General features: G+C 72.0%; 108 protein-coding genes, 1 tRNA gene and 1 other RNA gene (2 of these 110 only partly in view). 43 read left to right on the top strand and 67 right to left on the bottom strand.

Translation table 11 applies throughout. From position 1 onward, the window contains the following. Positions 1-1038, top strand: the 3' portion of a protein-coding gene (locus NE235_RS09410; protein ID WP_252800784.1) for a SpoIIE family protein phosphatase. Its footprint begins 1020 nt before the window's first position; the window shows 1038 of its 2058 coding nt (coding positions 1021-2058); its start codon lies beyond the left edge, outside the window; its stop codon occupies positions 1036-1038. Positions 1039-1236: 198 nt separating this feature from the next. After that, positions 1237-2865, top strand: coding sequence for an RNA polymerase sigma factor (locus NE235_RS09405; RefSeq protein ID WP_252800782.1), 1629 nt, complete (start codon positions 1237-1239; stop codon positions 2863-2865). 88 nt (positions 2866-2953) lie between these two features. Here the strand turns inward: NE235_RS09405 and NE235_RS09400 are convergent, their stop codons facing one another. The 4 genes from NE235_RS09400 to NE235_RS09385 all read right to left on the bottom strand — a co-directional run bounded on the left by NE235_RS09400 (position 2954) and on the right by NE235_RS09385 (position 6095). Next, positions 2954-3679 carry a YaaA family protein gene (locus tag NE235_RS09400; RefSeq protein ID WP_252800779.1) on the bottom strand — a complete coding sequence of 242 codons (726 nt, stop codon included), beginning with the start codon at positions 3677-3679 and terminating at the stop codon, positions 2954-2956. 89 nt (positions 3680-3768) lie between these two features. After that, complete coding sequence (locus NE235_RS09395) at positions 3769-3999, bottom strand: DUF7455 domain-containing protein (RefSeq protein ID WP_252800777.1); 231 nt, start codon at positions 3997-3999, stop codon at positions 3769-3771. A 132-nt stretch (positions 4000-4131) separates the two neighbouring features. After that, on the bottom strand, positions 4132-5196 hold the full coding sequence (locus NE235_RS09390) for an ABC transporter permease (RefSeq protein WP_252800775.1): 1065 nt from the start codon (positions 5194-5196) through the stop codon (positions 4132-4134). After that, a complete protein-coding gene (locus NE235_RS09385; protein WP_252800773.1) occupies positions 5193-6095 on the bottom strand; it encodes an ABC transporter ATP-binding protein in 903 nt (300 codons plus the stop codon). The genes NE235_RS09390 and NE235_RS09385 overlap by 4 nt, the downstream gene beginning before the upstream one ends. Positions 6096-6282: 187 nt before the next feature. Between NE235_RS09385 and NE235_RS09380 the strand changes: the two genes are divergently transcribed. The 6 genes from NE235_RS09380 to NE235_RS09355 all read left to right on the top strand — a co-directional run bounded on the left by NE235_RS09380 (position 6283) and on the right by NE235_RS09355 (position 12777). Then, complete coding sequence (locus NE235_RS09380; protein ID WP_252800771.1) at positions 6283-8376, top strand: DNA gyrase/topoisomerase IV subunit B; 2094 nt, start codon at positions 6283-6285, stop codon at positions 8374-8376. 832 nt (positions 8377-9208) lie between these two features. Then, entirely contained in the window at positions 9209-9685 is a 477-nt protein-coding gene (locus NE235_RS09375) for a hypothetical protein (protein WP_252800769.1), read from the top strand. Beyond that, entirely contained in the window at positions 9682-10857 is a 1176-nt protein-coding gene (locus NE235_RS38115) for a sensor histidine kinase (protein ID WP_252800767.1), read from the top strand. The genes NE235_RS09375 and NE235_RS38115 overlap by 4 nt, the downstream gene beginning before the upstream one ends. Then, positions 10854-11510, top strand: a complete 657-nt coding sequence (locus tag NE235_RS09365) for a response regulator (RefSeq protein ID WP_252800765.1) — start codon at positions 10854-10856, stop codon at positions 11508-11510. Before NE235_RS38115 ends, NE235_RS09365 begins: the two co-directional genes overlap by 4 nt. Before the next feature lie 153 nt (positions 11511-11663). Beyond that, the gene (locus tag NE235_RS09360; RefSeq protein WP_252778589.1) at positions 11664-12020 is read left to right on the top strand and encodes a hypothetical protein; all 357 of its coding nucleotides are present in this window, start codon (positions 11664-11666) and stop codon (positions 12018-12020) included. Positions 12021-12183: 163 nt separating this feature from the next. After that, positions 12184-12777 carry a GNAT family N-acetyltransferase gene (locus tag NE235_RS09355; protein WP_252800763.1) on the top strand — a complete coding sequence of 198 codons (594 nt, stop codon included), beginning with the start codon at positions 12184-12186 and terminating at the stop codon, positions 12775-12777. 41 nt (positions 12778-12818) lie between these two features. Here the strand turns inward: NE235_RS09355 and NE235_RS09350 are convergent, their stop codons facing one another. Beyond that, entirely contained in the window at positions 12819-15335 is a 2517-nt protein-coding gene (locus NE235_RS09350; protein WP_252800760.1) for a DNA gyrase/topoisomerase IV subunit A, read from the bottom strand. Positions 15336-15493: 158 nt separating this feature from the next. Between NE235_RS09350 and NE235_RS09345 the strand changes: the two genes are divergently transcribed. From NE235_RS09345 to NE235_RS09325, 5 genes are all read left to right on the top strand, one after another. Continuing rightward, positions 15494-15973 (top strand): MarR family winged helix-turn-helix transcriptional regulator, encoded by a 480-nt coding sequence (locus NE235_RS09345; RefSeq protein WP_252800754.1) that lies wholly within the window; start codon positions 15494-15496, stop codon positions 15971-15973. A 149-nt stretch (positions 15974-16122) separates the two neighbouring features. After that, positions 16123-17931, top strand: coding sequence for a chloride channel protein (locus NE235_RS09340; protein ID WP_252800752.1), 1809 nt, complete (start codon positions 16123-16125; stop codon positions 17929-17931). A 25-nt stretch (positions 17932-17956) separates the two neighbouring features. Then, positions 17957-19087, top strand: a complete 1131-nt coding sequence (locus tag NE235_RS09335; protein ID WP_252800750.1) for a lactate 2-monooxygenase — start codon at positions 17957-17959, stop codon at positions 19085-19087. Between the two features lie 80 nt (positions 19088-19167). Beyond that, positions 19168-19491, top strand: coding sequence for an ArsR/SmtB family transcription factor (locus NE235_RS09330; protein ID WP_252800746.1), 324 nt, complete (start codon positions 19168-19170; stop codon positions 19489-19491). A gap of 63 nt (positions 19492-19554) precedes the next feature. Continuing rightward, entirely contained in the window at positions 19555-21672 is a 2118-nt protein-coding gene (locus NE235_RS09325; protein WP_252800744.1) for a RecQ family ATP-dependent DNA helicase, read from the top strand. A gap of 157 nt (positions 21673-21829) precedes the next feature. Here NE235_RS09325 and NE235_RS09320 read toward each other — a convergent pair whose 3' ends face one another. Further along, positions 21830-22723 (bottom strand): carbohydrate kinase family protein, encoded by an 894-nt coding sequence (locus NE235_RS09320; RefSeq protein WP_252800742.1) that lies wholly within the window; start codon positions 22721-22723, stop codon positions 21830-21832. 142 nt (positions 22724-22865) lie between these two features. On the opposite strand from NE235_RS09320, the gene NE235_RS09315 reads away from it, so the two are divergent. From NE235_RS09315 to NE235_RS09290, 6 genes are all read left to right on the top strand, one after another. After that, positions 22866-25565, top strand: a complete 2700-nt coding sequence (locus NE235_RS09315) for a bifunctional acetate--CoA ligase family protein/GNAT family N-acetyltransferase (protein ID WP_252800740.1) — start codon at positions 22866-22868, stop codon at positions 25563-25565. A 447-nt stretch (positions 25566-26012) separates the two neighbouring features. Further along, positions 26013-26603, top strand: coding sequence for a DUF5998 family protein (locus NE235_RS09310; protein ID WP_252800738.1), 591 nt, complete (start codon positions 26013-26015; stop codon positions 26601-26603). Beyond that, the gene (locus NE235_RS09305; protein WP_252800730.1) at positions 26600-27718 is read left to right on the top strand and encodes an alkaline phosphatase family protein; all 1119 of its coding nucleotides are present in this window, start codon (positions 26600-26602) and stop codon (positions 27716-27718) included. The genes NE235_RS09310 and NE235_RS09305 overlap by 4 nt, the downstream gene beginning before the upstream one ends. A gap of 50 nt (positions 27719-27768) precedes the next feature. Continuing rightward, positions 27769-28602, top strand: coding sequence for a sulfurtransferase (locus NE235_RS09300; RefSeq protein WP_252800728.1), 834 nt, complete (start codon positions 27769-27771; stop codon positions 28600-28602). Between the two features lie 191 nt (positions 28603-28793). Continuing rightward, positions 28794-29684: a helix-turn-helix transcriptional regulator gene (locus NE235_RS38110; protein WP_252800725.1), complete on the top strand. Its 891-nt coding sequence runs from the start codon at positions 28794-28796 to the stop codon at positions 29682-29684. Next, positions 29681-30286 (top strand): short chain dehydrogenase, encoded by a 606-nt coding sequence (locus NE235_RS09290; RefSeq protein WP_252800723.1) that lies wholly within the window; start codon positions 29681-29683, stop codon positions 30284-30286. The genes NE235_RS38110 and NE235_RS09290 overlap by 4 nt, the downstream gene beginning before the upstream one ends. A gap of 14 nt (positions 30287-30300) precedes the next feature. Here NE235_RS09290 and NE235_RS09285 read toward each other — a convergent pair whose 3' ends face one another. Next, a complete protein-coding gene (locus NE235_RS09285) occupies positions 30301-30666 on the bottom strand; it encodes a DUF2203 domain-containing protein (RefSeq protein ID WP_252800721.1) in 366 nt (121 codons plus the stop codon). A 139-nt stretch (positions 30667-30805) separates the two neighbouring features. Between NE235_RS09285 and NE235_RS09280 the strand changes: the two genes are divergently transcribed. Beyond that, positions 30806-31627: a helix-turn-helix transcriptional regulator gene (locus NE235_RS09280; RefSeq protein ID WP_252800719.1), complete on the top strand. Its 822-nt coding sequence runs from the start codon at positions 30806-30808 to the stop codon at positions 31625-31627. A gap of 79 nt (positions 31628-31706) precedes the next feature. Continuing rightward, positions 31707-32030 carry a hypothetical protein gene (locus NE235_RS09275; RefSeq protein WP_252800717.1) on the top strand — a complete coding sequence of 108 codons (324 nt, stop codon included), beginning with the start codon at positions 31707-31709 and terminating at the stop codon, positions 32028-32030. A 16-nt stretch (positions 32031-32046) separates the two neighbouring features. On the opposite strand, the gene NE235_RS09270 is transcribed toward NE235_RS09275, so the two are convergent. The 6 genes from NE235_RS09270 to NE235_RS09245 form a co-directional block, all read right to left on the bottom strand. Further along, positions 32047-34590, bottom strand: coding sequence for a CHAT domain-containing protein (locus NE235_RS09270; RefSeq protein ID WP_252800715.1), 2544 nt, complete (start codon positions 34588-34590; stop codon positions 32047-32049). After that, positions 34583-34999: a carboxypeptidase-like regulatory domain-containing protein gene (locus NE235_RS09265; RefSeq protein WP_252800713.1), complete on the bottom strand. Its 417-nt coding sequence runs from the start codon at positions 34997-34999 to the stop codon at positions 34583-34585. The genes NE235_RS09270 and NE235_RS09265 overlap by 8 nt, the downstream gene beginning before the upstream one ends. Further along, entirely contained in the window at positions 34996-35526 is a 531-nt protein-coding gene (locus NE235_RS09260; protein ID WP_252800711.1) for an RNA polymerase sigma factor, read from the bottom strand. The genes NE235_RS09265 and NE235_RS09260 overlap by 4 nt, the downstream gene beginning before the upstream one ends. A 97-nt stretch (positions 35527-35623) precedes the next feature. Next, positions 35624-36382 (bottom strand): GH12 family glycosyl hydrolase domain-containing protein, encoded by a 759-nt coding sequence (locus NE235_RS09255; protein ID WP_252800709.1) that lies wholly within the window; start codon positions 36380-36382, stop codon positions 35624-35626. 382 nt (positions 36383-36764) lie between these two features. Next, positions 36765-37928, bottom strand: a complete 1164-nt coding sequence (locus NE235_RS09250) for a S8 family peptidase (RefSeq protein ID WP_252800707.1) — start codon at positions 37926-37928, stop codon at positions 36765-36767. Between the two features lie 124 nt (positions 37929-38052). Beyond that, the gene (locus tag NE235_RS09245) at positions 38053-38412 is read right to left on the bottom strand and encodes an FxLYD domain-containing protein (protein ID WP_252800705.1); all 360 of its coding nucleotides are present in this window, start codon (positions 38410-38412) and stop codon (positions 38053-38055) included. Positions 38413-38636: 224 nt separating this feature from the next. Here NE235_RS09245 and NE235_RS09240 point away from each other — a divergent pair, with 224 nt between their 5' ends. Next, the gene (locus NE235_RS09240; protein ID WP_252778563.1) at positions 38637-39131 is read left to right on the top strand and encodes a DUF3145 domain-containing protein; all 495 of its coding nucleotides are present in this window, start codon (positions 38637-38639) and stop codon (positions 39129-39131) included. A gap of 226 nt (positions 39132-39357) precedes the next feature. Here NE235_RS09240 and NE235_RS09235 read toward each other — a convergent pair whose 3' ends face one another. Next, on the bottom strand, positions 39358-40305 hold the full coding sequence (locus tag NE235_RS09235) for a C45 family autoproteolytic acyltransferase/hydolase (protein ID WP_252800704.1): 948 nt from the start codon (positions 40303-40305) through the stop codon (positions 39358-39360). A 187-nt stretch (positions 40306-40492) separates the two neighbouring features. On the opposite strand from NE235_RS09235, the gene NE235_RS09230 reads away from it, so the two are divergent. After that, positions 40493-40927 (top strand): hypothetical protein, encoded by a 435-nt coding sequence (locus NE235_RS09230; RefSeq protein WP_252800702.1) that lies wholly within the window; start codon positions 40493-40495, stop codon positions 40925-40927. Further along, a complete protein-coding gene (locus tag NE235_RS09225) occupies positions 40927-41076 on the top strand; it encodes a hypothetical protein (RefSeq protein ID WP_252800700.1) in 150 nt (49 codons plus the stop codon). The genes NE235_RS09230 and NE235_RS09225 overlap by 1 nt, the downstream gene beginning before the upstream one ends. 384 nt (positions 41077-41460) lie before the next feature. Here NE235_RS09225 and NE235_RS09220 read toward each other — a convergent pair whose 3' ends face one another. From NE235_RS09220 to NE235_RS09175, 10 genes are all read right to left on the bottom strand, one after another. Continuing rightward, entirely contained in the window at positions 41461-42909 is a 1449-nt protein-coding gene (locus NE235_RS09220; protein WP_252800698.1) for an acyl-CoA carboxylase subunit beta, read from the bottom strand. Beyond that, on the bottom strand, positions 42906-44159 hold the full coding sequence (gene fabF / locus NE235_RS09215; RefSeq protein WP_252800697.1) for a beta-ketoacyl-ACP synthase II: 1254 nt from the start codon (positions 44157-44159) through the stop codon (positions 42906-42908). Before fabF ends, NE235_RS09220 begins: the two co-directional genes overlap by 4 nt. Before the next feature lie 29 nt (positions 44160-44188). Beyond that, the gene (locus NE235_RS09210; RefSeq protein ID WP_252800696.1) at positions 44189-44443 is read right to left on the bottom strand and encodes an acyl carrier protein; all 255 of its coding nucleotides are present in this window, start codon (positions 44441-44443) and stop codon (positions 44189-44191) included. A 79-nt stretch (positions 44444-44522) separates the two neighbouring features. After that, positions 44523-45488: a beta-ketoacyl-ACP synthase III gene (locus NE235_RS09205; protein ID WP_252800695.1), complete on the bottom strand. Its 966-nt coding sequence runs from the start codon at positions 45486-45488 to the stop codon at positions 44523-44525. After that, entirely contained in the window at positions 45485-46417 is a 933-nt protein-coding gene (locus NE235_RS09200) for an ACP S-malonyltransferase (protein ID WP_252800919.1), read from the bottom strand. The genes NE235_RS09205 and NE235_RS09200 overlap by 4 nt, the downstream gene beginning before the upstream one ends. A 102-nt stretch (positions 46418-46519) precedes the next feature. After that, positions 46520-47641: a PucR family transcriptional regulator gene (locus NE235_RS09195; RefSeq protein WP_252778838.1), complete on the bottom strand. Its 1122-nt coding sequence runs from the start codon at positions 47639-47641 to the stop codon at positions 46520-46522. Positions 47642-47714: 73 nt separating this feature from the next. Then, complete coding sequence (locus NE235_RS09190) at positions 47715-48950, bottom strand: acyltransferase family protein (RefSeq protein ID WP_252800693.1); 1236 nt, start codon at positions 48948-48950, stop codon at positions 47715-47717. After that, on the bottom strand, positions 48940-49854 hold the full coding sequence (locus NE235_RS09185; protein ID WP_252800691.1) for an alpha/beta hydrolase: 915 nt from the start codon (positions 49852-49854) through the stop codon (positions 48940-48942). Before NE235_RS09185 ends, NE235_RS09190 begins: the two co-directional genes overlap by 11 nt. Before the next feature lie 122 nt (positions 49855-49976). Beyond that, positions 49977-50636 carry a response regulator gene (locus NE235_RS09180; protein ID WP_252800689.1) on the bottom strand — a complete coding sequence of 220 codons (660 nt, stop codon included), beginning with the start codon at positions 50634-50636 and terminating at the stop codon, positions 49977-49979. Between the two features lie 37 nt (positions 50637-50673). Next, complete coding sequence (locus NE235_RS09175; RefSeq protein WP_252800687.1) at positions 50674-51930, bottom strand: sensor histidine kinase; 1257 nt, start codon at positions 51928-51930, stop codon at positions 50674-50676. A gap of 107 nt (positions 51931-52037) precedes the next feature. Between NE235_RS09175 and NE235_RS09170 the strand changes: the two genes are divergently transcribed. From NE235_RS09170 to NE235_RS09160, 3 genes are all read left to right on the top strand, one after another. Beyond that, positions 52038-53060 carry a PHP domain-containing protein gene (locus tag NE235_RS09170; protein WP_252800685.1) on the top strand — a complete coding sequence of 341 codons (1023 nt, stop codon included), beginning with the start codon at positions 52038-52040 and terminating at the stop codon, positions 53058-53060. An 88-nt stretch (positions 53061-53148) separates the two neighbouring features. Next, positions 53149-53772 carry an ACT domain-containing protein gene (locus tag NE235_RS09165; protein WP_252800683.1) on the top strand — a complete coding sequence of 208 codons (624 nt, stop codon included), beginning with the start codon at positions 53149-53151 and terminating at the stop codon, positions 53770-53772. A gap of 48 nt (positions 53773-53820) precedes the next feature. Further along, complete coding sequence (locus NE235_RS09160) at positions 53821-54822, top strand: cation diffusion facilitator family transporter (protein WP_252800680.1); 1002 nt, start codon at positions 53821-53823, stop codon at positions 54820-54822. A gap of 26 nt (positions 54823-54848) precedes the next feature. Here the strand turns inward: NE235_RS09160 and NE235_RS09155 are convergent, their stop codons facing one another. Further along, complete coding sequence (locus NE235_RS09155) at positions 54849-55241, bottom strand: hypothetical protein (RefSeq protein WP_252800678.1); 393 nt, start codon at positions 55239-55241, stop codon at positions 54849-54851. Between the two features lie 174 nt (positions 55242-55415). On the opposite strand from NE235_RS09155, the gene NE235_RS09150 reads away from it, so the two are divergent. Next, complete coding sequence (locus NE235_RS09150; RefSeq protein WP_252800675.1) at positions 55416-56111, top strand: helix-turn-helix transcriptional regulator; 696 nt, start codon at positions 55416-55418, stop codon at positions 56109-56111. Between the two features lie 34 nt (positions 56112-56145). On the opposite strand, the gene NE235_RS09145 is transcribed toward NE235_RS09150, so the two are convergent. From NE235_RS09145 to NE235_RS09130, 4 genes are all read right to left on the bottom strand, one after another. Continuing rightward, positions 56146-56859: a hypothetical protein gene (locus NE235_RS09145; RefSeq protein WP_252800673.1), complete on the bottom strand. Its 714-nt coding sequence runs from the start codon at positions 56857-56859 to the stop codon at positions 56146-56148. A gap of 362 nt (positions 56860-57221) precedes the next feature. Next, positions 57222-57470 (bottom strand): hypothetical protein, encoded by a 249-nt coding sequence (locus tag NE235_RS09140; RefSeq protein WP_252800671.1) that lies wholly within the window; start codon positions 57468-57470, stop codon positions 57222-57224. A 5-nt stretch (positions 57471-57475) separates the two neighbouring features. Then, on the bottom strand, positions 57476-57823 hold the full coding sequence (locus NE235_RS09135; protein WP_252800669.1) for a DUF6247 family protein: 348 nt from the start codon (positions 57821-57823) through the stop codon (positions 57476-57478). Positions 57824-58131: 308 nt separating this feature from the next. After that, positions 58132-58749, bottom strand: coding sequence for a TetR/AcrR family transcriptional regulator (locus NE235_RS09130; RefSeq protein ID WP_252800667.1), 618 nt, complete (start codon positions 58747-58749; stop codon positions 58132-58134). A gap of 137 nt (positions 58750-58886) precedes the next feature. On the opposite strand from NE235_RS09130, the gene NE235_RS09125 reads away from it, so the two are divergent. Further along, a complete protein-coding gene (locus NE235_RS09125; protein WP_252800665.1) occupies positions 58887-59927 on the top strand; it encodes a hypothetical protein in 1041 nt (346 codons plus the stop codon). A 47-nt stretch (positions 59928-59974) separates the two neighbouring features. On the opposite strand, the gene NE235_RS09120 is transcribed toward NE235_RS09125, so the two are convergent. The 8 genes from NE235_RS09120 to NE235_RS09085 form a co-directional block, all read right to left on the bottom strand. Next, a complete protein-coding gene (locus tag NE235_RS09120) occupies positions 59975-60733 on the bottom strand; it encodes a glycosyltransferase (RefSeq protein WP_252800917.1) in 759 nt (252 codons plus the stop codon). A 90-nt stretch (positions 60734-60823) separates the two neighbouring features. Continuing rightward, positions 60824-60896, bottom strand: a tRNA-Val gene (locus NE235_RS09115). Between the two features lie 64 nt (positions 60897-60960). After that, positions 60961-63072: a PIG-L family deacetylase gene (locus NE235_RS09110; RefSeq protein WP_252800663.1), complete on the bottom strand. Its 2112-nt coding sequence runs from the start codon at positions 63070-63072 to the stop codon at positions 60961-60963. 128 nt (positions 63073-63200) lie between these two features. Next, on the bottom strand, positions 63201-63530 hold the full coding sequence (locus NE235_RS09105) for a hypothetical protein (protein ID WP_252800661.1): 330 nt from the start codon (positions 63528-63530) through the stop codon (positions 63201-63203). 52 nt (positions 63531-63582) lie between these two features. Then, complete coding sequence (locus NE235_RS09100) at positions 63583-64044, bottom strand: peroxiredoxin (RefSeq protein WP_252800660.1); 462 nt, start codon at positions 64042-64044, stop codon at positions 63583-63585. A 143-nt stretch (positions 64045-64187) separates the two neighbouring features. After that, the gene (locus NE235_RS09095) at positions 64188-64610 is read right to left on the bottom strand and encodes a DUF3052 domain-containing protein (protein WP_252800658.1); all 423 of its coding nucleotides are present in this window, start codon (positions 64608-64610) and stop codon (positions 64188-64190) included. Between the two features lie 155 nt (positions 64611-64765). After that, positions 64766-65179: a secondary thiamine-phosphate synthase enzyme YjbQ gene (locus NE235_RS09090; RefSeq protein ID WP_252800656.1), complete on the bottom strand. Its 414-nt coding sequence runs from the start codon at positions 65177-65179 to the stop codon at positions 64766-64768. 10 nt (positions 65180-65189) lie between these two features. Further along, entirely contained in the window at positions 65190-65375 is a 186-nt protein-coding gene (locus tag NE235_RS09085) for a DUF1918 domain-containing protein (RefSeq protein ID WP_252800654.1), read from the bottom strand. 199 nt (positions 65376-65574) lie between these two features. On the opposite strand from NE235_RS09085, the gene aceE reads away from it, so the two are divergent. Next, entirely contained in the window at positions 65575-68361 is a 2787-nt protein-coding gene (gene aceE, locus NE235_RS09080; RefSeq protein WP_343884374.1) for a pyruvate dehydrogenase (acetyl-transferring), homodimeric type, read from the top strand. Between the two features lie 97 nt (positions 68362-68458). Here aceE and NE235_RS09075 read toward each other — a convergent pair whose 3' ends face one another. Both NE235_RS09075 and NE235_RS09070 read right to left on the bottom strand, forming a co-directional pair. After that, positions 68459-69430, bottom strand: coding sequence for a CU044_5270 family protein (locus tag NE235_RS09075; protein ID WP_252800652.1), 972 nt, complete (start codon positions 69428-69430; stop codon positions 68459-68461). Further along, positions 69423-70025 (bottom strand): RNA polymerase sigma factor, encoded by a 603-nt coding sequence (locus NE235_RS09070; RefSeq protein ID WP_252800650.1) that lies wholly within the window; start codon positions 70023-70025, stop codon positions 69423-69425. Before NE235_RS09070 ends, NE235_RS09075 begins: the two co-directional genes overlap by 8 nt. Before the next feature lie 299 nt (positions 70026-70324). On the opposite strand from NE235_RS09070, the gene NE235_RS09065 reads away from it, so the two are divergent. Beyond that, the gene (locus tag NE235_RS09065) at positions 70325-73156 is read left to right on the top strand and encodes a hypothetical protein (protein ID WP_252800648.1); all 2832 of its coding nucleotides are present in this window, start codon (positions 70325-70327) and stop codon (positions 73154-73156) included. A gap of 24 nt (positions 73157-73180) precedes the next feature. On the opposite strand, the gene NE235_RS09060 is transcribed toward NE235_RS09065, so the two are convergent. Further along, a complete protein-coding gene (locus NE235_RS09060; RefSeq protein WP_252800646.1) occupies positions 73181-74530 on the bottom strand; it encodes an NAD(P)/FAD-dependent oxidoreductase in 1350 nt (449 codons plus the stop codon). Positions 74531-74698: 168 nt separating this feature from the next. On the opposite strand from NE235_RS09060, the gene NE235_RS09055 reads away from it, so the two are divergent. The 3 genes from NE235_RS09055 to NE235_RS09045 all read left to right on the top strand — a co-directional run bounded on the left by NE235_RS09055 (position 74699) and on the right by NE235_RS09045 (position 78286). Beyond that, positions 74699-75424, top strand: a complete 726-nt coding sequence (locus NE235_RS09055; protein WP_252800644.1) for a TenA family transcriptional regulator — start codon at positions 74699-74701, stop codon at positions 75422-75424. 190 nt (positions 75425-75614) lie between these two features. Further along, on the top strand, positions 75615-76820 hold the full coding sequence (locus NE235_RS09050; RefSeq protein ID WP_252800642.1) for a L,D-transpeptidase: 1206 nt from the start codon (positions 75615-75617) through the stop codon (positions 76818-76820). A gap of 92 nt (positions 76821-76912) precedes the next feature. Next, positions 76913-78286, top strand: a complete 1374-nt coding sequence (locus tag NE235_RS09045) for an FG-GAP repeat protein (protein WP_252800640.1) — start codon at positions 76913-76915, stop codon at positions 78284-78286. A gap of 20 nt (positions 78287-78306) precedes the next feature. Here NE235_RS09045 and NE235_RS09040 read toward each other — a convergent pair whose 3' ends face one another. Next, positions 78307-79884, bottom strand: a complete 1578-nt coding sequence (locus tag NE235_RS09040) for an alkaline phosphatase D family protein (protein WP_252800638.1) — start codon at positions 79882-79884, stop codon at positions 78307-78309. A gap of 290 nt (positions 79885-80174) precedes the next feature. After that, positions 80175-80525, bottom strand: coding sequence for a winged helix-turn-helix transcriptional regulator (locus NE235_RS09035; protein WP_252800636.1), 351 nt, complete (start codon positions 80523-80525; stop codon positions 80175-80177). A 36-nt stretch (positions 80526-80561) separates the two neighbouring features. Between NE235_RS09035 and NE235_RS09030 the strand changes: the two genes are divergently transcribed. Continuing rightward, a complete protein-coding gene (locus NE235_RS09030; protein WP_252800634.1) occupies positions 80562-81449 on the top strand; it encodes an NAD(P)-dependent oxidoreductase in 888 nt (295 codons plus the stop codon). A gap of 22 nt (positions 81450-81471) precedes the next feature. On the opposite strand, the gene NE235_RS09025 is transcribed toward NE235_RS09030, so the two are convergent. Both NE235_RS09025 and NE235_RS09020 read right to left on the bottom strand, forming a co-directional pair. After that, positions 81472-83217 carry a serine/threonine protein kinase gene (locus NE235_RS09025; RefSeq protein ID WP_252800632.1) on the bottom strand — a complete coding sequence of 582 codons (1746 nt, stop codon included), beginning with the start codon at positions 83215-83217 and terminating at the stop codon, positions 81472-81474. Between the two features lie 121 nt (positions 83218-83338). Then, positions 83339-84106, bottom strand: coding sequence for a class I SAM-dependent methyltransferase (locus tag NE235_RS09020; RefSeq protein WP_252800630.1), 768 nt, complete (start codon positions 84104-84106; stop codon positions 83339-83341). A gap of 126 nt (positions 84107-84232) precedes the next feature. Between NE235_RS09020 and NE235_RS38105 the strand changes: the two genes are divergently transcribed. Further along, positions 84233-87100, top strand: a complete 2868-nt coding sequence (locus NE235_RS38105) for a helix-turn-helix transcriptional regulator (protein ID WP_308206048.1) — start codon at positions 84233-84235, stop codon at positions 87098-87100. 93 nt (positions 87101-87193) lie between these two features. Here the strand turns inward: NE235_RS38105 and NE235_RS09005 are convergent, their stop codons facing one another. Both NE235_RS09005 and NE235_RS09000 read right to left on the bottom strand, forming a co-directional pair. Further along, entirely contained in the window at positions 87194-87487 is a 294-nt protein-coding gene (locus NE235_RS09005; RefSeq protein WP_308206047.1) for a hypothetical protein, read from the bottom strand. A 102-nt stretch (positions 87488-87589) separates the two neighbouring features. Further along, entirely contained in the window at positions 87590-87940 is a 351-nt protein-coding gene (locus tag NE235_RS09000; protein WP_252800626.1) for a DUF6191 domain-containing protein, read from the bottom strand. 111 nt (positions 87941-88051) lie between these two features. Here NE235_RS09000 and NE235_RS08995 point away from each other — a divergent pair, with 111 nt between their 5' ends. The 4 genes from NE235_RS08995 (at position 88052) to rnpB (ending at position 91144) form a co-directional block, all read left to right on the top strand. Further along, on the top strand, positions 88052-88876 hold the full coding sequence (locus tag NE235_RS08995) for a Nif3-like dinuclear metal center hexameric protein (protein WP_252800911.1): 825 nt from the start codon (positions 88052-88054) through the stop codon (positions 88874-88876). Continuing rightward, the gene (locus tag NE235_RS08990) at positions 88873-89616 is read left to right on the top strand and encodes a zinc ribbon domain-containing protein (RefSeq protein ID WP_252800616.1); all 744 of its coding nucleotides are present in this window, start codon (positions 88873-88875) and stop codon (positions 89614-89616) included. Before NE235_RS08995 ends, NE235_RS08990 begins: the two co-directional genes overlap by 4 nt. Further along, on the top strand, positions 89613-90743 hold the full coding sequence (locus tag NE235_RS08985; RefSeq protein ID WP_406567553.1) for a bifunctional RNase H/acid phosphatase: 1131 nt from the start codon (positions 89613-89615) through the stop codon (positions 90741-90743). The genes NE235_RS08990 and NE235_RS08985 overlap by 4 nt, the downstream gene beginning before the upstream one ends. A gap of 17 nt (positions 90744-90760) precedes the next feature. After that, an RNA gene (gene rnpB / locus NE235_RS08980) (RNase P RNA component class A) lies at positions 90761-91144 on the top strand. Positions 91145-91224: 80 nt separating this feature from the next. Here rnpB and NE235_RS08975 read toward each other — a convergent pair. Continuing rightward, positions 91225-91713: an AAA family ATPase gene (locus tag NE235_RS08975; protein ID WP_252800614.1), complete on the bottom strand. Its 489-nt coding sequence runs from the start codon at positions 91711-91713 to the stop codon at positions 91225-91227. Between the two features lie 163 nt (positions 91714-91876). Here NE235_RS08975 and NE235_RS08970 point away from each other — a divergent pair, with 163 nt between their 5' ends. Beyond that, entirely contained in the window at positions 91877-92269 is a 393-nt protein-coding gene (locus NE235_RS08970) for a VOC family protein (protein WP_252800612.1), read from the top strand. A gap of 447 nt (positions 92270-92716) precedes the next feature. On the opposite strand, the gene NE235_RS08965 is transcribed toward NE235_RS08970, so the two are convergent. The 11 genes from NE235_RS08965 to NE235_RS08915 form a co-directional block, all read right to left on the bottom strand. Then, the gene (locus tag NE235_RS08965; protein ID WP_252800610.1) at positions 92717-93445 is read right to left on the bottom strand and encodes a GNAT family N-acetyltransferase; all 729 of its coding nucleotides are present in this window, start codon (positions 93443-93445) and stop codon (positions 92717-92719) included. A 157-nt stretch (positions 93446-93602) separates the two neighbouring features. After that, positions 93603-94268: a 4'-phosphopantetheinyl transferase family protein gene (locus NE235_RS08960; RefSeq protein ID WP_252800608.1), complete on the bottom strand. Its 666-nt coding sequence runs from the start codon at positions 94266-94268 to the stop codon at positions 93603-93605. Beyond that, complete coding sequence (locus tag NE235_RS08955; protein WP_252800900.1) at positions 94265-95083, bottom strand: metallophosphoesterase family protein; 819 nt, start codon at positions 95081-95083, stop codon at positions 94265-94267. The genes NE235_RS08960 and NE235_RS08955 overlap by 4 nt, the downstream gene beginning before the upstream one ends. A 167-nt stretch (positions 95084-95250) precedes the next feature. Further along, on the bottom strand, positions 95251-95916 hold the full coding sequence (locus tag NE235_RS08950) for a lytic polysaccharide monooxygenase auxiliary activity family 9 protein (protein WP_252800606.1): 666 nt from the start codon (positions 95914-95916) through the stop codon (positions 95251-95253). Between the two features lie 208 nt (positions 95917-96124). After that, a complete protein-coding gene (locus tag NE235_RS08945; RefSeq protein ID WP_252800604.1) occupies positions 96125-96301 on the bottom strand; it encodes a hypothetical protein in 177 nt (58 codons plus the stop codon). A 55-nt stretch (positions 96302-96356) separates the two neighbouring features. Beyond that, entirely contained in the window at positions 96357-96671 is a 315-nt protein-coding gene (locus NE235_RS08940) for a hypothetical protein (protein WP_252800597.1), read from the bottom strand. Between the two features lie 163 nt (positions 96672-96834). Beyond that, the gene (locus tag NE235_RS08935; RefSeq protein ID WP_252800595.1) at positions 96835-97734 is read right to left on the bottom strand and encodes a DUF5753 domain-containing protein; all 900 of its coding nucleotides are present in this window, start codon (positions 97732-97734) and stop codon (positions 96835-96837) included. Further along, positions 97715-98230 (bottom strand): DUF6879 family protein, encoded by a 516-nt coding sequence (locus tag NE235_RS08930; protein ID WP_252800593.1) that lies wholly within the window; start codon positions 98228-98230, stop codon positions 97715-97717. Before NE235_RS08930 ends, NE235_RS08935 begins: the two co-directional genes overlap by 20 nt. Next, positions 98202-98444, bottom strand: a complete 243-nt coding sequence (locus NE235_RS08925; protein ID WP_252800590.1) for a hypothetical protein — start codon at positions 98442-98444, stop codon at positions 98202-98204. Before NE235_RS08925 ends, NE235_RS08930 begins: the two co-directional genes overlap by 29 nt. Before the next feature lie 242 nt (positions 98445-98686). Next, entirely contained in the window at positions 98687-100513 is a 1827-nt protein-coding gene (locus NE235_RS08920) for a hypothetical protein (RefSeq protein ID WP_252800588.1), read from the bottom strand. A 238-nt stretch (positions 100514-100751) separates the two neighbouring features. Then, positions 100752-101330: a YbhB/YbcL family Raf kinase inhibitor-like protein gene (locus NE235_RS08915; protein ID WP_252800586.1), complete on the bottom strand. Its 579-nt coding sequence runs from the start codon at positions 101328-101330 to the stop codon at positions 100752-100754. A gap of 361 nt (positions 101331-101691) precedes the next feature. On the opposite strand from NE235_RS08915, the gene NE235_RS08910 reads away from it, so the two are divergent. Together NE235_RS08910 and NE235_RS08905 are read left to right on the top strand one after the other, a co-directional pair. Then, positions 101692-103026 (top strand): NAD(P)/FAD-dependent oxidoreductase, encoded by a 1335-nt coding sequence (locus tag NE235_RS08910; protein ID WP_308206046.1) that lies wholly within the window; start codon positions 101692-101694, stop codon positions 103024-103026. Positions 103027-103171: 145 nt separating this feature from the next. Then, positions 103172-106408: a BTAD domain-containing putative transcriptional regulator gene (locus tag NE235_RS08905; RefSeq protein ID WP_252800584.1), complete on the top strand. Its 3237-nt coding sequence runs from the start codon at positions 103172-103174 to the stop codon at positions 106406-106408. Between the two features lie 81 nt (positions 106409-106489). On the opposite strand, the gene NE235_RS08900 is transcribed toward NE235_RS08905, so the two are convergent. The 9 genes from NE235_RS08900 to NE235_RS08860 form a co-directional block, all read right to left on the bottom strand. Then, entirely contained in the window at positions 106490-107302 is an 813-nt protein-coding gene (locus tag NE235_RS08900; RefSeq protein ID WP_252800582.1) for an ABC transporter permease, read from the bottom strand. Then, positions 107299-108276 carry an ATP-binding cassette domain-containing protein gene (locus NE235_RS08895; protein ID WP_252800580.1) on the bottom strand — a complete coding sequence of 326 codons (978 nt, stop codon included), beginning with the start codon at positions 108274-108276 and terminating at the stop codon, positions 107299-107301. The genes NE235_RS08900 and NE235_RS08895 overlap by 4 nt, the downstream gene beginning before the upstream one ends. 313 nt (positions 108277-108589) lie before the next feature. Continuing rightward, positions 108590-109357 (bottom strand): SDR family oxidoreductase, encoded by a 768-nt coding sequence (locus tag NE235_RS08890; protein WP_252800578.1) that lies wholly within the window; start codon positions 109355-109357, stop codon positions 108590-108592. Positions 109358-109398: 41 nt separating this feature from the next. Beyond that, entirely contained in the window at positions 109399-109941 is a 543-nt protein-coding gene (locus tag NE235_RS08885; RefSeq protein ID WP_252800576.1) for a ribose-5-phosphate isomerase, read from the bottom strand. A 41-nt stretch (positions 109942-109982) separates the two neighbouring features. After that, positions 109983-111710, bottom strand: a complete 1728-nt coding sequence (locus tag NE235_RS08880) for a dihydroxyacetone kinase family protein (protein WP_252800574.1) — start codon at positions 111708-111710, stop codon at positions 109983-109985. A 76-nt stretch (positions 111711-111786) separates the two neighbouring features. Then, positions 111787-112809, bottom strand: a complete 1023-nt coding sequence (locus NE235_RS08875) for an NAD(P)-dependent alcohol dehydrogenase (RefSeq protein ID WP_252800572.1) — start codon at positions 112807-112809, stop codon at positions 111787-111789. Between the two features lie 90 nt (positions 112810-112899). Beyond that, complete coding sequence (locus NE235_RS08870; protein WP_252800570.1) at positions 112900-113952, bottom strand: substrate-binding domain-containing protein; 1053 nt, start codon at positions 113950-113952, stop codon at positions 112900-112902. 97 nt (positions 113953-114049) lie between these two features. Beyond that, positions 114050-115069 carry an ABC transporter permease gene (locus NE235_RS08865; RefSeq protein ID WP_252800568.1) on the bottom strand — a complete coding sequence of 340 codons (1020 nt, stop codon included), beginning with the start codon at positions 115067-115069 and terminating at the stop codon, positions 114050-114052. Beyond that, a protein-coding gene (locus NE235_RS08860; protein WP_252800566.1) for a sugar ABC transporter ATP-binding protein crosses the window boundary here: on the bottom strand, positions 115066-115343 show its final stretch. It continues 1282 nt past the right edge of the window; only the last 278 of its 1560 coding nucleotides appear in the window; its start codon lies off the right edge, out of view; it ends in the stop codon at positions 115066-115068. The genes NE235_RS08865 and NE235_RS08860 overlap by 4 nt, the downstream gene beginning before the upstream one ends.

Raw genomic sequence — 115343 nt, 5'->3', positions numbered from 1 at the left:
CGCGAGGAGATCGGCATCGACGGCGCCAGCGTCATGTCGATCGCGGTCCGCGAGCGGCGTCCGTTCCTCGCCGAGAACCCGACCAGCCTGCGCCTGCAGCTCCGGGGCGAGGAGATCGCCGACTTCGTCCGGCGCACCGACGAGCGCGCGTGGGTCGGCCTGCCGCTGCTGGCCGCGGGCCGTGCCCTCGGCGCGCTGCGGTTCTCCTTCACCCGGCCGCGGGAGATCACCGAGGAGGAGCGCGTCTTCCTCGAGGCCCTGGCCGGTCAGTGCGCGCTCGCGGTCGAGCGGGCGACGCTGTTCGAGCGGGAGCACAAGACCGCGGAGGCCCTCCAGCGCAGCCTCCTGCCGGACCGCCTCCCGCAGCTGCCGCCGATCCGGCTGGCGGCCCGCTATCACCCCGCGACACGGCACGTCCAGGTCGGCGGCGACTGGTACGACGCCTTCCCGCTGGGCGACGGCCGGGTGGCGATCGTGATCGGCGACGTCATGGGCAAGGGCGTCAAGGCCGCGGCGGGCATGGGCCGGGTGCGCAACGCGCTGCGCGCCCTCGCGCTCAACGACCCGCGCCCGTCGAAGGTGATCGGCGGCCTGGACCGGCTCTTCAACGCCACCGAGGGCTGGGAGCAGATCACCACGCTGGCGTACGCCGTCATCGACCCCGCGACCGGCGAGGGCTCGATCAGCAACGCGGGCCACCTGCCGCCGCTGCGGATCCTGCCGGACGGCCCGCCGCGGGTCAGCACCGCCGAGGCGGGCACCCCGCTCGGCTGGCCCTCCGAACGAGAAGAGACAAGTTTTTCGGTCCCACCCGGCAACACTGTGGTCTTCTACTCCGATGGACTGGTGGAGAACCGTAGACGGGGGCTCGACGCCGGTCTCGACGAGATCGTGTCGATCGCCGCCGCCGCCCCATCGGAGGTGCTTGCCGATCCTGAGATACTCGTTGACTTCTTGGTCGACCGGATGCTGGCCGGGTACGACCATGATGATGACGTGACAGTACTTGCCCTACATGTTCCGCCGAAGACGGCGTAGCACGTACGAAGGACCGCTCAGTGCCCTCTAAGGTGGGTGTCACCGGGCAGGACTCCACCGCGCGGAATACGCGGGCGTGCCAGACTGCTAAACCGACAGTGAAGCAGGGGTACGCTGCTCAGCGCATAGGGCCTGCAGGGCCGGCGCCCGACAGAGCACTGGGTAAACATAGCCACACGTTTCGTTCGAGAGGTGTTTGTGTCGCCTGCGAGTTCGACCTCCAAGCCGTCCGAGCTGCACGAGCACGTTGTCAGGCAATTGATCGAGCGTGGGCGTTCCCAGGGCTACCTCGAGGCCGATGACGTGCGCCGTGCGTTCGAGGAGGCCGACATTCCCGTGTCGAAGGCCTCGAGCATCTTGCGGAGTCTTAGCAAGGAGGGTGTGACCGTCATGGTGAGCGCTGCCGACTCCGCGGCGCCTAAGCGCGCGCGCAATAGCAAGCGCGCGACGCCCGCGACCAAGAAGCCCAAGACGACCACCGCCGCCGCCAAGGACCAGGACACCGTCACCGCCGTCGTCGAGGACGACGTCGACGTGCCCGCGCGGCCCGCACGTGCCAAGAAGACCGCGGCGAAGCCCGCGGCCAAGCCCAAGAAGGCAGCGCCCAAGAAGAAGACCGAGGCTCCGGTCGCCAAGAAGGCGGCCAAGGGGCCGGAGGACGCCGACGAGGTCACCGACGACGCCGAGCTCGAGGTCACCGACCTCGACGACGCGGACCTCACCGACCTCGACGAGGTCGCCGACGACGCCGACCTGGAGACGGGGGACGACGCCGACGTCGCCGCCGAGGTCGAGACGGAGGCCGAGGAGGCCCCTGCGGCGGCGCCGGACAAGAAGCCCACGTCGGACGACGACTCCTTCGTCATCGGGGACGACGATGAGGACGCCCCGGCTCAGCAGATCGCCGCGGCCGGCGCCACCGCCGACCCGGTGAAGGACTACCTCAAGCAGATCGGCAAGGTCCCGCTGCTCAACGCGGAGCAGGAGGTCGAGCTCGCCAAGCGCATCGAGGCCGGTCTGTTCGCCGAGGAGAAGCTCGCCCTCGAGCGGCACACCCTGGAGTTCCAGGTGCTCGAGGACCTCGAGTGGATCGCCGAGGACGGCCGCCGGGCCAAGAACCACCTGCTCGAGGCCAACCTGCGGCTCGTCGTCTCGCTCGCCAAGCGCTACACCGGGCGCGGGATGCTGTTCCTGGACCTCATCCAGGAGGGCAACCTCGGCCTGATCCGCGCCGTCGAGAAGTTCGACTACACCAAGGGTTACAAGTTCTCGACGTACGCCACGTGGTGGATCCGGCAGGCGATCACCCGCGCCATGGCCGACCAGGCGCGCACGATCCGCATCCCGGTCCACATGGTGGAGGTCATCAACAAGCTGGCCCGCGTCCAGCGCCAGATGCTCCAGGACCTCGGCCGCGAGCCGACCCCGGAGGAGCTGGCCAAGGAGCTGGACATGACGCCCGAGAAGGTCGTCGAGGTCCAGAAGTACGGCCGGGAGCCGATCTCGCTGCACACCCCGCTCGGCGAGGACGGCGACAGCGAGTTCGGTGACCTCATCGAGGACTCCGAGGCCATCGTGCCCGCCGACGCGGTCAGTTTCACGCTGCTGCAGGAGCAGCTGCACTCCGTGCTCGACACCCTGAGCGAGCGGGAGGCCGGCGTGGTCTCGATGCGGTTCGGCCTGACCGACGGCCAGCCGAAGACCCTCGACGAGATCGGCAAGGTCTACGGCGTGACCCGGGAGCGGATCCGCCAGATCGAGTCGAAGACGATGTCGAAGCTGCGCCACCCCTCCCGGTCCCAGGTGCTGCGCGACTACCTCGACTGAGGGCTCGCCTAACGATCGCATAACGAAAAGGGTCCGGACGGGAGTTCCCGCCCGGGCCCTTTTCGCGTTCGCCGCCCTGTCGGGAAGATCAGTGGTGGGTGATCACGTCGAGGCTCGTGCCGGTCAGCTCGGCGGCGTACCCGAGGTCCAGCACGGTCTTCAGGAGCTCCTCCGGCGTCGCCGGGTCGGCGCCGTTCGCGAGCAGGTCACGGGCGAGCGTCCCCCGGGTCGCCTTCGCCATGTGGCTGACCACCGTGCGCCGGCCCTCCCGCTCCCGGAACACCCGGACCCGGACGGTGGGGACCTTCCACGCGGCGGCGTACGGCGCCGAGCGCATGTCGACCAGAAGGCCGCCCGGGGGGAGGGCCGCGGTCAGCGCCGGGCGCCACACGGCCGCCAGAGGGCCGAGAGGCGGCAGGCGCACGCCCATGGACAGGCGATAGGGCGGAACGCGGTCCGCGGGCCGCAGCGCGCCCCACAGCGCCGAGAAGATCAGGACGGAGCGGGCGGTGCGCTCCGGATCCAGGGTGGGCAGGCCCAGGTTGTCGTACAGGACGCCGGTGTAGAGCCGTGACGCGGGCAACGTGGGCGCGGTGCGCAGCGCGCGGTTGCGGTCGATCTCCCCGGCCTGCCCGGTGGACAGCCCGAGGACCCGCCGTGCGTCCTCCGCCGGGCCGGAGCACAAGGTCTCCAGCGCGCCGAGCACCCGCTCACGGGTGGCGGTCAGTCCGGGAAGGCCCAGCCCCGGCAGGTCCAGCGGCGGCCCGTCGCCGTCGCCGGACTTGCCCTCGGACGGGGGCAGCAGGATCAGCATCGCCCTTCTCCTCTCCGGACGTGACGAGACGGCGGCCACCCAGGCTGGGTGGCCGCCGTCTCCTGGATTATCGGGTCGGCTGGCCTGGCCTACCGCTCGTCCTCCGGTGGGGGTGCAGGGGTCTCAAGCAGCCGGTCGGTTTCGTCGTGAATCTCAGCGCCCTTCGCACGAAGCGACTCGCCGTACTTACGGCCGTGGTGCGCACAGAACAGCAACTCTCCGCCGCCCGCGAGGACCGCGCGGACGTAGGCCTGAGCACCGCAGCGGTCGCAGCGGTCCACGGCCGTCAGCGGCTTGGTTGGGGCAAGAGCTCCAGTCACGTCGCCTTCCTCGTCTCGGGGTCGGTCGCTTAGGACAACATCTAACCTGACGCGGACGTTCCCATGCGGGTTCTGTGTACGCCGAGAGCGGAATACCCCCTCAGGTGACAAAGGTCACGGTGGCGACGATTGTCAGATTTGTTCCCAGCGGAACACCCGAACGGCGATCAGCGTCGCAACAAGGGCGAACCCCAGCAGGACGCCCATCTGCGGCAGGACCGACGCCGGACCCTCCCCGCGCACGAGAACCTTCAACATCCCGCTGTTCAGATGGCGCAGCGGAAAGATCTCCGAAATGATCCGCAGCCACCGGGGCGCGTCATCGATGTTGAAGAACGACCCGCCGAGGAACGCCATCGGCAGCACGACGATCTGCGTGACCCCCTGCGCCGCCTCCTGCGTCTTGGCCCAGGACCCGATCAGCATTCCCAGGGCGAGGAAGGCCAGCACCCCGCACAGCACCATGGGAATCGCCATCCACCAGTAGTGCGCGAGCTTCAACCCGAAAAACGGCATGGTCGCCACGCCGAGGAACAGCGCCGTCTGCACCAGGGCGACCCCCAGGCTGACGGTGACCCGCGCCGCGAACACGCTGCGGATCGGCACCGGCGACAGGCGCAGCCGGCGAAGGAGGCCCTTCGTCCGCCATGTCACGAGTGTGGTGGACGCGCCGAACATGCCGGCCGAGGCGAGCGCCCACCCGAGCAGGCCCGGGGTGATGTACTGGATCGGCTTGAGTGACCTGTCCTCGACCTGCTGCGCCTCCAGCCGGTACTTCGGCGGCCGGCCGGACGCCGCCTGGTTCGCGGCCTGCACCAGCCCCTCGAACTGCCCCTGAACCGTCCCCGACTTGACCTGGTCGGCGGCCGAGAAGTGCACCACCAGCCGATCGCCGCTCTGCTCGATCGCCGCCGCGTAGTCGCCCTTGCGCACCTTCTCCAGGGCGGCGTTCCGGTCGGAGCTCCGCGTGAACTTCAGGGACCTGTCGATCCCGGCCCGCATGTCCGCCGGCATCCGGTCCACGATCGGCACCGACCCGATCTCCAGCACCTTGGACCTCGGCGTCGACTGCCGGGCGAAGATCCCGCCGATGATCACCAGGAACAGCAGCGGCAGGGCGATCGTGAAGAACAGCGCGCCCCGGTCCCGGCGGAACCCGAGGAACATCGCCCGCGCCAGACTCCGGAAACTGCTCACGCTCGGTACTCCCGCCCGGTCAGCTCGAGGAAGACGTCCTCGAGGGTGGCACCCTTGATCTGAACGCCGTCCAGCGCGCCACGGCCGGCCAGCGCCGCCACGACGGAGGACGGGTCACGGGTCACGATGACCAGCGAGACGCCGTCATCGGTGATGTCGTCCACCCCCGGCAGCGCCCGTGCCTCGTCCTCGCTCAGCACGCCGCCGGCCACGCTGATCCGCGTCGCGGCGTCCAGGCCGCGGACCAGCGTGGCGGGCGCGCCGCTCCTCAGGATCCGGCCCCGATCGATGATCGCCACGCGGTCGCACAGCGTCTCGGCCTCGTCCATGTAGTGCGTCGTCAGGACGATCGTGCGGCCCTCCGTGTTGATCGCGCGCAGCACGTCCCACAGATTGCGGCGCGCCTGGGGATCCAGCGCCGCCGTCGGCTCGTCGAGGAACACCAGCTCCGGCTCGTGCACCAGCGCGCAGGCGATCGACAACCGCTGCGCCTGGCCGCCGGACAGCTTCTCCACGGGAGTGTCCGCCTTCTCCGTCAGCCCGACCGTCTCCAGCATCGCGTCGGCCTTGCGGTCCGGCACCCCGTACAGCGAACCGAACGTCCGCAGCTGCTCGCGCGCCGTCAGCCGTTCGAAGAAGGAGGACGCCTGCAGCTGCACCCCGATCCGCGGCAGCAGCGCGGGATCACGCGGCCACGGCGACCGGCCGAACACCGTCACCTCACCGCTGTCCGCCTGGCGCAGTCCCTCGATGATCTCGAGAGTCGTCGTCTTCCCCGCGCCGTTGGGCCCGAGGATGCCGAAGAACTCTCCCTCCTCGACGGACAGCGTCACTCCGTCGACCGCTCGTACGTCGCCGTACCGCTTCCGCAGGTCTCTGGCGACAATCGTGTTGGGCATGGCTGAACCTTAGGGAGCCCTTGATCGCGATACACCCTCCTACCGGTGGATTCGCCCGATCGGACCGTCCTGTGGCCGTCTCCGCCTGTGGGTGGAGGGCGTACCGGATCGGCGCGCCGGTCCGCGTAGTGTCGGTCTCGGCGGGTAGCCTGCTGCCCGCACGTCCTACCCCCGAGGAGCACACCCGTTGACCGCCGCCACCATCACCGCTGAGGACCCGCACGGATACACCGCGCGGCACCTGTCGGTGCTCGAAGGTCTCGAGGCCGTCCGTAAGCGGCCCGGGATGTACATCGGGTCGACCGACAGCCGCGGCCTCATGCACTGCCTGTGGGAGATCATCGACAACTCCGTCGATGAGGCGCTCGGCGGTTTCTGCTCGCGCATCGACGTCTTCCTGCACGCCGACGGCTCGATGGAGGTCCGCGACGACGGCCGTGGCATCCCGGTCGACGTCGAGCCCAAGACCGGGCTGACCGGCGTCGAGCTGGTCATGACCCGGCTGCACGCCGGCGGCAAGTTCGGCGGCATCTCCTACACCGCCTCCGGCGGCCTGCACGGCGTGGGCGCGTCCGTGGTCAACGCCCTGTCGGCCCGGCTCGACGTCGAGGTCGACCGCGACGGCAACACCCACGCGATGAGCTTCAAGCGCGGCCTGCCCGGCGACTTCGCCGGCGACGGGCCCGGCGCCAAGTTCACCAAGAAGCCCGCCAAGCAGCGGGGGCTGCACCAGACCAAGCGGGTCGCCAAGCGCATCACCGGCACGCGCGTGCGCTTCTGGCCCGACTACCAGATCTTCCTCAAGGACGCCTCGATCGACGGCGAGACCGTCATCGACCGCATGCGGCAGACCGCCTTCCTGGTCCCCGGCCTGACCATCACCGTCCGCGACGAGCGCGTCGAGGAGCCCGTCGAGCACGAGTTCCGGTTCGACGGGGGCATCGGCGAGTTCTGCGACCACCTCGCGAGCGACCCGCCGGTCTGCGACGTGCTGCGCATCCAGGGCCGCGGCCACTTCACCGAGACGGTCCCGGTCCTCGACGAGCAGGGCCACCTCACCCCGACCGACGTCGAGCGCGACATCGACGTCGACGTCGCCCTGCGGTGGGGCACCGGCTACACCACGATCACCCGGTCGTTCGTCAACGTGATCGCCACGCCCAAGCACGGCACGCACGTCACCGGCTTCGACCGCGCCCTCGTCAAGGTCGTCAACGACCAGCTGCGCGCCACCAAGCTGCTGAAGAACGGCGACGAGCCGGTCATCAAGGACGACATCCTCGAGGGCCTCACCGCCGTCGTCACCGTGCGCCTCCCGGAGCCGCAGTTCGAGGGCCAGACCAAGGAGGTCCTCGGCACCTCGGCCGCCACCCGCATCGTCACCCAGGTCGTCTCCCGGGAGCTCAAGGAGGCGTTCGAGAGTCCCAAGCGCGGCCAGAAGCAGCAGATGCGCGCCGTCCTGGAGAAGATCGTCGCCGCGTCCAAGGCGCGCATCGCCGCCCGTCAGCAGCGGGAGAACCAACGCCGCAAGAGCGCCCTGGAGAACTCCGCGCTCCCCGCGAAGCTGGTCGACTGCCGCAGCACCGACGACCGCAGCGAGCTGTTCATCGTCGAGGGCGACTCGGCCCTCGGCACGGCCAAGCTCGCGCGCGACTCCGAGTTCCAGGCGCTGCTGCCGATCCGCGGCAAGATCCTCAACGTGCAGAAGGCGTCCGTCGCCGACATGCTCAAGAACGCCGAGTGCGCCTCGATCATCCAGGTCGTCGGCGCCGGCTCCGGCCGTACCTTCGACCTCGACTCCGCGCGCTACGGACGCGTGATCTTGATGGCCGACGCGGATGTGGACGGAGCGCACATCCGGTGCCTCCTGCTCACTCTGCTGCACCGCTACATGCGGCCGATGCTCGAGGCCGGGCGCGTGTTCGCCGCCGTTCCGCCGCTGCACCGGATCGAGCTGGTCAAGCCCCGGAAGGGCCAGGACAAGCACATCTACACCTACTCCGACGCCGAGCTGCGCAAGAAGCTCGTCGAGCTGGAGCGCCGCAACATCCGCTGGAAGGAGCCCATCCAGCGGTACAAGGGCCTCGGTGAGATGGACGCCGACCAGCTCGCGGAGACGACGATGGATCCGCGCCACCGGATGCTCCGCCGCGTCCGCATCGAGGACGCCGCGGAGGCGGAGAAGATCTTCAGCCTGCTGATGGGGTCGGAGGTCGCGCCGCGCCGCCAGTTCATCGCCGCCGGCGCCGCCGAACTCGACGACTCCCGCATCGACATCTGACACCCGACCACGCCCGGCGGCCGCCCGCCCCCGGCGGGCGGCGTCCGGCGGGGGCCGCTCCCAGCGGGCGGCGTCCGGTGCCCGCCGGGTCGTGTCCGGAGAGCCGTGTCCAGTCGGCCGCGCCCGGCCGGCCGTGTTCAGGCCCGCGTCCGGGACCGCGTCGGGCCGGCCGTGTCCAGTGAGCCGCGCCTGGCCGGCCGTGTCCAGTGAGCCGCGCCTGGCCGGCCGTGTCCGGGACCGCGTCTGGCGGGCCGTGTCCGGTGAGCCGCGTTCGGCGGGCCGTGCCCGGAGGCCACGTCCGCGTCGCGCCCCGCACCGGCGACCGGTCGCCGGTCTCGCCGGAGACTCACGCTCGTTCTCCGAGGGGAGAGTGGCTCGCCGACGCTCGCGGCGAGGTCGTACAGCGCCGTGCGCCCGGCGGGTGAACCGAAGGCTCGGTGAAGGCCGCCAGGGTCCGTCGCTTCGCGTCGCCTGTGCCGTTTCGCGGACGCGATCGCCGAGTCTTCGCCCGCCCGCCAGGCCGAGCCGATCAACGCTCCGGGCCATCAGGCCGGGATCGATCAGCCACGTCGCCGTCGCTCTTGACGTACCAGACCGGCGAATCGATCGCCGACCCGGCGACCTCGGCGGCAACGTGACCGCAGCGGCGACAAGGTGACCGCAGCGGCGGCGAAGCCTCGCGGGTCTGGACGCGGTGGCGCTCTCATCCGCCCGTGGCCGCCGCGGGCAAGGCACGGCGCCCGCACAGCGGGTCTCCACCCGAGGGTGGAGCGGGCCGGGATCCAACTCGGCTCCGATCCGCCCCGGCCCGCAGACCCCTACCGTCGCAGCCATGCACGACCTACAGAGCCTGCTGATCGTCGTCGCCGTCATCGTCTTCGTGATCGTCCGCCGGTTCACGGCGCGGCGCGTCGACGAGTCGCGGTTCCTCGTCCTGCCGCTGATCGTCGCCGTGATCGGCCTGACCCGTGGGAGCCTCCTCGGCACCCACCATCAGACGCTCAGCGCCGGTCTGCTGGCGGGGGAGATCCTGGCCGCGCTGCTGCTCGGCCTCGGGCTCGGCGCCACCATGCGCGTCTGGCGCGCGCCCGACGGCGCACTGTGGAGTCGCGGCACCTGGGCGACGTTCGGCGTCTTCCTCCTGTCCGTCGCCGTACGCGGCGGCATGGCGGCGGCCGGTCACGTGGCCGGGATCAAGACCGGTGGCGGAGCCGTTCTCCTGTCGGTCGCCGCCTGGATGCTCACCCAGAACGCCGTACTGATGTGGCGGGCCCGCGCCCTCCCGGCGCGGGTTAGCGTGGCTCCGTGATCAGAGAGTGGATCGTCTCGGACCTGCGCACCTCGGCGAGCCGGGTGTACGCGCTGCTCGGCGCCAGGGAGGGCCGGGAGCGCGTGCTGATCCGGACCGTCGTCCTCGTGGCGATGATCGTCTGGTTCTGCTACGCGATGGTGCACGGGCCCGAGCGGCCCGGCCTCGGATCGCGGCCTGCGGACCTCGTTCTCGTGACGGGAGTGTTCGCCGGGGTCCTCTCCCTCATCCTGGGCGTCGTGGCCTACCAACGCGCCTGGCCGTACGGTCACCTCCTCTACACGGCGAGCGCGGTCGCCGGCGTCGTGCTGTACCTGATCGCCCCGGACCGGCCGGCGAGCGCGTTGCTGTTCGCGGCCTGTGGGTTCGTCTCGGTGCAGTACCCCGCCCGCGCGTCGCTGCCGACGGTCGTCGTGGCGGGGTTCGGGATCGGTATCGGCCTCGAACTGCAGCACCGGCCGCTCAGCGACCTCTGGACGATCGTCGGACTGGTCGGCATGTTCGCGGCGCTGCGCGCGGCCAGGACACAGGAGGCGGCGAAGCGGACCGAGCAGCAGAACGCGGTGCTGGCCGAGCGGGCGCACCTCGCCCGGGAGATCCACGACATCCTCGCCCACTCGCTGTCCGCGCAGCTGGTCCATCTCGAAGGGGCCCGGCTGCTGATCGTGAACGGCAGGAGTGAGGAGGCCCTCGACCGGGTGGAGCGGGCACGCGGTCTGGCACGCAGTGGCCTGGAGGAGACCCGCCGGGCATTGGCGACTCTGCGCGGCGACGTCCCGCCGACCGGCGAGGTGCTGGAGGAGCTCGCCGAGGAGCATCGGTCCATCGCCGACGTCCGCTGTCAGGTGACGATCACGGGGCGGCCACGCGAGCTGGAGCCGAAGGCCGGGCTGGCGATCATTCGTACGGCCCAGGAGGCGCTGACGAACGCCCGTAAGCACGCTCCGGGGGCGGATGTCACTGTCGACCTGCGTTATCTCGACCGCTGGTGCGAGCTGGAGGTACGGGACGCGGGCGGCAGGGAGCCCGGCCCGCTGGCGGCCACCGGGAGTGGCTACGGTCTGGTCGGGATGCGCGAGCGCGCGGAGCTGATCGGCGGCGCCTTGGAGGCGGGACCGCAGGAGAAGGGGTTCAGAGTGCTGCTCAGGGTGCCGCTGGGAGCGGGATCGTGACGCGCGTGCTGGTGGTCGACGACCAGACGGTCGTCCGCGACGGCCTGGTGCTGCTGCTCGGGTTGCTGCCGGGCATCGACGTGGTCGGGTCGGCGGCCGACGGGGAGGAGGCGGTACGCCTCGTCGAAGAGCACGACCCGGAGGTCGTGCTCATGGACCTGCGGATGCCGCGCGTCGACGGGGTGGAGGCCACCCGGCGGATCAAGGCGGCCCACCCAGCGGTGCAGATCGTCGTGCTGACGACGTACAGCGACGACGAGTCGGTGTTCGCCGCGCTGCAGGCGGGCGCGCGCGGCTACCTGACGAAGGACGCCGGCGCGGAGGAGATCGCGCGGGCCATCGCGGCCGTCCGGGACGGGGCGGCGCAGCTGGACCCGTCCGTGCAGCGCCGGCTCGTCGATGCGCTCGCCGCCGGGGGGCAGCCGCAGCGCCGCCGGAAGGGCGACCTGCCGGACGGTCTGACCCAGCGTGAGGCGGAGGTCCTGTCGCTGATCGCCGAGGGGAAGTCGAACGCGGAGATCGCCCGGGAGCTGTTCATCACCGAGGCCACGGTGAAGACACACATCAACAACCTGTTCGCCAAGGCGGGGCTGCGCGACCGGGCGCAGGCCGTGACGTACGCCTACCGGAACGGTCTCGCCTCGCCGGAGTGAGCCGTCGATCGGGGTTGGAGCGGCAACAGGGGCTCATCCGAAGGCAAGGGATCGGTGTGTTTCCGGCGGTCGGCCGGTATTGGCGGTGACAGTGGGTCCTTTGTCGACTACTGTGCGCGATTGGTCGGACTGAATGCTTTCCAAGGAGGCCGCATGCGGAACTCCCGCATGATCGCTGAATGCCTGCGTCGTCACGCCTGGTGGCGACTCAACCGAGCCGACGCACGCGATGACGGGCGGAACGCGCGCAGCGCGGTCGCCCTTCTCGACGCCGCGGCGTACGCCGCGGACCTTCCGGACGACGCGGCGGTCATCACCCGTCTCGCCGCGGCCGGGTGTTTCTCGGGTGACGAGTTCCGCCTGAACGAGGTGGCCGAGCGTATCGTGCGCTTCTGGCACTACGAGGAGGTGATGGGCGGCCCGGCGGACCTGCTGACGGCCATCGCGGAGACCGTTCAGCCTCCCAAGATCCCCGCGCAGCGGGACGGGGGCCGTTCGCTGCGCCGCTGACGGCGCGGACCGCCCGGCGCGCTCCGTTCGGTGTACTCCGCCCGGTGCGCTCTGTCCGCCACGCTCCGCTCGGTGTGCGCTGCCCGGCACGGACCGCCCGGCGCGCTCCGCCCGGTGGGAAAACCGGGATGCCGGTCTTCGCCGCGGAGGCCATGATGGCCGGATGCGCATCCGTGCCGCCCGCGCCGGCGAACTCGCGATCCTGCAGGACATCGAGGTGGCCGCCGGGCGGTGCTTCCGCGACGTCGGCATGCCGGACATCGCCGAGGACGAGCCGTTTCCGCTCGGTGAGCTCCTCCGGTACCAGGAGTCCGGGATGGCCTGGGTCGCAGCCGACGCGGCCGATCGTCCTGTGGCCTATCTCGTCGCGGTACCCATCGACGCCGGTGTGCACGTCGAGCAGGTCTCGGTGCATCCGGACCATGCGCGCCGGAGGATCGGCCGATCCCTGCTGGATCACGTGGCGGCCTGGGCGGAGACCGTGGGGGCGCCCGCGCTCACGCTGACGACCTTCGAGGATGTGCCGTGGAACGCCCCGTATTACGTGCGGTGCGGGTTCCGGCGGCTGACGGAGGCCGAGCTCACGCCGGGGCTGCGGGCGATCCGCCGGCGTGAGGCCGCGCTCGGTCTCGATCGCTGGCCCCGGGTCTGCATGCTGCGTTCCCTGGGCGCCGGGCAGGCGGGGCGGCCGGCCGGCGAGCCACAGGAGGAGAGGGACGGGACGCCCTCCCACGGGCGTCCCTGGTGGTATGCGTGAGGGGCGGCCGGTGACGGCCGCCCCTCAGACTTCGTGTGGCCTTACTCCGCCGGAGACTCCTCCGTCTCGGCGGCGGGAGCGTCCCCGGCCTGACCGGCGGCGCCCGCCGTGCCGAGGGTGACCGGGCCGCCGATCGCGGCGATCGGCGCGGGGAGCCTCACCCCGGAGCCGTCACGGCGGCCGAGCTCGGTGGGCAGGTCGATCGCCTTGCCGGTCGTCCCCGCGGCCTTCGCCGGGATCGGCCCGGCCCAGGCGAACAGCAGGGTGTCCTCGCCCTTGAGGAACCGGTGCGCCCGGACGCCGCCGGTCGCGCGGCCCTTCGCCGGGAAGTCGGCGTAGTCGGAGACCTTGATGGCGCCGGTCTGGGTGCCGGGCAGCGCGGTGGAACTGCCCGCGACGGTGACGACCACCGACTCCCGGGCACCGTCGAGGGTGCCGAACCAGATCACCTTGGCGCCGGTGGCGAGACGGATGCCGGCCATGCCGCCGGCGGCGCGGCCCTGCGGGCGTACGGACGAGGCGGGGAACCGCAGGAGCTGTGCGTCGTCGGTGACGAAGACCAGGTCGTCGTCCTCGGACTCCAGGTGCACGGCGCGGACGACCCGGTCGCCGTCCTTGAGGCCGATCACTTCGAACTCGTCGGCGTTCTTCGGGTAGTCGGGCGCGACGCGTTTGACGACGCCCTGCTCGGTGCCGAGGGTGAGGCCGCCGTCGAGCGAGGCGAGCCCGACGATCGTCTCGTTCTGCTCCAGGGCGATGAACTCGCTGATCGGCGCGCCCCCGGCCAGGGTCGGGGGGACGGCGGTGGGCGGCACGGCCGGGATGTCGATGACGTCCACCCGGATCAGGCGGCCGGCGCTCGTGACCGCGCCGATCTGGCCGCGCGCGGTCGCGGGGACGGCGGAGACGATCACGTCGTGGGTCGCCCGTGAGCCGTCGGCGGGCAGGGGCTCGGCGGACATCGTCCGGGCGAGCAGGCCGGTGGAGGACAGCAGCACGAAGCACGGGTCGTCGGCGACCTCCAGCGGCACCGCCGCCGTCTTGGCCTCGCCGGAGGACTCCAGCAGGACGGTGCGGCGCGGCGTGCCGTACGTCTTGGCGATCTCGGCGAGCTCGTCGGAGACGACCTTGCGCAGCTTCCGCTCCGACTCGAGGATCGCGGTGAGCTGGGCGATCTCCTTGGTGAGCTGCTTCTTCTCCTTCTCCAGCTCGAGCCGGTCGTACTTGGTGAGGCGGCGCAGCGGCGTGTCGAGGATGTACTGCGCCTGGATCTCCGACAGCTCGAAGACCTCCATCAGCCGCGCCTTGGCGGCGGCGGAGTCGTCGCTCTCGCGGATCACCTGGATGACGTGGTCGATGTCGAGCAGCGCGATCATGAGGCCGTCGACCAGGTGCAGCCGGTCCTGGCGCTTGGTGCGGCGGAACATGCTGCGGCGGCGTACGACCTCGAGGCGGTGGTCGATGTAGACCTGGAGGAGGTCCTTCAGCCCCAGCGTGCGCGGCTGGCCGTCGACCAGCGCGACGTTGTTGATGCCGAACGTCTCCTCCATCGGGGTGAGGCGGTAGAGCTCCTCCAGCACCGCCTCGGGGTGGAAGCCGTTCTTGATCTCGATGACGAGGCGCAGGCCCTGCTGGCGGTCGGTGAGGTCCTTGAGGTCCGCGATGCCGGCCAGCTTCTTGGCGTTGACGAGATCCTTGATCTTGGCGACGACGCGTTCGGGGCCGACGGCGTACGGCAGTTCGGTGACGATGATGCCCTTGCGGCGCGGCGTGACCTGGTCGATGTGCGCCGTGGCCCGGGTGCGGAACGTGCCGCGCCCGGTCTCGTACGCGTCGCGGATGCCCTCCAGGCCGACGATCTTGCCGCCGGTGGGCAGGTCGGGGCCGGGGACGAAGCGCATGAGCTCGTCGAGTGACGCGTCGGGGGCGTCGATCAGGTGGCGGGCGGCGGCGATCACCTCGGTGAGGTTGTGCGGCGCCATGTTGGTCGCCATGCCGACCGCGATGCCGGAGGCGCCGTTGACGAGGAGGTTCGGGAAGGCGGCGGGGAGGACCTCGGGCTCGGTCTCCTGGCCGTCGTAGTTGGGCCGGAACTCGACGGTCTCCTCGTCGATGCCGTCCACCATGAGCATGGCCTCGCGGGCCATGCGGGCCTCGGTGTACCGCATCGCGGCGGGGGAGTCGTCGCCGCCGAGGGAGCCGAAGTTGCCGTGCCCGTCGACGAGGCGCATCCGCATCGCCCACGGCTGGGCGAGCCGGACGAGCGCGTCGTAGATCGCGCTGTCGCCGTGCGGGTGCAGCTTGCCCATGACCTCGCCGACGACACGGGCGCACTTGACGTGCCCGCGGTCGGGGCGCAGGCCCATCTCGTTCATCGAGTAGAGGATGCGGCGCTGCACGGGCTTGAGCCCGTCGCGCGCGTCCGGAAGCGCCCGCTGGTAGATGACCGAGTAGGCGTACTCGAGGTAACTGCCCCGCATCTCCTCGGAGACGTCGACGTCGACGATGTTCTCCTCGAAGTCGGGTGGGGGAGGGGTCTGCGTGCCGCGTCGTGCCATGAGGACATTCTTGCCGGTGCGGACGACATCTTTGGCCGCTGTCCGTCTCTTTCGGCAAGTCCGCGCCCGGACTCTTCCGATGAGTCCGCGACCGGTTCGGTAAGTCGGCGACCGGATGCTTGGCGAGTGCAAGTCTTGCCTTGTGCAATACTTTCGTCGTGACGGATCCGTCGGGCATGCCACTGGACGCGGAGATCGACGCGTTCCAGACCGCCACGAAGGACCTGGTCGGCGTGACGGTCCGCAGCCTGGAACTGCTGGAAGGGCGGGTCTCCCTCTCCCAGTTCCGGATGCTCGTCGTGCTCGCCGACCACGGCCCGTCGCCCTCGTCGAAGGTCGCACGAGGCCTCGGCCTGGGCGCGTCGTCGGTGACCCGGCTCGCCGATCGCCTCGAGGCGAGCGGCCACGTGGTCCGCGGCCACGACCCGCGCAACCGGAGCATCGTGACGCTGGCGCTCACGCCCGCGGGCCGGCGACTGGTCGATCGGGTCATGGCGTGGCGGCGCGCGGAACTCGCGCGGATCCTCGGCCGGCTCGCCCCGTCCGACCGCGCCGTCCTGGCCGCCGCGCTGCACCGCTTCCACGAGGCGGTGGACCGCGCGGACGCCGACGGGCCGTACGGGTCCGTCCCGCCCTGAGCCGGACCGGCGGGCGGCGCCCGGGCGGCCGCCCAGGGCGGCCGCCGGCCTGACGGACGGCCTGAGCCGGAAGGTGAGCGACGCCCGCGGGGCGTCGCCGAGTCGCCCGTGTCCACGGAGGAACGGGCGGGACACAGAAGGAGGATCACGTGAGCGCACGGCCGACCGGAGCGGTACGCCGGCCGCCGTCCCTCGGTGACTTCACCGTCGGACCGAGAATGCTGCTCGTCACCCTGTGGGCGCTGCCGGTGGGCGGCGTCGCCGCCCTCGCCGCCCTGGGGCTGCTCCGGCTCGTCGCGCTCATCACCGACCTGGTCTTCTACGGGCGGCCGGGCACCGAACTGCTGGCCCCCGGCCTCCACCCCCACCCCTGGTGGCTGCTCCTGACCGCGCCGACCGCCGGCGGACTCGTCGTGGGACTGATGGCGAGGTACGGCTCGGAGAAGATCCGCGGGCACGGCATGCCGGAGGCGATCGAGGCCATCCTGACCGGCGGCAGCCGCGTGACCCCGCGCGTCGCCGTGCTCAAGCCGGTGTCGGCCGCGGTCAGCATCGGCACCGGCGGGCCGTTCGGCGCGGAGGGCCCGATCATCATGACGGGCGGGGCGATCGGGTCGATCCTGGCGCAGGCGCTGCACCTGACGGCGGACGAGCGCAAAACGCTGCTCGTCGCGGGCGCCGCCGGCGGCATGGCCGCGACGTTCAACTCGCCGCTCGCGGCCGTCGTCCTGGCCGTGGAGCTGCTGCTCTTCGAGTGGCGCCCCCGGAGCTTCGTGCCCGTGGTCGGCGCCGTGTCGGTCGCGACCGTCGCGCGGGGCTTCCTGCTCGGCACCGCGCCGCTCTTCCCCGTCTCCACCGCGGGCATCCACCTGACCACGGGCGTGCAGGCGATGTGCGCCGTGTCCGGCGCCACGGGCGGGCTGCTGGCGATCGCCGCCACCTGGATGGTGTACCGGGCCGAGGACGCCTTCAACCGGCTCCCGGTGCACTGGATGTGGTGGCCGGCCATCGGCGGGGCGATCATCGGACTGGGCGGCCTGATCGAGCCGCGGGCGCTCGGCGTCGGCTACGACGTGATCGGTCAGCTGCTGACCGGCCGGGCGACCACGGGCCTCATCCTCGGGATTCTGGTGGTCAAGACGCTGATCTGGTCGCTGTCGCTCGGCTCGGGCACGTCCGGCGGCGTGCTCGCCCCCGTCTTCATGATCGGCGGCGCGCTCGGGGCACTGGAAGGGCACCTGTTCCCGCACGCGTTTCCCGGGTTCTGGGCGCTGGTCGGCCTGGCCGCCGTGGTCGGCGGCGTGATGCGCTCCCCGCTGACCGGTCTCATCTTCCCCCTCGAGCTCACGCACGCCTGGGCGGCCGGTCTCTCCCTGCTCATCGCCGCCACCTCGGCGTACGCCCTGTCGACGCTCATCCTCGACCGGTCCGTCCTCACCGAGAAGATCGCCCGGCGCGGCCTGCACCTGACCCGCGAGTACTCCATCGACCCGCTCGAGGGCTTCTTCGCCCGCGACGTCATCCGTACCGGCCCGGTGACGTTCCGCGCCGACCGGCCCGTCGCCGAGGCGGCCGCCGGAACGGACCGGCGACGCCTGTACCCGGTGGTGACCGAGGACGACCGGCTGATCGGGGTGGTCACCCACACCGCGCTGCGCGCCGCCGCCGAGGAGCCCGGCCCGCGTACGGTGGCGGACGTCATGGTCGCCGATCCCGTGATCGTCTACGCCAACGACACCCTGCGCTCGGTGTCGTATCTGTTCGCCGAGCACTCCATCACGAGCGCGCCCGTCATCGAACCGGACGACGGACGGGTGCTGGGCGTCGTCGCCCTCCGCGACATGCTCCAGGCCCGGCTGCACGACCTCACCGAGGAGAGGCACCGGGAACGCCACCTGCGCGTCCTCCGATGGTGGGGCGACGCCTCGCGCGCCCCCGTACGGAGCCCGATACCGTGACTCCCGTCGCGAGGAGGAGCGCCGTATGTACGCCGACTTCCAGTTCGAGATCTACCTCAACGGCCTGAACGACGTCAGGCCTCCGCTGCCGACCGACCTGACCCGGCTGGAGGCGCTGGCCCGGGAGAGGCTGCCGCGAGAGGCGTACGACTACGTCGCCGGGTCGGCGGGCACCGGTGACACCGCGGTCGCCAACCGGGAGGCGTTCCGGCACTGGCGGATCGTCCCGCGCATGCTCCGCGGCGTGGCGGGCGGCGACCTGACCACGCGGGTGCTCGGCACGGACCTGCCCGCCCCGGTGCTGCTCGGCCCGGTCGGGGTGCTGAACATCGTCCACCCGGAGGGGGAGCTCGCGGCGGCGCGGGCCGCGCGGTCGCTCGGGGTGCCGGTCGTCCTGAGCACGGCGGCGTCACACACCATGGAGGAGGTCGCCGAGGTCGCGGGCCCACGCTGGTACCAGCTGTACTGGCCGGGCGACCCCGAGCTGGCGGTCAGTCTCCTGGAACGCGCGCGGGCCGCCGGCTACACCGCCCTCGTCGTCACGCTCGACACGTTCACGCTGGCCTGGCGGCCGAGCGACCTCGACAACGCCTACCTGCCGTTCCTGCGCCGCGTCGGCATCCAGAACTACCTCGCCGACCCGGTCTTCACCGCCAAGGCGGGCGACGACCCCGTCCTCCACTGGGCCGGTGTCTTCGGTAACCCGGGTCTGACCTGGGACGACCTGGCGTTCCTCCGGGAGCACTGGGACGGCCCGATCGCGCTCAAGGGCATCCAGGCGACCGAGGACGCCCGCCGCGCGGTGGACGCGGGCATGGACGGCATCGTCGTGTCCAACCACGGCGGGCGCCAGGTGGACGGCGCCGTCGCCGCCCTCGACGCACTGCCGATCATCACCCACGCGGTCGGCGACCAGATCGAGGTGCTGTTCGACAGCGGCGTACGGACCGGCGCGGACGTGTTCAAGGCCCTCGCGCTCGGCGCGCGGGCGGTCCTGCTGGGCCGCCCGTACGTGTACGGGCTGGCCCTCGACGGGGAGGACGGCGTCCGCCACGTGCTGCGCTGCCTGCTCGCCGAGCTCGAGCTCACGCTCCGGCTGTCCGGCCATGACCACGTCGCCGGCCTGTCCTCGGACGACCTGCACGAGCAGCGGTGACACGCGGAAGAGCGGCCGGCGGGCCGGCCGATGACGCCGAGGCCCGCCGAACTCACCAGGTCGTGACCTATGCTCGGCGCGTGAGCGATCAGGCCTTCCATCCCCCCGCCGAGGAGCTGACCCTCCCGAAGGTGCTCGCCGCCCTGGCCGATCCGGCGCGGCTGGCGACCGTACGGACGCTCGCCCGCCTCGGGGAGTCGGCGTGCGGCCGGATCCAGCACGACGCGGGGCTGGAGGTCAGCAAGTCCACCATGTCCCATCACCTGCGCATCCTCCGCGAGGCGGGCATCACCCGGTCGCGGACCCAGGGCGCCCGCCGCCTGCTCACGCTGCGCCGCCAGGACCTCGACCGCCGCTTCCCCGGCCTGCTCGACGCCGTCCTGCAGCCGGAGCTCATCCGCTGATCGTGAGGGTTCGGCCCCTCGATCCGGCCTGGAGCGTCGGCCGGACCTGGTATGCAGGAACGCATGGCTGACGACGTACGTCCCGACCCGGCCGAAGACGCCCTCCGCCAGGACGCCGAGGCGTGCCTGCGCTCGCTCGCCGGTGACCACGCCCGGCTGCGCGAGGACCAGTGGGCCGCGATCCGCGCCCTCATCGTGGAGCGGCGGCGGGCGCTGGTCGTGCAGCGCACCGGGTGGGGCAAGTCCGCGGTCTACTTCGTGGCGACCGCCCTGCTGCGGCGGCGCGGCGCCGGCCCGACCGTGATCGTCAGTCCGCTGCTCGCCCTGATGCGCAACCAGATCGCCGCCGCCGAGCGCGCCGGCATCCACGCCGCGACGATCAACTCGGCCAACCTGGAGGACTGGGAGCGGGTCTACGCCGACGTCCGCGCCGGCGCCGTCGACGTGCTCCTGGTCAGCCCGGAGCGGCTCAACAACCCCGACTTCCGCGACCAGGTCCTGCCCGACCTTGCGGCCGGGGCCGGCCTGGTCGTCGTCGACGAGGCGCACTGCATCTCCGACTGGGGGCACGACTTCCGGCCCGACTACCGGCGGCTGCGCACGCTGCTGACCGAGCTGCCGCCCGGCGTGCCGGTCCTGGCCACCACCGCGACCGCGAACGCCCGGGTCACGCGGGACGTCGCCGACCAGCTCACCGGGGGTTCGGACGCGGCGGCCCTCGTCCTGCGGGGCCCGCTGGAGCGCGAGAGCCTGAGCCTGTCGGTGGTCGGCCTGCGGGGAGCCGAGCAGCGGCTGGCCTGGCTCGCCGGACGCCTCGACGCGCTGCCCGGCTCCGGGATCATCTACACCCTCACCGTCGCGGCGGCGCACGAGGTCGCCGGGTTCCTGCGCGACCGGGGCTACGCCGTCGCCGCCTACACCGGGCAGACGGAGCAGGCCGAGCGCCTGCAGGCCGAGCAGGACCTGCTCGACAACAAGGTCAAGGCCCTGGTCGCGACCAGCGCCCTCGGCATGGGCTTCGACAAGCCCGACCTCGGGTTCATCGTGCACCTGGGCGCCCCGCAGTCACCGGTCGCGTACTACCAGCAGATCGGCCGCGCCGGGCGCGGCGTCGAGCGGGCCGAGGTGATCCTGCTGCCGGGCCGGGAGGACCGCGACATCTGGGCGTACTTCGCCGGCCTGGCCTTCCCTCCCGAGCCCGTCGTACGCCAGGCGCTGCGCGCGCTGGAGGAGGCGGGCGGCACACTGTCCACCGCCGCCCTCGAGACCCGTGTCGACCTGGGGCGCAGCCGCCTGGAGATGATGCTGAAGGTGCTCGACGTCGACGGCGCCGTCCGCCGGGTCAAGGGCGGCTGGACCGCGACCGGCGTCCCCTGGGCGTACGACCGGGAGCGCTACGAGCGGGTCGCGGCCGAGCGTTCCCGCGAACAGCAGGCCATGCTGGACTACCTGACCACGGAGTCCTGCCGCATGGAGTTCCTCCGGCGGCAGCTCGACGACCCGCAGGCCGCGCCGTGCGGGCGCTGCGACAACTGCACCGGGCGGCACCTGCCCGCCGAGGTTCCCGAGGATGAGACCGTACGCGCTCGGGAGCGGCTGAGCCGCCCCGGTGCCGAGCTGACGCCGCGCCGGATGTGGCCCACGGGCATGAAGGCCGAGGGGATCTCCGGGCGCATCCCCGCCGGGTCGCAGGCCGAGCCCGGCCGGGCACTCGGGCGGCTGACCGACATCGGCTGGGGCAACCGCCTGCGGGATCTGCTGGCCGAGGGCGCCCCCGACGCGCCGGTGCCCGAGGAGGTCTTCGGCGCCGTCGTGCAGGTCCTGTCGGCCTGGGACTGGGCGGACCGGCCCGCGGGCGTGCTGGCCATGGCCTCGGCCACCCGGCCGCGGATGATCGACGACCTGGCCCGGCGCGTCGCCGCGATCGGCCGGTTGCCCTACCTCGGCCAGGTCGCGTACGTCGACGGCGGACCCGGCCCGCGCCGCCACAACAGCGCCCAGCGGGTCCGCGCGCTGTGGAACGCCTTCGCCGTCCCCGACGCGGTCCGCTCCCTGACCGGCCCCGTGCTGCTGGTCGACGATCAGGTCGACACGGGCTGGACCATGACGGTCGTGGCCCGGCTCCTGCGCGAGAACGGCGTCCCCGCCGTCCTTCCGCTGGCCCTCGCAACGGTCGCCTAACCCGGCCCGGTCGCCGGTGGGGAGTCGGTACGGCCGGTGGCCTCTCGTCAGTGCCGAGACTCTTGGTCGTGAGTACGACCGGAGGTCTCGGCGCCGAACGATCGGCGCGCGTGCGGTGCCCCGGCCAGGGCGTGCGCCGGGTCGCTTCTCGCGGGTTTCAGAGAATGGGGCGGGCGCCGAGGTGGCTGATCGCTCGGGCGGCCAGACGGCAGCCGTTGGCCAGGGACTCGGCGGGCGGCTTGCCGTCCAGCCAGCCCGGGAGGAACCCGGCGATGAAGGCGTCACCGGCACCGGTGCCGTCGGCGATCTCCTCGACCGGCTCGGCGGGCACCCGGACCGGCTCGGAGCCACGATTGTCGAGCCAGAGCGCGCCCTCGGCCTCCATCTTGACGACGACCTGGGAGTACCAGGCGGCCAGGACCTTGGCCGCCTGCTCCGGGTTGTCGCGGCCGGTGAGCACCTCGGCCTGGGAGGAGTTCACGAACAACAGCCCGGCGCCCTGCGTCCACTCCAGGAACGGCTCGGCACCGGCCCGCTTGAGATGGGAGTTCGCGCCGCCGTCCACGGTGATGGACATCTGCGCCTTCTGCGCCAGCTGCATCGCGTGCAGGGCGGCCTTCCGGGAACCCTCGTTGAGCAGCGAGTAGCCGGACAGGTGCAGGTGCGCGCCGGGACCGAACAGGTCCTGCGGGATGTCCTCGGGCAGCAGCGCGGCGTTGGCCCCCGGGTCGGACAGCATGGTCCGGTCGCCCTTGTGGGTGACCATCACCACACACGTGCCGGTGGGGCGCTCCGGGTCCATGACGAGCCGGGCGTCGACGCCGTAGCCCATCAGCTCCATGTCGCGGTTGCGTCCCGCGATGTCCGCCCCCCGCCGTCCGATGAACGCCGACTCGATGCCCTCGACGGCCAGCCAGGCCGCGATGTTGGCTCCCGAACCGCCGCCGTGCATCGTCACGTTGGCCGGCGTGTCTCCGCCTTTCGCCAGCGGGAACGCGGCTCGCGCGACGGCATCGGTCATCAGATCGCCGACCACGACCACGCGCGTCATGACGTCCACCACCCTGTTCCCTGCGGCTGCCACCCCCCGAACGGCGGCCTGCCTGCGTGACCCGGAGAAAAACCTAACAGCTCCCACCACCCGGGTGGGTCCCGAACCGGCGCGAAATCGGGATCTCCCCTACTCTCGACATGTGCCGTACCCCGATCACTGGGAGGCCGACGTCGTCCTCGCCGACGGAGGAACGGCGCACCTGCGCCCGATCAGGGCGGGTGACGCCGAGTTGCTGCGCGAGTTCTACGCCCGGCTGTCGCCCGAATCGATCTACTACCGCTTCTTCTCGCCGCGGCCGCGGCTCAGCGACCGTGAGATCGAGCACTTCACGACCGTCGACTACGTCGACCGGGTCGCCCTGATCGCCACCATCGGGGACGCGATGGTCGCGGTGGTGCGCTACGACCGTCTCGGCCGCCGCCCGGACGCGCCCGGCGGCGCGGGCGGTGACGCGACCTCGACCGGCGCGGCCGGCGGTGCGCCTGGGGGCTCGGGCGGCGATCCGGCGGCCGGCGATTCGGCCGGGTCGACAGGATCGGGCGGTTCCGCCGGGTCTGCCGGTCCCGCCGGGTCCGGTGGGACCGGCGGCTCCGGCGGGGACATCTGGCGCGCGGCCGTCACGGGATACACGGCCGCCACGGCCGAATCCGCGGACACCGCCGAGGTCGCCTTCCTCGTCGAGGACGCCCAGCAGGGCCGTGGCCTGGGCACCGTGCTGCTGGAGCACATCGCGGCGGCGGCCCGCGAACGCGGCATCCGGAGGTTCATCGCCGACGTCCTGCCGGAGAACCGCCGGATGACCACCGTCTTCCGGGCGGCCGGCTACGAGGCCCAGCAGCGTTTCGAGGACGGCGTGATCCGGCTGACCCTCGACCTCGAGCCGACCGAGACGTCGCGCGAGGTCATGGCGGCCCGCGAGCACCGCGCGGAGTCCCGCTCGATCGGACGGCTGCTGTTCCCCGGCTCGGTGGCGGTGATCGGCGCGAGCCGCGAGGCGCACAGCGTCGGCCAGACCGTGCTGCGCAACCTGCTCGGCGGCGACTTCGCCGGGCCGGTGTTCCCGGTGAACCCGACGGCGCCCGCCGTGGCGGGCGTCCGCGCCTATCCGACCGTGGCCGCGATCCCCGATCCGGTCGACCTGGCCGTCGTCGCGGTGCCCGGCGAGCACGTCAACGAGGTCGTGGCGCAGTGCGCGGCCAAGGGCGTCCACGGGCTGGTCGTCGTCTCGTCCGGGTTCGGCGAGGCCGGGCCCGAGGGCCGTGCCCGCCAAGACGATCTCGTGCGCCTCGCACGGGCGAACGGCATGCGCGTCGTCGGTCCCAACTGCCTGGGCATCGCCAACAGCGACCCGGGCGTACGGCTCAACGCCACGCTCGCCCCGACTCTGCCGGGGCGCGGGCCGGTCGGATTCTTCTCCCAGTCGGGCGCGCTGGGCATCACGATCCTGCGCTGGGCCGCCGAGCGCGGACTGGGCCTGTCGACGTTCGTCTCGGCGGGCAACCGCGCCGACGTGTCCGGCAACGACCTGATGCAGTACTGGGAGGAGGACCCCGCCACCGAGGTGATCCTCCTCTATCTGGAGTCGATCGGGAACCCGCGCAAGTTCACCCGCCTGGCGCGCCGCATCAGCCGGGCGAAGCCGATCGTCGCGGTCAAGAGCGGGCGTACGACCCAGGGTGTGCCGCTCGGCCACGCCGCGCGGGCGCTGAGCCTGCCCGACCACGCCGTCAGCGCGCTGTTCGCCCAGGCCGGCGTCGTACGGGTCGACACCCTCGGGGACCTGTTCGACGTCGCGCAGATCCTGGCCTACCAGCCCCTGCCGACCGGCCGCCGCGTCGCGATCGTCGGCAACTCCAACTCCATCGCGCTGCTCGCCCAGGACGCCGCGACCGCCGCCGATCTCGACCCGCTGCCCCCGGTGGACCTCGGTCCCGCCGCGGGCCCGGCGGAGTTCGAGGCGGCGCTGGCCGAGATTCTCGCCGACGAGACGGCCGACGCGGTGGTCACGGTGTTCGCCCCGCCCGTGCGGGGCGGCCTGGATCCGGAGGTGGCCGCCGCGATCGTCCGGCAGGCGAAAGGCGCCGCGAAACCGGTCATCGCGACCTACCTCGGCGAGCGGGGGCTGCTGCACGGCAGTGTGCCGTCCTATCCCGCCCCCGAGAACGCCGTCCGCGCCCTGGCGTACGCCGTCCGGTACGCCGAGCGGCGTCGCCGGCCGCCGGGCCGGATTCCCGAGCTGCCCGGCGTCGACCGGGACCGCGCCCGTACGCTGATCGAGGGGTTTCTCGCCGCGCCGGCGGGCCCGCCCGGCCCTGCCGCGAACCCCGCGACGGGCTCCTCCGGCCCCGCGGCGGTGGACCGCCGGGAGATCGACCCACAGCGGACCGCCGAACTGCTCGCCTGCTACGGCATCGAGCCCGCGCACGGCGCGGAGCGGGCGGACGGCACGGGGGTCGTCACGCAGATCCGGACGGCGGAGGACCCGTCGTTCGGCGCGATCGTGTCATTCGGGCTGGCGGATCCCACCGCCGAGCTGCTCGAGGACCGCGCGTACCGCCTCGCGCCGCTCACGGACGTCGAGGCCGCGGGACTGGTCCGCGCGATCCGGGCCGCGCCGCTGCTCCTGGGACATCGGGGCGCCGAACCCGTCGACGTGACCGCCCTGGAGCACCTGCTGCTCCGGGCCTCCCGGCTGTCCGACGACCTGCCGGAGGTCGCGCGGCTGGAGCTCGAGGTGGTCGCCCGGACCTCCGGCGCCGCCGTACGGTCCGCGCGCCTGTGGCTCGCCAGAGCGCCGGGTCCGCGCATCGACAACGTGCGCCGGCTCAGGCCGTCCTGACCCGGCACCGTCCACGGCCCGCGCTCACGCGGTCGCGGCCGGGCGGGTGGACGGCCCCGCAGTCAGGGAAGGTCGGCCGGGGGCGGAGGCGGGGCCGGGTCCGGCATGGGCGGGATCGGGCTGGGGTCGGGTTCGGGAATCGGCCGGGGAGTGGGCCGTCCCGGCAGTGGCTCCGGCGGCGGCACCGGCGGCTCGGGAGCGGGTATGGGCGGCTGCGGTGTGGGCGGTTCCGGCTGCGGTGGGGGGACGGGTGGTCGAGTCATGCGCCCTCCTTCGGCGGGGAGTGACCGGAGCCACGGTGCTCACGGTTCACTCGGTGCGCTCATGGCTCCTCGCGCGGGGGAACGACCCGAGCGCTGTCCTTCACGCTTCCCTCGATTCGCTCGGTCATCCACATCTCCACCCGTGGGTGTGCGTGGGACGCCGGAGCAGTGCAGGATGGGAGCCATGAGGGAAACCCGAGCGATGGCACAGGGGCTGCGCACCGCGATCGAGCGGAGCGGCTACTATCCGGCGCTCGTCGCGGACGCGGTCGAGTCGCTCCTGGGCAATGAGACCGTCATCTCCTACGTCGTCCATCACGAGGCGACGTTCGACCCGGCGATGGAGGTCCGGCGGCACGTCACCGTCCTGGTGCTGTCGCCGACACGCCTGCTGGTGTGCCACACCGACGAGCATCCACCGACCGAGTCGGTGCCACATCCGCACGCCTCCACGACGACGGAGGCGGTGCGCCTGGGCCGGGTCCAGTCGGTGGCGGTGACGCGCGTCGTTCCCGAGCCCGCCTCGTACGTCCCCGGTGTTCCGCCGACCGAGGTGATGCTCACCATCGGCTGGGGCGTCATCGCCCACATCGATCTGGAGCCGGCCTCCTGCGGTGACGAGTCCTGCGAGGCCGACCACGGCTACACCGGCACGCTCACGGCCGACGACCTGTCACTGCGGGTGAGCGAGGCGGCCGACGGCGCCGACGCCGTCGAGCAGGTCCTCGCGTTCGCGCAGGCGCTGTCGGAGGTCACGTCCGCGCAGGGCCGATGACCACCCTGCCCGTTCCGGCGTACGGCCGGGAGTCGCTGGCCGACCTGGGGCCGTCGGTGCTCGCCGCGCTGGGCGTGCCGGGTGAGGCGAACGTCCTGGGCCTGCCCGCCCTGCCGCGTGCCTGCGTGCTCCTGGTCGACGGCCTCGGCTGGGAGCTGCTGCGGGCGCACCCGGACGCCGCGCCCTATCTCTCCTCGCTGGCGGGCCGGCCGCTGACGGCCGGTTTCCCGTCGACGACCGCGACCAGCGTCGCCTCCCTCGGCACCGGCCGGCCGCCGGGCGGACACGGCATGTTCGGCTACCAGGTCGCCGTGCCGGGGGAGCGGCGGCTGCACAACTGCCTCCGCTGGAGCGACGGGATCGATCCGCTGACCTGGCAGGCCGCGCCCACGATCTACGACCGGGCCGTCGCGGCGGGCGTGTCGGCGGCGCACGTCTCGGCCCGGGCGTTCGCGGACAGCGGCCTGACCCGCGCGGTCTACCGGGGCGCCCGATACCTCCCCGCGGACGCGCTCGGGCAGCTCGTCGCCCGTGCCGAGCAGGCGATCCGGGAGGGCGACCGCGCCTTCGTCACCGTGTACCACGGTGACCTCGACGCCACCGGGCACGTCCACGGCTCCCGGTCGGCGGCCTGGCGCCACCAGCTGGGGTTCGTGGACCTGCTCGCCCGGCGGCTGGCCGAGGTGATGCCGCCGGACGCCGCCTTCCACGTCACCGCGGACCATGGCATGACCGACCCTGCCGACCGGATCGACATCGACGCCGAGGCCGGGGTGCTGAGGAAGGGCGTGGCCCTGCTCGGCGGAGAGGCGCGGGCCCGGCACGTGTACGCCGAGCCCGGGGCCGCCGCCGACGTGCTCGCCGCCTGGCGCGAGCGCCTCGCGGGCCGGGCATGGGTGCTGTCGCGGGAGGAGGCGATCGCCGAGGGCCTGTTCGGGCCCGTCGAGGCGTCTCTGGCCGCCCGGATCGGTGACGTCCTCGCCATCCCGTACGCCGACGTCGCCCTGGTAGCGACCGAGGCGGAGCCGATCGAGTCCACCCTCGTCGGCATGCACGGGTCGCTGGTCGCCGCCGAGCAACTGGTCCCGCTCCTGTCCCGGGAGGATCGAGGATGAACCCCGAGAGGCCTCTCGCCGAGGGCGGGATTAACGGTCAGACTGGCGGCGTGCGATCTCTCATCGACGTCCAGTCACTCGCCCGGGAACTCCGCGGTGACGTCGTCCTGCTCGACGTCCGCTGGCGACTCGGCGGTCCACCCGGCATCGAGGCGTACCGGCGGGGCCACCTGCCAGGTGCGGTCTTCGTCGATCTCGATCGCGACCTCGCGGCGCCGCCCGGCCCGGCCGGCCGGCACCCGCTTCCGGAGCGGCAGGCGTTCCAGGACGCGATGCGGCGGGCGGGGGTTCGTGACGACGCCCTCGTGGTGATCTACGACGAGGCGGACTCCACCTCCGCGGCGCGCGCCTGGTGGACCCTCCGATACTTCGGGCATCAGCGGGTCCGTGTCCTCGACGGCGGCTACCACGCCTGGGTCGAGGCCGGCCGGCCCGTCACCACCGAGACGCCGAAGGTCGAGCCGGGGAACTTCACGGCCCGTCCGGGCGGCCTGCCGGTGCTCGACGCGGAGGGTGCCGCCGCCCTGGCCAAGAGCGGTGTCCTGCTCGACGCCCGGGCGCTGGAGCGCTACCGCGGCGAGGTGGAGCCCATCGACCCGGTCGCCGGGCACATCCCGGGCGCCGTCAGCGCCCCGACCACGGGGAACGTCGGGATCGACGGCCGGTTCCTGCCCGCCGACCTGCTCCGCGAGCGGTTCGCCGAGCTGGGTGCCACGGACGCCGCCGAGGTCGGCGCGTACTGCGGCTCCGGGGTGACGGCCGCCCACGAGGTCCTCGCTCTGACGGTCGCCGGCGTGCCCGCCGCCCTGTACGCCGGGTCCTGGTCGAACTGGATCGCCGACGGCACCCGTCCCATCGAGACCGGCGACCAGACCGGGGCGTAGCCGTCCCGGCCGGGCTCCGCCGCCGGACCCCGGCCCACCGCCGGCCCCGAAGGGGTTGTTTGGTACCCCGGCACCCGTTCGTTGCGCATGCGATGGACCGCCGGTGAGAGGAGCACGTAACACACGGAGGTCCGCGAGGGTGCCCCTGTTCGGGGCAGGCGGAAGCCGGTGATCGGCGGGACGATGGGGTTGTGATCAACAAAGGAGCGAACGATCTCGGCGGATTCCTGCGCAGCCGGCGCGAACGCCTGACGCCGGATGCGGCGGGTATCGAGCCCGGCGTCACTCGCCGGCGGGTCCCGGGGCTGCGCAGGGAGGAGCTGGCCGAGCTCGCCGGGGTCAGCGTCGGCTACTACACGCGACTGGAGCAGGGGGTCAGCACCAGTGCCTCCGACGCTGTCATCGACGCGCTGGCCGCAGCGCTGCGACTCGATCCGGCCGAGCATGAACACCTGCGGATCCTCGCCACTCCGCGAAGACCGACTCGCCCTCGTGCCCGCAGGAGCAAGCTGCGGCCCTCAGTACGTGACCTGCTCGCCGCCATCCCTGGATCACCGGCGATCGTGATCGATCACCGCGCCGACGTCCTCGCGTGGAACCGTCTCGGCCATGCGCTGCTCGCCGGCCATGTCGACTTCGACGCCCCGGACTCGCGCGTTCGGCCGAACATCGCCCGGATGCTGTTCCTCGACCCGCACCACCGTGCGTTGTACCGCGACTGGCATGCCAAGGCGCAGGTCACCGTCGCGGCCCTGCATCAGGCGGTGGCGCGGCACCCGGCCGACCCGGGACTCGAACACCTCGTCGGCCGGCTCGCCGTCGACAGTCCGGAGTTCGCGCGAATGTGGGCGCGGCGCCCCGTCCGCACCTGCTCGTCCTACCTACGGGAACTCGCCCATCCTGTCGTCGGGCGGGTGACTCTGGTGAACGAGACGGTCACCCTGCCTGACGATGACCAGCAGATCGGCCTGTTCTACGCGCGTCCTGGCACGACCGACGCCGACGCGCTCATTCTGCTGGCACAGAGTTTCGAACGACGCCTCGCGCCAGGAACCCCGTCCCGGAAGGAGGAGGCACGATGAGGATCGTCGTCGTCGGCGGTGCCGGAACGATCGGACGACGTCTGGTGCCCGCCCTGCGATCACGCGGCCATGACGTCGTCGTGGCTGGGCGAACCTCGGGCGACGTCCACGTCGACCTGACCTCCCACCCGGCCATCGAGGCCATGTACCGCGAGGTCGGGGCGGTCGACGGCGTCGTGAGCATCGCGGCGCACGGCGCGCTCGACGACTTCACGACGCTGACCCCAGAGGCGCTGCAAGAGAACATGCGGGCCAAGTTCTTCGGGCAGGCCGATCTGGTCCTCACCGGCCAGCACCACTGCGCCGACGGCGCCTCCTTCACCCTGACGTCCGGTATCTTCGCCGACCGGGCATGGCCGCACGTCACCGGCGGCGGCGTCATCAGCGGCGCTCTGCACAGCTTCGGTCTGTCGGCCGCGATCGAGCTACCGCGGAGGATGCGGATCAACGTGGTCAGCCCCACGTTGGTCGGCGACTCCGTCGATGCCTTCGCCGAACACTTCCCCGGTATGCGCCCGGTGCCGATGGACGAACTCGTCGGCCACTACCTGCACTGCGTCGAAGGTGACGACACCGGCCGCATCATCCGCGCCTATGGATGACCGCGCGCGGACTCCTAGGGCAGGCGACGCCGCCCGGCGAAGCCGAGGTCGGCGCGGTGGTACCAGGTGAGCGCCGTCTCGGTCTCCAGCAGGCACAGGCGGATGGACTCCCCGCGCAGGTAGGCGGGGAAGTCCACGAGGACGGGGGTGACGCCCTTCACCTCGATGCCCTGGATGGTGAACCACCCGACCGCCTCGTCGATGCGCGCCTCGTACGCCTTCAGCTCAGGGGTGCCGCCCAGCGGCGACGGCCGGCCCGAGCGCAGGTCGAAGGCCAGCTCGGCGAGGTCGGCGCGGGCGGCGACGATCGCATCGATGTGCAGGCGCACCTCGGGAAGCAGCGCTCGAGCCTCCCCGAGCGTGAAGACACGGTCGGTCACGGACCGTACGCTACCGGCGCGAAGCGCCGACCGTACGGATCCGCTCCGCGGAACGCCTGGAACCGGCCACTGAACCCGGAGCTGACCGGTGGCGGCCGCCGCCGCGCCGACAGGTCGGGACAGGCCCTAACGTCCTGTCATGCGCACCGTGACGTCAGTGGCAGTAGGAGACGGCTTCGCCCTGGAGCGCCTGAGGATCCGGGCCGAGAGCCCGGACTGGTCGGATCCGGAGGTGCCCGCTCGGCACCGGCTGGTGCTCGTCCGCCGCGGCGCGTTCCGTGCCCGGGTCGGCGGGCGGGTGATGTTCGCGGATCCCGCGCTCGCCTACCTGGGGGCTCCTGGGGAGGAGCAGAGCATCGCCCACCGGCCGGGCAGGGAGGACGTCTGCACGGTCGTCCTGGTCTCCGCCTCGCTGATGGCGGAGATCACGGAGGAGCGGCCGGCGCGGCCGTCGGTCTTCGTCTCCGGTGCTCTCGCCGTCGCCCACCGGCTGCTGGCGGCCAGGGCCGCCGGGTGCGCCGACCCCTTTGAGGTGACCGAGATGACGATCCGCGTGGTGGGCGAACTGTGCCGACTCGCGGCGGAGACCGGGGACCGAACGGTCACCGGGGCCCGTCCGGGGACCGCGATCGCCCGGCGGGAGCTGGTCGAGTCCGCGCGGGAGCTCCTGGCCCAGGATCCGTGCGCCGTGGGGCTGCGCCGGATCGCCCGGCACGCCGGTTGCTCTCCGTACCATCTGAGCCGTGTGTTCCACCGGGAGACGGGGATGACCCTGACCCGCTATCGCAACCGGGTCCGTGCCCTGTCCGCCCTGGACGCGATCGAGGCGGGCGAGCGGGATCTGGCCGGCCTGGCGGCCCGGCTCGGCTTCGCCGACCACGCTCATCTGACCAGGACGGTCCGGGAAGAGTGCGGTCACTCGCCGCGAGAGCTGCGGGCGTTGTTCGCGGCGGCGAAATGAGCAATGACGTTCAAGCACCGCCGGCCGCGCCGGTCCGAGACTCGTGGGGTCACCGGAACCGTAGCGAAGGGAACGCCACATGATCGCCAGAAGCTGGCAGGCTCGGACGCGTGGGCCGCGGGAGACCGCGCGATATCACGAGGTCTTCGAATCGGAGGTCCTCGAGGCCCTCGGCGGCGTCGCCGGTTTCCGCGGCGCCTGTCTGCTCGCGCGCCCCACCGGGGCGTCGGTGGAGATCAGGACCGTGACCCTGTTCACGTCGATGGACGCGGTCAAGGCCTTCGCGGGTGAGGATCACGAGCGCGAGCGGGTGACGTCCCCCGCCCGCGCCACCCTGCTGGATTCGGTGCCCACCGTCCAGCACTTCGAGGTGCTGACAGGGCTGTGGCCTTCTCGCGGGTGATGCCGTGAAGCCTGGCTCAAAGCGCCGCTGTCCCTGGACGGGGACCATCGTCACATCCGGACGACGCGTGCCCATCGTGGCCGGCGCCGAAGCAGACGAAGCCGAGGGCGGACAGGGACCCGGAGGCCGTGGCGAGGGCGTCGGCGGGGGACGCGCCCGCGGCGAGGCGTCGGTGGAAACCCGTCATCAGGTCGCGGGCGGCGGCGTCGCCGACCGGGGTGACGGCGGCGACGACCGTGGCGGTGCCGAAGCCCAGGGCGGCGGTGACCATGCCGATGACCGCTTCACCCTCGTAGATCTCCACGCGACCCGCGTCGCAGGCGGACAGGACCAGCAGGCGCGGGGGTCGCTCCAGGTGCTCCAGGTCGTAGGTGAACAGGGGCCCGTCGGCCAGACGGAGGCCGGAGAACAGGGCGTTCCCTGATCGGAAGGCTCCATGCGCGGCGATGTGGGCGATCGCGGCGCCGTCGAGGGCGGACCGGGCGTTCTCGGCGGTCGCGGCGGCGCCGGTGAGGACCCGAGCCTCCGGGTGCGATGCGCGTACGGCGCCGATCTCCTCGTCCGCGTGCGTGAGATCGGGACCGGCGACGAGCGTCACGTGCCCGCCGGCCGACGGTGTCCGCATCGCGCGCAGCCAGCTCGCGGCGGACGGCGCGACCGTCACCGGGCGGCCCGTCAGGGAGGGCAGGGCGGCCCAGGGCAGGCCGTGCAGCGCCCCCACCGGTGCGAGGACCAGCGGCCGTTCCCCGACGGACAGCGGCGCGATCAGCCGGGCGTGCAGGCGACCCGCGGTGGCCGCGAGCGAGGCGCGCGCCGCCGCGTTGCCGGGGTCGTGGGCCAGCCGGGAGACGGCGAATCGCACGAGGCGCACGTCGGTCCGTACCTTGTCGTACGGGCCGAGGACGCGGCGGCGGCAGCGTCCGTCCGCCAGGGTCACGGCGAGGAGATCCGCACCGACACGGACGAATTCGACGAGCATCCGGTCGCCCAGCGCCTCGGCGAGGGCGGGGACGAGCCAGCCCCACCCGGCGACCGCGTCCCGGCTGGAGGACAGGTGGCGGCACCGGGCGCGGACGGCGCCCTCCAGACGGCGCTGGGCTGCCTGCAGCTCCGGGCGGCCGGGAACCTCGGCGCTGACACGGCGCAGTTCGGCGAGCAGCCCGGCGAGTCGCCGGTCGCGGGGCGGGCGTACGGCGGGCGGGCGGCCGGCGATCGCCCGTGCCCGCTCGGCCGCCACCAGCAGGGCGCGGGGACCGGTAGCGAGCCGGACCCCGAGGTCGGCCAGCTCCGCCGCCCATCCCGCCGCGCGGCCGCGCAACTCGACCGCGCCGAGCGCGGCGGCATGCTCGTCGGCGGCGCGCAGTCCGGCGCGGACGGCGGCGGACGCGCCGGGCCGGTCGCCGCGGGCGAGCCGGAGCAGCGCGGTCGCGTGCAGGGCCGCGACCCGGGTGCTCACGGTGCCGCCCCTGACCCGGGAGAGGAGGTGCTCGGCGTGGTCCGGGTCCGCGCGGCTGAGGGCGACGAGGGCCGCCAGCGTACGGGCGTCCGCCGCGGCGGAGGCCCAGCCGTACGCCGCCAGCCGTTCGGCCGTCCGCTCGGCCGCCGCGAGCAGGGCGGCGGACCGGTCGCCGTGCGCCCAGCGGGCGCGCAGGCCGACCTGCTCGGCGAGGAGCGCGGATCCGGTGCGCTCCGCGAACTCCGCCCGGGCCCGCCGGGCGGTCTCCGCGGCGGCCTCCGGATCGCCGTCGGCGAGTTCGGCGTGCGCGAGGAGCAAGAGGGCGTCGGCGGTGTCGCACCGGTAGCCGCCGGCCGTCAGCCGGTCGACGGTGTCCGCCAGCAGGACACGGGCCTCTCCGGGCAGCCGTGCGGCGATGAGTGCCTCGGCCCGGTCGACGCGCAGCTGGCAGAGGCGCTCCTCCGCGCCGGCGAACTCCGGCTCGACCACGTCGTACAGGGCCAGCGCGCGGGGGAGGTCACCGCGGCGCATGGCGACGAACGCGAGGTTGTGCCGGACCATCGCCGCCTGGTGCCGTAGACCCGCGCGTTCGGCGACCGCGAGCGCCACCCGCAGGTCGGCCTCCCCGCGCCCGAGCCGGCCGGCGTACGCCTTCGCGAGCCCGGTGTTGATCCGCAGGCCCACGAGGATCTCCGGGTCGGTGCAGGTCCGGGCGATGCGGGCGACCTCGCGGATGCGGCCGCTCCGGGCGAGGAGGTAGGCGCGGTTGGCCAGCAGCCGGTCGGCGTCGGCGCCGGTCAGCACCGGCGCCGCGGCGTCCGCCGCGGCCAGCGCGCCCTCGATGTCCCCGCCGGCGGCCAGCAGGCCGACGAGGTTCATCCGCACCTGGGCGGCGGCGTAGCCGAGCCGCGCCGACTCGGCGAGGCGCAGGGCCTCACGCAGGTGCGCGATGCCCTCCCGGAGCCGGCCCAGCTCCTTGCCGGCCAGGCCGAGGGCCCGCAGCGCCAGCACGCGTTGCCCCGGGTCGCCGGTGTCCCGCAGCTCCGACGCGGTGGCGTACACGCCGCGCGGATCGTGCGCCGCGAGCGCCAGGAGGTCAGACATGAATCCAGCTCGTCACGATCGACGTGCCGTCGGCCGGCCGGAACAGGAGGCTGACCAGGCCGGCCGGGACCTCCGGCAGGACGAACCCGCCGGACTCGTCGGTGCGGGTGCCGCGCTCGCCGGCGGGTGACCGGAGGATCACCTCCGCGTCCGCCGCGGGCGCGAGCTGCCCCACGATCTCCCGCCCGCAGATCTCGATCTCCACGCGGACGTCCGGCCCGGCGAACGTCAGCGTCCGCGGCTCGCCGCCGCGCACTCCGGCCGGGGTGTCCGCCGCGTCGTAGGCGAGCGTCGCCAGCGTCGCGTCCGGGACCAGCCAGCCGAACGCGGCCAGCCCTACGGCGAGCAGGTGGCCCGGCACCGGCGGGAACGCCGTGCGCAGCCGCTCGATCAGCTCCTCGTCGGTCACGCCACACCGAGCCGGCGCCGCAGGTGGAGGAGACAGCGGGTGCGGGTCGGGCCGACGCTGCCCAGCGGCACGCCCAGTGCCGTCGAGATCTCCGCGTAGCTGAGGCGCGGGGAGGCGATGGACAGCTCGAGCAGCGCGCGGCAGCGGGGCGGCACGGTGTCGAGCGCGGCGGCCACCGACCCGGCGAGCTCCCGCCCGAACACCGCGTGGTGCGGCCCGGTCACCGTCGGCGTGTGACCGGTGAGGGGGCGTTCGCGACCGCGCCGCCGCAGCACCGCCTGGCTCTCCCGGCGGGCGGTGACGGCCAGCCAGGCGCCCGCCCGCGCCGGGTCGCGCAGCCGGGGCAGCCGCTCGACCAGCCGCAGCCACGTCGTCTGCACGACGTCATCGATGTCCGCGCCACCCAGTCCGTACGAGCGTGCGATCGCGTACAGCAGCCGGGAGTAGCGGTCGACGAGGGCCCGCCACGCCGCCGGGTCACCCGCCCGGGCCCGTCTCACCAGTTCACCGGTCTCGTTCCAGTCCACGCGCCGAAATATTAGCGGAAAGTATCTGAGTGACTACGATGAGTTGAAGGAGGGGCGGCTTCGGCGGCGCCGCCCCTCCGGGGGACCGGCGGTGCGATCAGCCGATGCTGTACGAGAAGTTGTTCACGGCGAGGCCCACGCCGCCGACCCACGGCTCGAATCCCGCCTGGACGCTGGTGACGTACCAGGAGCGCTGCGCGTAGCCGCGTCGCACCATGTCGTCGTAGAAGGTGTGCACCGGGAAGGAGATCGAGGAGGTCGGGGAGGTGCGCACGTACGACACGACGTTCCAGCCGCTGTTGCCGTACCAGACGTCCCAGGTCCCGCCGGCGAGGCTGACGGTGGCGACCCTGGAGCCGACGGGCTGCACCGAACCGGTGTGGTTCAGCCAGACCATGAGCTCCGCGCCGGTGTTCTGGCCGTTCGTGCGGGCCGTCGGGTCGAACCAGACGTCGTACGACGCGTCGTACACCCCGGAGCCGGGGTAGGACATGCTCACACTGGTCTGGATCGTGTTGAACCGGCCGTCGTCGGCGCGCAGGGGCAGGCCGCTGCCGGTGGAGCAGTTCCCGTAGTGGCAGCCGGCGTAGATCGACGGGTACGAGCCGGGCGCGCCGTTCTGCGGCTTGTTGTGGCTGGCGGTGGTGACCGAGAAGCCGGAGCCGGTGACGTTGATGCACTGCGTCGTGCTGTCGCCCCAGTTGTTGTTCTGGACGACGTACCGGCCGTTCTGGATCTTGGTCGAGCCGTACTGCGCGCAGATCTGGGTGTCGGCGTGTGCCGGGGTGCCGGCCATCGCCGGGGTGAGGACCGAGCCGGCCAGCGCCAGGGCGACCGCGATGGCTCGACGTCTCATGGTGACCTCCGGGGGTCGCGAGCGGGTACGGGAACCCGGCCGGACGCGGGGCGCCGAGCCGGGCTGGGAGCGCTCTCAGCCTCGGGATGCTAGCCCGGCACCGGACGGGCCGCACGGCTCGCGGTTCGCGTGACGCGCGCGTCGACGTGCCGCAGCGGGCCGACAAGGCACGATCGCTCCGCGTGGCCGGCGGAAGGGTGAAAGTCCTTTCACGACGGGGCGCGGAGAGCCGCCGCGGCCCCTCCGGCATGGTGACCGTGGCGCGGGGAGCCGCCGTGGGCCACTTCGGCATGGTGACCGTGGCGTGGGAGGGGCCGCGGGCCTCTCGGGCACGGCGGCCGCGGCGCCGGAGGCCGGGAGGGGCGGCCGAGGGGCGGCCGGATCAGGCGACGACCACGCCGAGGTCGGGGTGAACGCGGTGGGCCGCCGGGTCGAGGAGGCGGTCGGCGGCGACCGGGGCGGGCAGGTCCTCGGCGGCGGCGAGCCCGGCGATCGCGCCCGCCACGGCGGGGGCCGCGAAGGACGTGCCGCTCCAGACGGCGTACCCGGTGAAGTCGTCGGGGTCGATCCCGCCGGCACGCGGCCGGGGCCCGTCGAAGCGGACGAAGCAACTGTGGACGTCGACGCCGGGCGCGCAGGCGTCCACCCACCAGCCGTAGCCGGAGAACGCCGCGCGCTCGTCGCCGTCCAGCGCGGCCACCGCGATCACCTGCTTGAGGGCGGCAGGCCAGAACGGCCGGTCGCTCGCGTGGTTGCCCGCACAGGCCACGACGACCGCGCGGCGGCCGAGGGCGGCGACGGCGCGGGAGACCAGGGGCGAGGGGCGGTCGTCGTACGTGTGGCATCCGAAGGACAGGTTGACGACGTCCGCGTGTCCCCGGCCGGCCAGCCAGGCGAGGGCGTGCAGGACGCCGAACTCGTCACCCACGCCGTCGCCGCCGATCACCCGCCTGGCGCGGATCCGCGCCGACGGGGCGCGGCGCAGCACCACGCCGGCGATGAACGTGCCGTGCCCGGCCTGCCCGTCGAGTTCGTGGTCCAGGTCGGCGTCCAAGACCTCGGTGACCTCCTCGCGCTGCTCGGCGTACCAGGCTGCCGAGGAGTACCACGGGTGCGGTGACAGACCCGTGTCGAGGACGGCGACCGTGACCGCGCGGCGGGCCGTCCCGTCGGCGACCGGCGCGCCGAGCGCCGGCGCGGGGCGCGGTGCCCCCGCCGGGCCGCTCCACCACATCGGCTGCCCGTGGACGAGATGGTTGGGCGCGACGGCCAGCCGCCGGTGCGGCGCGCCGCCGGACAGCCGGGCGGCCAGGTCGCACACGTCCACCTTCGCGCCCGGGCGCAGCAGCAGGCGGGCCGCTCCCGGCCCGTCGTGCCGGGTGTCGTACCAGCGTCGTACGGAGTCCTCGACCGCCGGCGCGTCATGGGCCGCGACGAGGATCTGGTCGCGGCGGACGAGCGCCGGGCGGCCGGGGAGCGCCTCGACCACCGTGGCGTCGCGGTGGCGGGCGAGGAGGCGTTCGAGCCGTGCGTCCTGATCCGTCATCCCGCCACCTTCTCGGCGTGTCCGTGTGATTACTCATCGTCGCCGGACGGTCGTGTGTTTCCGGACAGGCCGCGGCGCCCGGATCTCCCGTCGCGCCCGGCCTGCTGGTCATGCGGGCCGCGGCTCAGCGGAGGGTTCGCCGTACGGAGGCGACGCGGCAGGTGATCTTCCCGCTGTACGTCTGCACACCGCCGGCGGAGAACGTGACCTTCGCGCCGGGCGCGATCTCCGTCTCGGCGTGCAGCGCGGTGTCGACGGGGTTGCCGCCGCCGTCGAGGATGTCGATCTGGACGACGTATCCCGCCGTACGGCCGGCCGTGTTCGTGATCACACCGCGGACGCGGCCGGCGTGCAGTTTCCGGCTGAGCACACAAGAGGTGAGCCGCACGTCCTTTTCGGGCGGTCCGGCGGGAGCGCCGCCGTGTTCACCGCCGCAGCCCGCGACGAGCCCTGCGGTCGCGACCAGGATCAGGGCTCCGCGCATGCGGCGGCCTCCTCGAATGTCATCACCGAACGACGTAATGGCGCCTGTTGATCACGCCCGGCCGTCGAGCCTACCAACGAGTAGCAAACGCTCCGGGACCGGCCGGGGAGGGGATACGGGCTGGTGCGTCTGGTGGCGATGAGGCACAATAACCAAGCGGTCATCTACCTGGAGCGCCGAGGACGTAGGGGAAGACGAACCTCGCAACGTTCCCAGGAGGTCCGGTGTCCGCACGTGGCGTTTTCTACGTCCACTCAGCGCCACCTGCGCTGTGCCCGCATATCGAGTGGGCCGCCGCAGGTGTACTCGGCGTGCCCGTGTCACTGCCGTGGAGCGATCAGCCCGCGGCGCCGGGCACCATGCGCGCCGAGCTGTGCTGGGAGGGCCAGCCGGGCACGGCGGCCGGCATCGTCTCCGCGCTGCGCCAATGGCGGTTGCTGCGCTTCGAGGCGACCGAGGACGCCAGTCCGGGCTGCGACGGTGTCCGCTACAGCTTCACGCCGTCTCTCGGCGTGTTCGCGGCGGTCATCGGCGCCAACGGCGACATCCACGTGCCTGAGGACCGCCTCCGCGCCGCCATGGCCAACGCGCTCGCCGGCAAGGCGACGTTCGAGCACGAGGTCGACCGTCTCCTCGGCAAGCCCTGGGACGACGAGCTCGAACCCTTCCGCCGGGCCGGTGACGGCGCGCCCGTCCGCTGGCTGCACGCGGCGGGCTGATCCGGGGTCGCCTCGCAGCCCTCGCCGGTCGGGAACACGGCGAGGGCTCCCCGCGCGATGCCCCGCCGAGGATGGCGGACCGCCGGCGCTGACCGTGTGGTCCCGCGCCGCGCGACCGGGATCGCGCCGCGCGACCGGGATCGCGCCGGCCGGGCCCGGCCATGCCCCGCGCCGTGCCCGTCTCCCGCCCCGGGAACTCCGCGCCCGTTCGCGTCCGGCCTGTCGCTCACACGCCGGATCGCCCGATGGCCACGGTGCGATGACCGGGCGTGAAGTCGTCGAACGACTGCTCCCAACGGGCGTCCGGCCAGTGGTAGGTCACCCGGCCCTCGGCCGGGCGGTAGTGGGCCGTGTAGACCGTCCCCAGCCCCGCCTCGTAGGCGGTCTGGTACAGCGGTGGCCGGAGCATCGCCGCGACGTCCGGGCCGGCGGCGCGAACGGCGGCGAGCCGCTCGCGGGTCCGGGTGAACGCCTCCTGGTCCTGCGCCATCGGCAGGTGCTGGTGGTTCGCGGCGCAGGCGTCCGCCGCCTCGATCAGCGGGATGTCTGGTCCTACGTACACGGTCGCCGCCCGGTCGTGGTCGGCGAGGGTGACGTTCTGCGGGACGGCGATGGGGAGCTCGCGCAGCCGGCCGATCGCCTGGCCGACGGTCTCACAGGTCTCCAGCAGATAGCGCAGCGCGATGAGGATGGTGAAACCCGGTCCCTGGACGAAGCGCCCGCCAAAGGTCAGTGAGGCCACGAGTCCGGCGTCGTTCATTCCGTCCAGCAGGCCCCATCCCGCCTCTTGTGTTCCGATCACCGGCCGCAGGAACCGGGACGAGACGATCGTGCCTTCGCATTGGTCAGGCGCGAAATCATAATTGCGCAGCAGAACACCTCCTCCGCCGATCTGCGTGCAGCCGGAGAAGAACGGCCGGATGGCGGCGTGGGTGAGGAACGTCTCGCCGCCGGGCCGATCGAGTCGTCCGGCGAGCAGATCGAGGATGGGAACGAGTTCCGGCATATGCGTCTCGAACAGCGTCCGTGCCCTGGCAGCGCCCTCCTCCGTCCGGCCCTCGTCCGTCAACCACCCCTCGGCGGTCGGCCAGAGCGCCCGCGTGTGATCGGCCCATCGTCCGTCGCCGCCGTCACCGATCTCAAGAGCGTGGAATGTCTTCTGAAATGTGTTCACTGGCTGTCACTCCTCCTGCTGCGATAGGCGAGAGACGGCAACCTAGCGGAATTTTTCCGAAATTTTCCAGTGCTTGATCGGCGGAATCGTTTTTATGTGCCCAGCGGGTTCGGGCGGCGATCCGGTGTCCGCGTGATTCCCTCGGGGGAATCGCGGAGGCGCAGGTCGACAGCCCACACTGCCGTGCATGAGCAACGAACTCGATGTAAGGGAACTGGCCGGCCGCTATGTCGCCCAGTGGAACGAGCCCGACCCGGCGACGCGCAGCGCGCTGATCCGTGACCTGTGGGCGCACGACGGATTCCAGGTTCTCGCCGACCCACCTGAGGAGATCCGCCAGGCCGCCACGGACCTCGCGTTCCCGGTGCCGTCGTTGGAGGTCCGCGGTCACGCCGCCATGGACGCCCGGGTGTCCCGCGCCTACGCGATGTTCGTCGCGCCCGGCGAGTACGTCTTCGAGGCCGCCGCCGAGCCCAGCGTCCTGCTGCCCAACGTGGTCGGCGTCCGGTGGTCGATGACGTCGACGCGCAGCGGTGAGGCCGTCGGCGGCGGCCTGGACGTCCTGGCCCTGGACGACGACGGCAGAATCCGCGCCGACTACCAGTTCATCGGAGCGAGCTGATGCGCTACACCCGGATCGTCCGTACCGAGGACGGCGGATCGGCCTTCGAGGAGAAGGAGATCGCGCTCGCCGAGCAGCACGTCGCCGACGGGGTGCCGCACATGGCCGTCGGCGCCCCGCCGTTCGAGGCACTCTTCCTTCCGGTGTGACAGGCGCCCGCGGAGCACTCGGAGTCGCTCCGCGTCGGCGGCGGAGCGCATTGTCGTCGGTGTTGACGGGCAGAACGCCTGAATAGGGCGAGACCTGATTGCGGCGACGGCAAGGTGGCCCCCGCGGCGGCAAAGTGGCTAGTGCGGCGGCGAAGCGGGCGTCTCGGTAAGGACTTCACGGGTTCGAAGGTCCCGGAACCTGGCGGAGCCCTTCGGACCGGCCACATCGGCCTGCGCCGTCTCCGCTCCGGGGGCACCGGTCGGGTGGGCTCGGCGGCGGCTTGACTCCTGGGAGGGCGGCCCTGGGGCCAGGCGCCGTGCGGGATGACGAACGCCCCGCCCAGGGCTGATCCTGGACGGGGCGCTCGGGTCCTCGCGGGCGAACTACAGGGGGATGCTGCCGTGGGCGCCCCGGGCGGGGGTCGCCTCGGCGATGGCCTGCGCGATCGCGCGCCGCGTCTTGGCCGGCTCGATGATCTCGTCGATCACGCCGAGGTCCTGGGCCCGCTGGACGCCACCGGAGATCTTCTCGTGCTCGGCGGCGAGCTGCAGCTCCAGCGCGTGCCGCTCCTCCTCCGGGACGGCGGCCAGCTTGCGGCGGTGCAGGACGCGCACGGCGGCGACCGCGCCCATCACCGCGATCTCGGCGGTCGGCCAGGCGAAGACGCGCGTCGCGCCCAGCGCGCGGGAGTTCATCGCGATGTACGCGCCGCCGATCGACTTGCGGGTCACGAGCGTGACGCGCGGCACGACCGCCTCCGCGAACGCGTGCAGCAGCTTCGCGCCGCGGCGTACGACGCCGTCGTGCTCCTGGCCGACGCCCGGCAGGTAGCCGGGGACGTCCACGATGACGACGAGCGGCACGCCGAACGCGTCGCACATCCGCACGAACCGCGCCGCCTTCTCCGCCGACGTGGAGTCCAGGCAGCCGCCCAGCCGCATCGGGTTGTTGGCGATGACGCCGACCGTACGGCCGCCGAAACGGCCGAGCGTCGTGACGATGTTCGGCGCCCACTTCGGGTGCAGCTCGATGGCCTCCGCCGGGTCGTCGAGCAGCTTGTTGATGATGGGGTGCACGTCGTACGCGCGGCGGGGGTTGTCGGGCAGCACGCCGCCCAGGTCGACCTCCTCGACCTCCTCCGGCCGCATGCGGCCCTGGTGGCCGAGGAGGGACGCGAGCCGTCGGGCCTTGAGCAGAGCCTCGGTGTCGTCCTTGGCCACGACGTGCACGACGCCGCTGCGCTTGCTGTGCGGCTCGGGCCCGCCGAGGGACGCCATGTCGACGTCCTCGCCGGTGACCGACCGTACGACGTCCGGGCCGGTCACGAAGATGCGGCCGCCCTCGGACAGGATGACGATGTCGGTCAGCGCCGGGCCGTACGCGGCCCCGCCGGCGGCGGCGCCGAGCACGACCGAGATCTGCGGGACGACGCCCGACGCCTTGGTCATGGCCGCGAAGATGCGCCCGACCCCGTGCAGGGACGCCGCGCCCTCGGCGAGGCGCGCCCCGCCGGAGTGCCACAGGCCGATGATCGGCAGCCGTTCCCGTACGGCGTGGTCGTAGGCGTGGACGATGTGCTCGCAACCCTCCGAGCCCATCGCGCCGCCCTGCACGCGCGGGTCGCTGGCGAACGCCACGACCGGGATGCCCTCGATCCGGCCGACGCCCGCGAGGGCGCCGCTGGTGTCCTCCTCGGTGAGGAGCCGCAGCGACCCCTCGTCGAAGAGCGCCTCCAGGCGGACCCGCGGGTCACGCGGGTCCGGCGCGACGGGCTCGGGGGACGGCGCGGGCTCGGGCGCCTGCGTGGCGGACCTGCTGTCGACAACGGTCACGACTCATGCCTCCTCAGCGCGACGGTCACGTTGTGGCCGCCGAATCCGAACGAGTTGTTCAGGGCGGCGGCGGGACCGCCGGGCAGCTTCCGGGGTTCGTCTCGCACGATGTCCAGGTCGACCTCGTCGTCGAGGTTCTCGATGTTGATGGTCGGGGGGACGAGACCCTCGCGCAGGGCCAGGATCGCGGCGATGGACTCGACCGCGCCCGTGCCGCCGAGCAGGTGGCCGGTCATCGACTTGGTGCTGGTGATCGCGACCTGGTGGGCGGCGTCACCGAGCGCCAGCTTGATCGCCTTGATCTCGCCGGTGTCGCCGACCGGGGTGGACGTGCCGTGCGCGTTGATGTGCACGATGTCCGACGGCTCCAGGCCGGCGTCGGCCAGCGCGCGGAGCATCGCCTTCGACATGCCCTCGGGGTCGTTCGACACGATGTCGACCGCGTCGGCGGAGTAGCCGACACCGGCGGCGATGGCGTAGATCCGGGCGCCGCGGGCCCGCGCGTGCTCCTCCGACTCCAGGATGAGGATCCCGGAGCCCTCGCCGAGCACGAACCCGTCCCGGTCCTTGTCGTACGGGCGCGAGGCGTGGTCGGGGTCGTCGTTGCGCGTGGACATCGCGCGCATCGAGCCGAACGCGGCGAGGTTGAGCCGGTGGATCGCGGCCTCGGTGCCGCCGGCGATGACGACGTCGGCCCGCCCGGACCGGATCATGTCGATGCCGTAGCCGATGGCCTCCGCGCTCGACGCGCAGGCGCTGGCGAGCGCGTGCGCGCCGGCCTTCGCCCCGAACTCGATGCTGACGACTCCGGCGCCGCCGTTCGGCATCAGCATGGGGACGGCGAACGGTGAGACCCGCTGCCAGCCCTTCTCGTTCAGGATGTCGTAGTTGTCGAGGGTCGTGATGATCCCGCCGATCCCCGACGAGACGACCGCGCCGACCCGGTCACCGTCGACCTGGAAGCCCGCCTCGTCGCCGAACGCGAAGCCGGCGTCCAGCCAGGCTTCGCGGGCGGCGATGAGGGCGAACTGCTGGCAACGGTCCAGCCGGCGCAACCGGTGCCGCGGCAGGACCTCGGAGGGTTCCACCGCGATCGGAGCCGCGATCCGCACCGAGAGGCTCTCCGCCCACTCGGCGGTGAGCCGCTTCACGCCGGACCGGCCCGCCAGCAGAGCGGACCAGGTCGATGCCACGTCGCCGCCGAGAGGCGTAGTAGCGCCGAGTCCGGTCACGACGACGGAGGTACTCATATGGTCACGCTCTCCCTTGCTCCTCGACTTCAGGCAGAGACGCCCTTGTTCTGCACGTAGACGACGACGTCCTTGACCGTCTTGAGGTTCTTCAGCTCGTCGTCGGGGATCTCGACGCCGAACTTGTCCTGCGCGGCGACGGCGATCTCGACCATCGACAGGGAGTCGATGTCCAGGTCGTCGACGAAGGACTTCTCCGGGGTGACCTCGGACGGGTCGACGCCCGCGATCTCCTCGATGATCTCGCCGAGGCCGTCGAGGATCTCCTGCTCGGAAAGAGCCATGGGGTATTTCTCCATTTCCTGTTGTTGCGATGTGTGCTTCGAAGGGAGTTCAGGGGGACGGCGCGGGAACGGCCCGGCCCTACGGGACGCGGACCACCTGCGCGGCGTAGGTCATGCCGGCGCCGAAGCCGATCAGCAGGGCCGGCGCGCCGGAGGTCACGTCACCGCGTTCGATCATGCGGGACAGCGCCAGGGGGATCGAGGCGGCCGAGGTGTTGCCGGCGTTCACGATGTCGTCGGCGACGATGGCGTTCTCGGCCTTGAGCTTACGCGCGATCGCCTCGACGATGCGAAGGTTCGCCTGGTGCGGGACGAACGCGGCCAGCTCGGACGGGTCGACGCCCGCGCGCTGGCAGGCCTCCTTGGCGATGGGGTGCAGCGCCGTGGTCGCCCACCGGAAGACGGCCTGTCCTTCCTGGTACAGGAAGCTGTTCCGGTCCTTGATGTAGATCCGGCTCGCCATGTCGCCGGCGCTGCCCCAGACGACGGGGCCGACGGCCGCCTCGTCGGAGCCGGTCACGACCGCCGCGCCGGCGCCGTCGGCGAAGATGATGCAGGTCGAGCGGTCGGTCCAGTCGACCCACTGCGACAGCTTCTCCGCGCCGATGACCAGCACGTTGCGCGCCGAGCCGGCGCGGACCGCGTCGGAGGCGTTGGACAGGGCGTAGCAGAAGCCGGCGCACGCCGCGTTGACGTCGTACGCGCCGGGCGCGGTGATGCCGAGCCGGTCGGCCACGCTCGCCGACGCGTTGGGGATCTGCGCCTCCTGGGTGCAGGTGGCGACGATGACCAGGTCGATGTCCTCCGGGGACAGGCCGCTGCTCGCCAGGGCCTTACCGCCGGCCTGGACGGCCATGTCGACGACCGACTCCTCCGGGCCCGCGATGCGGCGCTGCTTGATGCCGACGCGGCTCTGGATCCACTCGTCGTTGGTGTCGACCGTCTTGGCGAGGTCGTCGTTGGTGACGACGTTCGACGGCTGGTAGTGGCCGAACGCGAGGATGCGCGCCGCGGGGGCGCCGGTACGAAGCTGGAATGACGTCACGCGTTCTCCAAGGTGTCGTCGCCGGCGCGCGTCTCCTCGATGAGGGCGCGCGCCTTGTCGAGGTCGTCGGGCGTCTTCAGCGCGACCCGCTCGACGCCGGGGAGCGCGCGCCGGACGAGGCCGACGAGAGTGCCCGCCGGAGGCAGTTCGATGATCGCCGTGACGCCGAGGTCCGCCATCGTCGCCATGCAGGAGTCCCAGCGCACCGGTGCGCTGACCTGCTCGACGAGGCGGGCGACGAAGTCGGGGCCGTGGTCCACGACGGCGCCGTCGCGGTTGGAGAGCAGCCGGGTGACGGGGGCGGCCACCGGCATGCCCGGAGTGATCCGCCGCAGCGTGTCGACCGCGGGGGCCATGTGATGCGTGTGGAAGGCCCCGGCCACCGACAGCGGGCGCAGCCGCGCGCCGGCGGGCGGCTCCTCCGCGAACGCGGCCAGCTGCTCCTTCGTGCCGGCCGCGACCACCTGACCGGCGCCGTTGGCGTTCGCCGGGGTGAGGCCGTGCTTCTCGATCGCGGCGAGGACCTCCTCGGCGTCGCCGCCGAGCACGGCGGTCATGCCGGTCTCGGTGACGGCGGCCGCCTCGGCCATCGCCCGGCCGCGCTCCCGTACGAGCACCATGGCGGACTCGGGGGAGATGACACCGGCGATCGCGGCGGCGGCGAGCTCGCCCACGCTGTGCCCGGTCGTCACGTCCGGTGTGATGCCCAGCGCCTCGTACGCCGCGAGCGCGGCGGCTACCAGGAGAGGCTGCGCGACGGCGGTGTCGCGGATCTCATCGGCGTCGGCGGTGGTGCCGTAGCGGATCAGGTCGAGTCCGGTGACGGCGGACCACCACGCGAGACGGTCGGCGACACCCGGCACTTCGAGCCAGGCGTTGAGGAATCCCGGGGTCTGGGCGCCCTGCCCGGGCGCGGCGATGACGAGCACGCACTCAACCATGCACTGTAGGACTCCACCATGTTCATGCGGTGAGGTACGAATCTCCGGCGGCGAGCCTTGTGAGGGTCCTACAAGGCGACGGGTGACGGATCAGAGCGAAGCGGGCCGGTCCGCGAACCGTCCGAGGACCAGGGCGATGCGGAGAGTGAACGCCGCGCGGCCGTCGGCGGGGACGTATCCGGTCAGCTCGGTGACCCGGCGCAGGCGGTACCGCACCGTGTTGGGGTGCACGAACAACAGCCGCGCGGTGGCCTCCAGCGACGACCCCTGCTCCAGGTAGGTCGTCAGCGTGTCGAGGAGCGGGGCCCCCGCCGCGCGCAGCGGTTCGTAGACCTCCTCCACGAGGAACGCCCGCGCGTCCGGGTCGCCGTCGAGGGCGCGCTCGGCGAGCAGGTCCCCGGCGAACACCGGCCGCGGCGCGTCCGGCCAGCCCGCCACGGCGCGCAGCCCGGCCAGCGCCGCCCGCGCCGACATCGTGGCGGCGTACAGGTCGTCGACGCGCGGCCCGATCACCACCGCGCCCGGGCCGAACTTGGAGGTGAACGGCTTGGCCGCCGCGAGGGGGTCGTCCTCGACACCGCCGACGATCACGATGAGGCGGCTGCCCTGCACTCCCGCGAGCACGTCGACGCGCGCCCGGCGGGACGCGATGCGGATGTCGTCGATGATGGCCTCGGGCTCGTCCTCGGGGGTGTTGCCCGCCATCACGGCCACCGACGTCGACGCCCAGCCGAGTGCCGCGGCCCACGAGTGCAGCGACTCGTCGACCTCGCCGCGCAGCAGCGCGTCGACGATGAGCGCCTCCAGCCGGGCGTCCCAGGCACCCCGCGTCTCCGCGGCCCGCGCGTACACCTGGGCCGCGCCGAAGGCGACCTCGCGCGTGTAGCGCAGGATGGCCTCGCGCAGCTGCGTCTCGCCGCCGGGCGCCGCGAGCTCGTTCACCTGGGCCTCGACGACGTCGATGACGACCCGGACGATCTCGACGGTCTGCTGGAGCCGCACGGCCCGCATGAGCTCGCGCGGCGCGGTGCCGAACACCTCGCCGGCGATGGCCGGCCGGATCTTCTCCTCGTGCTTGAACCACTCGACGAACCCGGCGATGCCCGCCTGGGCGACCAGACCGACCCAGGAGCGGTACTCCGCCGACATCGCGCGGAACCACGGGAGGCGCTCCTCCATGCTGGCGGTCGCGGCGGTGCCCAGCGCACCCATGGCCTGTTCGAGCCGCTCAGTGGTCTGTTCGCGGATGTCGAGGTCTTTCTGCACGCGAACAGCCTCCCACCTATCAGCCGTGCCGGCCGCACCGCCTCCGACCGGGTCTCACGCTCGTGCCCTCGAACCTCCGGAACACCGCCAGGCACCCGGCCAGCACCGACGCGAACGCCGGCAGCCACGCCACCCGGGCCGCGACCCAGCCCCAGTGGTCGGGGACGTCGAGCAGTCCGGGCAGCCTACCGAAGGGCCGCATCGCCGAGGTCACCAGCATGAACGACGTCTGGTGCCAGCAGAAGACGGTCATCGCCGAGAGGTTCGCGAGCGCCACGGGGGCCCAGGCGAGAGGCCGCCGCATCCAGCGCGCCAGCCGGTTCCGCAGCAGCAGCGCGGCGCCGACCTGCGCGAGCCCGAACGCCATCGCGGCCGCCGTCGGCGGGCTGAGGTTGGACACCCGCGCGCCCGGCACGCCGACCATGCTCGCCGGGTATCCGGCGAACGCCACGAGCGCGGCCGCGGCCGCCGCCCCGCCGAGGAGGAGGGCCAGGGCCGTACGCCGGGAGCCGAGCCGGCCGTTCGCCCAGGCGACGCCGAGCAGGTACGGCACCGCCCACGCGGCGGGCACGTTCAGCCAGCCGAGCCAGGCGGGACCGTCCAGGCCGAACCTGACGAGGTCCACGCCACCGACGACGGCGGCCGCCACCGCCGCGGCGTACGGCCCGTAGCGGACGAGCAGTGGCGTGAGCGCGGTCAGGCCGATGAACACGCACAGGAACCACAGCGGGCTGTACATGAGACGGACCAGCGGCATCGGGTCCGTCCCCGTCGCCGCGAGCAGGAGCGTGAGGGGCGCCCAGGCCGCGACCAGCACGGCCGGCGGACGGCACAGCCGCACCACGCGGGCGCGGACCCATCCGGCGGCGCTCCGCGGGCGGCGCAGGCTCCGGGCCGCGGAGTACCCGCCGACGAAGAAGAACAGCGCCAGCGTCTGCAGTGCCCAGGACACCGGGGCCAGTGCCGGCAGGGACGCCAGCGGGCTGCGCGTGCTCCACGCTCGGCCGCCGTCCGGGCCCGCCGAGGCGACGAGCGCGGTGACCAGCCAGTGCCCGAGGACGACGCCGAGGATGGCGTAGGCCCGCAGCGCGTCCACGGCCCGGTCGCGATGCTCCGGGGTGGCCGCGTCGACGCGGTGGGCCAGCGCGCGGATCCGCCCGCGCGGCGTCACCTCCGCCGGAGCCGCCGGAGCTGCCGGAGCCGCGGAATCCATCGGGGCCGCCGGGGGTGGGCTCAGGACCGGTTCAGCGGTCACGGGACACCTCCGCGCCGCGCCCGAGGGCGATCAGGGCCAGGTTCCGCAGGGCGATCCCGTCCGGCCGGAGATAGTCGCTGTGGCCGCCGTCACCGGCCGCGAAGACGCGCGCACCGAAGTCCCGGCCGACCGGGTCGGCGCCGAAGCCCAGCCCGAGCATCCGGACCTTCGGCACGTACGCCGTCCAGTCGCCGGACCCGCGCCCCGCCCACACCCGCGCCCGGGTGCGCAGCGCCGCCGCGGACGAGACGGCCATTCCCGGGCTGCCGAAGACCGCGATGTCGGTCGCGTCGACGTCGGGGGCGGCCCGCCCGCACACCACCGAGCCGTAGCTGTGGCACAGCAGGCTCACCGCCACGCCGTGGGCGCCGAGGGTGTTGACGAGCGGCCGCAGGGCCCGGGCGCCCTGGTCGGCGCGGACGGTGGTCGCGACGTCCAGGCTGAGGGTGCTCGGCGCGGAGTAGCCCAGCCAGGCGATGACCGCGAGCCGGGCGTGGGGGTCGATCCGCCGGGCCTCGGCCAGCACCGCCCGCGCTCCGCCGCCGGGGGAGGCGGTGCCCCGGGAGTCGAAGGTGTGCAGCGTGGTGTCCGAGCCGGGGATGAGGATCGCCACGCGCCGCGCCGTGGCGAGGTCGCCGACGACCTCGACGGCACGGCCGCGCGGGTCGAACGCGACGAAGGTCCGGCCGGGCGCGGCCAGCGGCCGCAGCCGGGGGTCGCGCCGGGCGGCGGCCTCGATCGCCTGCCGTTCCGCGGCGTACCGCGCGGTGAGCGCCGGTGCGGTCAGCGCGGGCAGCGGCTGTACGGGCGGTGGCGGCACGGAGGGGCGGCCGCCGGCGGCCCCGGCCGTGAGCATGATGCCGCCGGTGATGGCGGTGGCGAGTGCTGCCCGGCGCTTGTTCACGGACCCGTCCTTCCTGATCAACGAGTGATCAGGAAGTTACGAATCGTCCGTTGTCGCCCGCGTCCCCCTGAGGACCGTACTTGCCGCGTACATCCCCGGTAGGGGGTGGATGATCTCCCCGGTCACTCGCCGGGGCGCACCAGCCCGGTCTCGTACGCGTAGACCACGGCCTGGGTGCGGTCGCGCAGGTCCAGCTTCATGAGGATGCGGCCGACGTGCGTCTTGACCGTCTGCTCGGCGACGACCAGGTGCTCGGCGATCTGGGCGTTGGACAGGCCGCGGGCCACCAGGCCGAGCACCTCGGTCTCCCGTTCCGTCAGGCCGTCCAAGCGCCGGCGGTCGGGCGCCTTCGGCGCGCCCATGCGCGCGAACTCCGCGATCAGCCGCCGGGTCACGGTCGGCGCCAGCAGCGCCTCGCCCGCCGCGACCACGCGCACCGCGTCCGACAATTCCCGCGCCGAGGCGTCCTTGAGGAGGAATCCGCTGGCCCCGGCGCGCAGGGCCTCGTACACGTAGTCATCGAGGTCGAAGGTGGTCAGCACGAGTACGGCGGGGTGGTCCGGCCGCTCGGTGATGCGGCGGGTGGCGGCGAGGCCGTCGAGGACCGGCATCCGCACGTCCATCAGCACCACGTCGGGCCGCAGGCCGTCGGCCTTGGACACGGCCTCTTCCCCGTTGACGGCCTCGCCGACGACCTCGATGTCCGGCTGGGCGTTCAACAGGATCGAGAAGCCGGACCGCACCATTCCCTGGTCGTCGGCGATGACTACGCGGATGCTCATGGGTCCCTTTCTTCGGGGCGGTCCGCTCGGGGCGTGCTCAGGCGGTCGGTGCGAGGGCCTCGGGGCCCAGGGGGAGGGTCGCGACGACGACGAAGCCGCCGTCGTGGGTCGGCTCCGCGCTGAGCTCGCCACCGAGCATCGCGGCGCGTTCCCGCATGCCGACCAGGCCATGGCCGCCGCCCGCGCGTACGACTCGGTCCGGCTCGTTCCCCGGCCCGTTGTGCACCCGCAGCCGCAGCGCGTCCGGTTCATACGCGATGTCCACGCGCACCGCCGCGCCCGGGGCGTGCCGCATCGCGTTGCTCAGCGACTCCTGCAGGATCCGGTAGGCCGACAGCCCGACACCACCGGGCAGGACCGGCGGCTCCCCGGTCACGGACGTCTCGACGCTCAGCCCGCCGGCGCGGGCGGAGGCGACGACCTCCTCCAGGCGTTCGAGGCCCGGCTGCGGCGCGGTCTGCGCCGATGGGTCGGTACGCAGCACGCCGAGGATCCGGCGCAGCTCGGTGAGCCCTTCGAGGGCGCTGGCGCGGATGTCTGCGAAGCTCTCGGCCAGCTCCGGCGGCGGGTCGGCGACCTTGTACGGCGCGGCCTCCGCCTGGATGGCGATCACCGACATGTGGTGGGCGACGACGTCGTGCAGCTCCCGCGCGATCCGCTGCCGCTCCTGGAGCACGGCGGTCTCCGCCTCGTGCCGGGCCTCCTGCTCGGCGAGTTCCTGCTTGGTCGTACGCCGGAGCCGCACCGCGTGGCCGAGGAGGAGCGGCACGGCGCACAGCAGCGCGAACGCCTTGGTCGGCGGGTCGAGGATGACGCATCCGAGCGTCGAGACCACCATGGCGCCGATGGTCACCGTACGTTCGCAGCGCACCGCCAGGGAGTACAGGCACAGCAGGTAGACGATGCCGAACGTCGGCACGTACGGCGTGCCGAGGGTCGAGCGCGGGCTGACCACGATCGACGAGATCACCATCACCAGTGCGGACAGCCGCCAGGCGACCAGCGGGCGGCTGCGGCGCAGTAGCAGTGGGGCGACACCACCGCAGGCGGCCAGCAGCAGGAGAGTGCGAGAGAACGGGCCACCGAGGTCGGGATGCGGTGTGTCCATCTGCGAGTACCCGGCCAAGGCGAGGATCGACGCCAGGAGGGGGTCTCCCGCGCTCCGGAGGTCGATCGAGCCGAACCGTGTCCGGCGGCGGCGTCTGGGCCATGGAGGGTCGGTGTGTCCTCCGACGACAACGGCGAGCATCGGGCGCAGGGACTCGCGGAGCCCTCCCTGCCGTCCATCGGTCATGGGCCGAGCGTACGGGGCAGGGAAGGCCCGCCTCGTACCTCTCTAGACCGATTCGCGGATGATACCCAGGTATGGGGTGGCCGCCGCGGAGCGGGTAGGAGTCGGGCATGGAGCCGATCGAGGCGTTGAAGCGCATCGCGTTCCTGCTGGAGCGGTCGCACGAGGCGACCTACCGCGTGCGGGCGTTCCGGCGGGCCGCGGAGACCGTCGAGCGGACCTCCGCCGACGAGCTGACCGCCCGCGCGCGGGCTGGAACCCTGGAGGCGCTGCCCGGCGTCGGCAAGGTCACGGCGCTGGTCGTCGAGGAGGCGCTGCGCGGAGAGACGCCCACCTACCTGCGCCGTCTGGAGGCCACCGAGGGAACCCCGATCGACGAGGCGGCCGCCGCCCTGCGCGCGGCGCTCCGCGGCGACCTGCACACGCACTCGGACTGGTCCGACGGGGGCTCGCCGATCGAGGAGATGGCCGAGGCGGCGATCGGCATCGGCCACGACTACATCGCGCTCACCGACCACTCCCCGCGCCTGAAGGTCGCGAACGGGCTGTCCCCGGACCGCCTGCGCGAGCAGCTGAAGATCGTGGCCGCGCTGAACGAGCGGCTCGCGCCGTTCCGCGTCCTCACCGGCATCGAGGTCGACATCCTCGACGACGGGTCGCTCGACCAGGATCCGGCGCTGCTGGCCGAGCTGGACGTCGTGGTGGCGAGCGTCCATTCCAAGCTGCGGATGCCGGGCCCGGACATGACGCGCCGGATGCTCGCCGCCGTCGCGAACCCCTGGGTCAACGTGCTCGGGCACTGCACCGGGCGGATCGTGCGGGGCGGCGGACGGCGCGGGAACAAACGGCCGGAGTCGGAGTTCGATGCCGAGCGCGTGTTCGCCGCGTGCGCCGCGAACGACACCGCCGTGGAGATCAACAGCAGGCCGGAGCGTCTCGACCCGCCGAAGCGCCTGCTGCGCCTGGCGGTGGAGGCGGGGTGCCGGTTCTCGATCGACTCCGACGCGCACGCGCCCGGTCAGCTCGACTGGCAGCCGTACGGGTGCGAGCGGGCCGCCCGCTGCGGCGTCGGCCCGGAGCGGATCGTGAACACCCTGACCGCGGACGACCTCCTCGCCTGGGCCGGTAGGTGACGTCCTCGCCGGCGACGGGGGTCGACATCGCCCGGCAACATGCCTGAAACGTTGCTATGGCAGCCTTTTCGTCCAGGAGGTGAGCGGTATGCCGCTTTTGCGGGTGCGACTCAGGCTGCCGGACCGTCCCGGCTCGCTCGGCACGGTCGCTCGGACGCTGGGCGCCGCGGGCGCCGACATCGTGCAGGTCGTCGTGTTGGAACGTTCCGGAGGACGGGCGGTGGACGACATCACCGTCTCGTGGCCCCAAGGCGCGTCCCTCGACGTCCTCTGCGACGCCCTGGCCTCGGTCCGCGGCGTCGAGATCGACGGCGTCTGGCAGACCCACGAGGCGCCCGGCGTCTTCTCCGACGTGGAGGTCGTCGGCCAGATCGCCGCCAACCCGCCGAACGGGGTCATCGCCCTCGTCGAGGCGGTCCCCAAGATCTTCGGCGGCGACTGGGCCGCGATGCTGGGCCGGGACGGGATCGTCGTCCACGCGAGCTGGCAGGCCCCCGATCCGCTCACGCTCCCGGTCATCCCCGCGTCCGGCGCCCGCGCGTTCACGGGCGAGGACGGGATCCGCTACGCCTCCGTCCCGGTCGGCCGGTCCCGGCAGACGCTGCTGCTCGCGCGCGTGGCCGCCCCGCCGTTCCACCGCACCGAGCTCGAACGGCTCATCCAGCTCGCCACCGCGGCCGAGGCGGTCCTCGGCGTGGGGACGTCGGTGTGACGGACGGCCGGTGCCGTGACGCGAGCCGCGCCGTGACACCCTGAACGGGTGGTCGGGGAACAGGAACAGCAGGAGAGCCGCCTCACCGTCGTCCTCGCGCTCGCCGCGAACTTCGGCATCGCGCTCGCCAAGACGGTCGCCGCGGTGATCACCGGATCGGCGTCGATGGCCTCGGAGGCGGGGCACTCCTTCGCCGACACCGCCAACGAGGTCCTGCTGCTCACCGCGTTGCGCCGCAGCAGGCGCCCCGCGGACCGGCGGCACCCGTTCGGCCACGGCACCGAGCGCTACATCTGGTCGCTCCTCGTCGCCGTGTGCATCTTCGGCATGGGCGCGCTGTTCGCCTTCGTCCAGGGAGCGCAGGCGATCCTGAGCGGGGAGACCGAGCGCAAAAGCGCGCTCGTCGGCTACCTCGTGCTGGCCGTGTCGGCGGTGCTGGAATCCGTCTCGTGGCGGCAGGCGTTCCGGCAGACCCGCCAGGAGGCCCGCGCGGACGGGCAGTCGATCCTCGCGTTCCTGCGCAGCACCGACGACCCGACCACCAAGTCGGTGCTCTTCGAGGACTCGGCGGCGCTGATCGGCCTGGCCCTCGCCGCCGCCGGCCTCGGCCTGCACCAGGCGACCGGCTCCGCGGTCTGGGACGGCGTTGCCTCGCTGCTCATCGGGGTCGTGCTGACGATCGCGGCGTTCCTCCTCGGCCGCACCAACCTTGACCTGCTCATCGGCCGGCAGGCCCAGCCGAGGATCCTGGAGGGCGTCAAGCGCGTCGTCACCGCCGCGCCGGAGGTCGAGGCGCTGGTCGACCTGATGACCATGACCGTCGGCACCGGCGAGGTGCTCGTCTGCGCCCGGCTGGACTTCCGCGACGACCTGGGCGCCGCCGACGTCGAACGCGCCTGCGTACGCCTCAGCGAGGAGCTCCGCGCGAACCACCCGGAGGTCTACGAGGTCTTCCTGGAGCCGGTGCCGCGAGACGACCCCGGCCTGCGCCGTCGCGTGATCGAACGGTACGGCCGCCCGCCGTACCACTGGGCGGCGGGCGAACGATGACCGGGCGGTGACCGCGGGGGAGAGTCTCAGCCGAGCTGGACGCCGAAGAACAGCGCGACCAGCGCGCCGAGCGCCCCGAGGGCGCCCCAGATCGCCAGCCCCCGCTTGGTGGTGGCCCGCATGTGCAGGAACGCCGCCACTCCGGACAGCAGCACGAAGACCATCTTGACGTTCAGCGTCATCCGGTAGGCGTCGCTCGGGTGGTCGAGAGCGACGATGTTCCAGACCCCCGTGAGGACGAGCACCGCGAACGCGGGCCACGCCACCACGTTGAACCGGCGCGCCGCGACCTTGGTCACCCCCTCGTATCCGCGCAGGGCGGGAACCAGCGCGCCCAGGGTCAGCTGGCCGCCGACCCAGACGGTCGCCGCCAGAACATGCAGGAACACCCGGACCGTGTCCATCGATACCGCGAGCAACGTCCTTCACCTCTCTCTCGGGGAACGGTTCAGATCATTCCGGTACGCCCGGGCGAGCCCGCACCGGGGCCGCCATTGCGCCGATGACGCGCCGGCCCGTGAGACCTTGGCGTTAGCGTGACCGAACCGGCGCGTCACCTTGAATCAGGCGATTGATGATCTACGGTCGGTTTCGTGACCCGTACGGACCGCTTGCTCGCCCTGGTGGAGGAGCTGCGTGCGGGCGCCCCCCGGCCCTGTGCCACCGGCGAGCTGGCCGCCCTCCTCGGGGTCGGCGAGCGGACCATCGAGCGGGACCTCGAGGACCTGCGCGAGGCCGGCGTCCCCATCAAGGCCGACGGGGCCGGCTGGTTCCTGGACACCGCCGGGACCCTGCCACCGATCGTCCTGTCTCCGGTCGAGGCCGTGGCCCTGGCCACCGCCGTCGGCCGCGACGGCGCGTCGCCCTTCGCCTCCTCCGGGCGTACCGCCCTGCTCAAGGTCATCGGAGCGATGGCCGCGGCGGACAGCCCCGAGGACCGGCGGCTCGCCGAGCGGATCCGCGCGCTCCTCCTCGCCGACGGCGCCCAGGAGGTCCCCGCCGCGGCGGTCGTCGAGGAGGCGGTCGCCACCCGCAGGGTCGTACGGTTCGCCTACGCCGGCCGCGACGGCACGCGCACCGAACGCGAGGTCGAGCCGGTCGCCTTCGTCACCGGCGCCCGGGACTGGCACCTCATCGGCTGGTGCCGGCTCCGCGACGCGCCCCGGATCTTCCGGATCGACCGCATCCGGGAGGCCGCGCTGCTGGAGGAGATCGCGCCGCCCCGCGACTACTCCCGCGCGACCCCCAACGTCACCGACCTCCTGGCCGCCGCCCTCCGCGTCGACTGACCGGAGCCGCGGATCGGCCGCCGGCCGCGCCGGCTCAGCCGGTGAAGTGCGGCTGGGCCTTCACCGGTGTCGCCGGGGAGGCCTCGGCCGCCGGCGAGGCCGTGGTCTCCGGGCTCGGCGTCGTCTCACTCGCCGACGGCTCCGGGTCCGCCGAGGACGAGGGGTCCGGCTCCGGAGCGGAATCCGTGGGCGTCGGCGTGGGGGTCGGGCAGTCCTTGCCGGTGAGGTGGCCGTCCACCTTGGCGTACCGGCTGTCCTCCACCATCTTCTCGCAGTACGTCTGGTACACCCACCGCCACGGGTCGATGTCGCTCGTGGTGGCGTCGGCGTCCGCCGGGAAGTAGTGCAACGGCCACTTCGCGGTCGCGGGAGCGCCGGTGCCCGTGTACTGCTCCGCGTCGCCGCACTGCGGTCCGGTCGTGCTCGTCACCGTGTAGTCGCCGTCACCGTCGAACGACCCCGTCACCTTCAGCTGGATCGGGTCGCCGCTGTCGGACGTGGTCCCGGGGATCGTCGTGAAGTGTCCCTCATCGTGGATGTGGACCTTCCACGTCCCGTCGGTGTCCCCGGGGGCGAACGTCGTCGTCCGCGTGAAGTCGTCGAGCGCCCACGCGGGCGAGGCGTTCTCAGGGTGGTCCACGAACGTGGCGGTGCAGGTCGGCAGCTTGCCGCCGTCTCCTGCGTACGCGACGGCGGGCACGGCGGCGACCGCTGCGGACACGGCCGTGGCGGCGAGAAGCTTCTTCACAAGAACTACGACGCTCCGAGACCGCGAAAAGATCACGCCATGTCCACTTCCGGACAGTTCTGACTTCAAGTCAGACGTTCCGTGGGCCCCATCGACCGTACGCCGGCTGGCGAAGCCACCGTGCGAGGCGGCGGAACAGGGGTGAGGAGACGTCGTCGACGATCTCGGTGATGACGGCGTCGGGGATTTCGTCGAGAACTGTGCGCCTGTAACGAATCCATGCCGGCCTCGTTGACCCAGTGAGTTCATCCATGTCGTGGACCGGGACGACGCCGATCTGCCGATCGTCGAGGGGAGTGACTGAGCAGTCGTGTGCTGCTTGGCGGACATGGCGGCAGGAGGCCGCCGCGGAACTGGCTGGGTCAGTCCGCCCAGATGACGCGGTGCACGATGAGGGCCCCTATCTCCTCCCGCGGCTGGAACTCGACGATCCCGAAGTCACCGAACGGCGCGCGCAGGCGGCGAGGATCATCGGATGGTGCAACGAGGTCCGGATGGCGGGGCTCCTCCATCAAGACCAGCAGCGTCTCGATGAGCTCCTTCTTGGTTGCTTCCGGGAGGCCGTGGAGCTGCTCGTCTGAAGGAGGGACTAACTCGACGCGGAGGGCCACGGCAACTAACGGTAACGGTGCCTTCGCTCTTCGGCGACGCGTTCCGCCCGGTCAGGGATGACAACATCGAGCGGCACGGTTTGGACGGTGCCGTTCCGGACGCCTTCGACCTCGGCTGCGAGGTCCTCGTAGTAGTTCGGGTTCTCTTTGAGTGCCTTGTTCAGCGCGCGGGCCGTGATCGACCAGTGACGGAGAACGGCCTGGAGGCGCTTGTATCCGGCCGGGTCATGCGCCGCGTCGACCGCCTCGTGGTACTGCTTCAGGAAAAGGGGGTGCTCGCGCCGCGGCAGGTCGCCGAGAATGACCTGTGGGTCGTGCGGGTCCTCGTACTGCTCCACCGGCTGGGCCGTCATGCGATTGAGTCTAGGTTCATTCCGTGGAGTTCGGCAGATGGTTGGTCAGGCGCGTCACGCCCGAACCCGCGCGATCATGCTCACCGAGGATCAGCACATCCGCATGGTGACCGCCACGGCCAGACTCCTTCACGCGCTGGCCCTACATCGCGGCGGCCGATCCCGATCATCGCCCCTGGGCGTGCGCCTTGACGTCGCGATTGACGTGCTGGAACCGGCGAATCGGTCGTCGATCCGTCAACGGCGACGGCGCGCTGACCACGGCGGCGGCGAAGCAAGCGCGCGAGGCCGGGCGCGGGCCGGCCGGGTCAGCCCGTCGCGCGGCCGCGGATCAGGGGCAGGTAGACCTCGTCGACGATCTCGGTGATGACGGTGTCGGGGATTCTGCTGAGCCCTTGGGTGACGTACTCGTTCCGCAGCAGGGTGAGCGCCACCGTGGCGACCCTGGGGTGCAGTGCCTTGGGCGGCGCCTCGCCGCGGGCGACCGCGCGACCGAGCACGGTCAGCCAGGTGGCGGACCCGCCGTCGCCGACCTGGCTCTGCAGCTCCGCGAGCAGCTCCGGCTCGTCACCGACACCGGCGAGCAGGCTTCGGAGGATCTCGCCCGTGGGTGATGCCTGGTCGCAGTTGATGCGGCGGAGCAGCGCCAGGACGTCGCCGCGCAGCGTGCCGGTGTCGGGTGGCTGCGTCTGTGCCTTGACCAGCCGGCTGTAGGCGGCGACGCCGAGCGCCGCGCGGTTCGGCCACCGGCGGTAGATGGCGTTCTTGTTCGTGCCGGCCCGCTTGGCCACGCGGTCCATCGTCAGCCCCGGGTAGCCGGACTCGAGGAGCTCGTCGGCCGCGGCGCGCAGGATCGCCTCCTCCAGCACGGCCCCACGCCGCCTCGATGGGCCGGGGGAGCCCGGAACCGTCTGCTCGCCGCTCATGCTCTCCTCGGCAGGCTCGATACCGCTCGTACCTTATCGTGCTTCGTCGCCGCCTGCTACGTTGCGAACTTAGGGTACGTTTCGTACCTTAGCGAGAGGCGGCCGACCGGCCGCGAGACGAGAAGGGGGCGCTGGCAATGCGTCGGTACGGCATCGGGTACGACACGGGCTTCATCAACCTCGGAGTGAGCACCCGTCAGGTGCTCGACCCGGAGGTGGTCCGCCGCGAGATGCGCGTCATCCGGGAGGACCTGCACTGCGACGCCGTGCGCGTCACCGGGAGCGACCCGGAGCGGCTGGAGCTCGCCGCCACCCTCGCCGCGGAGGCGGGCCTGGAGGTCTGGTTCTCGCCCTTCACCTGCGACCTGAGCACGGACGAGCTGCTGGACGTCCTGGCCGACTGCGCCGAGCGGGCCGAGCGGCTGCGCCGGGGCGGCGCCGAGATCGTGCTCGTCACCGGCGCGGAGCTGAGCCTGTTCACGAAGGGCTTCCTGCCCGGCGACGTCTGCATGGACCGCATCGACGCCCTGCTCACGCGGCCCGATCGGGAGGCCCTGGCGGCGCTGCCCGGCCGCATGAACGACTTCCTCGCCAAGGCGGTGGACGTCGTCCGCCGCCGGTTCACCGGGAAGATCACGTATGCGTCCGTCCATCTCGAGGGGGTCGACTGGACGCCCTTCGACTTCGTCTCGATCGACTCCTACCGGACGAAGGAGATCGCGGCCGGGTTCGCCGAGGGCGTCCGCGCGCTCGTCGAGGCGGGCAAGCCGGTGGCGATCACCGAGTTCGGCGCCCCCACCTACCGGGGCGCGGCCGACCGGTCCTCCATCGCCTGGGACGTCATCGAGTGGGAGGGCGCCACACCGATCCGGCTGAACGGCGACTACGTGCGCGATGAGGCCGAACAGGCGGCCCATCTGCGTGAACTACTGGAGATCTTCGACGCCGAGGGTGTGGACAGTGCCTTCGTTCACACCTTCGCGCAGTACCACCTGCCGCACCGGAGCGGCGATCTCCGGGATGACCTGGACCTGGCCTCGTACGGCGTCGTGAAGGTGATCGAGGACGGCGACGGCCGGACCCTCACGGGCCTGCCGTGGGAGCCGAAGGCGGCGTTCTCCGCGCTCGCCGACCACTACGGGAGGAGGACGGCCGGGCGCGCGGAGAACTCCCGTTGAGCAGCACCTGTCACGCCGGAGCGGACGGGCCGCCGCCGGCACGTCGACTACGGCCGGAGAGGTCCGTTGCCGAGCGAGGCGAGCGCCTGTGCTCGCTCGATGATGAGCGAGCGCTTGCGCTGCCTCCTGCGGGCGTCGGTGTGGAACTCCTGAGCGGTGGTCTGGTGCGGGTGCCGGCGGTAGAGCATGCTCGGCTCGCCGATGAAGTACCCGTCGGCCACGGCGTTCGCGGCGATGACCAGCCCGGTGTCCTCGGAGGTGTCGAGCGCCATCCACCCGCCGAGCGCGAGCAGGAGGCGACGCCGCATGCAGAGGGTGCCCGGCACCAGCGGGAGGATCCACCCCTGCTCCTCCCAGGTGCGAAGGACCGCACCACGCTCGATGACGCCCTCCGGAAGGTCGTTCGCCTCGTGGCCTCTCGTCGATCCGTCGGGGAGGAGGTCGAGGGCGCGCGACGCGGTCCAGTCGATCTCCGGTGCGCCCGCCAGCAGTTCGATGTCCCGGAAGAGCGCGCCGGGAAGCAGGCGGTCGTCGGAGTCGAGGTTGCGGATGAGTTCTCCGGCGGCGCGGGCCAACGCGGTCGTACGGGTCACCGCCGGCCCACTGGCCCGAACGGTGCCGAAACTGATGCGCGGGTCCTCGGGAAGCGCCGACTCGACCAGCCCGCTGTCGCCGTCCTCCTGGACGACCCACTGCCAATCCCAGCCGGCCGGAAGCACCTGGGCTCGTATCGATTCGTACGCCTCACGCAAGAATGGCGCATTCTGCGGATGCACCGGAGTGACCACGGTGATGATGCGCGTCATCGCTTCCACGGCTCCAACGGTCGGACGTCATGCGAACGGCGCCTGACCTGTGATCGCAGGTCAGACGCCGTTTTCGAATGATCGCCGAGGTGGGCACAGCTGGATTCGAACCAGCGACTCCTGGTTTGTAAGACCAGTGCTCTAACCACTGAGCTATGCGCCCGCTGCCGGGAAGGACCCGGCGCGCCACAGCCTACCGGGATCTTCCCCCTGCTCGCGAAACGGAATCAGGCCGCGGGGCTCCAGGGGCCGTAGATGCCGGCGGGGCCGCGCGAGGAGACGTACAGGCGGCCGTCCTCGGCCAGCGCCAGAGCGTACACCCGGCCGGTCCCGTCGGTGGCGACCATGGGGACGCCGATCGCCGGAAGGGGCAGGGCGGGCGGCGGGACGCGGCTGCCGGTCGGTACCGGGGCCTCGCCGGTCTCGTGGAACACCGCCCGCAGCGGGGTCGCGGGGCCGCTCCACGCGCGGCCGGTCTCCTTGGCCTGGCGGATCGCCGTCGAATCGGCCTCCTCGTACACGAGGGTCGGGTTGCCGCCGGCGTCGCGGGTCGCGGTGACGGGGCCGTTCGGCCGTACGCCAGGGACCGCGCCCGCGTACGCGAACGAGCAGCCCTGGCCCTGCCGCCACTGCAGCACCTGGGTGCGGGTCGGGGCGAACAGCTCGATTCCGGCGCTGCCGCCGACGGCGTCCATGCCGTCCTGGACGTCCCGGGCGGGCGGGATCACCCGGGGACGTTTGCGGGCGGGCGCCCGGGTGGCCTTCTTCCCCGGCGACGGGGTGGTGGTCGGCCGAGGGGAGGCGGTGCCGCGCGGCGTCGTGCGCGGGGTCGCCGGCGTGGTGCTCGGGGTCGGGGTGCCGCTCTTGCGGGGCAGGGGCAGCGGCAGAGGCGGCAGGGCGGGCGGTCGTGCCGACGGCGTGGCGCTCGGGGTGGGGGTCGTGCTCGGGGTGGGCGACACCGACGGGGTACGGCTCGGGGCGGTCGGCCGGGGCCTGGGGGAGGAGGGTTTCGCGGCGCGCCGGTGAGCGGTCTTTGGAGCGGGGACGCGCAGCTGCCGCCACGGGGTCCACGAGCCGTCGGTGGCCTGACACTTCACGCTGACGCCGCCCTTGGCGTCGCGGACGAACACGGCGGGGCGGCCGGTGCGGCCGGGCACGGCGAGGGGGGTGCCCGTCGCGGGGCCGAGGTCGGTCCAGGTCGCCGTCCATCGCCCGCCGGCGTAGCGGGGGCGGGCGGCGACGAGATCGCCGCCGCGGCGGGCGAAGACCTGGCCGCCGGCGGTGGTGAGGGAGGGCGCGAGGCCGCTGCCGCCGAGTGACGCCGGGCCGGACCAGCCGGTGGGCGTCTGCCACCACGTGTACAGCCGGCCGGACAGGACGGCGAATGCCTGGAGCCGTCCGCCTGCGGCGCGGGTCGTCCAGGAGGCTCCCCGGGGCCACCGGTAGCGCATGCGGAGCTGCCAGGAGGCGAAGTTCCGGGCCTCGGGGTTGATCCGGTAGTCGTTGGCGCGGTAGTCGGCGAAGACGCGCTGCTTGGCGGCCGACTCGGTCCGGCGGAGGTTGACCGGCGTGTCGCCGAGGTTGTAGTCGCGGTAGTCGACCTGGGCCACGGGCCGGCCGTACGCGGCGACCGCCTCGGTCGCGAACTGGGCCGTCGCCCTGTGGTCGGTGTGGTCAGTGGTGTAGCGCCGGTCGGGAGAGGGGTCCTGCGTCCGTACGACCGTGGGGCGGTAGAGCGTGAACAGGGTCACGAGGGCGCGGACGACGTCGGCGTGGGTGTAGCAGTGGGCGTACGGCGACAGCGGCGGCGTCACGGTCGGCGAGCACTTGGCCGAGCGGCGGTCCGCCCGCAGCTGCGCGATCGCCCGCCTGCCGACGTGGACGCGCGGGTCACGGCCGTCGGGAAGGCTGAGGAACGCCAGGTGGATGTTCGGGCGCGCCGTCAGCGTGTGAACTTCGATGTTCACCCGCCCGGAACGGACGGTCTCGACCCGCCAGCCGTCGGTGACCCCGGCCATGGCGGCGTACGCCGAGTGCAGTCCCTGGCGGCGTTGCGCGACATAGGCGAGGGGGTCGTGGGCGTCCCCCATCCCGGCGTGGCCTTCGCCGGCGCTGAGCACGACCGTCGTGACGGCTTCCCCGCGCCGGATGTCGTTGGCCAGGTCCGGCGACATGAACAGCAGGTCGTCGTCGGGGTGGGCGACGACCTGGACGAATCCGGCCTGGACCGGGAGGGCCTGCTGCCCGGCGGCCCGTGCCGGGCCGGTGAGTCCGAGAAGTCCGGCACATGTCGCCGCGGCCGCCAGGCCGGCGATCGTCCGCGCAGGGCGTCCCGCCACGCTCGCTCCCCTTCAGCCCTGCGAGCGCCCGTCGCAGGAGCGTGAAGGATCATGTCACACCGTGGGTTGACATTCCGTTAATTGGGGAGCATTAGGGTCTTGGTCACATTCCGCCGGAATTGGTCGGCTCAGGTGGCGAGGCCGTCGCCGCCCAGCACGCGGCTGAGCGCGGCGGCGACCTCCTCCGACAACCCCGAACCGTCGGAGGGCGCCGGTGGCTCGGCCATCCGCTCGGTGGCCCGTACGCGCCCGCAGGTACGGCATTCGACCTCGCCGAGACGGCACACCAGCGCGGTGGCCCCGCAGGACGTGCAGTGATCGAGGTCCGCGGTCCAGTCCCGGCCGTGCTGGCAGTCGGGGCAGACCAGCACCTGCCGGTCCGAACGGACGCCACGCCGCCAGGGACTGGGGCCGTGGTCCGGGTCCGTCTGCCGGGCCCCGCAGCGGTAGCAGGGCATGGCGCCTCCGGTGGGATCCGGGACCGGGCCCGCGCGGGCCCGGCCACAGGAACTAGGAGATGTCGGCGAGCGCCTTGCGGTACTCGTCGAGGTCACGGGCGTCGGGGATGGCGTTCTCCACCTTCCACCGCACGACACCGGACTTGTCGATGATGTAGGTGCCGCGTGTCGCGACGCCCCTGTCCTCGTCGAAGATCCCGTAGGACCTCGCCACCGCGCCGTGCGGCCAGAAGTCCGACAGCAGCGGGAACTCGTAGCCCTCCTGGTCGGCCCACGCCCGGTGCGAGAACATCGAGTCCACCGAGACCGCCAGGACCTGCACGTCGTCGCCGCCCAGCGTGGGCAGCTCGTCGCGGATCGCGCACAGCTCGCCCGTGCACACGCCGCTGAACGCCAGCGGGTAGAAGACCAGGACGACGGTCTTCTTCCCCCGGAAGTCCGACAGGCGCACGGGAGCGCCGTGCTGGTCCTTCAGCTCGAAGTCCGGTGCGGCGTCGCCGACCTCAACCGTCATGGGTAGCACCCTTCCTCACCGAGTCTGGCCGTACGTCAGTCTGCCACCCGTCGTTCCGACGGATCGAGAGAGCCCCCGGGGCCGGCACGTCTCACATGCCGGTCAGTCCCCTCCTCGTACGGTCCGCGCCTCGGCGGTGAAGGTCAACGCCGCGCCTTGGGCGTCACCAGGCGCGTGCCCGACCACTCACGGGCCGCGCTGATGCTGCTCGTCTGCGACAGCCCGGCCGTCTGGGCGGCCTCCAGGATGTCGCTCGGCTCGACGTGGCCCTCGCGCCCCGCCTTCGGCGTGAGCAGCCAGATGTGGCCGCCGTCCGCCAGTGCGGTGAGTGCGTCGGACAAGGCGTCGAACAGATCGCCGTCGTCCTCACGCCACCAGAGCAGCACGACGTCGACGACCTCGTCGTATTCCTCGTCGACCAGCTCGTTACCCGAGACCGACTCGATGGAGCTGCGCAGCTCCTCGTCGGTGTCGGCGTCGTAGCCGATCTCCTGCACCACCTGGTTCGGCTTGATGCCGAGCCGTTCGGCCAGGCTGCTCTGCGCCTGACCCGCGGTCGCGCTCACGAACGTCCTCCCTGTGTTGTGGGCCGCGATTGTCAAACATGCCCATGTTGTTTACCGCCCGCCCCTCCGGGTGCGGCATTGCCGGACAGTTCACACGGCGGACCACCCCGTGCGCAAGTGTCTGACCCGCAAGTGAGCGAACCCGGCCACTTCTCTCAACTCCCGCTGATGAAGCTGAGTCGCACCTTGCGCACGACATTGTCCACGTTGAGGTCGACCACAGCCACCGATTGCCAGGTGCCGAGCGCGGGTTTCCCGTCGATCACGGGGATCGTGGCGTACGGCGCGATGAACGCCGGCATCACGTGAGAGCGACCGTGGCCACGGGATCCGTGCGCGTGTTCCCACCGGTCGTCGGCCGGCAGCAATTCGCCCAACGCGGACAAGAGATCCTGATCGCTGCCGGAGCCGAGCTCTATGAGTGCGATGCCGGCGGTCGCGTGCGGAACGAAGAGGTTGAGCAAACCATCCGACGCCCCGATGTCGCGCAGGAATCTGAGGCATTCGCCCGTGATGTCGTGCACGGCCTCCTTGCTCCCGGTGGCCACGGTAATCACTTTGCTCATCATGCGTACATGTCTACTCTTCCGGTTCGACCACGGCATCCGGCCCCGGGTAGACCAGGCCCGTGTGCCCATCGTCGAAGCGGACGAGGTACGGCGGTCCTCCGGAGATGCCGCGTACCTCAATGATCTTTCCGGTCCGGTCGGCCTGCCCGACGGTGTTCCCGTGGACGTGCAACCGGTCACCAACGGCCGCTTCCATCCTCGTTTCACCTCCCGACCGCGGGTATCCCCTGAGCGGTGGCTCTCCACACAGCCTCGTACGCTCCGAGGCCGATGGGAAGCCGTACCGACCGGTTACCGGGTGGTAGAGATGCGTTAACGGTTCCGACGTACGACGATGGTCGGGACAACAACGATCCATCACCTGACCTGGGTGGGCACGAAGCGAAGGGGAACCCGTGGCTTCCGGACGCCAGCGCTTTTCGATCATCAGCGACGGCCTCCCCAGTCAGCTTCCGGACATCGACCCCGATGAGACCCGGGAGTGGCTGGAGTCGCTCGACACGGTCATCAAGACCGAGGGCCGCTCGCGCGCCCGCTACCTCATGCTGCGGCTCCTGGAACGGGCCCGCGAGCAGCAGGTCGGCGTGCCCGGCCTGCGCAGCACGGACTACATCAACACCATCCCGCCGGAGCGCGAGCCCTGGTTCCCCGGCGACGAGTACGTCGAGCGCCGCATCCGCGCCTATATCCGGTGGAACGCCGCGATCATGGTCTCGCGGGCGAACCGCCCCGAACTGTCGGTCGGCGGCCACATCGCGACCTACGCCTCCGCCGCGTCGCTGTACGAGGTCGGGTTCAACCACTTCTTCCGCGGCAAGGACCACGGCGAGTCCGGCGACCAGGTCTTCATCCAGGGCCACGCCGCGCCCGGCATCTACGCCCGCGCGTTCCTCGAGGGCCGGCTGCCCCAGGACAAGCTCGACGGGTTCCGCCAGGAGATCTCCCACCCGGGCGGCGGGCTGTCGTCCTACCCGCACCCGCGGCTGATGCCGGACTTCTGGGAGTTCCCCACGGTGTCCATGGGCCTCACCGCGATCAACTCGATCTACCAGGCCCGGTTCAACCGCTACCTCTACAACCGGAAGATCAAGGACACCTCCCGGTCGCACGTGTGGGCGTTCCTCGGCGACGGCGAGATGGGCGAGCCGGAGTCGCTCGGCGCGATCGGCCTCGCCGCCCGCGAGGAGCTCGACAACCTCACCTTCGTCATCAACTGCAACCTGCAGCAGCTCGACGGGCCGGTCCGCGGCAACGGCAAGATCATCCAGGAACTGGAGTCGTACTTCCGCGGCGCCGGCTGGAACGTCATCAAGGTCATCTGGGGCCGCGACTGGGACCCGCTGCTCGCCCAGGACGTCGACGGCGTGCTCGTCAACAAGATGAACACCACCCCCGACGGCCAGTTCCAGACCTACACCGTCGAGACCGGCGAGTACATCCGCGAGCACTTCTTCGGCGACGACCCGCGGCTGCGCAAGATGGTCGAGCACATGTCCGACGACGACATCCGCAAGCTGTCGCGCGGCGGACACGACTATCGCAAGTTGTACGCCGCGTTCAAGGCCGCCCGCGAGCACGTCGGCCAGCCCACCGTCATCCTCACCCACACGATCAAGGGGTGGACGCTCGGGCCGGACTTCGAGGCGCGCAACGCCACGCACCAGATGAAGAAGCTCACCAAGGCCGAGCTGAAGGAGTTCCGCGACCGGCTCTACCTCGACATCCCCGACTCGGCCCTCGAGGCGGACCTGCCGCCGTACTACCACCCGGGCGAGAACTCCGACGAGGTGCAGTACATGCGCGAGCGGCGCATGGCCCTCGGCGGCTACCTGCCCAAGCGGCTCAACCGGGCGAAGGCCCTCAAGCTGCCCGGGGACCCCGTCTACGCCGAGCTGAAGAAGGGCTCCGGCAAGCAGAACGTCGCCACGACGATGGCGTTCGTCCGGCTGCTCAAGGACCTGATCAAGGACGAGAACATCGGCGCCCGGTTCGTGCCGATCGCCCCGGACGAGTACCGCACGTTCGGCATGGACTCGCTCTTCCCCTCGGCGAAGATCTACTCGCCGCACGGGCAGACGTACGAGGCCGTCGACCGCAAGCTGCTGCTGTCCTACAAGGAGTCCGAGCAGGGCCAGATGCTGCACGAGGGCATCAGCGAGGCGGGCGCCGTCGGCTCCGCCATCGCGGCCGGCACGGCGTACGCCACGCACGGCGTGCACATGATCCCCGTCTACATCTTCTACTCGATGTTCGGGTTCCAGCGCACCGGTGACAGCATCTGGGCGATGGGCGACCAGATGAGCCGCGGCTTCCTGCTCGGCGCCACCGCCGGCCGCACCACCCTCACCGGCGAGGGCCTGCAGCACAACGACGGCCACTCGCCGTTGCTCGCCGCGACCAACCCGGCGTGCGTCTACTACGACCCGGCCTGGGCGTTCGAGCTGGCCCACATCATCAAGGACGCGCTGCGGCGCATGTACGGCTCCAGTGAGGAGCACCCCGACGGCGAGGACGTCTTCTACTACCTCACCGTCTACAACGAGCCGTACCAGCAGCCCGCCGAGCCCGCCGACCTCGACGTCGGCGGCCTGCTCAAGGGCCTGTACCGCTACGCCGAGGCGCCGCAGGTCGAGGGCGAGGCGCCGGGCGCGCAGATCCTCGCCTCCGGCGTCGGCGTCCGGTGGGCCCTGGAGGCCCAGCGGATGCTCGCCGAGGAGTGGGGCGTCGCCGCCGACGTCTGGTCGGCCACGTCGTGGACGGAGCTGCGCCGTGAGGCCGTCGCCTGCGACGAGTGGAACCTCCTGAACCCCGACGGCGAGCAGCGCGTCCCGTACGTCACCCGCACGCTCGACGGCCAGCCCGGCCCGGTCGTCGCGGTGAGCGACTTCATGCGCGCGGTCCCGGACCAGATCGCGCCGTGGGTGCCGGGCGACTGGTCCTCGCTGGGCACCGACGGATTCGGCTTCTCCGACACCCGCGCCGCCGCCCGCCGCTTCTTCCACGTCGACGCGGCGTCCATCACCCTCGCCGTGCTGACCCGGCTCGCCCGGCGCGGCGAGATCAAGCAGGAGCTCCTGCAGAAGGCCATCGACCGCTACCAGCTCGGCGCGGGCGCCGAGGTCGTCGTCGGCGCCGGGAAGACCCCGCCGGAGAGCGAGACCGGCGGCATGACCGCCGGCTGAGATACCGAGAACCCGGCGGCCGGGGCACCCCACGAGTGGGGCACCCCGGCCGCCGTGTTCTGGACGGTCATCGCCACGGGACGTCCTAGCCGGCGGATCAGGCAGGGCCGGGCACGTGCGGTGCGGCGTTGGTCCAGCCGACCTCGTAGTAGAGCGTCGAGGCCCGCTTTGGACCCTTCACCGTCCCCGCCGTCTCCTGCAGGACGAAGGCGGTCTTCGGATCGATGATCAGGTGGAACGCTCCTCCGATCGTGACTCCTTGCCCGATACGTCCCCGAGCGTCCTTGACGGGGCCCTCGCTCGTGACGTCGGGTCGCCGGGCGAGCGCCCGGAAGGCGGCCGCTCGCACCTTGGGAGACACGGGGACCGCGTACAGCAGCGCGCTCAGCGTGCTGGTGGCCGAATCCTCCATGTCCTTCTTCCGCCAGTGCGGATTGATCTTGTGGGCGTACGAGAGCGCCCAAGCGGTGAGCCGCCGCGGGTCGGCCGGCAGCCGCTGGAGCTCGTCGAAGGACAGCGTGTGATCTATCAGCTCGAACGACCTGCCGTCCTTGTTCTTGTGCTTCATCAACCCCAGGCCGCGGCCCTCCAGAGTGGCATCGCCTTCGTACCACCAGCCGTCCTTGGCGGCCCAGATCTCTATCACGTTGCCCACGGGCGGGCCGCCCGCGAAGATCATGCGTACCGATCGGACGTGCCAGTATCTCCCGGTCGTCGCCGGTTCGGTCTCCGCGCTCGACGCGGCGGCCAGCAGTACTTCCCGGCCCGACAGCCGCTGGGACGTCTGCGTCGGGCGGGGGCGCGATCGGTCCGGCGGAGCCGACGTCGACGTGAGGGCGATCGCGGCGGCCGTTCCGGCGGCGACCAGGCCGAGCCCGGGCAGCGCCCAGCGGAGCCGGCGGCGCCCCCGCCTCGTCCGGCCGCCCGGGACCGCGCTCGGGACCGCGCGGAGGGCGCCGGCCGGTTCCTGACGGATCAGCTCGTGCAGACGGCGGCGGCCCATCGCCATCACCGCCGCCGACGGGTCGCCCTCCTCCAGCAGCGCAGAGACCTCTCGAATGTCATCCATGTGAGTCTTCCTTCGCGGACATGGGGTCGGTCCCGCCCAGTGCCTTCCGCAGTTTCTTCCGAGCCCTGCTCAGCCGCGATCCGACGGTGCCTCCCGGGATCTCCAGCGCCTGCGCGGCCTCCTGGTAACCGAGGCCGCCCAGCGCGACGAGCAGCAGCACGTCCCGGTCTCCCTCCGGCAACGCCGCGAGCGCCTCGGCCAGCCGGGGCCGCATGCCCTCCGCGGTGACCCGGGCGGTGACCCGCTCCTCGTGCTCCCCGCCCACCTGGTCACCTCCCAGGCGGGCCAGCGCCGCGTAGCGCCTGCTCTCGTCGCGCCGGTACTGCCCGACCAGGTTGTTGGCGATGCCGAACAGCCAGGGGCGTACGGCACCGCGCTCCGGGTCGAAGCGGTCGCGCTTACGGAACGCGGTGAGGAACACCTCCGCCGCGACGTCGTCGGCGACGTCACGGCCGAGGCGCCCGGCCACGTACCGGTAGATCTGCGGGAAGTACCTGTCGTAGATCACTGTGAACAGATCGGGCTCATGCCACGACCGCCGGACCACCGTGGCGTCCTCGTCGCGTGCGTCGACGACGCCGGGTGGGGCGGTCATTCGTGGCTCCATGTCATGGCGGCCTTTCCGAGGCGTTCTGGCGGTCACCCGTACTCAGTCCCAGGACGGATTCTTCTTCACGCCCCCCGCCCGTCGCGCGGCCGGGAAGGCCGGCGGCTCGCCGCCTCGCAGGTCTCCGCGTCAGGAGGAGAGGACCCGGCCCGCCACCGCTGTCGGCTCCGCCGGAACGTCCCGGCATTCAACCTCGCCGTTGCGTTCCCCGGAGGGGACGAAGGGAGATACGGTCTTCGGGCTGACAATCGAGATCATCCCGATCACGGATCGCAAGGGGGATGAGCGTGTCCGGCCCGACGGACGACAACGTGCCCGAGCCCGATGCCGCCGTGACCTCCGGCGACGATGCCCCGGGCCCTGCCGACCCGCCCGGTACGGACCGGCCGGCGGCCGAGACGGCCGCTCCTCCGGCGGTCTCCGCCGACGCGGTCCCCGCGGCCGGCGATCCTCAGGGGGATTCTCCGGCGCAGGAGGACGGCGTACGTGACGATCCGTCCGGAGCGGGCGAACCCCTCCCGGAGGCGGACCCCGGATCAACGGATGGCGAAGAGACCGAGCGGGTCCCCGAAGGTTCCACGGCGGGCGGCGGGGAGGACGGCCCGGTCCCCGAAAGCCCCACGGCGGACGGCGGAGAGGACGGCCACGTCCTCGACGGTCCCACGGCGAGCGGGGAGGAGGACGGCCGGGTCCCCGGCGGTCCCAATGCGGGCCCGGGTGCCCACCCGGCGGACGCCTCGTCGGCCACGCGGCGGGTTCCGCTCCCGCCGCAGGACGGGGACGACGCCGTGACGCGTCCCTGCGCCTACTGCGGGCGCCCGATCCCGCAGCCGGGCGAGGCCGGACCCGTCCTGCGGTACTGCCTCGACAACGACGGCGCCTGCGCCCGGGCGGCGGCCGAGCGGCGGCGGCGTGACCAGGACTCCCCGGGCCTCGCCGGCCAGGTCGCGCGGACCTGGGACATGGTGGAACGGCTGGAGGACGTCGCCGAGCTCCTGGCCATGTCCCTGACGGCGGATCTCAGCGTCGCGGGCGTCGAGCGGCGGATCGCGGACGCGAGGGCGGAGGCGGCCGCCGCCGTCGCCGAGGCGCAGCGGGACCGCGAGGCGGCCCGGCTGGACGCCGAGCGGGTGCTCGCCCGGCTGGGGGACGTACGGCGCCGGGCCGAGCGGGCCGAGACCGCCGTCGCCGAGCTGACCGCCCGGCTCGAGGCCGCCCGTACGGAACGGGACGCCGCACGCGACCTCGGTACCCAGGCGACCCGGACGGCGGAGGCGGCGACCGAGGCGGCCACGGCCGTACGCGAGGAACGCGACCGCCTGACGAGCCGGATCGCCGAGCTGACCTCGGCACTGGACCTGGCCCGCGAGGAGGTCGCGCGCTACCGGGCGGAGCTCGCCGAGGCCAAGGAGCTGCAGAAGCGGGCCGCGGCGGTGGAGGAGATGCGCTCGCAGCTCCGGGCCACCGAGTCCGAGCTGGACAAGATGCGCACCACGGCCGAACTCGCGCAGAGCGCCCGCGCGGCCGCCGAGCAGGCACGGGCGGCCGCCGACCGGCAGGCCCTCGAGGCACGCGCGCACGCCGATGAGGTGGGCGGCGAGCGGGACACCGCGCGGGCCGAGGTCGAAGAACTCCGCGCCGAGCTCGAACGGACCAGGGCCGAGCGCGATGAGGCCCGGACCGAGCTGGACCGCACCCGCGCCGAGTCGGAGGACGTTCGCGGCGACTCGGACGGCGTACGCGCCGAGCTCGACCGCACCCGTGGCGAACTGGACGGCACCCGTACCGAACTGGAGGGCGTTCGAAGCGAGCTGGAGGCGGTCCGGGCCGATCTGGAGACCTCGCGTGGAGAGCTCGAGGCGGCACGGCCCCGGCTGGAGGAGGCCGCGCGGCTCACCGAGGAGATCGAGTCCGTCCGCCGTGAGCTGGAGGAGGCGCGGTCCCGGCTGGCGCAGTACCAGCTGCAGGCCAAGGAGCGGTCGAGCATGCTGGATCAGCTCCGCGCCGCGCTGGCCACGATGATCGCCGAGCGCGATGCCGCGCGGGCCGAGGCCGACGAGGCCAAGGCCCAGGTGGAGCAGTTCACCCAAGGCCGTCTGGGATCCACCACCTCGGCGCGGCACGCGCGGCACGCCGCCGATCCGCAGGCCCAGACCGGCCCGCAGACCGGCCCGCATGCCGTGGTCGAGCCGCCGGCCGGTCCCTCGACCGACCCGCGCAGACCGAGCGACCTGCCCGTCGCCTCCTCCGGATCCACCGGCCCGGCGGCCGACGGGCGGACCCCGGGCGGGCCATTGACCGATCCACGCGGTGTGAGCGTCCCGTCGGCCGATCCGCGTGGTCCGGCGGGCCCGGGGTTCGATCCGCGAACGCCGAGTGACCCGTTGGCCGACCGGAGGGAGCCGAGAGATCCGCTGACCGATCCGCTCAGGACAGGTGACCCGCTCGGGACGGGTGACCCCCTGAGGAGGGACGATTCGTTCAGGACGCGCGACCCGCTGGGGACGAGTGACCCGCTCGGGACGGGCGGATCGTTCGTCGATCCGCGCCTGCGCCCGCAGGCACCGGCCGACCCGCTCGGCGGCGGCCGGGGACCGGCCGATCCGCGCGTATCCGGCCCGGCGGCGGCCGATCCACTCGGACCGGCACCGTTTCCCCCGGCGCCGGGTCAGCGGCCGGCGCCTCCTGCTCCGCCGACGTTCCCCGGCACCGTACCGGGCTCCGGAACCTCCCAGCACCCACCGGCGGGAGACCCGCCCTCCTCCGCGGCGTACGGCGGGCCGTCGTTCCATGCCCCGGGTCCGGCCGGTGCCGGCCCGGAGACGGGAGCGGCGTACCCGTCACCGGGTCTCCCCGGAGGTCCCGGCCTGCCGGGTGCGCCCGGCGGCTCGTACCTCCCGGGCGGGGCGGATCCCGGCGGTCTTCCCGGTGGTAGGGGAGTGCCGGGTGTGCCCCAGGGGCCCGTACCGGAGGCGGAGAGCGATTCACCCGCCGGTGACCCCGCGAACGACGCCGAGCGGACGCCGTCTCCTCCCACGCCGCCCGGGCACGACGCCGGCGGAGCGGCCGGGCCGTTCGAACGTTTCCGCCGTCGCTTCCCTCCGTCGTCCGACAGATAGGTCAAGTGGGCCGGATGGGCCCGGTCAGGCCGGGCGGGCCGGCATGGTCACCGGGGTGGGACGGCGGACGCGGCGCGCGGCGACCCGCGCGAGTACGACCGGGGTGAACAGCGACGCCGGCGCGGCCATCAGCGCCAGTACGTGGACCAGGCGCTCGCACACCCGCCGGTCGACGTTGGCGGTGGCGACGACCTCGTCGACGTACGCGTTGATCAGGCGGGTCCGCAGGCGTACGGGCGCGGCCTCGGTCTCCCGGTAGCGCAGGTCCTCGCCGGTGGCGACGAGCCATGCCCCGGCGGCGCTGCGGGCGGCACCGCGCTGGAAGCGCCGTTCGAAGCCGGGGCGGGGATCGCGCAGGCAGCGGTCGAGGACGAGGGCCGCGACGGCGGCGACGCTCATGCCCTGGCCGTAGATGGGGTTGAAGGCGCACGCGGCGTCTCCGGTGACGACGAGCCCCTGCGGCCAGGACGGCAGCCGCTCGTAGTGCCGGCGGTGGTTGGCCGTGCGGCGGAACGCGACGATGGGGGTCAGTGGCTCGGCGTCGCGGATGGCCTCGTAGAGGACGGGGCTGCGCAGCCCCTTGGCGAAGTCCAGGAACGCGGTCTCCCCGACCGGTCCGTAGTCACGCCCCGCGCCGGACAGGCTGCAGATCCAGCGGCCCCCCTCCTGGGGGAACAGCCCGCCGGTGCGCCGGGTCGCGGGCGGGTCGGCCTGGATGTACAGAGCCTTCCAGCCGGGGTCGAATCCGGGCGGTATCGCGTAGCAGCGGCTGGCGTACCCGAGGAGCGGGTCGACCCGCGTCTCCGGCGGCGCCGGGTGACCGAGCGCGGCCAGCCATTCCGGCGCGCGCGACGCCCGGCCGGTGGCGTCGACGACCAGGTCGGCGTGCAGTTCACCATCGTCTCCGAGGATCACTCCGGCGACGTCCCCGCCGCGGGGGATGAGACCGGTCACGCGGTGTCCGTCGAGGACGTCGACGGCTTTGCGATCCCCGCCGGGCGGTCCGGTGAGCCGGCTCCGTACGGCCTGGTCGAGGAGCGGGCGGCTGAAGGTCAGCAGGCTCGTCACGTCGAAGCGTTCGCGCCAGCCCGCCGAGGTCAGCCAGAGGACGTCGGCGGGGACGCGCACCTCCTCGGCGCCGGCCGCCCGTAACGTGTCCTCCAGGCCGGGGAACAGCAGCTCGACGATCTCCCGGCCGCGGGTCCACAGCACGTGCAGGTGCCGGGATTGCGGCACGCCCGGCCGGAACACGGGCCCGGCCGGGAACCGGTCGCGCTCGATGAGGGTGACCCGTTCGAAATGGGCGGTCAGGACGCGGGCCGCGAGCAGGCCGGCCATGCTCCCACCGACGACGATGGCGTGTTCGCGTTTCACTCAGGTCTCCGGGGCGGGGGAGTGAGCTACGGATCATATGAAAACGCGGATATTGACCCTATGTGAAGAGCGCGCCGATACTCAGGTGAACGAGTGAGGAGTCGGATCATGGCGATCACTACCGACGGCCATTCTCAGGTTCCCTCCCGGACCCGTCATCACCGGAGGGTGAAGAACGAACTCACCGAGACACCGCATCCCGTCTGGGCACGGTCGATGGTCGATTCGCTCCGGCCGGACTGGACATCGGTCCTCGAGTCGAAGATCTTCACCGAGACGGTGAGCGGGCCGTTCCCCGAAGACGCGTGGCGGCGGATCGTCCTTGATTTCTTCTGCGTCGTCGAGGCGTTTCCAAAATACATGGGCGTCTATCTGGCGAAGACGACGTTCGGTCAGATCCCGGGGGACCACCTCGCCCGCGACTGGCTGATCGGGAACATCCGGACCGAGGCCCTGCACGCCCAGTGGTACGCCGACTGGGCGGCCGCGCTCGGCATCGGCTTCGAGGAGCTCGTCTCGCACCGGCCCTGCCCGGAGGTCGGCGCGCTGTACGACTACCTGTGGTCGGTCTGCTATCGGGGGAGCCTGGCCGAGGCGTTCGGAGCGGTGAACTACGCGATCGAGGGGACCACGGGGGAGTGGACGCGCCTAATCCTGCCCGCCTTCCGGGAGAGGTACGGCGAAGACGACGCGTCCGCCCTCCGCTGGCTGGTCGAGCACGCGGAGTACGACGACGCGCATCCCCGGGAGGCGTTCGAGCTGATCAAGCTGACGGTCCGGGACGAGGCCGAGCAGGCGAAGGTCGAGTCGGCCGTGCGCCGGTCGCTGGAGTTGTTCCGGCGGGCGTTCGACGCCAGTTACGAAAATCGGGCAATCACGGTGAATATCCCGTAATGGAGGTCTTCAAAGGGTAAAACCGCCTCAAGCTCCAGCGTCGTGATCTGCTCAGAACGGACAGCGACGTACCATTTTCCGCCCTGACACAGCGGTGACGGCCGAACACGCCTGCATTCTCCCGATCCCCGATGGGTATCTCGTAGGCGATCAATCTTTGCCGTCGGCTGGGCCGTTGAAAGGGCTGCACATGCACGTCGATTCCATTCGAACGCATTGGGCGCTCAGCGCGGTCACGGGGACCGCCCTGGTCATGACCGCGGGTTGCGGTGGCGGCAACCGGGCCGCCGGGGAGAGCGCCGAGAAGGTCAAGGCCGCCGCCTCGGCGGCGCACGTGATGATCGCACCGGGCAACGGCACCTCGGCCGTGCGGCCCGACCAGCCCGTCATCGTCCGCGCCACGAGCGGCCGGCTGGCCGCCGTCGTCCTCGAGAGCGGCGGACGGAGGGTCCCCGGTGACTACAGCAGGGACCGTACGGAGTGGCGATCCCGGTGGGGGCTCGAACCGGCGGCGCAGATCAGCGTCCGCGCCGTCGCACGGAACGCCGACGGGCGAACGACCACCGCGGTGAGCGGCTTCCGCACCGGGGGGACGCCCAGCACGGTGACGATGTCCCAGGACCCCATCCTGGAGGAGCGGCGCAAGGAGACCTACGGTGTCGGGCTCCCGATCATCCTGAACTTCGACAAGACGATCAAGGATCGGGCGGCGGTCGAGAAGGCGCTCCAGGTGATCGCCGACAAGCCGATCGAGGGCGCGTGGCACTGGTTCGACGAGGGGAAACAGGTCGTCTACCGGCCCAAGTTCTTCTGGCCCGCCCACCAGACGATACGACTCGTGGCCCACCTCACCGGCGTTCCGTTCGGGGACGGCACCTTCGGCACCAAGGACTTCACGCGGACGTACCGGATCGGGAAGGCACAGATCTCCCACCTGAACATCGCGGGCCACCACATGCGCGTCGACTGGGACGGCGAACCGGTGCGGACCATCCCGATCAGCGCAGGCAACGGGGAGTCCCGCGAGTACACCACGACCAGCGGGATCCATCTCAACATGGAGAAGGACGAGGACGTCTGGATGACCTCCCCGGGACGCGGGCCCGGTGACGCCGGCTACTACCACGAACTGATCCACTACGCCGTCCGCGTCTCCAACGCCGGGGAGTACCTCCACCAGACGCCGGGCGAGGAGGACTGCCTCGGCAATCGCAACTGCAGCCACGGCTGCATCCGCCAGCCCGCCAGTGACGCGATCTGGTACTACAAGCACTCCCAGCCCGGCGACCCGGTGATCGCCACGGGGACGGATCGCCAGGTCGAACCGGACAACGGCTGGTCGTTCTACCAGATGCCGTGGCGCAAGTGGCTCAAGGGCAGCGCCCTGCACCGCTGACGACACCGCTGACAACGGACCGTCCGACAGAAGTCAGCGAATGGTCATCCGCCCGGAAGGCGGTGGTTCCGCCTTCCGGGCACCGTGCGTAGGTGAGCATCGCCCGCCTGAGCCTGATCGCCGTCGTCCTGCTCCCCACCTGTGCCGCGGCAACGGTGCCGGCACCCGCCCGGCGTCCAGGCGCCCGGGTCGCCGCCCCGGTCCTCGAACCGGCCCGGCGCTGCCACGCCGGCGCCGCCCCGGACTTCGACGGAGACGACGTCCGTGACCTGGCCGTCGGCGCGCCGTACGCGACGAGCGGCCGCCGCCGCCGAGCCGGAGCGGTCGCCGTCCGCTACGGAGGGCGCACCGCCTGGCTCCGGCCGAGTCCCGCGCAGGCCGGGGCGGGCTTCGGCGGCACGCTCGCCATCGGCGACTTCGACGGCGACCACTGCGATGACCTGGCCGTGGCCGCCTCCGATCAGGGACGCACGCGCCCCGGGGCCGATGGCACGGGGAGCGTGGCGGTGTACTTCGGCTCACCCGGCGGGCTGAGCCCGCGGATGACCCTGACCGTGCGGAGTCTCGGCCGTACGCCCGCGAGCGATCGCTTCGGCACGGCCCTCGCGGCGGCGGACCTGGACCGTGACGGCCGGGACGATCTCGTGGTCGGCGTCCCCGGCCTCGCGGGCGGCGGCGGGGTCGGCCTGTTCACCCGCGGTCTCCGTACCGCCCGCCTGATCACTCAGCGCACCTCCTGGGTACGGCAGCCGGCCGGACCGACCGATGGCTTCGGCACGGCTCTGGCGGTCGGCGCGTTCGGTGCGTTCGGCCGCGGCCGGCGGACGCAGATCGCCGTCGGCGCGCCCGGTGACGGCGTCGAGGCGTCCGGCGCGGTGACCGTCATCGACCCGGTCGCGCACCGGTCCCGGTCGATCACCGAGGGCGGACCCGGAGTACGGGGTGTTCCGGAACGCTACGACGAGTTCGGCGCGGCACTGGCCGCCGGCGACTTCGATCACGACGGCACCGACGACCTCGCCATCGGGGTGCCGGGCGAGGACGACACCGCGCTGCCGGACAACTACGCGCGGGGCGCGGTGTACGCCCTGTACGGCTCCGGAGACGAGGAGGTGTGGGGGCTGCGCCGGCCCGGCCCCGCGGACCGGCTGGGATCCGCGCTGGCGGCCGGCGACCTGACCGGCGACGGTACGGCCGACCTCGCGGTGGGCGCTCCGGGCGGGGGCGTCGTACAGATCCTCGACGGCCGCCGCCGGCGGGGCCTGGGCCGCGGTGCCCTGATCGCCTCCCCGGCCGGGCGCACCGCCCAGTTCGGGTGGTCCGTGGCGATCCGGGGCCGGGACCTGCTGATCGGCGCGCCGGGCGCTGGCAACTTCGGCGGCACCGCGTTCCTGGTACGGGATTCCCGGACGACCGCCGTGCAGGCGGGCACGGCGGGCGACCTTCTGGGCTACGCCGTCTCCTGAGCCTCCCGGGAGCGGCCTGCTCAGGAACGGCGAGGCGCCCCGGCCGCCGCGGCCTGGGGAGCACGCCGGCCCGGCACGGCGGACCGGGAGAGGCGGTGGGTGCCGTCGGCGACGGTGAAGCTCGCCGCGACGGTGCTGGGCGCGTGCCGCTTCGTCACGTACGGGAGCGTGTGGAAGTCGGCCCGCAGTTCCGTGGGCGTCAGCCGGGCGGCGATGAAGCCACGGCGCTGGTCGGCGTAGGCGATGTGCGGGTTCTCGGCGAGTTCGGCCGCGAGGGCCGCCGGTGTGTCGTAGCCGTCGCCGTCGCTCGTCACCGAAGTGGTCACCAGCTCGACGCCGATCCGCCGCGAGTCCAGGTCGTCGAAGTCGGCGAGCAGGTCGCTCGCGTAGTGACAGTGGATGTCGCCGGTCAGGACCACGGGATTCCGGGCGCCCGAGGCGGCGATGTCGCCCAGGACCCGGTCCCGGTCGGCGGTGTACCCGTCCCAGGTGTCGACCACCACCTCCTTGCCCGGCCCGAGGTGGTAGTCGTGCTGGGCCATGAAGATCTGCTGGGCCAGCATGTTCCAGCGGGTCCGGGAGGCGCGCAGCCCGGCGGCGAGCCAGGCCCGCTGGGCGGACCCGACCAGCGTCCGGCCGGGGGCCAGGCGGGCGGCGCAGCCGGCGCGCAGACCGTCGTCGCACGGCTGTTCGTCACGGAACTGCCGGGTGTCCAGGACGTGGAACGTCGCCAGGTCTCCCCAGGCCAGCCGCCGGTGGAGCCGAATGCCGGATCCACGGGGCAGCGCGGAGCGGCGTAGCGGCATGTGCTCGTAGTAGGCGCGGTAACCCGCGATCTTGCGCTGAGTGAAGTGCGGCCGCCCGGACGTGCCCGGGTGGGCGCCGGCCCAGTCGTTCTCGACCTCGTGGTCGTCATTGACGGCGATCCACGGGGCGAGGGCGTGCAGCGCGCGCAGGTCCGGGTCGGTCTTGTACTGCGCGTGCCGGAGCCGGAACTGCGCGAGCGTCTGGCACCGGTGCTCGGTATGGGAGCGGACGATCGTCCCGGTCGAGTTCTCGTAGCCGCCGGGCCCGTACTCGTAGATGTAGTCGCCGAGGTGCAGGACGAGGTCCGGCTGCTGGTCGGCGAGGCGCCGGTAGGCGGTGAAATAGCCGTGTTCGTAGTTGGAGCACGACACCACGCCGAACGCCAGGTCCGGTGCCGTGCCCGGGGCGGGGGCGGTTCGCGTCCGGCCCGTCGGCGAGAGGTGGCCGCCGGTGCGGAACCGGTAGAAGTACTCCCGGCCCGGCCGCAGCCCCGCGGGCTCGACGTGCACGCTGTGCGCCCACGACGGCCGCGCGGTGGCGGTGCCGGACCGTACGACGCGGGTGAACCGCTCGTCCTCGGCGAGCTGCCACTCGACGTCGACGTCACGGTCCGGCATGCCCCCGAGGCCGCCGTCGGCGAGCGGCCGGGGCGCCAGGCGGGTCCACAGGACGATGCCGTCGGCCGTGGGATCACCCGATGCGACACCCAGCGTGAAGGGGTCGCCCGTCGTCCGCGAGGCCAGCGGGAGCCCGGCCGCGCCGATCAGGAGGCTCCGGCGTGTCAGATCCACGCCCTCAGTTCAGATCGCGTCGCTGAGGGCGGTGAGACGTGCCGCTGACCGGCCGGTCAACATTCGGTGGACGCAGTGTGACCCCGTCGCCCGCCCGAGCGCCGTGTGAGAGGAACCGGCTCTCTCGCCGCACCACGGCGCTTCCGGATACCCACCTTTTTGTGGGTACTTGTCGGCGGAATTGGGTTACCCGAAGCTTGGTCCTGGATGTTCCACGGCATGACCCCGGACAGGAATCGTCCTGTCCGGGGAAACGGCCGCGAGAAATGACGCGGAGGGACGGCGATGTATCAGCGGACCGGCTGGGATTCGGCGAGCTTCTCCAGACGCCGGTGGCCCCAGTCGGACAGCGGCGTCAGCGCTTCGGACAGATCACGGCCGAACTCGGTCAGGGAGTACACGGTCTTCAACGGCCGCCCGTCGTGCACCTCCCGGTGGACGAGACCATCGGCCTCCATCTCCCGGAGCGTCTGAGTCAGCACCTTCTCGGTGAGGCCGGGTAGCCGCCGGCGCAGTTCACCGGGACGGTGAGGACGCGATTCCAGTATCCAGAGCAGGATCGTCTTCCATTTGCCGTCGATCACCGCGATCGCGGCGGTCACTCCGCAGACATTGGTGTCCCGTGCACGGCTGCGCGTCATCGTCATCCCCTCCATCGACGACTCAGGAGTCGAATCATGATTTCCAACACCACGGATTCTGCCGTCACCGTGCTCGGCCTCGGGCCGATGGGCCGCGCGCTGGCGGGCGCGCTCCTCGACGCCGGCCTGCCCACGACGGTGTGGAACCGGACGGCCGGCAAGGACCGGGAACTGACCGAGCGCGGCGCGGCCGGCGCCCCATCACCCGAGGCTGCGGTCGCCGCGAGCGGGCTGACCCTGATCTGCGTGGTCGACTACGGCGCGGTGGACGCCGTCCTGCGGCGGGACGCGGTCGCCGACGCGCTGAAGGGGCGCGCGGTCGTGAACCTGACCGCGGACACGCCCGACCGGGCCCGGGACACCGCCGCGTGGGCGGCCGAGCACGGCATCGGCTACCTGGACGGCGCGATCATGACCCCGGCCACCACGATCGGGACGCCGGGCGCGGCGTTCATCCACAGCGGTCCGGAGGAGCTCTACCGGCGGCACGAGCCGGTGCTGGAGAGCCTGGGCGGCACCCACACCTACCTCGGCGCGGAGATCGGCCGGGCCGCCGCGTACGACCTCGCGTTGCTCGACATCTTCTGGACCACGATGGCGGGCTACGCGCACGCGCTGGCGGTGGCGCGGGCCGAAGGGATCGGCGCGCGCCAGCTGGCGCCGTTCGCCGCGGGGATCAGCGCCTTCCTCCCATCGATCTTCGAGCGGTTCGCCCAGGACGTGGACGACAAGACGTTCTCCGGCGAGATCAACCCGATCACGTCGGCGGCGTCGTCCATCGCCCACATCGTGCACGCCTCCGAAGCCCATGGCATCGACGCCGGTGTGATGCGCGTGGTCCAGGATCTGGCGCGCCGCGTGATCGAGCAGGGGCACGGCGCGGACGGGTTCATGAGGATCACCGAGCTGCTGAACGCGCGCTGAGCGCCGCCCGGCCGCGGCAAGATCAGCCGGTGGCGAGCCGCTCGTGGGTCTGCCAGGACGAGGTGAGGGTCTTGCCCGAGCGGCGGCAGCGACCGGCGTTCACCTGGACCCAGTCCTCGGTCCGTTTGGTCTTGGCGCCGAACCGCACGGTCGGCCCGTTGTCGACCGACTGCACACCGTGGGTCCTGGAGGAGATCAGCGCGGTGCTGATGAAACCGCCCGGCGACCCCGTCAGGTGACCGCGCAGCTGGGCGCAGACCTCGAAGCCGTCCTTCGGTTTCGTGTCGGCAAGGACGAACGTTCCGGAGTAGACCCTCCGGCAGATCGTGCCCTTGAAGATCACCGTTCCGGTGCCGGGCAGCCCGTACGCGCGGGCGTAGTCGCGGCAGCCCGCCTTCGCCCCGGCTGAGCCCTTCTTCTTGCTCCTGCCGGGGGTCGGGGTCGGTGCCGGCGTCCCGCCCCGGCGCAGAGTGTCGTCCGGGGACGTGCCCGGCGCCGGGGACGACGACCGCGGCGACGGCGTCGCGGCGACGGCCGCCGCCTTCTGCGATCCGGTCGCGCCGTCGCCGTCGGGCCACAGCAAGAGCGTGAGGACGAGCGCCACCAGGGCCGTCGCGGCGCCCGCGCCGACCGCCCAGCGCGCCGTCGGGCGCCGGGACACGGGCTCCGCGCCGCCGCGGAGCCCCCCGTCCGTCCCCGCGGCCCCGGGTCCGGCGCCGGTCCCGTGGATTCCACCGATCCCGGAGGCTCCCGCGGATGCGGATGCGGTTCCGAAGGGCCCGGCCGTCCACTGGGCCCCGGCGGTCCCGGCGTGCGGAGCGGAGGTCCCGCCGGACCGGCCGCCCCCGGGGTTCGGCGCCGACGGCCCGAACGCCCACGGGCCCGATCCCGGGGGTTCGTGCGCCGGCGGGTCCGGGTTCGGGGGCTCGTACGCGGTCGGGATCGCAAGCGCGCCGACGGGCTCCTGCCCGAGCAGCGCGGCCTGGGCGTCCTGGGCGGTGGGCCGGCGCGCCGGGTCCTTGGCCAGGCAGGCGGCGACGACGGAGCGCAGCGGCTCCGGCAGCGGGCCGAGGTCCGGGTCGGTGCGCACGATCCGGTCCATCACCGTGGACACCGAGTCGTTGCCGAACGGCGGGCGGCCGGTCGCGGCGAACAGGATCGTGCCGCCCCAGGCGAACATGTCGACCGGCGGGCCGAGCTCGCCGCCCGTGATCTGTTCGGGGGCCATGTACGCGGGCGTACCGAGGGTGTTGCTCTCGTTCCGGCGGGTGGTCCCGAGGGCACGGGCGATGCCGAAGTCGATGACCCGGGGACCGTCCTCGCCGAGCAGGACGTTCTGCGGGTTGAAGTCCCGGTGCACGATCCCGGCCTTGTGGATCGCGGCGAGGGCGGTCAGCGTGCTGATCGCCAGCCGTTCCAGGGCGCCGCCGGACCGGGGGCCGTCGGTGAGGATCTGCGATCGCAGCGACCGGCCCTCGACGTACTCGCTGACGATGTACGGCCGGTCGCCGGCGAGGTCGGCGGCGAGGACCTGCGCGGTGCAGAACCGCGCGACCTTCTTGGCGGCGTCCAGCTCCCGGACGAACCGGTCGCGCGCGTGCGGATGGGCCGCCATGCGGGCGTGCAGGAGTTTGATCGCCACGTGTGTCCCGGCGTCGTCGCGGCCGAGGTAGACGACTCCCTGCGTGCCCTCGCCGAGGCGTCCTACGAGGTGGTACGTCCCGAGCCGCGTGGGATCGCCCGGTCGCAGCGGATGACCCTCGGGCATCTGGCCGTCCTCCTCCCGCTCTTACCGTCGGTCACGCGAGAGGTAACCATAGCGCCGGTGGCCCCGGCCGACACGCTCGATGGGCCGGCCCCGCGTCCGACCACACGGGCGGCGCCGCGGTTCAGCTCGTGGCGCGGCCGAGGGCGTACTGGTAGAGGTGCTCCTGCTGGATGGAGCCGTCGGCGCGCTGCATGGTCGCGAAGTTGGCGACGAAGATCTCGTGCGCGGCCTCCACGCCCATGACGTCGATCGCGCGGGCGACATTGGGTGAGGTCGTCATGGACTCCCACGCGTGGTCGAGGGAGGCGAAGTCGTGCCGATGGGTGACCTCCGCGCTGGCGAAGACGTCGAGTCCCGCCTCCACCATGACCTCGCGCAGCCGGAACAGATCGTGCACGGGCGGGCCGTCCGTGGGCGGCGTGGGCACCCGGCCCCGTACGGCGCTGAGGAAGGCGCTCGCCTCGCGGCCGGACCAGTTGTGCCACAGGCCGATGGCGACGACGCCGCCCGGCCGGGTGACACGGGCCAGCTCCGCGACGGCCGCCGCGGGCGCCGCCGCGTACTGGACGGCATCGAACGCCATCACCTGGTCGAAGCAGCCACGGTCGTAGGGCAGCTCGGTGGTCTCGGCGGCGCGCAGGTCCGCGTCCGGCAGCCGGTCCCGCGCGTACGCCAGCAGGTCGGGGGAGGGATCCAGGCCGGCGAGGTCGGCGCCGGTGAAGGCGGCGAGGGCCAGGGCCGTTCCGGTTCCGCAGCCGACGTGCAGCAGGCGGGTGCCGGGCTGCGGCTCCAGCGCCGCGATGGCCGCGGCGTAGAGGGGGCGGACCTGCTCCTCACGCACGCGCGTGCAGGGGGTGCCGCGGTGCTGACGGACCTGTACGGTCCCCATCGTCGCGTCCTCCGTGTCGACTGCCGGCCGATGGCCCCATGATCATGACGCGGCCCATCGGGATGCATCAGCATAATTGCTTACTTTTCAACTACATGTAGGGGTTATTTACTACATACTCGCCATGTGACAAGGCGGGTTTCGTGTCCCACGCTCATCGGCCGTGCCGCTGAACTCGACCGACTCGACGCCGCCCTGACCCAGGCGCAGGGTGGTTCGTCCGTCCTGCTCTTCGTCTCGGGCGACGCCGGGATCGGCAAGTCTCGGCTGGTCACCACCTTCACCGAGCACGCACGGCGGCGTGACGCCCTGGTGTTCACGGGGGGCTGCCTCGACCTGGCCGAGGGCGCCGCGCCGTACGCGCCGTTCGTCGCCGCGCTCCGGCCGCTGGCCGACGAGCTCACCGCCGAGGAACTGGGACACGTCCTCGGCGAGGCGCCGCGCGAACTCGGCGCCCTCCTCCCCGAGCTGTGCGGACGGCCGCCGGCCCGGCGGGACGGCGCCGAACGCGGCCGGCTGTACGAACTCGCCCTCGGGCTGTTCCAGCGGATGGCCGCGCTGCGCCCCGCCGTCCTGATCCTCGAGGACCTGCACTGGATCGACCCGGCCTCCGCCGACCTGCTGGCGCTGCTCGGCGCGAACCTGCGCCGAGCCGGTCTGCTCGTCGTCGGTACGTACCGCAGCGACGAAGTGGTGCGCGGCCATCCGCTGCACGGCACCGTCCTGGAGCTGGAACGCTCGGGACGGGCCGAGCGCATCGAGCTGTCCGGCCTCTCCCGCGAGGAGGTGGCCGCCCAGGTGGCCGGCATCCTCGGCATCCGCCCCGCCGACCGTCAGGTCGGCACGCTGTTCGCCCGGACGGAGGGGAACCCCTTCTTCGTCGAGGAACTGGTCGCGGCCGGGCCCACCACGAAGGAGGTGCCCGCCAGCCTCCGCGAGGTGCTGCTGACCCGCGTCGAACGTCTCGCCCCCGAGACCCGGCGGGTCCTGCGCGCCGTCGCCACGATCGGCCGGGTCGGCGACGAGGAGCTGATCGCGGAGGTGACCGGGCTGTCGCCCGAGGCGCTGAACGACGCGCTGCACGAGGCGGTCGCCCACCGGCTCCTCGTCGTCACGGACGACGGATACGACGTACGTCACGCGCTCCTGCGCGACGCCCTGTACACCGAACTGCTGCCGGGCGAACGCAGCCGGCTGCACGTCGCCGTCGCGGCGGCGCTGGAGAAACGCGGGCCGTCCGCGGAACTCGCCCGCCACTGGCACGCCGCCGGAGACGCGGACCGGGCGCTCAGCGGCTTCGTGGCCGCGGCCGCGGCCGCACAGGCCAGTTACGCCTGGGCCGTCGCGCTGGCGCACTACGAGCGGGCTCTCCGCCTGTGGCCGGAGGTGCCCGACCCCGAGTCCCGCACCGGAATGCCGCACGCCGAACTGCTGGGCCGCGCCGCCGAGGCCGCGACCGCGGCGGGCGAGGTGGACCGGGCCGCACGGCTCGCCGAAGAGGCGATGAGCGAGGTCGACGAGGCGGCCGAGCCGACGCGCGCGGCGAGCCTGTGGACCATGGTCGGCCGGATCCGCTGGGTGGCCGGGGACCTCGCCGCCGCCTGCGCGGCGTACGACGAGGCGATCGCGCTGCTGCCCGCCGAGGTGTCCGCCCGCGAACGCGCCCGCGTCCGCGGGCTGCAAGGGCACGCGCTGATGATCCAATGCCATTTCCGTGAGTCCGTCGCGGCCTGCCGGGAGGCCGTCGAGGCGGCCGTCACCGTCGGCGCTCACGACATCGAGGGGCACGCCCGCAACACCATGGGCGTCAGCCTCGCCATGCTCGGCGAGATGAACGCCGGCCTCGCCGAACTCGCCGAGGCCCTGCGCAGCGCCAAGGAACGCGACGACGCCTGGGAACTCGGGCGCGCGTACGTCAACTACACCGAGGCGCTGCTGTGGGCGGGCGACTGGGCCAAGGCCGCCGAACTCGGCATGGAGGGCGTGGGCATCTGCCGGCGTCTCGGCTACGGCCGGACGACCTGCATGTGCGCCGCCGGCAACACGCTCTCCGCGCTGATCCGGCTGGGACGCTGGTCCGACGCGGACCGGCTCGTCGACGAGGTCCTGGACATCGAGGCGCCGCCGTGGCAGCGCTGGGGCGTGACGCTCGCCATGGCCGAGCTGCACCTGCGGCGGGGCGACTCCGACGGCGCCCGACGTCACCTCACCAGCCTCGCCGAGGTCGTCGACCGGACCGACGACCTCGACCTGGCCAGCTCCTACCATGCCTGCCGGGCCCGCCTGGCGATCCTCGAGCACGACCTGGCGGCCGCGCGCGGCCACGTACGAGCGGGCCTCGACGTCATCCGTGGCAGCGAGTTCATCCGGATCGGGCCGGAGCTGTGCGCCGCGGGAATCCGGGCGGAGGTGGGGCTGCGCGGCGACGCGGCACCGCTCCTGGAGGAGTGCCGCGCGATGCTCGATGCGATGCCCGAGATGGCGGAGTCGGAGGCGTACGGTCTCCAGGCCGAGGCGGAGGCGACCCAGATGGCGGAGCCGGATCCGGCCCTCTGGCGCTCCTCGGCCGCGGCCTGGGAGGAACTCGGCGAGACCTACCGGGCGGCGTACTGCCGGACCCGCGAGGCCGAGGCGATCCTCGCCGCCCGCGGTCCGCGCGAGGGCGCGGTCGAGGCGCTGCGCGCCGCGTGGGCCACCGCCGACGCCCTCGGCGCCGACGCGCTGCGGCCGGAGATCGAGAGCCTGGCCCGGCGGGCGCGGCTCGGCCTCGTCCCGGCTGAGGAGCCCGCACCGGTGGAGGAGCCGGTGCCCGGGCTCACCGCCCGGGAGGCCGAGGTGCTCGCGCTACTGAGCAGCGGGCGGACCAACCGGCAGATCGCGGAGACGCTGTTCATCAGTGAACGGACCGTCGGCGTCCACGTCTCCCGCATCCTGCACAAGCTCGGGGTGCCGAACCGGGGCGCCGCCGCCCACCTCTTCCGAGCCTCCCGCTGACCCGGCCGGCCTGGGGCTGAGAACGGGCGGCCGGAGCCCGGAGATGGAAGGCCGGCGCTCGGGAGCGGGCGGCCGGAGCCGGGGAGCCGGCGGTCAGAGGCTGGGGGTGAACGAGCCGCCGCGCAGGCCGGTGTCGACGAGTTCGACGGCCCGGGCGACGGCCGCCAGACGAGTGCCCTCCCGGCGGTAGATCTCCAGCACCGCCTCGAGGCCATGGGCGGGGACCGTGTCCGCCAGCTCGGCCCGGGCGGTGCGGAACCCCTCCCGCGCGGCCTCCAGGTCGGCGGCGACGTGGAGACGGGCCATCCGCGACAGGACGGTCGGGTAGCGTCGTAGCACGCCGTACCGGCGGTATTCGGTCGGCACCAGGTCGAAGAGCCAAGCCACCGCCGTGTCCTCGAATCTCTCGGTACCCGGCGGATGCACTCCCGAAGGCCAGCCGGGCGGCACGTACGCGGTCACGTCGTCAGGGGAAACTACCGCTCCGGCCTACTTCTTCTCATCATCGTCCGGATCGCGGCGCTTCGTGATCCTGATCGTGCCGGAGTCGAGGTTGTCGCGTCCGCCGGCACTGTTCGTGTGCAACTCATGGCGGCGCGTCTTCTCCTTCTCCTGCTCCTCGAGCTGGATCTGCTTACCCGCACCACCGAACGCGGCCTGCAGGTCCGCGAACATTCCAGGCCCGAACCCGGCGCCGGACGACGAATCGCCCCGGATCGCCGACATCAGCCCGCCGCCCCCGCCGTTGCCGTCCTTCGGCCAGTCGATGACCTCCGGCTCGGGAGCGGCGGCGGGGCGCTTACGCGGACGCCTAGGGCGCCGTCGAAACGGTGATTTCACGCAACCTCCAACGATCGGCCGAGTGCCATGATTCCGCACCGGCGCCCCGCAGATGTTATGCGCGATTTCGGGAATCTTGAATGCGCGGTCACGGCGATCTCGGGCGGTACCCTGCGGAGGGTGCCCACCACACTGGCCGACATCACCACGATCCTGGAAGATCACTACGATCCCGCCTGGGCGGAGTCCTGGGACGCCGTCGGCCTGGTCTGCGGTGATCCGGAGGCCGTCGTCCGCCGTGTCCTGTTCGCCGTGGACCCGGTGCGGGACGTCGTCGACGAGGCCCTGGACTGGCGCGCCGACCTGATCGTCACCCATCACCCGCTCCTGCTGCGGCCCGTGCACGGGGTGCCGGCCACCACCGCGAAGGGCCGCGCCGTGCACCGGTTGATCACCGCCGGCACCGCCCTGTACACCGCGCACACCAACGCCGACGTCGCCGATCCCGGGGTCTCCGACGCACTCGCCCGCGCCGTCGGGCTCTCCGGGCCCCTGCGGCCGCTGAGCCCGTCCGCCGCCGACCCGCGCCGGGGCCTCGGCCGCGTCGGCGAACTGCCCGTACCCGTCACGCTGCGGGAGTTCGCGGACGCCGCGGCCAAGGGCCTGCCCGCCACCGCCGCCGGTCTGCGCGTCGCCGGCGACCCGGAGGCGCCGGTCCGTACGGTCGCGGTCTGCGGCGGGGCCGGTGACTCCCTGCTCGACGCCGCCCGCGCCGTGGGCGCGGACGTCTACCTCACCGCCGACCTCCGCCACCATCCGGCGTCGGAGTTCCGGGAGAATGGGAGTACCGCACTCGTCGACGCCGCGCACTGGGCGACGGAATGGCCGTGGCTCGGCGACGCAGCGGCCCTGGTGCGCCAGACTGGCGTGGAGACCCGGATCTCCGCCGTCGTGACCGACGCGTGGACCTTTCGATCCCATGAAGGAAGTACGTGAAAGCAGCACCTGAAGCCCAGATGCGCCTCCTCGACCTGCAGGAGCTGGACACCCGGCTGGACCGGCTGGCCCACCGCAGGCGCACCCTGCCGGAGCTCGCCGAGATCACGAAGGTCGAGGAGCGCCTCGGCGGGGTCGGCGACGCGCTCGTCGCCGCGCAGACCGAGATCAGCGACATCGACCGGGAACAGAAGAAGGCCGAGCAGGACGTCGAGCAGGTACGCGCCCGCGCGGACCGGGACCAGAAGCGTCTCGACTCCGGCCAGGTGTCCTCGGCCCGTGACCTGGAGAACCTCCAGTCCGAGATCGTGTCCCTGCAGAAGCGGCAGGCCGACCTCGAGGACATCGTGCTCGAGGTGATGGAACGCCGCGAGGAGGCCGAGAACCGCCTGCGGACCGTCGAGGCCGACAAGGAGGCGGCCGACAAGGAGCTGACCGAGCTGACCGAGCGCCGCGACGCCGCCTACCGCGAGATCGACGGCGAGGCCGAGCTGGTCCGCACCGCGCGGGCCGGGGTCGCCGGCGACATCCCCGGTGACCTGCTCAAGCTGTACGAGAAGCTGCGCGAGCAGCAGCGGGGCGTCGCCGCCGCGCCCCTGCTGCGCGGCCAGTGCCAGGGCTGCCACCTGCAGCTCAACACGGTCGAGCTGAACGCCATCCGCGCGGCCGCCGAGGACGACGTCATCCGCTGCGAGGAGTGCCGCCGGATCCTCGTCCGCACCCCGGAATCCGGCCTGTGAAGCTGATCGTCGAGGCCGACGGCGGGTCGCGCGGCAACCCCGGCCCGGCCGGGTACGGCTCCGTCGTCCGCGACGCCCTCACGGGCCAGGTCCTCGCCGAGCGGGCCGAGTCCCTCGGCGTGGTCACCAACAACGTCGCCGAGTACCGCGGCCTCATCGCGGGCCTGGAGGCCGCGGCCGAGCTCACCCCGGACGCCGACCTCGAGGTCCGGATGGACTCCAAGCTCGTCGTCGAGCAGATGTCCGGCCGCTGGAAGATCAAGCATCCGGACATGAAGCCGCTCGCCCTCCAAGCGCAGCGGCTGGCCTCGCGGTTCCGCTCGGTCCGCTACACGTGGATCCCCCGGGAGCGCAACAAGCACGCCGACCGGCTCGCCAACGAGGCCATGGACGCCGCCGCCGAGGGCCGTATCTGGGCGCCGCCCGCCGCCGCGGAGGACGAGCCGGACCCGCCCACCGCCACCGCCACCACCGGGTGGGGGCCACCGACCACGGATCCGACGAGGACGCTGCTGCTCCGGCACGGCGAGACGCCGTACTCCGGGGAGCGGCGGTTCGCCGGCGTCGGCGACATCCCCCTGACCGACACCGGCCTGGCCCAGGCCCGCGCCGCGGGGGAGGCGCTCGCCGGCCGCGGCGTCGAGGCGATCGTCACCTCGCCGCTCAAGCGCACGCGGCAGACCGCCCAGGAGGTCGCCCAGGTCCTCGACGTCCCGGTCCGCGTCGAGGACGACCTGCGCGAGACCGACTTCGGCGACTGGGAGGGCTACACCTTCGCCGAGGTGCGCGAACGCTGGCCCGCCGAGCTGGACGCCTGGCTCGCCGACCCCTCCGTCGCGCCGCCTTACGGCGAGAGCTTCGCGGCCACCCTCAAGCGCGTCCAGACCGCCCGCGACAAACTGCTCGTCCGGTTCCGGAAGCAAAAGATCCTCGTCGTGTCGCACGTCACACCGATCAAGACGCTCCTGCGCCTGGCGCTGGACGCCCCACCCTCCGCCCTGTACCGAATGCACCTGGACGTCGGATCGCTGTCGGTCGTCGACTGGTACGCCGACGGCCCCGCCGTCGTACGCTCCCTCAACGACACTCACCATCTGCGTGAGGGCGCCGAAGCGGGTTTTTGGTAAAGTCGGTGAACGACGGACGAGTCGGCCGGACGGTCGCGTCGGAGTTCCCCTCCGACGAGGAAGGTCCGGGCTCCACCGGGCAGGGTGGTCGGTAACGCCGACCCGGGGCGACCCGCGGGAAAGTGCCACAGAAAGCAGACCGCCTCCGCGTGCGGAGGTAAGGGTGAAACGGTGGTGTAAGAGACCACCAGCGCCCCAGGTGACTGGGGCGGCTCGGCAAACCCCACCCGGAGCAAGGTCAAGAAGGGCCCGCCCCGCGGGCCCGCGCAGGCGTTCGAGGACGGCCCGTCCGAGTCTGCGGGTAGACCGCTCGAGGCCGCCGGCAACGGCGGCCCTAGATGGATGACCGTCGCTCCGCGCGAGCGGAGGCACAGAACCCGGCCTACAGGCCGACTCGTCCGTCATCCACCCGCTGACCTGGGCGCACGCCTCTCACCTCGGAGTGCTGTTCCGCCTCGGTTCCGCCTCTGTTCCGACGGCACTAGCGAGGCGGCCACGGGTCGTCGGGCCCGACGTAGTGATCGAACAGCGCGATCTCCTCCGGGTCCGGCCGCTCGAACCGGTCGGAGGTGCCGAGCAGCACCTGAGAGGCGAGCGCCTCGGCATCCGGCCCGCCCCTCGCCCGAACGCGCCGCACGAGCTCGTCAAGGGGAGCGTCGACGAAGTGCAACTCCGTCGCGGCTCCCTCGCGCACCGCGACCCGCCGGATGTTCTCGCGCTCCTCGCGGGACCAGGAGCCGAACTCGACGACGGTGCTCGCGCCGCAGCGCAGGATGTCGCCCGCGTGCTTGAGCATGCAGTCCTGGAGCTTGAACCGGAACTCGTAGTCCACGAGGCTGATGCCGAGCCCGACGATCCATTCATCCGGGCTCAGGTGCACCGCCTTCTCGGCCTCGACGATCTGCCGCGCGCGGGTCGTCTTCCCGGCTCCGGGCAGCCCGCACACCAGGTACAGCCGCGCATCGCTCATCGCGCCACTCTAGTGCCGCATCGAGCAACGTGCCGGTCCCGCACTGGACGGATGCCGTCCGGCTCACTGGTGCCTGACGTTCCTGCCTCGTCGAGGCCCGCGACCGCCATCACCGGCCACCTCGCCGAGCGCCGACGGCACGCGCGCTGAGACACTGCCGGTCATGCGAGTCGACCTTGTGACGCTGGTCGTGGAGGAGTACGACCCGGCGATCGAGTTCTTCGTCGGCGTGCTGGGCTTCGAGCTGGTCGAGGACTCGCCGTCGCGGACGAACGACGGCCGTCCGAAACGGTGGGTCGTCGTACGCCCGCCGGGAGCCGAGACGGGCATCCTTCTCGCTCGCGCGGACGGTGAGCGGCAGGCCGCGGCCGTCGGGAACCAGGTCGCCGGCCGCGTGGGCTTCTTCCTCCGCGTCGATGACTTCGCCGCCGCCTACGATCGCATGGTCGTGGCCGGGGTCGAGTTCGTGACCGCACCCCGCTCGGAGCCCTACGGCCGGGTCGCCGTGTTCCTCGACATCGCGGGCAACCGCTGGGACCTGCTCGGCCCGGCCTGAAGATCGCCAACGGAAACGGACGACGCTCGACGCACCGCGGGTTGTCCGGGTGTCCGAACACCGAACCGATGACGACGATGGCCTGCCCCCTCCGGCGGGCGCCGGGCCGAGGGCCTCCATGACGGGCAGCGCCGGCGGGAGCCGAGCCGGATCGCGCCCCCTCTCACGCGCCCGCTCCAGGAAACAGGCCGCAGGTCGCCCGACGGTACCGGCCGCGCCTCACTTTGCCGTCGCCATTGACGCGACGAATCCGACTGTTCGGCCATCTGATGGGCCAGAGCGGCGGCAACCAGTCAACGGCGACGGCAACCAGTCAACGGCGACGGCAAGCAGTCAGCAGGGGCGGCACGCAGTCAGCGGCGAGAACCGGCTGCGGCGAGCGGAGGCCGTCCGCGAGTAGGGTACCCGCGTGCTCGTCTCTCAGGGTGTTACGGCGCGAGCGGTGAGTCACACGGCTTCGGTGGTGAGCCGGATGCTGAGCTGGGCGCCCACGACGCGGAAACCCAGGGCCCGCGCGACCCGCAGTGACGGTTCGAAGCGTGCCCTCCACTGCGGCAACAGGCCCCTCGCGGACGCGTCGGCCACCGCCTTCGAGGCGACGATCCGCGCCAGGCCGTGGCCGCGGTGCTCGGGGGCGGTCAGGACCGACAGCTGCGCCGCGATCCCCGCCCAGGGCCGGTACCCCGAGGCGGCGATCACCTCGCGGCCCCGCCGGATGACGAAGGTGGCCGAGGTGACATCGGCCAGTCCGCTCTCCTCCGAGTCGTGTGCGACGGCGGAGGCCAGGAACCTGCGGACGTCTTGGTGGCCCGGCGGGAGGACGTCGATCCCGGCGTCCCTGTGAACCGCGGTGAAGTCGGAGCCGTCGAGGTACGCCAACGTCGCCGGGCCGAGAGCCTCCATGACGGGCAGCGCCGACCGGAGCCGGGCCGGCTCGAGGTCGGCTTCCTGACCGAGGCCGAGCAGTGCGGACCGCACCGGCTCGATCAGGCCGGGTGCCGGCACGGTGGCGAGGACGCCTCCCCCCAATGCGACGATGCCCGCCCAGCGCGGGGGGCACATCCGCGACTCGGGCGAGGCGACGACCCTGACGTCCCCACACGGAGGGAAGGCGACCGGCACCCCGGCCAGGCTCGCCCACAGCTCACCCGCCCGCTCCAGAAGATTCGGCGTCATGCCTCGATGATCGAACGGCCCGGCCGCCCGGCGGTACCGGTCGCACCTCACTTTGCCGCCGCCATCGGCGCGACGAATCCGGCTGTTCGGTCATTCGATAGGCCACAGCGGCGGCGACCAGTCAACGACGGCGGCAGAGGCGGCACCGGGCCACGGGTCAGGAGGGGGAGCGGGGGACGGAGATGGCGGTGAGGACCAGGCCCTTGCGGGCGAGCCAGCGGCCGGTGAAGCCCGTCAGCGGCCGGCCGTCGACCTGCGGGGGAGGGACGGTGAGCGCGGCGGTGAAGGTTCCGGCCTCCGGGTTCACGGTGATGCTCGCCTCCTCGAAGTCGAGCCAGCACCGGGTCAGAGGGAACCATGCCTTGTAGACCGATTCCTTCGCGCTGAACAGCAGCCGGTCCCAGTGCACGCCGGGTTCGGCGGTGCGCAGGTCGGCCAGCCAGACGCGCTCCTCGGGACGGGAGACGTGTTCGAGGACGCCGTCGGGGAGCGGGCCGTTCGGCTCGGCGTCGATGCCGATGGTCAGGAGGTCGCGGGACCGGCCGATCGCGGACGCCCGGTAGCCGTCGCAGTGGGTCATGCTGCCCACGAGCCCTTCGGGCCAGGTGGGGGCGCCGCGTTCGCCGGGAAGGAGGGGTGCGGCGGGGACGCCGAGCCGGGCGAAGGCCGCCCGCGCGCACGCCCGTACGGTGGTGAACTCCCTGCGGCGTTTGTCGACGGCGCGGACGAGTAGTGCCTCCTCTTCGGGGAACAGCGTCGTCGCGGGCGCGTCCTCGTACGCCTCCTCACCCACCGCCTCCGGCGGCAGCAACTCCTCGATCACGGCGTCGGGAGGATCTGCCGCAGGGCGGGTGGCGCCGGGCGTTTCTGCCATTCGCGGGGGTAACCCACCGAGACCTCCTCGAAGCGCACGCCGTCGTGATAGGTGGTCCGCGGGATGTGCAGGTGGCCGTAGACGGCCACGGCCGCCCGGAAGCGCAGGTGCCAGTCGGCGGTGTGCTCGGTGCCGCACCACTGGGCGAACACCGGGTAGCGCAGGATTCGGGTCGGTTCCCGGACGAGGGGATAGTGGTTCACCAGGACGGTCGGCAGCTCGGGGTCCAGCGCCGCCAGGCGCTGCTCGGTCGCCGCGAGCCGGGCCCGGCACCACGCCTCGCGGGTGGGGTACGGGTCCGGGTGCAGGAGGAACTCGTCGGTGCAGACGACGCCCTCTTTGTACGCCTGCGCGAGCGCGGCCTCCTGGGTGGTGACGCCGTCGGGGCGGAACGTGTAGTCGTACAGGAGGAAGAGCGGCGCGATGACGGCCGGGCCGCCGGGGCCCCGCCAGACCGGGTACGGGTCCTCCGGCGTGAGGACGCCCATGGCCTGGCACAGTTCGACGATCCGCGAGTACTTGGCCTCGCCGCGCAGCGCGGAGGCGTCGTCCCGGCGTGTCCACAGCTCATGGTTGCCGGGCGCCCATACGACCTTCGCGAAGCGTCGTCGCAGGGTGTCGAGCGCCCAGACGATGTCGTCGATCGACTCGCCGACGTCGCCGGCGATGAGCAGCCAGTCGTCATCGGAACCCGGGCGCAGTAACTCGACGAGCTTCCGGTTCTCCGTGTAGGAGACGTGAAGGTCGCTGAGGGCGAGGAGCATCGCGTCGTCTCCAGGCGTGCGGATCACATTCGTGATGCTACGGCGGATCTTGCCGGAGCGGACCCCTGCGATCGCTCATTTTCCGGGCGCCCCGCCGGAGACTGGACGGGAGGGGACCGGCCGCGGGTCGGAGCCGGAGGCGGTGACCCGCGGCCGGGAGGCGAGGATCAGCTGAAGTTGACGTCGCTGCAGAAGAAGAACGCCTGGTCCATGTGCGAGGCCTGCCAGATCGTGAAGACGACGTGACGGCCCGTACGGCCGGGAGCGCTGAGGTTGTCGACGACGTAGTCGCTGCCCGGCGCGTACTTGCCGGTCTTGCGGATCAGTTCCAGGTCGCTCCAGCGCAGCGGCTGGGTGAGGGCGTTGTACCCCTGGCGGGTGACGTAGACGAGGAGGTAGTCGGCGCCATGCCTGGCCTGGTCCATCAGGTGGACCGAGAAGGTGCTGTGGACGTCGGTCGTCTTCCACGCGCCGGGGACGTCCATGGAGCGGTACCGCCCGCTCTCGGTGAGGCCGCCGCTGCAGAGCTGCCCGTCCGGCAGGCCTGCCTGGAAGTTGCCGCCGAGGCCGTTGCGGTAGAGGCCGTTCCAGTTCCACATGGCGTTCGGGTTGTCCTGCCACGCCTGCCAGCACATCGGGTCCTGCTGCTGCATGGCGGGGTTCTGGAAGTCGCTTCCCCAGCGCTGCCAGCAGCCGTAGTTGCGGGAGGCGGGGTCGACGACCGAGCCGTGGGCGAAGGCGGCGTCGGCCCAGGGGATCAGGAAGAGCACGGCGGCCGACAGCAGGGTCAGGGCACGGAGCGCCCGGCGGGAGAGGTGACCTTGGTGGTGCATGCGCGTTTCTCCGTCTCGCGGGGACAGAACGGACGGTGGGAGCGCACCTTGCGATGATCTTAACCTGACAGGTCGATTTACCGAGCCTTACCAATGAAACTTTCACGGGGCCCGGCCGGAGGGCCCGGAGCTGGGTCAGGCCGCGATGGCGGGGGCGTGGTCACCGCCACCGCGGCCCGGTCCGTACGCGCGAGCGGCCGGCGCTCGCTCACGCGGGCTTGTCGAACGCGCCGTCGAACTTCGCGCAGATCTCCCGCGCCTCGGCGGGGTATCGTCCGATCAGCCGGTGCAGCTCGGCGAGCTCGGCGTCCCGGCGGATATGGCCGACCACGGGCATCTCGTCGAGGATCTGCCGGAACTCCGAGAGCTCCTGGTCATAGCTCATGCGCCCTCCTTCGTCGGGGGAGGGACCAAGGGCGCGGTGCTCGTGATCCACTCGCTCATGGGTCCGTCCGGAGGCGAGCGGCCCGGTTCCCGATGACACGGCTGATCTCGCGGGCCGCTAAGACCTTGTCGGCCGCCGGGCAGATGGGCTGGCCCCAGGAGTAGAAGAACCAGTACGCGTCGCCGTCGACGATGTGGTGCTCGCACCGGATCGTCTCCGACATGACAGGCGCGTGCCGGTTGGTCGCCCGGAGGTACGGCGTCGCGCCGTGGGGGTGATCGAGAGTGGTCTCGAAACCGGCCTGGTCGAGCGCGCCTCGCAGCTCTCGCAGGTGCCGGACGACTAACCCGGTGACGGTCTCCTCGCCCATGTACGTCTCCTCATCGCGCGGGATGAACGGCCGCCTGCCGTGACGTTAAGGCGCCCGGCCGACCGCGGGCGAGAAGTGTGCCCGAGTGTGGCACACACTCAGGGCGTTCCGGGTCGGCATGCGTCCGGCGCGGTGCCGCGGGGCCGCACACGCCGCCGGGAGCTCAGTCGAGGGCGTCGATCGCGGAGGTGATGAGCGCCCGCGCCGCCGTGCCGAAGACCGCCATCGCGGACAGCTCGGTGAACGCCTTGACGTACAGGTCCACCTCGCCCGGCGTCGTGACCGTCACCGCGGCCGACAGCAGCTCGACCGAGACCTGGACGGAGTCGAAGATGTTGAAGCCCTCCAAGGTCCACATCCGGCGGCCGCCGTGGTCGAAGGGGATGACACCGAGGGACACCGACGGCAGCGCCATGACGTCCAGGAGGTGGTGCAACTGCCCGGCCATCGTGTCGGGACCGCCGACCTGGTAGCGGAGCACGGACTCCTCGACGAGCACGGCGAACCGGTGCGCGCCGTCCCGTACGACGTGCGAGCGGGACATCCGGGCGGCCACCGCCTCCTCGACGTCGTTCGGGGTGCCGTGGAACGTCGTGATGGCCGACAGGAGCGCCCCGGCGTAGGCGGGCGTCTGGAACAGCCCGGGCACGACCTGGGAACAGTAGACGCGGAAGCTGCGGGTCCGCTCGTACAGCGGGACGCGTGACTCCTGGAGCCGGCGCAGGCCGGTGCGCTGCAGGCGCCGCCACTCGACGTAGGCGCCCTCGACGGTTCGCAGGGAGGCCACGAGGTCGGGTACCTGGTCCTCGGCCTGGCATACGGCGCACCAGCGGCGGATGTCGTCCGCGGAAGGCGGCCGGGAGGCGTGCTCGATCTTGGAGACCTTGGTGCGGTCCCACGCGGCGGCGGCGGCGAGCGCCTTGGCGGTCAGTCCGGCGTCGACCCTGATCTCCCGGAGCCGGTCGGCGAGGGCCTGGCGGGCCGCCTGGACGGACGAGGACGGCGATGTCGTGGCCGCGGCCCCCCGCGAGGGCCGGGGGCGCTCAGGCGGGGCGATAGTCATAGTGATCGACCCCGCGTTCCCAGGCCGCCTCGAAGGCGGAGGTGCATAGCTTCACCACGTCAGGATCCTCCCAGACGTCGTGGCCGACGAAGTCCCCGTCTCCGGCGAAGTAGCCGAATCGTACGATCCGGCCGTCGAACACCCAGAAGTCATTGCCCGGTAGGGCAATGTCCGAGGCCTGCCGGCGAGGCAGCCACCGCACCTGCTCGCCGGCCGCGACGTTCAGTCCTCCCGTTACGTCGTACTCGAAACGGATGAAGTCCGCCAGGGGTTCCGACACGATGCGGACGCGCCGCATCCGGACACCCCGGGCGACGGTGGTCCGGACGAGCGCGAACCATTCGGGATAGCGCTCCGGCCCGTCGATCCGGCGCCCCGCCCGCCAGTCGAGGTAGACGGGATCACCGGGCGTGTAGCCGTCCCGCATCTCCAGATGGACGGCCGACTCGTCACATTCGGCCAGCAGGTCATTGAACGATGGGACCTCCGGCGACATCGCACGCCTCCTTCAGGATCGGTGCCATCCGCGCCGGTAGCCGCAGCACCGTCTCGTGGTCGGGTATCGGGCCGGTCGCCAGGCATTCCCTCCGAGTATCGGGGTCCGCGGTCCATCCTTGGATGACGATCTCGCTGGTCTTCTCGTCCACCCACACGGTGGGGCAGTTATCCCCGTTGGTGCTCGGGTCGATTCCGACGAATCTAAGGGGCATCGTTGACCTCCTGGGTCGCTGAGTGTGTACGGATCGCGTAGGAGAGATTCACGCAGCGTGATATGAACGGTCAAACGGTTGCCAAGCAATCGAACGCGCATTCGCCCGCGGATTCTTATATCCCGCGGTGGACGTTTCTCCCGCGGGACTGTCCGGGAGGAGGAAACCGCTCCCGGGGAAGAAGAAGGGCTCCGTGGTTCGTATCGAACCACGGAGCCCACGGTCACGCCGGGCGGCGGGCCTCAGCTTCCGCGATGGTCGCCGTAGCCCCAGTCCTCGGGACGTTTGTCGTCGTTCTTCCGGTCGCCGTACGAGGTGCCGTACGGGCTGCTCGGGTAGGCCTGCGTCGTGTTGGCGTCCTCGGACGGCTGACCGGACCCTGGCGTGGCGGACCCGGGGTAGGCCGGGCCGCCGTAGGACGATCCGGACGTCGAGTAACCGCCCGTGCTCGAGTAACCACCGGTGGACGTGCCGCCGTAGGAACCGAGCGAGTCCGGCGACGAGCCGGTGTACCCGCCGCCGAGCGGGTCGTCCTGGCTCCCCGAGCCCGAGCCGTACGACGACGACGAGTCCCCGTAGGCCGGGGAGGACGGCGAGGAGCCGTAACCGCTGTCGTAGGAGGAGGTGTTGTAGCCGCCGGTCGGGGTGTAGCCGCCCGACAGCGGGTCGGACCCGTACGAGCCGCTCGTCGAGGAGCCGTAGGAGTCGCCGGACTCGCCGCTGCCGTAGGAGTCGGACGAGCCGTAGGAACCGGGCGACCAGCCTCCGCTGGTGGACGAGCCGCCGGACGACGGGCGGTACGAGCGCTCCCCGGTGTCCAGCGGGTCGGTGAGCGGGTCGAAACCGGTGGAACCGGAGCCCGGTGCGGCCGGGGCGGAACCCTCCGGCTCCGCGTCGCCGCCTCCGGCGCGCTGCCGCTGGATCTTGGCCAGCAGCTCGTCGACCGACGGCACGGCGGGGCCGTCATCGCTGCCGCTGATCGACGGGGAGCCGAGGGGCGACGGGGTGCTCAGAGGCGAGGAGGCTGGCGGTACGGGGGAGGGAGCCGGCGCGGAGGGGGATCCGGCGCCGTACGTCGGGCGTTCGCCTGTGTTCAGCGGGTCGTCGCCGTACGGGCGGTCGCCGCCGTAGGAGTGCTCGGAGGAGTAGGACGGCGACTCCGAGGTGTACGACGGCGACTCGGACGAGTACGACGGCGTGTCCGAGGAGTACGACGGCGTCTCCGAGGAGTACGACGGCGTGTCCGAGGAGTACGACGGCGTCTCCGAGAGGTAGGTCGGCGACTCGGAGGTGTAGGACGGCTCGCTCGGATAGCCGGACGTGCCGAAGCCGCCGATCTGGTCGGTCGAGCCGTACGCCGGGATCTCGTCGCCGGCCACGGTCTCGGCGACCCGGTCGGAGGACGGGAGGTCCAGCGCGGACGGCAGCGACGACGGGACGTCGAGCGGTCCGGGCGGCGTCGACGGCGTGTCGAGGGCCGGGACGGCCGGCTGTGGCCGGGTCGGCGGTGCCGGGGAGTCGATCGGGCCGCCGTGCGGGGACTGCCCCGCGAGGGGCATGCCCTGCGGCTGCGGGCCCGCGAGCGGCGTGGGCTCGGGGCGGGCCGCGTCCTGATGGGCCAGGGGGTCCTGCCCCCGTGCCTCGGACGGCTGCCCGGCGTCCTGCCGCCAGGGGAACTTCGGCTTGTCGAAGGTGATGGTCGACCAGTACTCGTCGTCGTCCATCTCGTCGCTGTTCCGGCTGCCCGGGGGTGCCGCGGGGACCGGGGCCGGCAACTGGGCCGGACCGGCGCCGGGACCGGCGATCGGCGCGGCGGGCAACTGGTGCTGCTGGGCGAGCGGGGCACCGGCGACGCGCATGTCGCCGCCGCCGTAGGCCTCCTCCACCGCCTCGTCGTCCTGGTCGTGGCGGCCACGGGATCTGCCGGCGCGGCGGCCCCGAGGCTGCTCCTCGTCGGACATCCAGTCGTCTTCGTCTCCGGCGCGGCTCGCCCTCATGCCGAGGGCGACGAGCACCCCGACGAGGATGACGACCGCGACCAAGCCGAGGACAACGATCAGACCCCACATAGCTACCACCCAACGCCATGGTCTAGCGGTCGACGCCGACGCGGGGACCTTTTCCCATGATCACCGGCACCGGGGCCCCCAAGGAGCTAGACCGATTGTCGCCGACCGCTATGACCCTTGTCATACGGTTCGCACAGATCTACATTCACACTACTTGCCTTACGGCCCGCTGGTGCCACGAACCCGTGCCGACCTTCCGCTGCACGGCGCTCACCTGCGGCGCGTTCGGCCGAGTCCCTCAGGACTTCACCACCGCTCCCTGGAAGATCGCGGTCATCCGGCCCCGGGCGATCGTACGGGAGGCGATCGCGGCGAGGGCGTCGCCGAGACTCGCGCCGTTGCGCAGGGGCACCCTGGACTTCAGCGCGTAGAGCGTGAAGCGGTACTTGTGCACCTCCCCCTTCGGCGGGCAGGGCGGGGCGTACCCGACCTTCTGGGCGGTGTTGACTGCCTGCTCGGCGTGCGGCGGGACGGTGTTCTCCAGAAGCTCGGCCGCCGTGGCGTCGATGTTGTACAGCACCCAGTGGACGTACGCGCCGCTGGGGGAGTCCGGGTCGTCGATGACGAGTGCGAGGGAGCCGACGCCGCTCTGCGCGACGGACCAGCGCAGCGGCGGCGTCCTGGACCGGCCGCCGTACTGCGGGCAGGCGAAGCGAACGGGCATCGGTGCGCCGTCGCGGAACGCCGGACTGGTCACCGTGATCGAGTCCGGCACGCTGCCGCGCACGAGTTTGTTCTGCCCGAAGAGACTGCAGCCCGTGAGGGACAGCAGCCCGACGACGGCCAGGCACACCGGCCGCCACAACGTGGTCATCATCGATACACAGCTCCCGGGGGACGATCGTACGCCGCGCCCGGCGGGTGTCCGCGTATTCGGCGCATCGGGGGCCCGCGGCTCCTCGATGCGCCGTCCGGACCGACACCGGGCTGCGGCTCACCCTAGAGCGGTCCGGAGGGCGATGCCGTCTCGACCGCCCCGCACCGGGCGGCGGCCGTTGTCGGAAGGAATGTCGCGCGTCGGCTTCGCCGGAAGACACGGCGGTCTTCATGGCGGAACCAGGCTGTTCGTTTGGTGTAACAGGAACTTTCGCGATTCTTAACGCGATCAATCGCTGGCATCCGCCGCTGGATGCGGTAGCTTGTGAATGTATTCACAAGTCTAGCGAGGAGCGCACCCCGTGGCCACGAGCCCGAACACGAGCCGGACCACTCCCCACATCCTCATCGTCGGCGGCGGTTACGTCGGCATGTACACCGCGCTGCGCCTCCAGCGGCGCCTGCGGTCGGGCGAGGCGACGATCACGATCGTCGACCCGCAGTCGTTCATGACCTACCAGCCGTTCCTCCCCGAGGTGGCCGCCGGCCACATCGAGGCGCGCCACGTCGTCGTCCCGCTGCGCCGGGTCCTGCCGAAGGCGCGCGTCCTCAACGGACGGGTCGTCTCCGTCGACCACGCCCACCACGTGGCGACGGTGCGCCCGGTGTCCGGCCCGGCGACCGAGATCTCATACGACTACCTGGTGATGGCGCCGGGATCGGTCTCCCGCACGCTCCCGATCCCCGGCCTGGCCGAGCACGGCATCGGGTTCAAGAACGTCGCCGAGGCCATCCACCTGCGCAACCACGTGCTCGCGCGGATCGACGCGGCGGCCTCCACCGACGACGAGGCGGTGCGCCGCCGCGCTCTGACCTTCGTCTTCGTCGGCGGCGGCTTCGCCGGCGTCGAGGCGCTGGCCGAGCTGGAGGACATGGCGCGCGGCGCGCTGAAGTACCACCCGGACCTCCGCCCGCAGGACATGCGCTGGGTGCTCGTCGAGGCCAGCGACCGGATCCTGCCGGAGGTCGGCGACCGGATGGGCCGCTACACGGTGGAGGAGCTGCGCCGCCGGGGCATCGACGTACGGCTGAACACGCGCCTCACGTCGGCGGTCGACCGCCGCGTCGTGCTGGACGACGGGACGGAGTTCGAGGCCGGCACGCTCGTGTGGACCGCCGGCGTCAAGCCGAACCCGCTCAACCGTTCCACCGACCTGCCCCTGGACCGCCAGGGCCGCATCGTGGCCACCGAGTACCTCACCGTGGAGGGCGCCGACGACGCCTTCGTGGCCGGCGACTGCGGAGCCGTCCCGGACCTGACCCGTCCCGGTGAGTTCTGCGCGCCCAACGCCCAGCACGCCGTGCGCCAGGCCAGGCGGCTCGCCGACAACATCGTGGCGACCCTTCGCGGCGGGGAGCGCACGGCCTACCGCCACTCCTACGCCGGGTCGGTCGCCAGTCTCGGCCTGTACCGGGGCGTGGCGCACGTCTACGGCGTGAAGCTGCGCGGGTTCGCCGCCTGGTTCATGCACCGGACGTACCACCTGTCGCGGGTGCCCACCCTCAACCGCAAAGTGCGCGTGGTGGCCGACTGGACGCTCGCGCTCTTCTTCCGCCGCGAGACGGTGTCCCTGAACGGGATCGAGCGGCCGCGCGCGGAGTTCGAGCTGGCCAGCGGGCAGGATCGCGCGGCCTGATCCGTGGCTCCCGGTCCTCTCCGGACCGATGGCGGGCCGGCCGGGAGGCCGGCCCGCCGTTTTTATGCGAGACTCATCGAGATATATCTCGCATAGGCCGGAAAAACTGGGGCGCTCACCCGGGCGGACAGGAGAGGATCGACCCGTGCGGATCTCGTTGCTCGGCCCTCTCGAGGTCACCGATGACACCGGACGCCCGGTCGAGGTGGGCGGCGCCCGCCTGCGCGCGCTCCTCATCCTGCTGGCCCTCGAGGCCCCCCGGGTCCTGACCGCCGACCGGCTCGTCGCCGGAGTGTGGGACGGCGACCCGCCGGCCGGAGCCCCGAACGCCCTGCAGTCGCTGGTCTCCCGGCTGCGCAGGACCCTGCCCACCGCGGTGATCGACTCCCGGCCCGCGGGATACCGCCTGGTCGTCGAGGACGACGTGGTCGACATCCGGCGCTTCGACCGGCTCGTCGCCGACGGACGGCGCCTGCTGCACGACGACCCGGCGCGCGCGGCGGACACCCTGGCCGCGGCCCTGAGCCTCTGGCGGGGTACGCCCCTCGCCGACGTCGCCGACACCGACTTCGCGCGGGGCCACGTCTCCCGGCTCACCGAGCAGCGTCTCGCCGCGATCGAGGACCACGCCGAGGTGCTGCTGACGCTCGGCCGTGCCGATCCCGCGGAGCTGGAGGCGCTGGTCGCCGCGCATCCCCTCCGGGAGCGCCTGCGCGGGCAGTACATGCGGGCCCTGTGCGCCGCCGGCCGTCAGGCCGACGCGCTCGCCACCTTCGAGGACGCCCGCCGCACCCTCGCCGAAGAGCTCGGCGTCGACCCGTCGCCAGAGCTGCGCACCGCCCATCTCGCCGTGCTCCGCGGCGAGCAGGCCCCCGCCCGGTCACGGGGCCGCCACAACCTGCCCTCCCGGCTGACGAGCTTCATCGGCCGCGAGGAGGAGATCGCCCGCGTCGGCAAGCTCCTCGAGGAGAACCGCCTCGTCACCCTCACCGGGCCCGGCGGAGCCGGCAAGACCCGGCTGGCCGTCGAGGCGGCCGCGGGCCTGACCGAGCGCATGCCCGGCGGCGTCTGGCTCGTCGAGCTCGCCGGAGTCGGCGACCCGGGAGAGGTCCCGCAGGCGCTGCTGAGCGCGCTCGGGCTCCGGGAGGCCGCCCTGACCGCCGGGGTGCGCGGGTCCGCGCCGACCAGCGTCGAACCGGTCGAGCGGCTCGTCGCCGCGCTGGCGGACGAGCGGCTGCTGATCCTGCTCGACAACTGCGAGCACCTGATCGACTCCTGCGCCCGCCTCGTGGACCGGGTGCTCGCCGACTGCCCCGGCGTGCGCGTTCTCGCGACCAGCCGGGAGGCGCTCGGCATCATCGGCGAGAGCCTGTGGCCGGTGCCGCCGCTCGCCTTCCCGCCCGAAGACCCGGCGGAGACGCACCGGCCTCCCACCGAATCCGGCCCTGCCGCCTCCTTGCCGGAGGTCCTGGGCTATCCCGCCGTCCGCCTCTTCGCCGAGCGCGGCACCGCGGTGCGGCCCGGCTTCGACCCCGCGGCCGACCTGCCGGCGGTACTGGCCATCTGCCGCCGGCTGGACGGCATGCCCCTCGCCATCGAACTCGCCGCCGCCCGCCTCCGTACGATGACCGCCGCGCAGCTCGCGGACCGCCTCGACGACCGTTTCCGCCTGCTGACGGGCGGCAGCCGTACGGCCCTGCCCCGCCACCAGACCCTGCGCGCCGTCGTCGACTGGAGCTGGGAACTGCTCGGCGAGCCCGAACGCGTACTGCTGCGGCGCCTGTCGGTCTTCGCGGGCGGCGCGACTCTGGAGAGCATCGAGGACGTCTGCGGGGGCGACGTGCTCGACCCGCTGACCGGGCTGGTCGAGAAGTCGCTCGTCGACACCGACGCGATCGGGCGGTACCGCGTCCTGGAGACGATCCGGGCGTACGGCGCCGAACGGCTGTCCGAGGCCGGCGAGGCCCAGCGAATCCGCCGCGCGCACGCGCACCACTTCCTCCGGCTGGCCGAGACGGCCGAGCCCAGGCTGCGCACCCGTGACCAGCTGCGGTGGCTGGACCGCCTCACCGCCGATTACGACAACCTCCACTCGGCGCTGCGCTGGGCGATCGAGGTACAGGACGCCGCGCTCGCCCTGCGCTACGTCGCGGCCCTGGGCTGGTTCTGGTTCCTGCGCGGAATGCGCGTCGAAGGACAGCAGCTCGCCCGGGACGCCCTGGCCGTGCCCGGCAGGGGACCGGCCGTCGCGTACGCGATGGCCACGATGTACTGGCTGGTCGGCAGGGTCGATGAGGACCCGATGGCACACGACGTGGACCTGTCGCGCAAGATCATCTCCGCGATGGACGCCTGCGCGGACATTCCGCCGGACGACCTGCACCCCATGCTCCACGTCGCCCCGCTGGGCCTGGCGATGTTCGATGGACGTACCGAGGACGCGCTCGCGGCGGTGGACGCCCTGCGGGAGGCACGTGACCCGTGGCTCCAGGCCGCCGCGGGGATGATGCGCGGGCACGCGCTGATCAACCTGGGCCGTGTCGCCCGCATCGGAGACGATTTCACCGCCGCGCTCGACCGGTTCCGTGCCCTCGGTGAGCGCTGGGGCATGTCGCTGACGCTGACCGGGCTCGCCGAGGTCACCATGTGGCAGGGCGATCCGGTCTCCGCCATGGGCCACATCGAGGAGGCCCTGCGCTACTCGCTGGAGCTGGGGAGCTTCGACGAGTCCAGCCACCTGCGCGTCCGCCTGGCCCAGGCCTTCGCGGCGCTCGGGGACGACGAGCGGGCCCGCGCGGAACTCGACGCCGCGCTCCGGGGCGCCGAGCGCCGGGGCTCGCCGATGGACGTGGCCATCGTCCGCTTCACGACCGCCGACGTGGCACGGCGCCGCGGTGACCTCGACGTCGCACGGGCCGCGCTCGAGAACATCCTCCCCGGGGAGCCGCTGGGCGGACCGCCGCAGTTCGCCTCGATGATCAACACTCAGCTCGGGATGCTCCACGCGATGGAGGGCGATCTCGGCGCGGCGCTGGCCCGGCATGTCCAGGCGCTCCGGCACGCGTCCGTGGCGCACGACGCCCCGGTGGTCGGGCAGGCACTCGTCGGCCTGGCCGACCACGCGCTCCGCAGCGGTGACCACGAGCGCGCGGCGATGCTCCTCGGCGCCTCCGTCGGCGTCCGCGGCGCCGAGGACCGGTCGCTCGAGGACCCGCCGCGGATCGAGCGCGCCGTACGGGAGGCGATCGGCGGCGAGCGGTACGCGCGGGCGTACGCGCGCGGTCACGCGATGCGGCTCGAGGACGTCGCGGACGCCCTGGGCATCGACCTGCTCACCGACCGGCCGGCCCGCCGCCGGGGAACAGCGGCCCCGCCCGCCTGACCGCACGCCTCATACGGGCCCGCGCGAACGCGGGCCCGTATGAGGCGTGCGGCCCCAGTGCCGATACGAGGCGTGCCGTCCTCACACCCGGCGGCGCAGCGCGCGGACCGCGAGGGGCGCGAAGACGACCGCGATGGCCGCCGCCCACAGCAGCGACTTCAGGACCGGTGATGCGATGGCGCCGCCGTTGATGAGACCGCGGGTGGCGTCGGCGAGATGCGTCACCGGGTTGATCTTCACCCACGCCTGCAGCCAGCCAGGCATCGTGTCGACCCGCGCGAACGCGCTGCTCGTGAAGCTGAGCGGGAAGACCGTCGTGAACCCGAAGATCATCACCTTGTCCGGCTCGCTCACCAGGACGCCGATCAGCACCGCGATCCAGGAGAAGGCCAGCGCGAACACCAGGAGCAGCAGGAACGCCAGGACGAGGTGGACGACATCGGTCTTGACGCGGAAACCGATGATCATGCCCACGGCGAGCAGGATCGCCATCGACCAGGCCTGCTTGACGGTGTCCGCGACGATCCGGCCCGCCAGCGGCGACATCCGCCCGATGGGCAGGCTGCGCAGCCGGTCGAACACCCCCTTGGTCAGGTCGGTGTTCAGCAGGAAGCCGGTGTTCATGGTGGCGAACATGGCGTTCTGCGCGATGATCCCCGGCAACGCGAACTGCAGGTACTGCACCGGATGGCCACCGGCCATCTGGCCGCCGAAGACGTACGTGAACAGCAGCACGAACATGATCGGCTGGATGCTGAGGTCGATCAGCTCCATCGGGTTGTGCTTGATCTGCACCAGGCTGCGCCAGGCCAGCGTCGCGGTGTGCCGCAGGGTCGCGACGGGGCTGACGCGCCGGGACAGCGTACGGGGTGCGGTGACGGTGGAGGCGGTCACGCCCGGCTCCCTTCGGCGACGAGTTCGGGGAGGGTGTCCGTCGGCTCGGCGCGGTGGCCGGTGAGGGCGAGGAAGACCTCGTCCAGCGTCGACTTGCGCAGCGACAACTCGGCCACCAGGACGCCCGCGTCGTCGAGTCGGCGGACGATCGTCGGCAGCACGGCCGGGTCGGTCACCGGCGCGGTCACCAGGTCGCCCTCGACCTGCATCCCGTCACCGACCACGACGCTGACCAGGCCGGCGACCGTCTCCCGGTCCCGGTCGTCGACCGGTCGTACCTGGAGCACCTGCCCGCCGACCTGCGTCTTGAGCTCGTCAGGGGTGCCGTGCGCGATCACCTGGCCGCTGTCGATCACCGCGATCTCGTCCGCCAGCTGATCGGCCTCCTCGAGGTACTGCGTGGTCAGCAGCACCGTCACACCGTCGTCGACCAGGCCGCGGACGGTGTCCCAGAGGCCACCGCGCGCGTGCGGGTCCAGGCCGGTGGTCGGCTCGTCGAGGAACAGCACCGACGGCCGCCCGACCAGGCTGGCGGCCAGGTCGAGCCGGCGGCGCATGCCGCCGGAGTAGGTCTTGGCCGGGCGGTCGCGGGCGTCCCACAGCTCGAACCGCTCCAGCAGTTCGGCCGCGCGGGCCTTGGCCTCCGGCCGCGACAGGCCGAGCAGCCGGCCGATCATGACGAGATTCTCCGTGCCGGTCAGCATCTCGTCGACCGACGCGTACTGCCCGGTCAGCCCGATCAGCTGGCGGACCTGATGGGCCTCCCGTACGACGTCGTGGCCGTCGACGGTCGCCCGGCCCTCATCGGGGCGCAGCAGGGTGGCGAGGATGCGGACGGCGGTGGTCTTGCCCGCCCCGTTGGGGCCGAGCACACCGAGCACGGTCCCGGCGCGCGCCGTCAGGCTCACGCCGTCCAGGGCGACCGTCTCGCCGAACCGCTTCACCAGGCCCTCTGCCTGGATCGCGTAAGTCATGGGGGGTCTTCTTCCGTGAGGTCCATGTGCGTACGACCCTCACTGTCCTCGCCCCCCCTGACATCCCACGCACATCCGCCTGATAGCCCCTGACAGGCGTCTGAGAAGGCTCTCGTCAGCGCTTCCGCCGTCGGCGTCCAGGCGATCAGCTCGACGTAGACGGCTTTGCCCCGCGCCAGCACCTGCCGGCCGAGCCGGTAAGCGGGCGCGGATGACCGGCCGTCAGGCGCCTGACCAGCGCGGCGGATGGGCGTGATGACTGGTGTCCGCTGACTCGCACGGGCAAATAAGGCCTCCAGCCCCGGGGATGGTGTCAGCGGATCGTGTAGCCCCCGTCGACAAGAATGTCCGCACCGTTGATCATGTCCGAGCCGTCCGAGGCGAGGAACAGCGCCGTTGCGGCGATCTCCTCCGGGTACGCGAAGCGCCCGGTGGGGATCTGAGCCTTCAACGCATCGCCCTTCGGCCCCTCCCAGGCCTTCCGTCCGAGGTCGGTGAGGACGACGGTGGGGGAGATCGTGTTAACGGTCACTCCCCGGCCGGCCCATTCGGAGGCGAGCACTTTCGACAGGCCGACCACGCCGAACTTGGAGGCACAGTAGGCGGCGTGCTGGTCCAGGGCGACGCTGGCGGCCTGTGACGCCAGGTTAATGATCTTTCCCCTGCCGGCGAGCAGCATGTGCCGCCCGACCGCCTGGCTCATGAGGAAGGTGCCCTTCAGGTTGATACTGATCGTCCTGTCGAAGGCACTGCACTCCAAGTCCTCGGCAGGGGCCAGGATCGCGACGCCGGCGCTGTTCACCAGAATGTCGATCCGGCCGAACCTCTCCAGGACGGCGGTGGCCGTTGCGCTGACCGTGCCGGGATCGGAAACGTCGCAGGCGAAGCCGGAGCTCCCGCGCCCGAGCTCACGTGCCTTCTCGTTCGCAGCCTCGCCGTTGATGTCGACGACGGCGACCTCGGCTCCTTTCAGCGCGTAGGCTTCGGCGATCGCCGCGCCGATCCCCGAGGCGCCGCCGGTCACCAGCGCGACCTTGCCGTCGAGCCCGAAGTTCAGGTCAAGGGCCTTCTCGGATGCCATGTCCTCTACTCCTTGTCGCCGATCGGATCGGCCTGCTTCGATCACGGTTCAGTGGTCAGGGGAACGGAAGAGCGCACCAGTTCCTCGCCCTTCCGCAGCGTCTCGGCCTCGTCGGCCTGGCCGTGACACGACTCGTAGGACGTGAGCACCCGGACCTTGGCCGCGGAGCTGGAGTTCTCGTCGAAGCGGTAGCCGAGCCACTCGCTCGCAAGGCGCCGGGCCAGCCCCAAGCCAACGACGCGCTGCCCGAAGCACAGGATTTGGGCATTGTTGCTCAGTACGGAGCGCTCGACGGAGAAACTGTCATGCGCCGTCACCGCTCGGATACCGGGTACCTTATTGGCGCTGATCGCGACCCCCAATCCGGTACCGCACACCAGAAGCGCGCGATCGGCTTCACCCGCGGCGACCATTCGTGCCGCCGCGATGGCGATGTGCGGATACGGTGTCGTGTCCTCGGTTTGGACTCCGATGTCGATCACCTCGCCGACCCTGTCGTCATTCTCCAGGTCGATCTTCAGGGCGTTCTTGTGCTCCAGTCCGGCATCATCACAACCGATAACGATTCGCCACTTATCAGGCATGGCGCCTTCCCTTTTCGTGTTCTGCCGCGGAGGTGTGGAGCTCAGCGGCCGTACTTCAGCACGTCGGCGACGGCATGGGCGCACAGGGCGAACGACGTCGCCCCCGCGTCGGGGGTGCCGATGCTCAGCTCGGCGAGAGGTCGTGCCCGACCCACGCGAGGTCGTAGGTCGGCCGTGGCCTGTGCCGCGGTCTCGCACACCCGGGTGGCCTCCAGCCAAGCCGCCGGCAGGCCTGTGCCCGAGCGGACGCATTCGACGAGAGTCTCGGTGAACGGCGCGAACGCGTCGACCATCGTCTTGTCCCCGAGCTGCGCCTTTCCCAGCCGCTGAAGCATCAGGAGACCGGTCTGCACGGCGTCCGCGACGTCCGAGGCAGAGGGCGCCTCACCGTCATCACCGAGGCGTTCGCCGATGCCACGCAGTATGGCGCCCCAGAGAACTCCGGACGTACCACCCGCCTTTCCGGCCCACGCGTCCCCCGCGGCCTCCAGAACCGACTGGGCACCGCTACCGGCGTTGAGCGCGTCGCGCGCCGCGGCGACCGCCGCGGAGGTGCCCTTGACCATCCCGCGTCCGTGGTCGCCGTCGCCGGCGACCGCGTCGATCCGCCCCAGCTCGTCCTCCGCCTGGGCCATGGCCGACGCCATGGCATCGAGCGCCGAAACGATGGTGCGCGCGCAGGCATGGGATTCTTCCGATCCGGGGCGGATCACGGTCGTCGTCGACTCGTCGGACGTCGTGGTACGCCGGGCAGAAGCCGCGCTCGCGACATCCACGCGGCCCTTGCGGTACGCGGGCGTGTCCGCCGGCGCCAGCCACAGCCGCTCCAGCTCATCATCGAGAAAGACCAGTGTCAGAGAACATCCGGCCATATCCAGGCTCGTGACGAGCTCACCCACCTCGGGAGCGACGATCTCAAGGCCTTGATCCGCCAGGAGCCCGGCCACGCTCCGCCAGACGACGAAGAGCTCTTCGTACTTCGTCGTCCCGAGCCCGTTGAGCAGTGCCGTCACCCTGTTACCGGATCCGGCAGGCTTCTCCGCCAGAACGCCGGACACCAGTCGCTGCGCCAGATCGGCGGCCCGCGGCAACGCGTCTTCGCCGACGCCGGGTTCGCCGTGGATACCCAGGCCGACCCCCATCCGCCCAGGGGGAACGGTGAAGAGCGGTGCGTCTGCCCCGGGCATCGTGCAACCGGCGAACGCAACCCCCAGGGTGCGGGTCCGGTCGTTGGCGTGACGTGCGACCCGTTCGACTGAGTCGAGGTCATAACCCTCTTCGGCGGCGGCACCTGCGACTTTGAACACGACGAAGTCACCGGCGATTCCACGACGCTTGTGCATCTCCGACGTCGGCGCGCTGGCGACGTCGTCGGTGACGAAAACGACCCGGGTGTCGATCCCTTCATTGATCAACCGCTCCTGGGCGAGCGTGAAGTTCATGACGTCCCCGGCGTAGTTGCCCGTGGAGAAAAGCAGACCGGCGGTACCAACGGCCGCCTTGCCCACGGAGTACGCGTCCTGGGCAGAGGGTGAGGTGAAGATGTTCCCGACGACGGCACCGTCGGCGAACCCCTGTCCGACCACGCCGCAGAAGGCGGGATAGTGCCCCGAACCACCCCCGACGACGACGGCGACCTTTCCTGGACGTGTCTCGGTGTTGCGAACGACTCCGCCCGGTACGCCGGTGACACTGTCCCGGTGCACGTCCAGAAAGCCCGCGAGCATGTCGTCGGTGAAGGTGTGTGGGTCGTTATATAGACGCGTCATGATCAGTCCTTGTGTCGAGCGTGGCCCCTCCTCCCGCGGTCGTCCGAGACAGGTTCCGAGGGGGCTGGTCTCCCGGTCAGCGCTGCGGATTGATGATGGACTTGACGGCGCGGGGGTCACGCACCCCGGCGAGCAGGGCGGTCTCGGAGTCCGCCAAGGTGAAATGGCCGGTGACGAGGGCATCAACGTCGACCGCTCCCGCGGCCGCGAGCGCGATGGCCGTGGGCCAGGTGTTCGCGTACCGGAATGTTCCCGTGACCTCGATCTCCCGACTCTGCAGGTAGCCCAGCGGCAATGGCAGCTCATCGCCGCCCATTCCTACGAGCACCGCGCGACCGGCCGGGCCGACGGTCCGCAGCGCGTCGGCCGTGGCGCCCGGGTGACCGGAACACTCCAGAAGCACGGTCGGTTCGAATCCCGCGTCACTCAGCGGCGTCTCCGCGACGTTGAGGGTCATGGTCGCGCCCAGATCCTCGGCGAGCTTGAGACGGTGGGGGTTGATGTCGGCGACGACGACTTCGGTGGCACCGAAGGCACGGGCGCACTGCGTCGCGACCAGTCCGATCGGCCCGGCTCCCGTGATCAGGACCCGGCTGCCGGCGGTCACGTGTCCCTTGCGACTCGCCCAGACGCCCACGGACAGGGGCTCGAGCAGCGCAGCCGCGTCGTCCGACATCGAGTCCGGCACCGGATGGGCGAATGCCTCGTGCACGGTGACGAACTCCGCGAGAGATCCGTCGAACGGTGGTGTCGCGAAGAATTTCATGCTGGGGCACAGGTTGTATCGCCCAGCGAGGCACTCAGGGCAGGTGAGGTCGGGAACGCCCGGCTCGACGGAGACACGCTGGCCGATCCGGGAGGCATCCACACCGGGGCCCACGCCGACGATGACGCCTCCGGACTCGTGGCCGAGAACCATGGGCCGCTCAACGACGAAATCTCCGATGCGACCGTGCTGGTAGTAATGGACGTCGGATCCGCAGACGCCCACCGCGTTGATCTGTACCAGGACCTCGCCGGGTCCGGCCACCGGCACAGGGCGCTCTTCGATCGCCAGGTCCTCGATCCCACGAAGGACCGCTGCCTGCATTGTGGTCATGAGGGTCTTCTCCTTGGCTGCGCGACACTCGGGGTCGTGTCGTGTGAGGCCGGCCGTGCTGAGGACGGCCTCACACGACTGCTGATCCGGTCAGCTCTTCTCGTTGGCGATGTCCCCGGACTTGAGGTTCGCCTCGATGAGCGCCGGGAGGGTGGCCAGGAAGGCGTCCTTCTTGGTGACGACGTGTTCCATGTAGGTGTCCACGTTGGCCGGAGTGATCTCGGGCATCAGGTAGACGGGGTTCTTGTTGACGTTCTCACCACGTGCGATCTTGGCGGCCACGGCAAGGCCCGTGGCCAGCTCGACGGTCCCGTGCTGGAGGTTGGTGCCGATGAAGTCTCCGCTCTTGACGGCGTTGAGGCCGTCCTGGATGCCATCGACCCCGACGATCGGGAGCTTGACGTTGGCCTCACGGGTGGCCTGAAGAGCCCCGAGACCCATGTCGTCGTTCTCGGCGACGATGCCGTTGATCTTTCCGCCGAAGCTCGAGAGCCAGTTCTTCATCTTGTTGACGGCCTCGTCGCGCTTCCAGTTGGCCGTGTCCTTGGCGAGGATCTTCATGTTGGGGTACTTGGCCAGGACGTTCTGGATTCCCTTGGTGCGGTCCAGCTCACCCGACTGGCCCAAGGGGCCCTGAAGAACGACGATGTTTCCCTTGCCGCCGAGCTTGTCGGCCATCATCTGCATCTCTTGTTCGCCGGCCTTGACGTCGTTGGGCAGGACGGTGCCGGCCAGGTCGGAGCTGTTGAGACCGGCGTTGACGGCGAGGAAGGGGATCTTCTTCTTCTTGGCCGTTGCCACCTGGGGGGCGAGGGAATCGGCTTGAACCGGAACGACCACGATCGCGTCAACGCCCGCATTGATGTACTGGTCGACCTGGTTGGCCTGCGTGCTGACGTCGAGGTTGGCGGAGTTCCACAGAACGTCGATGTTGTTGGCCTTGGCGTAGGCGTCGATGCCTGCCTTGCCCGCGGTGATGAAGGAGGACATGTCATAGACGCTGACGCCAATGCGGATCTTGCCTCCGCCCTTGCCTTCGCCGCCGGCGTTCTTGTTGGGGTCTCCCGCACCGCACGCGGTGGCGGTCAGGAGCGCAGTGCCTGCCGCAGCCAGGGCCAGAGCACGACCAATCTTGTTGCGCATCGAAACTCCATTGATGGGTGAGACTGCTCAGTGGGTTGTTCGGAAGTGGTCGGGAAAGGACCGGGTCGCTACCCCGTCCTGATCGAATTCAGGGGTCTCAGATCCGCCGTTTGGTGGACCAGACGTCGACGGCGACGGCGACGACTATCAACGCCCCCTTGATGACGCTCTGCCAGTAGGCGGGCACCACGAGGATGTCCAGTCCGTTGTTGAGGGTCTGAATGAGGAAGAGTCCGAGCGCCGTGCCCCAGATACTGCCTCGGCCACCCATAAGGCTCGCCCCGCCGATGACGACAGCGGCGATGGCGTCCAGCTCGTATCCCTGACCGAGGTTGGGCGGGCCGGAGATGACCCGCGAGGCCAGCATCACGCCGGAAAGCCCGGCGAGCAGGCCGCTGATGGCGTAGACGCTGAAAAGGATTCGGGTGGTCTTGACACCGGCGATCTGGGCGGCGACTGAGTTTCCGCCCACCGCGTAGATCCGCATGCCATAGGACGTGCGCTTCATTATCAGAGCCAGTGCGAGGATACCGATGATCATGATGATCACTGGGATCTGCAGGCCGAAGATCTCGTTGTTCGCGATTTTGCCGAAAGTGGCGGGGAGTCCGTTGATCGGCGCACCGTGTCCCACGACGTAGGCCAGTCCGGAGGCGGTGGTCAACATGCCGAGGGTGGCGATGAACGGTGGCACGTTGACCTTGGAGACCAGGAAGCCGTTGACCGCCCCCGCCGCGAGCCCGACGAACACGGCGACCAGGACGGACAGCCACAGCCGCTCAGGGTGGCCTTTGACGGTCGCGGCCGATGCCATCGCGCTGAGGGCGATGACACTCCCCACCGAGAGGTCGATTCCGCCGGTGAGGATGACCAGTGTCTGGCCCAATGCGATGAGGGCGAAGGGGGCCGCGGCGATGGCGATCGTCTGAACGTTGTCGAAGGTGGCGAATCGCGCGCTTCGATAGCTGAAGTAGGCGATGATCAGCAGCATCACCACTACCATGGAGTGGCGGATCAGCTGGTCGCGGATCCACGGTCCCGAGGGTCGCCAGGCCACGATCTGCTCGGCCGCCCTGCCCGGCGCCGTGCGCTCCGGAGCTGACTGTCGCGTGGTCATCGGCCGTTCTCCTTGGTGTCGGTCGGAGGCTGCGGGCGGCCCGAAGCAGAGCCGGGCTCCAGGCCTGCAGCGAGTCGGAAGATGGTGTCTTGAACGTCGGGTGAGGACAGGTCCTCGCGATTCAGTTCGCCGGCGACGGCACCTTCGCGCATGACGAGCGCACGATGGGCGAGGCTGAGAATTTCGGGCATGTCGGACGAGGCCATGACCACGGCCATCCCGGAGGCCGCGAGTTCGGTGATGATGCGGTAGATCTCGCTGCGAGCACCGACAT

This window comes from Actinoallomurus spadix, from assembly GCF_024055725.1.
GTDB classification, from domain to species: domain Bacteria; phylum Actinomycetota; class Actinomycetes; order Streptosporangiales; family Streptosporangiaceae; genus Actinoallomurus; species Actinoallomurus spadix.
Note: the sequence above shows the minus strand (reverse complement) of the source record. Positions and strands in the feature narration are given on the sequence as shown.

Excerpts from the sequence above, each read along its gene's own strand:
- NE235_RS09355 (WP_252800763.1), top strand. The coding sequence starts at position 12,184 with ATGCGCATCCGTGCCGCCCGCGCCGGCGAACTCGCGATCCTGCAGGAC.
- NE235_RS09360 (WP_252778589.1), top strand. The coding sequence starts at position 11,664 with ATGCGGAACTCCCGCATGATCGCTGAATGCCTGCGTCGTCACGCCTGG.
- NE235_RS08930 (WP_252800593.1), bottom strand. The coding sequence starts at position 98,230 with ATGTCGCCGGAGGTCCCATCGTTCAATGACCTGCTGGCCGAATGTGAC.
- NE235_RS08885 (WP_252800576.1), bottom strand. The coding sequence starts at position 109,941 with ATGCCTGATAAGTGGCGAATCGTTATCGGTTGTGATGATGCCGGACTG.
- NE235_RS09030 (WP_252800634.1), top strand. The coding sequence starts at position 80,562 with ATGATTTCCAACACCACGGATTCTGCCGTCACCGTGCTCGGCCTCGGG.
- NE235_RS09375 (WP_252800769.1), top strand. The coding sequence starts at position 9,209 with ATGCACGACCTACAGAGCCTGCTGATCGTCGTCGCCGTCATCGTCTTC.
- NE235_RS09085 (WP_252800654.1), bottom strand. The coding sequence starts at position 65,375 with ATGGAAGCGGCCGTTGGTGACCGGTTGCACGTCCACGGGAACACCGTC.
- NE235_RS08880 (WP_252800574.1), bottom strand. The coding sequence starts at position 111,710 with ATGACGCGTCTATATAACGACCCACACACCTTCACCGACGACATGCTC.
- NE235_RS09400 (WP_252800779.1), bottom strand. The coding sequence starts at position 3,679 with ATGCTGATCCTGCTGCCCCCGTCCGAGGGCAAGTCCGGCGACGGCGAC.
- fabF (WP_252800697.1), bottom strand. The coding sequence starts at position 44,159 with ATGAGTACCTCCGTCGTCGTGACCGGACTCGGCGCTACTACGCCTCTC.
- NE235_RS08865 (WP_252800568.1), bottom strand. The coding sequence starts at position 115,069 with ATGACCACGCGACAGTCAGCTCCGGAGCGCACGGCGCCGGGCAGGGCG.
- NE235_RS09165 (WP_252800683.1), top strand. The coding sequence starts at position 53,149 with ATGCCGCTTTTGCGGGTGCGACTCAGGCTGCCGGACCGTCCCGGCTCG.
- NE235_RS09270 (WP_252800715.1), bottom strand. The coding sequence starts at position 34,590 with ATGTCTGACCTCCTGGCGCTCGCGGCGCACGATCCGCGCGGCGTGTAC.
- NE235_RS09075 (WP_252800652.1), bottom strand. The coding sequence starts at position 69,430 with ATGGATGACATTCGAGAGGTCTCTGCGCTGCTGGAGGAGGGCGACCCG.
- NE235_RS08965 (WP_252800610.1), bottom strand. The coding sequence starts at position 93,445 with ATGACGCCGAATCTTCTGGAGCGGGCGGGTGAGCTGTGGGCGAGCCTG.
- NE235_RS09255 (WP_252800709.1), bottom strand. The coding sequence starts at position 36,382 with ATGAGACGTCGAGCCATCGCGGTCGCCCTGGCGCTGGCCGGCTCGGTC.
- NE235_RS09025 (WP_252800632.1), bottom strand. The coding sequence starts at position 83,217 with ATGCCCGAGGGTCATCCGCTGCGACCGGGCGATCCCACGCGGCTCGGG.
- NE235_RS09195 (WP_252778838.1), bottom strand. The coding sequence starts at position 47,641 with ATGGGTGCGCTGGGCACCGCCGCGACCGCCAGCATGGAGGAGCGCCTC.
- NE235_RS08970 (WP_252800612.1), top strand. The coding sequence starts at position 91,877 with ATGCGAGTCGACCTTGTGACGCTGGTCGTGGAGGAGTACGACCCGGCG.
- NE235_RS09125 (WP_252800665.1), top strand. The coding sequence starts at position 58,887 with ATGCGTCGGTACGGCATCGGGTACGACACGGGCTTCATCAACCTCGGA.
- NE235_RS09090 (WP_252800656.1), bottom strand. The coding sequence starts at position 65,179 with ATGATGAGCAAAGTGATTACCGTGGCCACCGGGAGCAAGGAGGCCGTG.
- NE235_RS09020 (WP_252800630.1), bottom strand. The coding sequence starts at position 84,106 with ATGGGGACCGTACAGGTCCGTCAGCACCGCGGCACCCCCTGCACGCGC.
- NE235_RS09310 (WP_252800738.1), top strand. The coding sequence starts at position 26,013 with ATGAGGGAAACCCGAGCGATGGCACAGGGGCTGCGCACCGCGATCGAG.
- NE235_RS09305 (WP_252800730.1), top strand. The coding sequence starts at position 26,600 with ATGACCACCCTGCCCGTTCCGGCGTACGGCCGGGAGTCGCTGGCCGAC.
- NE235_RS09035 (WP_252800636.1), bottom strand. The coding sequence starts at position 80,525 with ATGACGCGCAGCCGTGCACGGGACACCAATGTCTGCGGAGTGACCGCC.
- NE235_RS08870 (WP_252800570.1), bottom strand. The coding sequence starts at position 113,952 with ATGCGCAACAAGATTGGTCGTGCTCTGGCCCTGGCTGCGGCAGGCACT.
- NE235_RS09280 (WP_252800719.1), top strand. The coding sequence starts at position 30,806 with ATGCGCACCGTGACGTCAGTGGCAGTAGGAGACGGCTTCGCCCTGGAG.
- NE235_RS09335 (WP_252800750.1), top strand. The coding sequence starts at position 17,957 with ATGTACGCCGACTTCCAGTTCGAGATCTACCTCAACGGCCTGAACGAC.
- NE235_RS08890 (WP_252800578.1), bottom strand. The coding sequence starts at position 109,357 with ATGGCATCCGAGAAGGCCCTTGACCTGAACTTCGGGCTCGACGGCAAG.
- NE235_RS09290 (WP_252800723.1), top strand. The coding sequence starts at position 29,681 with ATGAGGATCGTCGTCGTCGGCGGTGCCGGAACGATCGGACGACGTCTG.
- NE235_RS09210 (WP_252800696.1), bottom strand. The coding sequence starts at position 44,443 with ATGGCTCTTTCCGAGCAGGAGATCCTCGACGGCCTCGGCGAGATCATC.
- NE235_RS09130 (WP_252800667.1), bottom strand. The coding sequence starts at position 58,749 with ATGAGCGGCGAGCAGACGGTTCCGGGCTCCCCCGGCCCATCGAGGCGG.
- NE235_RS08945 (WP_252800604.1), bottom strand. The coding sequence starts at position 96,301 with ATGAGCTATGACCAGGAGCTCTCGGAGTTCCGGCAGATCCTCGACGAG.
- NE235_RS09175 (WP_252800687.1), bottom strand. The coding sequence starts at position 51,930 with ATGACCGATGGACGGCAGGGAGGGCTCCGCGAGTCCCTGCGCCCGATG.
- NE235_RS08875 (WP_252800572.1), bottom strand. The coding sequence starts at position 112,809 with ATGACCACAATGCAGGCAGCGGTCCTTCGTGGGATCGAGGACCTGGCG.
- NE235_RS09050 (WP_252800642.1), top strand. The coding sequence starts at position 75,615 with ATGCACGTCGATTCCATTCGAACGCATTGGGCGCTCAGCGCGGTCACG.
- NE235_RS08955 (WP_252800900.1), bottom strand. The coding sequence starts at position 95,083 with ATGCTCCTCGCCCTCAGCGACCTTCACGTCTCCTACACGGAGAACCGG.
- NE235_RS09225 (WP_252800700.1), top strand. The coding sequence starts at position 40,927 with ATGCGCTACACCCGGATCGTCCGTACCGAGGACGGCGGATCGGCCTTC.
- NE235_RS08940 (WP_252800597.1), bottom strand. The coding sequence starts at position 96,671 with ATGGGCGAGGAGACCGTCACCGGGTTAGTCGTCCGGCACCTGCGAGAG.
- NE235_RS09120 (WP_252800917.1), bottom strand. The coding sequence starts at position 60,733 with ATGACGCGCATCATCACCGTGGTCACTCCGGTGCATCCGCAGAATGCG.
- NE235_RS09135 (WP_252800669.1), bottom strand. The coding sequence starts at position 57,823 with ATGACGGCCCAGCCGGTGGAGCAGTACGAGGACCCGCACGACCCACAG.
- NE235_RS09180 (WP_252800689.1), bottom strand. The coding sequence starts at position 50,636 with ATGAGCATCCGCGTAGTCATCGCCGACGACCAGGGAATGGTGCGGTCC.
- NE235_RS09250 (WP_252800707.1), bottom strand. The coding sequence starts at position 37,928 with ATGACGGATCAGGACGCACGGCTCGAACGCCTCCTCGCCCGCCACCGC.
- NE235_RS08915 (WP_252800586.1), bottom strand. The coding sequence starts at position 101,330 with ATGATGACCACGTTGTGGCGGCCGGTGTGCCTGGCCGTCGTCGGGCTG.
- NE235_RS09320 (WP_252800742.1), bottom strand. The coding sequence starts at position 22,723 with ATGACGCGCGTGGTCGTGGTCGGCGATCTGATGACCGATGCCGTCGCG.
- NE235_RS09245 (WP_252800705.1), bottom strand. The coding sequence starts at position 38,412 with ATGCGCGGAGCCCTGATCCTGGTCGCGACCGCAGGGCTCGTCGCGGGC.
- NE235_RS09170 (WP_252800685.1), top strand. The coding sequence starts at position 52,038 with ATGGAGCCGATCGAGGCGTTGAAGCGCATCGCGTTCCTGCTGGAGCGG.
- NE235_RS08975 (WP_252800614.1), bottom strand. The coding sequence starts at position 91,713 with ATGAGCGATGCGCGGCTGTACCTGGTGTGCGGGCTGCCCGGAGCCGGG.
- NE235_RS09100 (WP_252800660.1), bottom strand. The coding sequence starts at position 64,044 with ATGACGGTTGAGGTCGGCGACGCCGCACCGGACTTCGAGCTGAAGGAC.
- NE235_RS09275 (WP_252800717.1), top strand. The coding sequence starts at position 31,707 with ATGATCGCCAGAAGCTGGCAGGCTCGGACGCGTGGGCCGCGGGAGACC.
- NE235_RS08935 (WP_252800595.1), bottom strand. The coding sequence starts at position 97,734 with ATGACTATCGCCCCGCCTGAGCGCCCCCGGCCCTCGCGGGGGGCCGCG.
- NE235_RS09230 (WP_252800702.1), top strand. The coding sequence starts at position 40,493 with ATGAGCAACGAACTCGATGTAAGGGAACTGGCCGGCCGCTATGTCGCC.
- NE235_RS09325 (WP_252800744.1), top strand. The coding sequence starts at position 19,555 with ATGGCTGACGACGTACGTCCCGACCCGGCCGAAGACGCCCTCCGCCAG.
- NE235_RS09385 (WP_252800773.1), bottom strand. The coding sequence starts at position 6,095 with ATGCCCAACACGATTGTCGCCAGAGACCTGCGGAAGCGGTACGGCGAC.
- NE235_RS08920 (WP_252800588.1), bottom strand. The coding sequence starts at position 100,513 with ATGTGGGGTCTGATCGTTGTCCTCGGCTTGGTCGCGGTCGTCATCCTC.
- NE235_RS08925 (WP_252800590.1), bottom strand. The coding sequence starts at position 98,444 with ATGCCCCTTAGATTCGTCGGAATCGACCCGAGCACCAACGGGGATAAC.
- NE235_RS08895 (WP_252800580.1), bottom strand. The coding sequence starts at position 108,276 with ATGACTTACGCGATCCAGGCAGAGGGCCTGGTGAAGCGGTTCGGCGAG.
- NE235_RS09105 (WP_252800661.1), bottom strand. The coding sequence starts at position 63,530 with ATGCCCTGCTACCGCTGCGGGGCCCGGCAGACGGACCCGGACCACGGC.
- NE235_RS09350 (WP_252800760.1), bottom strand. The coding sequence starts at position 15,335 with ATGGCACGACGCGGCACGCAGACCCCTCCCCCACCCGACTTCGAGGAG.
- NE235_RS08950 (WP_252800606.1), bottom strand. The coding sequence starts at position 95,916 with ATGCACCACCAAGGTCACCTCTCCCGCCGGGCGCTCCGTGCCCTGACC.
- NE235_RS09070 (WP_252800650.1), bottom strand. The coding sequence starts at position 70,025 with ATGACCGCCCCACCCGGCGTCGTCGACGCACGCGACGAGGACGCCACG.